101 protein-coding genes and 1 tRNA gene (1 of these 102 cut by a window edge) are annotated in these 113,514 nt (G+C 73.2%); 53 read left to right on the top strand and 49 right to left on the bottom strand.

The genetic code is table 11. The features are described 5' to 3' along the window. The 3 genes from recR to ABD284_RS05870 all read left to right on the top strand — a co-directional run. A protein-coding gene (gene recR, locus ABD284_RS05880; RefSeq protein WP_344141405.1) for a recombination mediator RecR crosses the window boundary here: on the top strand, window positions 1-588 show its 3' portion. Its footprint begins 12 nt before the window's first position; 588 of the gene's 600 nt are visible here — the last part of the coding sequence; the start codon falls outside the window, past its left edge; the stop codon is at window positions 586-588. A 249-nt stretch (window positions 589-837) separates the two neighbouring features. Next, on the top strand, window positions 838-2,109 hold the full coding sequence (locus ABD284_RS05875) for an aspartate kinase (RefSeq protein ID WP_311544412.1): 1,272 nt from the start codon (window positions 838-840) through the stop codon (window positions 2,107-2,109). After that, window positions 2,106-3,167: an aspartate-semialdehyde dehydrogenase gene (locus tag ABD284_RS05870; RefSeq protein ID WP_344141404.1), complete on the top strand. Its 1,062-nt coding sequence runs from the start codon at window positions 2,106-2,108 to the stop codon at window positions 3,165-3,167. The genes ABD284_RS05875 and ABD284_RS05870 overlap by 4 nt, the downstream gene beginning before the upstream one ends. Before the next feature lie 161 nt (window positions 3,168-3,328). On the opposite strand, the gene ABD284_RS05865 is transcribed toward ABD284_RS05870, so the two are convergent. The 8 genes from ABD284_RS05865 to ABD284_RS05830 all read right to left on the bottom strand — a co-directional run bounded on the left by ABD284_RS05865 (window position 3,329) and on the right by ABD284_RS05830 (window position 13,009). Beyond that, window positions 3,329-4,054: a GntR family transcriptional regulator gene (locus ABD284_RS05865; protein ID WP_344141403.1), complete on the bottom strand. Its 726-nt coding sequence runs from the start codon at window positions 4,052-4,054 to the stop codon at window positions 3,329-3,331. Window positions 4,055-4,056: 2 nt separating this feature from the next. Continuing rightward, entirely contained in the window at window positions 4,057-5,874 is a 1,818-nt protein-coding gene (locus ABD284_RS05860; RefSeq protein ID WP_344141402.1) for a S9 family peptidase, read from the bottom strand. Window positions 5,875-5,946: 72 nt separating this feature from the next. Then, window positions 5,947-6,465, bottom strand: a complete 519-nt coding sequence (locus tag ABD284_RS05855; RefSeq protein WP_344141400.1) for an NUDIX domain-containing protein — start codon at window positions 6,463-6,465, stop codon at window positions 5,947-5,949. 311 nt (window positions 6,466-6,776) lie between these two features. Then, complete coding sequence (locus tag ABD284_RS05850; RefSeq protein WP_344141399.1) at window positions 6,777-8,222, bottom strand: serine hydrolase domain-containing protein; 1,446 nt, start codon at window positions 8,220-8,222, stop codon at window positions 6,777-6,779. Window positions 8,223-8,492: 270 nt separating this feature from the next. Further along, a complete protein-coding gene (locus ABD284_RS05845; protein ID WP_344141398.1) occupies window positions 8,493-9,806 on the bottom strand; it encodes a dihydrolipoamide acetyltransferase family protein in 1,314 nt (437 codons plus the stop codon). Between the two features lie 14 nt (window positions 9,807-9,820). Further along, the gene (locus tag ABD284_RS05840) at window positions 9,821-10,819 is read right to left on the bottom strand and encodes an alpha-ketoacid dehydrogenase subunit beta (protein ID WP_344141397.1); all 999 of its coding nucleotides are present in this window, start codon (window positions 10,817-10,819) and stop codon (window positions 9,821-9,823) included. A 16-nt stretch (window positions 10,820-10,835) separates the two neighbouring features. Beyond that, the gene (pdhA, locus tag ABD284_RS05835) at window positions 10,836-11,963 is read right to left on the bottom strand and encodes a pyruvate dehydrogenase (acetyl-transferring) E1 component subunit alpha (RefSeq protein WP_344141395.1); all 1,128 of its coding nucleotides are present in this window, start codon (window positions 11,961-11,963) and stop codon (window positions 10,836-10,838) included. 368 nt (window positions 11,964-12,331) lie between these two features. Then, window positions 12,332-13,009 carry a GntR family transcriptional regulator gene (locus tag ABD284_RS05830; RefSeq protein ID WP_344141393.1) on the bottom strand — a complete coding sequence of 226 codons (678 nt, stop codon included), beginning with the start codon at window positions 13,007-13,009 and terminating at the stop codon, window positions 12,332-12,334. Window positions 13,010-13,711: 702 nt separating this feature from the next. On the opposite strand from ABD284_RS05830, the gene ABD284_RS05825 reads away from it, so the two are divergent. After that, on the top strand, window positions 13,712-14,476 hold the full coding sequence (locus tag ABD284_RS05825; RefSeq protein ID WP_344141392.1) for a phosphatase PAP2 family protein: 765 nt from the start codon (window positions 13,712-13,714) through the stop codon (window positions 14,474-14,476). A gap of 70 nt (window positions 14,477-14,546) precedes the next feature. Here ABD284_RS05825 and ABD284_RS05820 read toward each other — a convergent pair whose 3' ends face one another. Continuing rightward, on the bottom strand, window positions 14,547-15,515 hold the full coding sequence (locus ABD284_RS05820; protein ID WP_344141390.1) for a TIGR03557 family F420-dependent LLM class oxidoreductase: 969 nt from the start codon (window positions 15,513-15,515) through the stop codon (window positions 14,547-14,549). A 101-nt stretch (window positions 15,516-15,616) separates the two neighbouring features. Then, a complete protein-coding gene (locus tag ABD284_RS05815; protein WP_344141389.1) occupies window positions 15,617-16,222 on the bottom strand; it encodes a DUF1349 domain-containing protein in 606 nt (201 codons plus the stop codon). Window positions 16,223-16,588: 366 nt separating this feature from the next. Between ABD284_RS05815 and ABD284_RS05810 the strand changes: the two genes are divergently transcribed. From ABD284_RS05810 to ABD284_RS05795, 4 genes are all read left to right on the top strand, one after another. Next, window positions 16,589-17,293 (top strand): pyridoxine/pyridoxamine 5'-phosphate oxidase, encoded by a 705-nt coding sequence (locus ABD284_RS05810; RefSeq protein WP_344141388.1) that lies wholly within the window; start codon window positions 16,589-16,591, stop codon window positions 17,291-17,293. A 110-nt stretch (window positions 17,294-17,403) separates the two neighbouring features. Then, window positions 17,404-17,772, top strand: coding sequence for a VOC family protein (locus ABD284_RS05805; RefSeq protein WP_344141387.1), 369 nt, complete (start codon window positions 17,404-17,406; stop codon window positions 17,770-17,772). Window positions 17,773-18,130: 358 nt separating this feature from the next. Further along, a complete protein-coding gene (locus ABD284_RS05800) occupies window positions 18,131-18,448 on the top strand; it encodes a transcriptional regulator (RefSeq protein WP_344141386.1) in 318 nt (105 codons plus the stop codon). Between the two features lie 506 nt (window positions 18,449-18,954). Continuing rightward, window positions 18,955-20,409, top strand: coding sequence for an endo-1,4-beta-xylanase (locus tag ABD284_RS05795; protein ID WP_344141385.1), 1,455 nt, complete (start codon window positions 18,955-18,957; stop codon window positions 20,407-20,409). Window positions 20,410-20,575: 166 nt separating this feature from the next. On the opposite strand, the gene ABD284_RS05790 is transcribed toward ABD284_RS05795, so the two are convergent. Then, window positions 20,576-21,502 carry an AEC family transporter gene (locus ABD284_RS05790; protein ID WP_344141384.1) on the bottom strand — a complete coding sequence of 309 codons (927 nt, stop codon included), beginning with the start codon at window positions 21,500-21,502 and terminating at the stop codon, window positions 20,576-20,578. Between the two features lie 261 nt (window positions 21,503-21,763). Between ABD284_RS05790 and ABD284_RS05785 the strand changes: the two genes are divergently transcribed. Both ABD284_RS05785 and ABD284_RS05780 read left to right on the top strand, forming a co-directional pair. After that, the gene (locus tag ABD284_RS05785) at window positions 21,764-22,714 is read left to right on the top strand and encodes a DUF389 domain-containing protein (RefSeq protein WP_344141382.1); all 951 of its coding nucleotides are present in this window, start codon (window positions 21,764-21,766) and stop codon (window positions 22,712-22,714) included. 93 nt (window positions 22,715-22,807) lie between these two features. After that, complete coding sequence (locus ABD284_RS05780) at window positions 22,808-23,041, top strand: hypothetical protein (RefSeq protein WP_344141381.1); 234 nt, start codon at window positions 22,808-22,810, stop codon at window positions 23,039-23,041. A gap of 87 nt (window positions 23,042-23,128) precedes the next feature. Here ABD284_RS05780 and ABD284_RS05775 read toward each other — a convergent pair whose 3' ends face one another. Then, a complete protein-coding gene (locus ABD284_RS05775; protein WP_344141379.1) occupies window positions 23,129-23,425 on the bottom strand; it encodes a hypothetical protein in 297 nt (98 codons plus the stop codon). A 71-nt stretch (window positions 23,426-23,496) separates the two neighbouring features. Continuing rightward, complete coding sequence (locus ABD284_RS05770) at window positions 23,497-24,540, bottom strand: glycoside hydrolase family protein (RefSeq protein ID WP_344141378.1); 1,044 nt, start codon at window positions 24,538-24,540, stop codon at window positions 23,497-23,499. Between the two features lie 216 nt (window positions 24,541-24,756). Here ABD284_RS05770 and ABD284_RS05765 point away from each other — a divergent pair, with 216 nt between their 5' ends. From ABD284_RS05765 to ABD284_RS05740, 6 genes are all read left to right on the top strand, one after another. Then, a complete protein-coding gene (locus ABD284_RS05765; protein WP_344141376.1) occupies window positions 24,757-25,851 on the top strand; it encodes a LacI family DNA-binding transcriptional regulator in 1,095 nt (364 codons plus the stop codon). A 94-nt stretch (window positions 25,852-25,945) separates the two neighbouring features. After that, window positions 25,946-27,568, top strand: coding sequence for an FAD-dependent oxidoreductase (locus ABD284_RS05760; RefSeq protein WP_344141375.1), 1,623 nt, complete (start codon window positions 25,946-25,948; stop codon window positions 27,566-27,568). Between the two features lie 68 nt (window positions 27,569-27,636). Then, window positions 27,637-29,859: a hydantoinase/oxoprolinase family protein gene (locus ABD284_RS05755; protein ID WP_344141374.1), complete on the top strand. Its 2,223-nt coding sequence runs from the start codon at window positions 27,637-27,639 to the stop codon at window positions 29,857-29,859. Continuing rightward, a complete protein-coding gene (locus tag ABD284_RS05750) occupies window positions 29,856-30,572 on the top strand; it encodes a hypothetical protein (RefSeq protein ID WP_344141373.1) in 717 nt (238 codons plus the stop codon). Before ABD284_RS05755 ends, ABD284_RS05750 begins: the two co-directional genes overlap by 4 nt. Continuing rightward, the gene (locus ABD284_RS05745; RefSeq protein WP_344141371.1) at window positions 30,569-31,936 is read left to right on the top strand and encodes a transporter; all 1,368 of its coding nucleotides are present in this window, start codon (window positions 30,569-30,571) and stop codon (window positions 31,934-31,936) included. Before ABD284_RS05750 ends, ABD284_RS05745 begins: the two co-directional genes overlap by 4 nt. 322 nt (window positions 31,937-32,258) lie before the next feature. Next, complete coding sequence (locus tag ABD284_RS05740) at window positions 32,259-33,386, top strand: hypothetical protein (RefSeq protein WP_344141369.1); 1,128 nt, start codon at window positions 32,259-32,261, stop codon at window positions 33,384-33,386. 130 nt (window positions 33,387-33,516) lie between these two features. Here the strand turns inward: ABD284_RS05740 and ABD284_RS05735 are convergent, their stop codons facing one another. Next, complete coding sequence (locus tag ABD284_RS05735) at window positions 33,517-35,169, bottom strand: DUF2637 domain-containing protein (RefSeq protein WP_344141368.1); 1,653 nt, start codon at window positions 35,167-35,169, stop codon at window positions 33,517-33,519. 522 nt (window positions 35,170-35,691) lie between these two features. Here ABD284_RS05735 and ABD284_RS05730 point away from each other — a divergent pair. The 18 genes from ABD284_RS05730 (at window position 35,692) to ABD284_RS05645 (ending at window position 57,885) form a co-directional block, all read left to right on the top strand. Continuing rightward, window positions 35,692-36,594, top strand: a complete 903-nt coding sequence (locus ABD284_RS05730) for a LysR family transcriptional regulator (RefSeq protein ID WP_344141367.1) — start codon at window positions 35,692-35,694, stop codon at window positions 36,592-36,594. Window positions 36,595-36,682: 88 nt separating this feature from the next. After that, complete coding sequence (locus ABD284_RS05725; RefSeq protein ID WP_344141497.1) at window positions 36,683-37,654, top strand: bile acid:sodium symporter family protein; 972 nt, start codon at window positions 36,683-36,685, stop codon at window positions 37,652-37,654. Window positions 37,655-37,795: 141 nt separating this feature from the next. Then, window positions 37,796-38,191 carry a hypothetical protein gene (locus ABD284_RS05720; protein ID WP_344141366.1) on the top strand — a complete coding sequence of 132 codons (396 nt, stop codon included), beginning with the start codon at window positions 37,796-37,798 and terminating at the stop codon, window positions 38,189-38,191. Window positions 38,192-38,895: 704 nt separating this feature from the next. Next, complete coding sequence (locus ABD284_RS05715) at window positions 38,896-41,601, top strand: lantibiotic dehydratase (protein WP_344141364.1); 2,706 nt, start codon at window positions 38,896-38,898, stop codon at window positions 41,599-41,601. After that, the gene (locus ABD284_RS05710; protein WP_344141362.1) at window positions 41,601-42,776 is read left to right on the top strand and encodes a hypothetical protein; all 1,176 of its coding nucleotides are present in this window, start codon (window positions 41,601-41,603) and stop codon (window positions 42,774-42,776) included. Before ABD284_RS05715 ends, ABD284_RS05710 begins: the two co-directional genes overlap by 1 nt. Then, window positions 42,773-44,581, top strand: coding sequence for a hypothetical protein (locus tag ABD284_RS05705; RefSeq protein WP_344141361.1), 1,809 nt, complete (start codon window positions 42,773-42,775; stop codon window positions 44,579-44,581). The genes ABD284_RS05710 and ABD284_RS05705 overlap by 4 nt, the downstream gene beginning before the upstream one ends. Beyond that, window positions 44,571-46,529 (top strand): TOMM precursor leader peptide-binding protein, encoded by a 1,959-nt coding sequence (locus ABD284_RS05700; RefSeq protein ID WP_344141359.1) that lies wholly within the window; start codon window positions 44,571-44,573, stop codon window positions 46,527-46,529. The genes ABD284_RS05705 and ABD284_RS05700 overlap by 11 nt, the downstream gene beginning before the upstream one ends. Window positions 46,530-46,540: 11 nt before the next feature. After that, entirely contained in the window at window positions 46,541-48,031 is a 1,491-nt protein-coding gene (locus ABD284_RS05695; protein ID WP_344141357.1) for a hypothetical protein, read from the top strand. Next, window positions 48,028-49,869 carry a thiopeptide-type bacteriocin biosynthesis protein gene (locus ABD284_RS05690; RefSeq protein ID WP_344141356.1) on the top strand — a complete coding sequence of 614 codons (1,842 nt, stop codon included), beginning with the start codon at window positions 48,028-48,030 and terminating at the stop codon, window positions 49,867-49,869. The genes ABD284_RS05695 and ABD284_RS05690 overlap by 4 nt, the downstream gene beginning before the upstream one ends. Next, on the top strand, window positions 49,866-50,864 hold the full coding sequence (locus tag ABD284_RS05685; protein ID WP_344141354.1) for an ABC transporter ATP-binding protein: 999 nt from the start codon (window positions 49,866-49,868) through the stop codon (window positions 50,862-50,864). Before ABD284_RS05690 ends, ABD284_RS05685 begins: the two co-directional genes overlap by 4 nt. Window positions 50,865-50,868: 4 nt before the next feature. Continuing rightward, entirely contained in the window at window positions 50,869-51,687 is an 819-nt protein-coding gene (locus tag ABD284_RS05680; RefSeq protein WP_344141353.1) for an ABC transporter permease, read from the top strand. Between the two features lie 99 nt (window positions 51,688-51,786). Then, window positions 51,787-52,524, top strand: a complete 738-nt coding sequence (locus ABD284_RS05675; RefSeq protein ID WP_344141351.1) for a hypothetical protein — start codon at window positions 51,787-51,789, stop codon at window positions 52,522-52,524. Beyond that, window positions 52,521-54,536, top strand: coding sequence for a hypothetical protein (locus ABD284_RS05670; protein ID WP_344141350.1), 2,016 nt, complete (start codon window positions 52,521-52,523; stop codon window positions 54,534-54,536). The genes ABD284_RS05675 and ABD284_RS05670 overlap by 4 nt, the downstream gene beginning before the upstream one ends. Continuing rightward, complete coding sequence (locus tag ABD284_RS05665) at window positions 54,533-55,819, top strand: aminotransferase family protein (RefSeq protein ID WP_344141348.1); 1,287 nt, start codon at window positions 54,533-54,535, stop codon at window positions 55,817-55,819. Before ABD284_RS05670 ends, ABD284_RS05665 begins: the two co-directional genes overlap by 4 nt. Next, window positions 55,816-57,120, top strand: a complete 1,305-nt coding sequence (locus ABD284_RS05660; RefSeq protein ID WP_344141346.1) for an iron-containing alcohol dehydrogenase — start codon at window positions 55,816-55,818, stop codon at window positions 57,118-57,120. Before ABD284_RS05665 ends, ABD284_RS05660 begins: the two co-directional genes overlap by 4 nt. 5 nt (window positions 57,121-57,125) lie before the next feature. Continuing rightward, a complete protein-coding gene (locus tag ABD284_RS05655; RefSeq protein ID WP_344141344.1) occupies window positions 57,126-57,314 on the top strand; it encodes a thiazolylpeptide-type bacteriocin in 189 nt (62 codons plus the stop codon). Window positions 57,315-57,410: 96 nt separating this feature from the next. Next, window positions 57,411-57,599, top strand: coding sequence for a thiazolylpeptide-type bacteriocin (locus ABD284_RS05650; RefSeq protein WP_344141343.1), 189 nt, complete (start codon window positions 57,411-57,413; stop codon window positions 57,597-57,599). A 97-nt stretch (window positions 57,600-57,696) separates the two neighbouring features. Then, window positions 57,697-57,885 (top strand): thiazolylpeptide-type bacteriocin, encoded by a 189-nt coding sequence (locus ABD284_RS05645; RefSeq protein ID WP_344141342.1) that lies wholly within the window; start codon window positions 57,697-57,699, stop codon window positions 57,883-57,885. A gap of 119 nt (window positions 57,886-58,004) precedes the next feature. Here the strand turns inward: ABD284_RS05645 and ABD284_RS05640 are convergent, their stop codons facing one another. From ABD284_RS05640 to ABD284_RS05620, 5 genes are all read right to left on the bottom strand, one after another. Beyond that, on the bottom strand, window positions 58,005-58,652 hold the full coding sequence (locus ABD284_RS05640) for a response regulator (RefSeq protein WP_344141341.1): 648 nt from the start codon (window positions 58,650-58,652) through the stop codon (window positions 58,005-58,007). 585 nt (window positions 58,653-59,237) lie between these two features. Then, complete coding sequence (locus tag ABD284_RS05635; protein WP_344141339.1) at window positions 59,238-59,984, bottom strand: ABC transporter permease; 747 nt, start codon at window positions 59,982-59,984, stop codon at window positions 59,238-59,240. After that, on the bottom strand, window positions 59,981-60,922 hold the full coding sequence (locus tag ABD284_RS05630) for an ABC transporter ATP-binding protein (protein ID WP_344141338.1): 942 nt from the start codon (window positions 60,920-60,922) through the stop codon (window positions 59,981-59,983). The genes ABD284_RS05635 and ABD284_RS05630 overlap by 4 nt, the downstream gene beginning before the upstream one ends. Then, window positions 60,919-61,266: a transcriptional regulator gene (locus ABD284_RS05625; RefSeq protein WP_344141336.1), complete on the bottom strand. Its 348-nt coding sequence runs from the start codon at window positions 61,264-61,266 to the stop codon at window positions 60,919-60,921. Before ABD284_RS05625 ends, ABD284_RS05630 begins: the two co-directional genes overlap by 4 nt. Window positions 61,267-61,289: 23 nt before the next feature. Then, window positions 61,290-61,943 (bottom strand): hypothetical protein, encoded by a 654-nt coding sequence (locus ABD284_RS05620; RefSeq protein ID WP_344141335.1) that lies wholly within the window; start codon window positions 61,941-61,943, stop codon window positions 61,290-61,292. A gap of 190 nt (window positions 61,944-62,133) precedes the next feature. Here ABD284_RS05620 and ABD284_RS05615 point away from each other — a divergent pair, with 190 nt between their 5' ends. Next, window positions 62,134-62,304, top strand: a complete 171-nt coding sequence (locus ABD284_RS05615) for a hypothetical protein (RefSeq protein WP_344141334.1) — start codon at window positions 62,134-62,136, stop codon at window positions 62,302-62,304. A 91-nt stretch (window positions 62,305-62,395) separates the two neighbouring features. On the opposite strand, the gene ABD284_RS05610 is transcribed toward ABD284_RS05615, so the two are convergent. The 3 genes from ABD284_RS05610 to ABD284_RS05600 all read right to left on the bottom strand — a co-directional run bounded on the left by ABD284_RS05610 (window position 62,396) and on the right by ABD284_RS05600 (window position 65,413). Further along, on the bottom strand, window positions 62,396-63,691 hold the full coding sequence (locus ABD284_RS05610; protein ID WP_344141332.1) for a glycoside hydrolase family 6 protein: 1,296 nt from the start codon (window positions 63,689-63,691) through the stop codon (window positions 62,396-62,398). 237 nt (window positions 63,692-63,928) lie between these two features. Then, complete coding sequence (locus ABD284_RS05605; protein ID WP_344141495.1) at window positions 63,929-64,660, bottom strand: nucleoside/nucleotide kinase family protein; 732 nt, start codon at window positions 64,658-64,660, stop codon at window positions 63,929-63,931. A gap of 63 nt (window positions 64,661-64,723) precedes the next feature. After that, entirely contained in the window at window positions 64,724-65,413 is a 690-nt protein-coding gene (locus tag ABD284_RS05600; protein ID WP_344141330.1) for a LysE family translocator, read from the bottom strand. Between the two features lie 286 nt (window positions 65,414-65,699). Here ABD284_RS05600 and ABD284_RS05595 point away from each other — a divergent pair, with 286 nt between their 5' ends. The 3 genes from ABD284_RS05595 (at window position 65,700) to ABD284_RS05585 (ending at window position 69,332) form a co-directional block, all read left to right on the top strand. Beyond that, window positions 65,700-66,749, top strand: coding sequence for a LacI family DNA-binding transcriptional regulator (locus ABD284_RS05595; RefSeq protein ID WP_344141328.1), 1,050 nt, complete (start codon window positions 65,700-65,702; stop codon window positions 66,747-66,749). Between the two features lie 601 nt (window positions 66,750-67,350). Then, window positions 67,351-68,262 (top strand): 5-dehydro-4-deoxyglucarate dehydratase, encoded by a 912-nt coding sequence (locus ABD284_RS05590; RefSeq protein ID WP_344141327.1) that lies wholly within the window; start codon window positions 67,351-67,353, stop codon window positions 68,260-68,262. After that, window positions 68,262-69,332 carry a mandelate racemase/muconate lactonizing enzyme family protein gene (locus ABD284_RS05585; RefSeq protein WP_344141326.1) on the top strand — a complete coding sequence of 357 codons (1,071 nt, stop codon included), beginning with the start codon at window positions 68,262-68,264 and terminating at the stop codon, window positions 69,330-69,332. Before ABD284_RS05590 ends, ABD284_RS05585 begins: the two co-directional genes overlap by 1 nt. An 88-nt stretch (window positions 69,333-69,420) precedes the next feature. Here the strand turns inward: ABD284_RS05585 and ABD284_RS05580 are convergent, their stop codons facing one another. The 19 genes from ABD284_RS05580 to ABD284_RS05490 all read right to left on the bottom strand — a co-directional run bounded on the left by ABD284_RS05580 (window position 69,421) and on the right by ABD284_RS05490 (window position 87,451). Then, window positions 69,421-69,912, bottom strand: a complete 492-nt coding sequence (locus tag ABD284_RS05580; RefSeq protein WP_344141325.1) for an N-acetylmuramoyl-L-alanine amidase — start codon at window positions 69,910-69,912, stop codon at window positions 69,421-69,423. Window positions 69,913-70,137: 225 nt separating this feature from the next. After that, entirely contained in the window at window positions 70,138-70,998 is an 861-nt protein-coding gene (locus tag ABD284_RS05575) for an SAM-dependent methyltransferase (protein ID WP_344141324.1), read from the bottom strand. A gap of 592 nt (window positions 70,999-71,590) precedes the next feature. Further along, window positions 71,591-72,064, bottom strand: coding sequence for a nitroreductase family deazaflavin-dependent oxidoreductase (locus ABD284_RS05570; protein WP_344141323.1), 474 nt, complete (start codon window positions 72,062-72,064; stop codon window positions 71,591-71,593). Between the two features lie 73 nt (window positions 72,065-72,137). Then, a complete protein-coding gene (locus ABD284_RS05565; RefSeq protein WP_344141321.1) occupies window positions 72,138-72,548 on the bottom strand; it encodes a VOC family protein in 411 nt (136 codons plus the stop codon). Between the two features lie 91 nt (window positions 72,549-72,639). Further along, complete coding sequence (locus ABD284_RS05560; protein WP_344141319.1) at window positions 72,640-72,924, bottom strand: hypothetical protein; 285 nt, start codon at window positions 72,922-72,924, stop codon at window positions 72,640-72,642. Window positions 72,925-72,965: 41 nt separating this feature from the next. Next, window positions 72,966-73,787: an SAM-dependent methyltransferase gene (locus tag ABD284_RS05555; RefSeq protein WP_344141318.1), complete on the bottom strand. Its 822-nt coding sequence runs from the start codon at window positions 73,785-73,787 to the stop codon at window positions 72,966-72,968. A gap of 245 nt (window positions 73,788-74,032) precedes the next feature. Next, window positions 74,033-74,689 carry a hypothetical protein gene (locus tag ABD284_RS05550; RefSeq protein ID WP_344141317.1) on the bottom strand — a complete coding sequence of 219 codons (657 nt, stop codon included), beginning with the start codon at window positions 74,687-74,689 and terminating at the stop codon, window positions 74,033-74,035. Between the two features lie 276 nt (window positions 74,690-74,965). Continuing rightward, complete coding sequence (gene guaD, locus ABD284_RS05545; RefSeq protein WP_344141315.1) at window positions 74,966-77,272, bottom strand: guanine deaminase; 2,307 nt, start codon at window positions 77,270-77,272, stop codon at window positions 74,966-74,968. Between the two features lie 346 nt (window positions 77,273-77,618). Next, window positions 77,619-78,320, bottom strand: coding sequence for a glycosyltransferase family 2 protein (locus ABD284_RS05540; protein WP_344141314.1), 702 nt, complete (start codon window positions 78,318-78,320; stop codon window positions 77,619-77,621). Next, the gene (locus ABD284_RS05535) at window positions 78,317-78,925 is read right to left on the bottom strand and encodes an SAM-dependent methyltransferase (RefSeq protein ID WP_344141313.1); all 609 of its coding nucleotides are present in this window, start codon (window positions 78,923-78,925) and stop codon (window positions 78,317-78,319) included. The genes ABD284_RS05540 and ABD284_RS05535 overlap by 4 nt, the downstream gene beginning before the upstream one ends. Further along, entirely contained in the window at window positions 78,922-79,686 is a 765-nt protein-coding gene (locus tag ABD284_RS05530; RefSeq protein WP_344141312.1) for a PIG-L deacetylase family protein, read from the bottom strand. Before ABD284_RS05530 ends, ABD284_RS05535 begins: the two co-directional genes overlap by 4 nt. Then, entirely contained in the window at window positions 79,670-80,722 is a 1,053-nt protein-coding gene (locus ABD284_RS05525) for an acyl-CoA dehydrogenase family protein (protein ID WP_344141311.1), read from the bottom strand. Before ABD284_RS05525 ends, ABD284_RS05530 begins: the two co-directional genes overlap by 17 nt. 108 nt (window positions 80,723-80,830) lie before the next feature. Further along, a complete protein-coding gene (locus tag ABD284_RS05520; protein ID WP_344141310.1) occupies window positions 80,831-81,001 on the bottom strand; it encodes a hypothetical protein in 171 nt (56 codons plus the stop codon). Between the two features lie 92 nt (window positions 81,002-81,093). Then, window positions 81,094-81,636: a PadR family transcriptional regulator gene (locus tag ABD284_RS05515; RefSeq protein WP_344141308.1), complete on the bottom strand. Its 543-nt coding sequence runs from the start codon at window positions 81,634-81,636 to the stop codon at window positions 81,094-81,096. A 49-nt stretch (window positions 81,637-81,685) separates the two neighbouring features. Continuing rightward, window positions 81,686-82,726, bottom strand: a complete 1,041-nt coding sequence (locus ABD284_RS05510) for a YihY/virulence factor BrkB family protein (RefSeq protein ID WP_344141307.1) — start codon at window positions 82,724-82,726, stop codon at window positions 81,686-81,688. A 355-nt stretch (window positions 82,727-83,081) separates the two neighbouring features. Further along, window positions 83,082-83,342, bottom strand: coding sequence for an RDD family protein (locus tag ABD284_RS05505; protein WP_344141494.1), 261 nt, complete (start codon window positions 83,340-83,342; stop codon window positions 83,082-83,084). A 62-nt stretch (window positions 83,343-83,404) separates the two neighbouring features. Continuing rightward, the gene (locus ABD284_RS05500; RefSeq protein ID WP_344141493.1) at window positions 83,405-83,830 is read right to left on the bottom strand and encodes a VOC family protein; all 426 of its coding nucleotides are present in this window, start codon (window positions 83,828-83,830) and stop codon (window positions 83,405-83,407) included. A gap of 1,831 nt (window positions 83,831-85,661) precedes the next feature. Beyond that, window positions 85,662-86,639: an SUMF1/EgtB/PvdO family nonheme iron enzyme gene (locus ABD284_RS05495; RefSeq protein WP_344141306.1), complete on the bottom strand. Its 978-nt coding sequence runs from the start codon at window positions 86,637-86,639 to the stop codon at window positions 85,662-85,664. 32 nt (window positions 86,640-86,671) lie between these two features. Continuing rightward, window positions 86,672-87,451: an aminotransferase class IV family protein gene (locus tag ABD284_RS05490; protein WP_344141304.1), complete on the bottom strand. Its 780-nt coding sequence runs from the start codon at window positions 87,449-87,451 to the stop codon at window positions 86,672-86,674. Between the two features lie 367 nt (window positions 87,452-87,818). Here ABD284_RS05490 and ABD284_RS05485 point away from each other — a divergent pair, with 367 nt between their 5' ends. The 9 genes from ABD284_RS05485 (at window position 87,819) to ABD284_RS05445 (ending at window position 94,769) form a co-directional block, all read left to right on the top strand. Beyond that, window positions 87,819-88,013, top strand: a complete 195-nt coding sequence (locus ABD284_RS05485; protein WP_344141303.1) for a hypothetical protein — start codon at window positions 87,819-87,821, stop codon at window positions 88,011-88,013. Next, the gene (locus ABD284_RS05480) at window positions 88,010-88,300 is read left to right on the top strand and encodes a hypothetical protein (protein WP_344141302.1); all 291 of its coding nucleotides are present in this window, start codon (window positions 88,010-88,012) and stop codon (window positions 88,298-88,300) included. The genes ABD284_RS05485 and ABD284_RS05480 overlap by 4 nt, the downstream gene beginning before the upstream one ends. 253 nt (window positions 88,301-88,553) lie before the next feature. Then, window positions 88,554-89,288, top strand: coding sequence for a GntR family transcriptional regulator (locus ABD284_RS05475; RefSeq protein WP_344141301.1), 735 nt, complete (start codon window positions 88,554-88,556; stop codon window positions 89,286-89,288). A 116-nt stretch (window positions 89,289-89,404) separates the two neighbouring features. Next, entirely contained in the window at window positions 89,405-89,842 is a 438-nt protein-coding gene (locus tag ABD284_RS05470) for a plasmid replication, integration and excision activator (RefSeq protein WP_344141300.1), read from the top strand. 106 nt (window positions 89,843-89,948) lie between these two features. Continuing rightward, entirely contained in the window at window positions 89,949-90,206 is a 258-nt protein-coding gene (locus tag ABD284_RS05465; protein WP_344141299.1) for a hypothetical protein, read from the top strand. Next, window positions 90,206-91,633, top strand: a complete 1,428-nt coding sequence (locus ABD284_RS05460) for a cell division protein FtsK (RefSeq protein WP_344141298.1) — start codon at window positions 90,206-90,208, stop codon at window positions 91,631-91,633. The genes ABD284_RS05465 and ABD284_RS05460 overlap by 1 nt, the downstream gene beginning before the upstream one ends. After that, window positions 91,633-93,324: a replication initiator gene (locus tag ABD284_RS05455; protein WP_344141296.1), complete on the top strand. Its 1,692-nt coding sequence runs from the start codon at window positions 91,633-91,635 to the stop codon at window positions 93,322-93,324. Before ABD284_RS05460 ends, ABD284_RS05455 begins: the two co-directional genes overlap by 1 nt. After that, the gene (locus tag ABD284_RS05450; protein ID WP_344141294.1) at window positions 93,321-93,533 is read left to right on the top strand and encodes a helix-turn-helix transcriptional regulator; all 213 of its coding nucleotides are present in this window, start codon (window positions 93,321-93,323) and stop codon (window positions 93,531-93,533) included. The genes ABD284_RS05455 and ABD284_RS05450 overlap by 4 nt, the downstream gene beginning before the upstream one ends. Before the next feature lie 21 nt (window positions 93,534-93,554). Beyond that, window positions 93,555-94,769, top strand: a complete 1,215-nt coding sequence (locus ABD284_RS05445; RefSeq protein ID WP_344141293.1) for a tyrosine-type recombinase/integrase — start codon at window positions 93,555-93,557, stop codon at window positions 94,767-94,769. A 137-nt stretch (window positions 94,770-94,906) separates the two neighbouring features. Here ABD284_RS05445 and ABD284_RS05440 read toward each other — a convergent pair. Further along, window positions 94,907-94,979 (bottom strand) — tRNA-Arg (locus ABD284_RS05440). 203 nt (window positions 94,980-95,182) lie between these two features. Further along, complete coding sequence (locus ABD284_RS05435) at window positions 95,183-96,448, bottom strand: aspartate aminotransferase family protein (RefSeq protein ID WP_344141292.1); 1,266 nt, start codon at window positions 96,446-96,448, stop codon at window positions 95,183-95,185. Between the two features lie 246 nt (window positions 96,449-96,694). Between ABD284_RS05435 and ABD284_RS05430 the strand changes: the two genes are divergently transcribed. Next, window positions 96,695-98,164, top strand: coding sequence for an NAD-dependent succinate-semialdehyde dehydrogenase (locus tag ABD284_RS05430; RefSeq protein WP_386699719.1), 1,470 nt, complete (start codon window positions 96,695-96,697; stop codon window positions 98,162-98,164). 297 nt (window positions 98,165-98,461) lie between these two features. On the opposite strand, the gene ABD284_RS05425 is transcribed toward ABD284_RS05430, so the two are convergent. The 4 genes from ABD284_RS05425 to ABD284_RS05410 form a co-directional block, all read right to left on the bottom strand. Beyond that, window positions 98,462-99,160, bottom strand: coding sequence for a GntR family transcriptional regulator (locus tag ABD284_RS05425; RefSeq protein WP_344141291.1), 699 nt, complete (start codon window positions 99,158-99,160; stop codon window positions 98,462-98,464). Window positions 99,161-99,238: 78 nt separating this feature from the next. Then, a complete protein-coding gene (locus ABD284_RS05420) occupies window positions 99,239-99,982 on the bottom strand; it encodes a maleate cis-trans isomerase family protein (protein WP_344141290.1) in 744 nt (247 codons plus the stop codon). 47 nt (window positions 99,983-100,029) lie between these two features. Further along, a complete protein-coding gene (locus ABD284_RS05415) occupies window positions 100,030-100,920 on the bottom strand; it encodes a maleate cis-trans isomerase family protein (RefSeq protein ID WP_344141289.1) in 891 nt (296 codons plus the stop codon). A gap of 83 nt (window positions 100,921-101,003) precedes the next feature. Further along, complete coding sequence (locus ABD284_RS05410; protein WP_344141491.1) at window positions 101,004-101,486, bottom strand: DUF3830 family protein; 483 nt, start codon at window positions 101,484-101,486, stop codon at window positions 101,004-101,006. Window positions 101,487-102,228: 742 nt separating this feature from the next. On the opposite strand from ABD284_RS05410, the gene ABD284_RS05405 reads away from it, so the two are divergent. From ABD284_RS05405 to ABD284_RS05395, 3 genes are all read left to right on the top strand, one after another. Beyond that, window positions 102,229-103,236, top strand: a complete 1,008-nt coding sequence (locus tag ABD284_RS05405) for a D-2-hydroxyacid dehydrogenase (protein WP_344141288.1) — start codon at window positions 102,229-102,231, stop codon at window positions 103,234-103,236. A gap of 65 nt (window positions 103,237-103,301) precedes the next feature. Further along, window positions 103,302-104,771: an amidase gene (locus ABD284_RS05400; RefSeq protein ID WP_344141287.1), complete on the top strand. Its 1,470-nt coding sequence runs from the start codon at window positions 103,302-103,304 to the stop codon at window positions 104,769-104,771. Window positions 104,772-104,985: 214 nt separating this feature from the next. Continuing rightward, window positions 104,986-105,666: a response regulator transcription factor gene (locus ABD284_RS05395; protein ID WP_344141286.1), complete on the top strand. Its 681-nt coding sequence runs from the start codon at window positions 104,986-104,988 to the stop codon at window positions 105,664-105,666. Window positions 105,667-105,684: 18 nt separating this feature from the next. Here ABD284_RS05395 and ABD284_RS05390 read toward each other — a convergent pair whose 3' ends face one another. Then, window positions 105,685-107,406, bottom strand: a complete 1,722-nt coding sequence (locus ABD284_RS05390; protein WP_344141285.1) for a sensor histidine kinase — start codon at window positions 107,404-107,406, stop codon at window positions 105,685-105,687. A gap of 666 nt (window positions 107,407-108,072) precedes the next feature. On the opposite strand from ABD284_RS05390, the gene ABD284_RS05385 reads away from it, so the two are divergent. Both ABD284_RS05385 and ABD284_RS05380 read left to right on the top strand, forming a co-directional pair. Beyond that, window positions 108,073-109,254: a hypothetical protein gene (locus ABD284_RS05385; RefSeq protein WP_344141284.1), complete on the top strand. Its 1,182-nt coding sequence runs from the start codon at window positions 108,073-108,075 to the stop codon at window positions 109,252-109,254. A 378-nt stretch (window positions 109,255-109,632) separates the two neighbouring features. Further along, the gene (locus ABD284_RS05380; protein ID WP_344141282.1) at window positions 109,633-111,345 is read left to right on the top strand and encodes a hypothetical protein; all 1,713 of its coding nucleotides are present in this window, start codon (window positions 109,633-109,635) and stop codon (window positions 111,343-111,345) included. Window positions 111,346-112,160: 815 nt separating this feature from the next. Here ABD284_RS05380 and ABD284_RS05375 read toward each other — a convergent pair. Further along, a complete protein-coding gene (locus tag ABD284_RS05375) occupies window positions 112,161-113,423 on the bottom strand; it encodes a L,D-transpeptidase (RefSeq protein ID WP_386699730.1) in 1,263 nt (420 codons plus the stop codon). Window positions 113,424-113,514 lie beyond the last annotated feature (91 nt).

Below are 113,514 nucleotides of genomic sequence, written 5' to 3'. Positions count from 1 at the left end.
GCGGTTCAGAACCTGATCGACGAGCTCGGGCGGCTGCCCGGCGTCGGTCCCAAAAGCGCGCAGCGTATCGCCTTCCACGTGCTCGCTGCCGAGACCGCCGACGTCAGGCGGCTTTCCGACGCGCTGATCGAGGTCAAGAACCGCGTGCAGTTCTGCGTGGTGTGCGGCAACGTCTCCGAGGAGAGCGAATGCCGCATCTGCCGCGACGCCCGGCGCGACGCCGCCGTCATCTGCGTCGTCGAGGAGTCCAAGGACGTCGTGGCCATCGAGCGCACCCGCGAGTTCCGCGGCCGCTACCACGTCCTCGGCGGCGCGATCAGCCCGATCGAAGGCGTCGGCCCCGACGACCTGCGCATCAAGGAGCTGATGTCGCGGCTCGCCGACGGCCAGATCACCGAGCTGATCCTGGCCACCGACCCCAACCTGGAAGGGGAGGCCACCGCGACCTACCTGGCGCGGCTGGTCAAACCGATGGGGCTGAAAGTCACCCGCCTGGCCAGCGGCCTGCCCGTCGGCGGCGACCTCGAGTACGCCGACGAGGTGACGCTGGGCCGGGCCTTCGAAGGCCGGCGGAGCTTGGAGTTCTAGCTCACATTCCGCGGCCGGGTGCCCGGCGGGTGCGTTCCGCGCGCCGCGCGGCGTTTGCCGAGATGGCGGCGCGACTTCGCGGCGAGCATGAGTATCCGCGTGCACACGGGGTACGTCCCCGCGCCGGTGCTGTTCGGTCCGCCGCCCTGCCATGCCGACTGCTTCGCAGGTGAGACGGCATCCCCGACATTCCGCTAGCTACACTTTCGAGTTGATTACCGTGATCCCGAACCCTCAGGAGCAACGACCGTGGCTCTGATCGTGCAGAAGTACGGTGGGTCTTCCGTCGCAGACGCGGAAGCCATCAAGCGAGTGGCCCAACGGATCGTCGCTCAGAAAAAGGCGGGTTACGACGTGGTCGTCGTGGTCTCGGCCATGGGCGACACCACCGACGAGCTGCTCGACCTCGCCGAGCAGGTATCACCGCTGCCGCCCGGGCGCGAGCTGGACATGCTGCTGACCTCCGGTGAGCGCATGTCCATGGCGCTGGTCGCCATGGCGATCGGCAACCTCGGCTACGAGGCCCGCTCGTTCACCGGTTCGCAGGCCGGCGTGCTGACCACGTCCCTGCACGGCAACGCCAAGATCATCGATGTCACCCCCGGACGCATCCAGGAGGCGCTCGACGAGGGCTCCATCTGCATCGTCGCCGGCTTCCAGGGAGTCTCCCAGGACAGCAAGGACATCACCACGCTGGGCCGGGGCGGGTCCGACACCACCGCCGTCGCGCTCGCGGCCGCGCTCGACGCCGACGCCTGCGAGATCTACAGCGACGTCGACGGCGTGTTCACCGCCGACCCGCGCATCGCGCCCACCGCCCGGCGCATCCCCAAGATCTCCTATGAGGAGATGCTGGAGATGGCTGCCTGCGGCACCAAGATCCTGCACCTGCGCTGCGTGGAGTACGCCCGCCGGTACGGAATTCCGCTGCATGTCCGCTCGTCGTTCAGTCAGAGGCCCGGTACCTGGGTCGTCTCAGAAGTTGAGGAATCCGAAGGCATGGAACAACCGATCATCTCCGGTGTCGCACACGACCGGAGCGAGGCCAAGATCACGGTCGTGGGCGTCCCCGACAGGATCGGTGAGGCGGCGACGCTCTTCTCGGTGCTCGCCGACGCCGAGATCAACATCGACATGATCGTGCAGAACGTGTCGGCCGCCTCCACCTCGCGCACCGACATCTCCTTCACGGTGCCGATGGACGCCGGCCAGACCGCGCTCGCCGCCTTGAAGAAGGTGCAGGACAAGGTCGGCTTCGAGTCGCTGCGCTACGACGATCAGATCGGCAAGGTCTCGCTGATCGGGGCGGGCATGCGCTCCTACCCCGGTGTCACCGCCCGCTTCTTCGACTCCATCGCCAAGTCGGGCACCAACATCGAGATGATCTCCACCTCGGAGATCCGCATTTCGGTGGTCGTCGAGCAGGACCAGGTCGACACGGCGGTCGCGGCCGCCCACTCCGAGTTCCAGCTCGACGCCGAGCAGGTCGAAGCCGTTGTGTACGGAGGTACCGGACGATGAGCGCACGCCGTCCCACCCTGGCCGTCGTCGGTGCCACCGGCGCCGTCGGCACCGTGATGCTGGACATCCTGTCGACCCGCGAGGACGTCTGGGGCGAGATCCGGTTGGTCGCCTCGCCGCGCTCGGCGGGCAAGCGGCTCACCGTCCGCGGTGCGGAGGTCGAGGTCCAGGCGCTGGCGCCGGAGGTCTTCGACGGAGTCGACGTCGCGATGTTCGACGTCCCCGACGAGGTCTCCAAGCAGTGGGCGCCCGTCGCCGCCGAGCGCGGCGCGGTCGCCGTGGACAACTCCGGCGCGTTCCGCATGGACCCCGAGGTCCCGCTGGTCGTGCCCGAGGTCAACGCCGAGCAGGCCCGCAACCGCCCGCGGGGCATCATCAGCAACCCCAACTGCACCACGCTGTCGATGATCGTGGCCATGGGCGCGCTGCACCGCGCCTACGGCCTCGCCGGGCTGGTCGTGGCCTCCTACCAGGCCGCATCGGGCGCCGGGCAGGAGGGCATCGACACCCTGCACGACCAGATCGAGAAGGCGGCCACCGACCGCACGCTGGGCAGCCGCGCCGGCGACGTGCGCGCCGCGGTGGGCGAGCAGGGCCCGTTCCCGGCGCCGCTGGCGATGAATGTCGTGCCGTGGGCCGGATCGCTGAAGGAGGACGGCTACGCCTCCGAGGAGCTGAAGGTCCGCAACGAGTCCCGCAAGATCCTGGGCATGCCCGACCTCGCCGTAGCGGCCACGTGCGTGCGGGTCCCGGTCGTCACGACCCACTCGCTGGTCGTGCACGCCACCTTCGACAGTGAGGTCGACGCCGACGCCGCCCGCGAGGTGCTGGCCTCGGCCCCGGGTGTCGTGGTCCAGGACGACCCGGCGCGCGGCGAGTTCCCCACCCCGGCCGACGTGGTGGGCACCGACCCCACGTGGGTGGGGCGGATCCGCCGCTCGCTGGACGACCCGAAGTCGCTGGAGCTGTTCATGTGCGGCGACAACCTGCGCAAGGGCGCCGCGCTGAACACCGCCCAGATCGCCGAGGTCGTCGCCCGGGAGTTCTCCGGCTCCTGACCCGCTCCTGACCCGCTCCCGGAATCGGGGAGCGGAGGGGGTTTCGCATCGGGGTGGCCGGGCCGCGCGGCCCGGCCACCCCTTCGTCTTCGGGCGCCCGTCGTCGGCCGTCCGTTTTCGTCCCGTCTTTTCGTTTCGTTGCACCCGGTTCCGTGTGCCGGTCACACCTTTCCGTGGCGTGCCAGGCTGAGCCGGTACAGCAGGCGGCAGTGGTCGATCGAGCCCACCAGGTCCGAGGTCTCGACCGGGCGCCGCCCCTGGTAGTGCGTACGCTCCACGACCAGCACCGGCAGCCCCGGCGCCAGGTGCAGGAGGCTCGACTCCGGCTCGCGCAGCGGGCGCACGCCCACCTCCTCGACGACCCGGTCGACGGCGACCCCGGCGGCACCGAGGCGCTGCAGCACGCTGCTCGCCGGGTCGGCGTCGGCGGGCGTGCGCAGCGTTCCCTGGGTGAGCGCGGTCGGCTCCCAGGCGGTGTGCAGCGCGACGGGGGCGCCGTCGGCGGTCCCCAGGCAGCGGGTCCGGAAGACCCGCACTCCGTCGCGCATTCCGAGCCGCCGCGCGACCAGTCCGCACGCGGCCTCGGTGCAGGTGCCCAGGTCTTCGCGGCCCAGCGGGTCGACGCCCGAGCCCGAGGTGCGGTCGGTGCGGGAGAACCGGTGGATCTGGGGCACCGTGCGCACGTAGTAGCCCGACCCGGGCCTGGCCTCGACCAGCCCTTCGCTGACCAGCAGCCGCAGCGCGTGGCGCGAGACCTGCTCGCTGACCCCGTAGGTGCGGGCCAGCCGGGAGCGCGACGGCAGGCGCGAGCCGGGTTCGAGCTCGCCGTTGAGGATAGGCCTGCGCAGGAGGTCGGCCACCCACAGATAGCGCGGTCGCCCGCCCACGGCTACAGCGCTCCCGGCGCCGCGCCCTCCCGCTGGCCGGTGATTCTCAGCGCGAAGTCGAGCTCGACCGCGGTCTGGCGGATGCGCTCCTCGACTACGAACGAGCCGTGCCCGGCGTCGAAGCGGTAGACCTCGTGGGGGCTGCCGAGTTCGGCGAGGCGCGCGAGGTAGTTGTCGACCTGGCGGATCGGGCAGCGCGGGTCGTTCTCGCCGGCCAGCACCAGCACCGGAGCGCGCACGTCGGCGGCGTAGGTGATGGGGGAGGAGGCCCGGTACAGCTCGGGGACCTCGTCGGGAGAGCCGCCGAACAGCGACCGGTCGAAGGCGCGCAGCGCCTCCATCTGGTCGGCGTAGGCGGCCTCGTAGTCGGCGATGGGCACCGCCGCGATTCCGGCGGTCCAGTCGCCGGGTCGGCGGCCCAGAGCGAGCAGGGCGAGATAGCCGCCCCAGGACCCGCCCTCGATGAGCAGCCGGTCGGGGTCGGCCAGGCCGCTGCCCACCGCCCAGTCGCGCACGGCGGTGATGTCCTCCAGCTCGGTGATGCCCACGCGGCCTTCCAGCGCGTCGCGCCAGGCGGTGCCGTAGCCGGTCGAGCCGCGGTAGTTGACGCGTACCACCGCGAACCCGTGGTCGACCCAGGCCGCCACATCGGGCATGAACGAGTCGTCGTCCTGCATCTGCGGGCCGCCGTGGACGACGAAGACCGCGGGAAGGGGGCGCTCGCCCGCCTCGGGCAGCGAGACCAGCGCGTGGACGCCGCCGCCGGGGCCGTCGACGTGCACGTCGCGCGCCGGCACCGACGGGGGCGCGGCGGGGCCCTCGGGTTCGAGGACCACGGAGCCGGAGGTGCTGCGCACGACGGGCGGGTGCGCGGAGCTGGACCAGGAGTACTCGACGGTGCCGTCGGGGCGGGCGGTGGCGGCCGAGACCACACCGGGCGGGACGTCGAAGGGGGTGAGCACACCCGTGGCGAGGTCGTAGCGGTGCAGCAGGACGCGGCCGCGGGTCTCCTGCGAGATCAGCAGGGCGGCGGCGTCGGGCGTCCAGTCGGCCCGCAGCTCGCCGGACAGGCCGGTGTCGATCCCGCGCTCCTCCCCGGTGACGGGGTCCCACAGGAGCGGGGCGCGGCGGCCGTCGCGCTCGTGCATCACCAGCAGCCGCCGGCCGCCGGGCTCGAAGGCGACGGGGGCCAGGTCCAGGCCGGAGCCGTCCCACAGGTCGGCCACCGGCTCGGCGGCCGGGCCGCCGCCCTCGGCTCGCAGGCGCAGCACGCGCACCGCCATGTGCCGGCTGTCGCCGTGCTCGCTGTGGGCCAGCGCCAGCAGCGAGCCGTCGTCGGAGAGGTCGGCCACCCAGCCCTCGCAGCGGTGCGCGTAGACCGTGCGGGCGGGCCCGCCGGCGGTTCCGGCGTGCGCGCTGAACCCGGAGCCGGTGGAGCGCCCCACCACGGCGAAGCCGCCGGCGCCCAGCGCCAGGCCGCCGGCATGGGAGGGCGGGAGGTCGGGCAGCGGGGTCTCGGCCGGGCCCTCGGAGCCGTCGGGGCCAGTGCCGAAGGGCTGGCGCCGCCACACGCCGAACTCGTCGCCGCCGGTGTCGTCGAACCACCACACCCACGCGCCCGCCGGGTCGAGCGCGCCGTCCTCCGTGCCGTGGGGGCGCTTGGTCAGCTGCCGTCGCTCACCGGTGGCGCGGTCCCAGGAGTGCAGCTCCCAGGTGCCGCTGATGTTGCTGCGGAAAAGCGAGCGGTCCGGAGCCTCCCTCGCCCACGAGGGGAGCCCGACCCTGCCCGCGCGGAACCGATCCTGCCAACGCTCGCCCATGATCTCCAGTAAAGCAGCCCCGATCCCCCTGATGTGCGCGAATCCATCACTCCAGGGGGGCCGCGGGTGCGTTCACCGCGGCAGGACCGCGTCCGTCGGCCGCATCGCGGCACCGTCGGCCTCCAGCAGCCGCTGCACCAGCGCGGGGTCGTAGTCGGCCAGCCCGGCGTCGTTCAGCACGACCATGTCCGTGGGGTGGGGGAGCACCTCGGTGGGGTGCGCCTGGCAGATGCCGGCGATCTCCGCCAGGTCGGGCGCGAAGCCCTCCGGCACGGCGCAGGCACGCAGCGACCGGTAGACGTGCATGCGGAACCAGTAGGGCCCCTCGTCCTCGGTGCGGCCGCGGATGTCGTAGATGCCGGTCGGCGCCAGCGGCCCCAGGCGCACGCCCGCCTCCTCGGCCGCCTCGCGGCGCGCCGCCTGCTCGGCGCTCTCGCCGGGCTGGATACGCCCTCCCGGCAGCAGCCAGTGGCCCGCGTAGACGCCCCGGTTCTGCAGGACGAAGGTGAGGGTCCGCTCGGGGCCGGGCGCGATTGCGGCGGCGGTCATCAGCGGGGCGGGGCCGGTCGAGGGGTGGGAGGAGGTCGTCATGCGGTGCTCTCCTGGTCGGCGTCGGGGGATGGCGGCCTGACGGCCGGAGCGCCCGGCCGCCGCACGCGACGGCCGAGCCGTCGAGCCGAGGCGCCGACCGGTCGGGGCGGTGAAGGGGAGGGCCGCCTCCGACGTGGCGTCCCGGACGGCGGTTCGGGTCGCCTGCGGTGTCCAGCCTTGCGCATATGCCGCGGTCGGCGCCACCGCAGTGGGGATCCGTTACCCCGGGGACGCGCCGGCCGGGGCGCACGCGGAACGCGGTCGGGCCGGTTCCACGTGAAACAGTGCAGGTCGCGGTGCCGCCTGCCCGGCTACGGCCGCGGACCGCCACGCAGCCGCGCCGCGATCCGCACGGCGGTGAGGACCGCCCCCACGATCCCCAGGGCCGCCACCAGCACCGCCAGTGCGGGGAACAGCAGGAACACGTCTACGGGCGTGTAGCTGTTGTCCCGCAGCGCCGGCGCGACGAAGAAGAGCAGCACGGCCGGCGCCGTCGCCGCCGCCTGAGGGAGCAGTCGGGGGACGAACCGCCACGACGGCCAGGCGGCGCGGCGCGTCGACCACCGGGACGCGCGCCGCAGGCCCAGCGTGCCCAATGACAGCGTCAGCAGGGTGAGCGCCCCGAGCGACAGGTCGACCAGGGTCGCCGTCGGCGCCCCGGGCTCGGGATCGCGGCCCTCGGTCAGATCGATGATGCCCGAGCTGATCTCGTAGGCCTGCTCACGGGAGGGCGTGAAGCTGTTCAGCAGCACGGCCACGCCGTAGCCGCTGCTGGGCACCAGGTCCTGCTGTGCGTTGAACCCGGAGACCATCCCGCTGTGCGAGATCCGGGCGGGGGTGATCCCGGGGCTGCTGCGCTGCCAGCCCAGCCCCGACCGCTCGGCGTTGTGCTGCGGTGTGTGCGACTCGCGGATCAGGTCCTCCGAAAGCAGGCGCCGACCGCCGGGGCCGACTCCGCCCCGCTGCTGCATCGCAAGCCACGACGCCATGTCGTGCGCGGTGCTGACGACGCCGCCGGCCCCGCTGTTCATCTCCTCGGCCCCGGTGGCGGGCAGCACGGTTCCGTAGGCGGTGACGTATCCGTCGGCCAGCCCGTCGACCGGCTCGCCCGTGGTGGTGGCGTTGACCGTGTCGTCCATGCCCAGGGGAGCGAAGACCCGGTCGGCGAGGTAGTCGCCGAAGGGGCGTCCGCTCGCCTCCTCGACCACGCGGGCGGCCAGCCAGTAGTTGGCGTTGCTATAGGCGTAGTCGGTGCCGGGCTCGGTGACCGTGGTCCAGCCGCGGGTTCGGGCGGCGCCCTCCTCCAGCGTGTCGGCGGGTCCGACGACGGTCGGGTTGGGCAACCCCGAGGTGTGGGCGAGCAGCTGACGGACCGTGATGGCGCGGCCGAAACCGACGTCGGGCAGGTAGCGGCCGACCGGGGCGTCGAGTTCGAGCCGCCCCTCATCCGCGAGCTGCAGCGCGGCGAAGGCGGTGAATGACTTGGAGACGGAGCCGATGCGCAACCTGCTGTGCTCGGTGAGCGGCTCTCCGCGGGCGTCCTCGCCGTATCCGGCCTCGAATACGGTCTCGCCGTCGTGCACGACCGCGACGGCGGCGCCCGGGAGCCCGTGGCGGTCGAGGTAGTCCGCGATGAACGCGTCGGCCGCGGCAGGGTCGAGCCCCTCGGCGGTGCCCGCGTCCGCGGACGCGGGCACCGCCGAGGGGACGAGGACCGAGGCGGCGAGCGCCAGGAACAGTACGGGGGCCGACCGCATGCGAATACTCCTGTTCTCCGAAGGACCGCGGTCGGCGCGGCGCGAAGGCCGCCTCCCGCCCGGATGGGCGCCGCGAGCAGGTGCCACCGTGCCACCCGCCCGGGGTGCGGCGGATCAGGGCACCACCCTGAGCCGGCCCGGACTCCAGCGGTCACCGGCCGGCGCCGCCGCGGGGGCGGCTCCCCTAAGGGGTCGGCGCAGGTCCGTCCCCGGACACGCCGCGGCGCCCGCCCCGCGAGGGGACGGGCGCCGCCGCGATACGGGAGGCGGTCAGACCACGATCCGCATCGGGTTCTCCAGCACCTCGGCGAGGTCCTTCAGGAAGGCCGCGCCGACCGCGCCGTCGACCGCGCGGTGGTCCACCGACAGCTCCAGCGAGATGGTGTTGCGGACCACGACCTCGCCGTCGCGCACCACCGGCTGCTGCTTCATCGCCCCCACGGCCAGGATGGCCGCCTCCGGCGGGTTGATGACCGCCGAGAAGCTGTCCATCCCGTACATGCCGAGGTTGCTGACGCTGAAGGTGCCGCCGCTCATCTCCTGCGGCTTCAGCTTGCCCTCGCGGGCGCGCCCGGCGAGCTCGCGGCTGCGCTCGCCGATCTCCGACAGCGCCAGCTTGTCGGTGTCGTGCAGCACCGGGACGATCAGCCCGGCCTCCACGGCCACCGCGACGCCCACGTTGATGCGGCCGTGCTGCAGCAGCTTCTCGTCGACCCACGACCGGTTGACCTCGGGGTGGGCGCGCAGGGTGGTGGCGCAGGCCTTGACGATCAGGTCGTTGAAGCTGATCTTGCTGCCGGTGCTCTCCAGCTGGGCGTTGATCTGCGCCCGGAAGTCCTTGAGCCCCTCGGCGTCGATCGTCCGCCGCAGGTAGAAGTGCGGCGCCTCCTGCTTGCTCTGGGTGAGGCGGCGGGCGATCACCTTGCGGACGTTGCTCACCTGGAGCTCGGTCGAGTCGCGGCCGTCGTCGAAGGCCTGCCGGTCGGCCGCGGCCTGCGGCGCGGCCGTTGCCTGCGCCGGGGCGGCCTCGGGCTCGGCCGGGCGCTGCTTGGCGGCGGCCTCGATGTCGGCGCGCACGATCCTGCCCTTGGGGCCCGAGCCGCTGATCGACTCGATGTCGAGCCCGTACTCGCGGGCGAGCCGGCGCGCCAGCGGGGAGCTGCGCGGGCGCGTGCCCGCGGAGTCGCCGGAGCCGTCGGGTCCGGAGGGGGCGGGCTGCGGCGGCGCCTGCTCGCCGCCGCCCTGCGGGCGGGCCGGCGCCTCCTGGCCGGCCGTGCCGCTCTCGGCGGTCTTCTCCTCGGTGGGAGCCGCCGCCCCTCCGGAGGAGGACTCCTCGGGCACCGCGTCGGGAGTCTCGCCGATGTGGCCGATCACCGCGCCGATCGGGACGGTGTCGCCCTCGGAGACCGACTGCTGGACGAGGTAGCCGTCCTCGTAGGCCTCGTACTCCATGACGGCCTTGTCGGTCTCGATCTCGACCAGGACGTCGCCCGAGGCGACTTTGTCGCCGACGTTCTTGACCCAGGAGCTGATGACGCCTTCCTCCATGGTGTCGGAGAGGCGCGGCATGTAGATCTCTGACATCGTGTGGTTCCCCTTCACCCGACTCGCTTGCCCACAGCGCTCAGGGTCTCCTTGACGGCGGTGGTGATCGACTCTGCCGACGGAAGCGCCGCGGTCTCCAGCGGCTTGGCGTAGGGGAGCGGCACCTCGGCCATGGCCACCCGGCGCACCGGGGCGTCCAGGTAGTCGAAGGCTCCCTCCTGGATGGACGCGGCGATCTCGGCGCCGATGCCGTAGGTCAGCCAGTCGTCTTCGGCGATGACCGCGCAGCCGGTCTTGCGGACCGAGTCGACGACGGTCTGCCGGTCCAGCGGGCGCAGGCTGCGCAGGTCCACGACCTCGACGCTGATGTCCTGCTCGGCGAGCCGCTCGGCGACCTGCAGGCCGACGGCGGCCATGCGCGAGTAGCCGATGAGCGTGATGTCGGCGCCCTCCCGGGTGACGGCGGCGCGGCCGATCTCGGCGACCGACTCGTCCCCGTCGGGTACCTCGCCCTTGGAGTTGTACAGCCCCAGGTTCTCCAGGAGCATCACCGGGTCGTCGTCGCGCACGGCCGCGCGGAGCATGGCGGCGGCGTCGGCCGGGGAACTGGGGGCGAGGACCTTCAGCCCGGGGATGAAGGAGTAGAACAGCTCGATGTTCTGCGAGTGCGTCGCACCGAGCTGCTGCCCGCCGCCTCCGGGCGTGCGGATGACCATCGGCACGCTGGTCTGGCCGCCGAACATCCCGTAGACCTTGGCGGCGTGGTTGATGATCTGGTCGACGGCGATCAGGGAGAAGTTGATCGTCATCAGCTCGACGACGGGGCGCAGCCCCAGCATCGCCGCGCCGACGGAAGCGCCGACGAAGCCCTCCTCCGAGATCGGGGTGTCACGCACCCGGTTCTCGCCGAACTCGGTGAGCAGCCCCTCAGTGATCTTGTAGGAGCCCTCGAAGAGGCCGATCTCCTCGCCGAGAAGCAGGACGTTCTCGTCGCGGAGCATCTCCGCCCGCAGCGTGTCGCGCAGGGCCTGGCGGTAAGTGATCACGGACATGTACCCGCTCCTTGGTCTATTCGGCGAACACCGGGTCGGCGGGCATGCGGCGCGACTCGTTCGCCACGGGGGTGGCGTAGGTGTAGTCGAACAGCGTGGAGACATCGGGGTGGGGGCTGTTCTCGGCGAAGTCCGCGGCGTCGGCGACCTCCTCCTTGACCGAGTCGGAGATCTCCTGCTTCTTCTCCTCGGTCAGCACGCCCGCCTTCTCCAGCTGCTCGGCGAAGTCGGCGACCGGGTCGTTGGACCGGGCCTCGGCGACCTGCTCCTCGGTGCGGTACTTGGCCGGGTCGACCACGGAGTGGCCCTTGAGGCGGTAGCTCGTGCACTCCAGGATGTAGGGCCGCTGCTCGGAGCGGGCCTTCTCGACGAGGTCGGTGGCGGCGTCGCGCACGGCCAGCACGTCGCGCCCGTCCACGCGCACGCCCTCGATGCGGAAGGCGGAGCCGCGCTTGTAGAGGTCGGGCTCGGCGGAGGAGCGGTCGACCGACGTGCCCATGCCGGTGAAGTTGTTCACGATGGCGTAGACGATGGGCAGGTTCCACAGCGAAGCGAGGTTGAGGGCCTCGTGCCAGGCTCCGATGTTGGTGGTGCCGTCACCCATCTGGCACATGACGATCTCGTCGCCGCCGCGGTAGGAGACCGCCAGCGCAGCACCGGTGGCCAGGGGGAGCTGGCCGCCCACGATGCCGTAGCCGCCGAGCATGCGGGTCTCGGTGTCGTACATGTGCATGGAGCCGCCCCAGCCCTTGGCCACACCGTCGGTGCGCCCGTAGAGCTCGGCCATGACCCGCCGCGGGCTCATGCCCTTGTGGATGGCGTAGCCGTGGTCGCGGTAGTTGGTGTAGAGGTAGTCGCGCTCCTGCAGGGAGTCCATGAGGCCCACCACCGTGGCCTCCTCGCCCAGGTTCAGGTGGCAGTAGCCCCCGATGCGCGCCTGGGTGTAGGCCTGGCCCGTGCGCTCCTCGAACCGGCGGACCAGCAGCATCCGCCGGTAGTAGTCGAGCAGTACCTCGGGCTTCTCGTCGGCGACCCCGGAGGTCGCGCCGCGCGCGGCCGAGGTCGTGCTGTCCTTCCGGCTCCGCCGGCGGCCCCCCGTGCTCCTGGCGGTGCCGCCGCCCTTCGCTTTGGCCGTGTCAGCCATGCTGGTGCCTTTCTACGTGCGGAGGCGGCCTTGCGGGGGCCGGTGGGCCCGGGAAGGCCGCTACCCGGGTACGCGGTCGGAACCGGGCCCGGGAAGAGGGTGCGCCGGCGCCGGGCTCAATCGGCGGGGCGCGCAAGTGGCTGGTTGGCTGTCCGTGGCTGGACTCGCGTCCGCCCGCCTCCCGTGTCACCCTTCCCCGGTTCCGGGCTCGGGTCACTCGTTTCGGTCGGCTCGCGTAGCTCCGTCGGCGCACATACCGTGTGATGTGCGTCGCGCACACTCTACGTACTGATCGATGATCGATCAATACGACTTTACGGGACACCAATCGCGAATCGGGCAGGCGGGGCGGCACGTCCCCGGGCGTATCAGCCCGTGCGGCCGTAGGTCTTCAGCGCGGCTTCCACGTAGTTGAGGACGTGCTCGCGCACCATGCGCCCCACATCCGGGTCCGCTCTGCGGAAGGCGTCGGTGATCTGGGCGTGGTCGGCCGCCTTGGCGTGCAGCTCCATGTTCAGCCAGCGCACGGACAGCCGCGTCCACACCTCGACGCCCAGGGACTCCCAGGTGTGCAAGAGCACACTGTTGTCGGCCGCCCGCACGATCTCGCGGTGGAACTCCACGCTGTGCTTGATCTGCTCCTCGACGTCGCTGTCGGCCGTGGCGCGGCGCAGGGCCTCGACCTCGCGCTCCAGCGGGCGCGGGTCGGCCGCCAGCCGCGGCGACGCAAGCTCGGCCGCCACCAGTTCGAGGCCGGCGCGCACCGGGTAGATCTCGGCCATGTCCGCCACGCCGAAGTCGCGAACGCGCGCGCCCTTGTTGGGCACCGACTCGATCAGGCGCAGGTTCTCCAGCTCGCGCAGGGCCTCGCGCACCGGCGCCTGGCTGACGTTGAACTCGGTCGCCACGCGGCGCTCGACGATGCGCTCGCCCGGCTGCCAGCGGCCCGAGAGCAGACCTTCCACCAGCATGTGCCGGATCTGCTCACGCAGCGGGTTCCGGGACAGGCGGACGTGGTCGTCCGGCCACTCCGGGAGGTCGACCATCAACGGCCTTTCTGCTCAGGGCCCCGGGCAGGGCGCCACGCGGTGAGAGGAGTCGGTTTCCACTACGAAGCGTGCCATACGCGGGACGGCCCGGACCTATGCCGGGCTGGGTCCGCGCCGCGGCCGACGCCGGTGGGCGCGGGGGTGAACAATAACCGGAACCGCGCTGACCAGGGGGTGAAACCGGAGTCCGGAGGAGGGGCACTCTGCGAGTGTCAGTGCCGCCGCGGGCAGCGGGACGCTATGCTCGACTGTCGGAAATGTTCCATCCAAGCCAGCCAAGCGAGGCGGACCGGCGGAGTGCACCGCTTCCGCGGTGCGGCCGCCCGGTCGGCGGCGCGTGTCCGCACCGTCCCCGGTGCGGTCTCCGGCGGCGCCGGTGCCCCACTGGCCGGCTAGCCAGGGGAGGCCGCGGCCCCCGTGTCCCCGGCGCCTTGGCGCACCCGTTCCCAACCGATCCAGACCGAGCGGCGAGCCCGTCCCCCCAACGCACAAACGTGCCGCAGGCCAGCCCACGAATCGTGAGACAGCACTGAGCACATGATGCATACATTGCGGATCCGGTCGAACCCGCCGTTGCGCGCCGGGATATCGAGACCCATGTCACAGACCCGGCGATCGCTCGGTGTCGGCTCCCAGACCTCGGTCGGCGGCGCCGCATCAGGCCGACGGTCCAGGTCACCGCAGGTCACCTGGCCAAGCGTGAGCGAAATCGCGTGGGGCCTGGCGTCCGACAAGACGGCGATCATGCTGGCTGTGGCATTGATCATCATGACCGTTCTCTCAGCCGGCCCGCTCCACCCTATCGACAATCTGATCAACAACGCACCTCGGCCGTTCTGGGAGCAGCTGCGCATTCCGATGATCTTGTGGCCCGACACGGTCGCCTCGCGGTTCGTGGCGCTGCCGGTGCTGGGCGTGACGTGCCTGCAGCTGGCCTACTGGCACCGCTCCTGGCGGCCGATCATCCTGGGCGCCGTCGGCCCCTTCGGCATGGTCTGCCTCGTCGCGGCGATGAAGCTGCTGTTCACCCGCAGCCATCCGCGCACGCAGGACCCCGCGTTCTTCTCCGACTCCGGAGTCTCCTTCCCCTCCGGGCACGGCGCCAACGCCATCCTCATCTACGGGCTCGTCCTGTTCCTGATCATCCGCTACCGGGCGGCGCGGCCGCACATCGTCCGCCGGCTGGCCTACTGCATCGTGGGCATCGCCGTGCTGCAGGCGATGGTGTCGGTATACCTGCACTTCCACTGGTTCACCGACCTGCTGACCGGCATGGTCGCCGGCGGCCTCGCACTCGCGTTGACCATCCGGCTGGACCGGATGATCCCCGAGGGGCGCACCGTCTACTGGTGGCCCTGGTACGGCGGCAGCCTGTGGCGCGGCGAGGACCCCGACAGCGACGGGGCCGACCGCGCCGACGAGCGGGCCGAGGACGGCCCGGGCGACCGGGCCGAGCGGGGCTGAGCCCCGCCGCCCTACTCCGGACCGCGGCCTCCCCGCGGCGCGACGAGGCCGGCTCCGCCGTCGGGCGGGCTCATCCCGCCGGCGCGGCGGCGTCCAACCGCCCGCTGAGCTCCTTGGCGAAGAAGTCGAAGAACCCGTCGGGATCGGGCCCGGCGTTGACCAGCGCGAGCCGGTCGAACCCGGCGTCGGCGAACTGCTTGACGGCGGCGGCGTGGCGCTCGGGATCGGGCCCGTAGCCGAACGCGGAGGCCATGTCCTCTTCGCGCACGTGGGCCGTCGCCGCCTCGAAGTTGGCCACGTTGGGCAGTTCGGCCTGGACCTTCCAGCCGGTCACGCCGAAGCGGAACATGCGGTGTGCGGACTTCAGCGCGGTCTCCTCGTCGGGCGCCCAGGACAGCGGCACCTCGGCGTAGCGGGGCCCGCTGCCGCCGGCGTGGCGGTAGGCGCGGGTCAGCGCGTGGTCGGGCTCGGTCGCGAAGAGGGCGTCGCCCTGCTCGGCGGCCAGGCTTGCCGCCGCCTCCCCGCCCGCTGCCACCGCGATCAGCGGCGGGTCCTCGGGCAGGTCGAACACTCGGGCGTCGACCAGCCGCAGGTGCTCGCCCTCGAATGAGCGGTAGCCGCCCTGCCACAGCAGCCGGATGATCTGCAGCGACTCCCGCAGCATCGCGTGGCGTTCGGCGACCGAAGGCCAGGGCCTGCCGACCACGTGCTCGTTGAGCTGCTCGCCCGCGCCCAGGCCGAGTACGAAGCGCCCGTCGGCCAGCAGCGCGGTCGTGGCCGCGGCCTGCGCGACCAGAGCGGGGTGGTAGCGGATGAACGGGCAGGTCACCCCGGTGGCCAGGCCGATCCGCCGGGTGCGGGCCGCGATGGCGGCCAGGATCGACCAGGCGAAGCCCGAGTGCCCGTGGCTCTCCAGCCACGGGTGGTAGTGGTCGCTGATCTCGACGAAGTCGAAGCCCGCCGCCTCGGCGCGCTCGGCTTGGCGCACCATCTCCTGCGGCGAGTAGCCCTCGGCGAAGAGCTTGTAGCCGATCTGCATGATCCCTCCACGACTGACGCCGGCGTCCGGCGTGCCGCTACCCGGGTGACCGGGGGGCATGCCACGGCGGCGCAGGCCCGGGAGGGCGCGGTGCGGTGGGCTCAGCTGCCGTCGCGCACGTCGGCGATGCGCTCGGCGGAGTAGGCGATCTCCTCGAAGCGGACCGTCGTGCCCGCGCCCGTGGGGCTCTGGGCGAGGAAGCCGACCTCGGCCTCGTCGTGCAGCGCGAAGTACCGGATCAGCTCCCAGGGGCCGTCGTCCACACGCACGTGGAAGACGTAGGCCGAGCCGGTGCGGCCGGCGCGCAGCCGGACGTCGGCGGCCGCGGGGTCGGCTCGGAAGGAGTTGCAGTCGTCGCTGACACCGCGGTTGACCACCGACACCACGGTCGCACTGCCCTGCGGTGACGCCTCCACGCACAGTTTGGCCCAGGTGTCGGGACCGGAGTGCAGGACCAGGGCGGCCGCGTCGAAGGTCGCGGTCAGGTCGACGCGCACCAGCGCGCTGACGCAGAAGTCGCCGTTGAGCGCGCCCACGAGCGCGGGGGCGTTGTCGTGGCGCGTGCCGTCGGCGGGGTCGGTGAACAGGTCGGTGCCCCCGGCGGCGCTGACGACGAGCTTGTCGTAGCCCTCGACCGTGTAGGCCTCGGGCGCGTTGAGCCAGCGCATCGCGACGGGGAATGCCGACAGGGAGACGGGATCGGCCATGAGGGGCTCCAATGGCGCGCAGGGGCCGCGGGCTGCGGCGGTTGAACGGGCGGGACCGGGCTCGCTCCGCCGTGGGGATAGGCGAGGAACATACTGATCGCCGGTCGGCCGCGGCAAGGGTCTATCGGCAGTGGCGCGAACCGGTGCGCGGCCGATTCGGGAGCGCTCCCATTCTACGGCGCCGGTTCTGCTTCTGCGCGGGGACCTCCAGCACACAGGCGTTTCCGGGGCGGGCCGAGGGCCGTTCCGCGGGCGGCGCGGCGCCCTCATGCGCCTCCCCGGCGGGCCTCTATGCTGAACCCGCGGGCACGCCGGTGCGGCGGGCCCGGTCGGACGGACGCGGGGCGAAGGGGACGGATGGAAGGCATGGCGCGCGAATCCGGTGGAGCGTCCGCGCAGGGCGGGGGCGCGGTCGGCGGCCCGATGCGGGAGCGGCTGCGCACGATCCCGGTGTTCGCAGGAGAGGTCCCGGCGTTCGACCCCGATACGGCCCCGGACGACCCGGTGGAGCTGTTCACGCAGTGGCTCGACCACGCCCTTCGCGTAGGGGTGCCCGAGCCGCACGTGATGAACCTGGCCACGGCCGACGCCGCCAATCGCGTGGCCTCCCGCTTCCTCATCCTCAAGGACGCCGGCCCGCACGGCTGGTCGTTCGCGACGGGCTCGGCCAGCCCCAAGGGGCGCGACCTGGACGCGAACCCGCACGCGGCACTGGCCTGCTACTGGCCGCGGGTGGGCCGCCAGATCCGGATCGCCGGCACCGCCGCGCCCGAGAGCCGGCGCACCAGCGCCGCCGACTTCCTTGCCCGCTCTCCCGACGCGCGTGCGGAGGCGCTGGTGGGCGGGCAGAGCGCGCCGATGGACTCGGTGCAGGAGCACGAGCGCGAGCTGTCCGCGGCCCGCGAGCGCATCGCCGCGGACCCCTCGCTCGTCGCGCCCGAGTGGACCCTGTACACGCTGCGCCCCGACTACGTGGAGTTCTGGCAGGGCTCGCGCGACCGCAACCACGTCCGCCTGCGCTACACGGCGGCGGGGGAGGGCCGGTGGCAGCGGGCGCTGCTGCGGCCCTGAGCGCGGTCGGCGCGGCGGTCCGCCGCGAATGTCACCGGGACGCGCAACGATGGTGCTGCGGCGTGTGCCGCCGCGCCCGCCCGGACCGAGACCCCGAAGAGGAGCCACCGATGATCGGCCGCCTTTCCACCGTCGTCCTGGACTGCCCCGACCCCCACGCGCTGGCCGCGTTCTACTCCGAGCTGCTCGGTATGCCGATCACGCGGGTCGACGGCGACTGGATCGACATCGGCGAGCGGGGGGCCACGCAGGTGAGCTTCCAGCACGCCCCCGACCACGTACCGCCGCGCTGGCCCGACCCCGCCTATCCGCAGCAGTTGCACCTCGACGTCGAGGTCGAGGACATCGCCGCGGCCGAGGAGCGGGTGCTCGCCCTCGGCGCGACCAAGGTGGGCGAGGGCCGCGACTTCCGCGTCTACACCGACCCCGCCGGACACCCGTTCTGCCTGGTCTTCGAGTCCTCCCTGGCCGCGGGGTGAGCGGCGGCCGCTCCGGCGCCGCGGCGGGAGGGTCCGCGGGCGCGCGTCACTGATCGTGCGGACGTCCGCGTCGCGATGCGGGCGCCCGTCCGCGCCTGCGCACGCCTTCCGGGCGGCGCGGGTGGGCCGGCGGCGCGCGCCGCTCCGGCGTGGCACCGACCGCGGCGGGCCGAGGCGTGTTCGACTGAAGTACGGGCTGGTCGGCCGCACGACCTTGCGGCACCGGGCCCACTTCGCCGCAGCACCGGCCCGGCTCGCCGGGCCGGGGACCGCCTCCGCCGCGCACGCCCGCTCGCGCTCCTGCGCGCATGCGTGCCTGCACCGGTGAGGGCGGCCCCGACACCAGGGGAGGCAGCGCATGCCGATCACCGAGACCCTGTTCGACGACTTCATCCACGTGCGGCCGCGGTTGGCGATCCTGGTCCGACTGGCACGCGCGGGGTGGGTGGAGTTCACCCAGGTGCGCGAGAGCGTCGGATGCAGCGAGTCGGCGCTGTCCAAACAGGTCACCGCGCTGAAGGACGCCGGGTACACCGAGGTGCGCAAGATGACCGAGCGCCACCGGCGCCGCACCTGGATACGGCTGACCGACGAAGGAAGCGCCGCGCTGGCGCGCCACCTGGACGCGCTGGAGCGCCTCTGCGCCCACGTGCGCGGCCCGGGCCCGCGGCCCTGAGCGGGCGCGGTCGCGCACCGGCCGATCCGGTCTGCGGGCCGTCGCCGGTGGACGCACCGCCCGACACGGCGCTCTCGCCCCTGCCGGGCGAGGTGCCCCCAGCGACCCGGTGCGCTTGTTTCGGTCGACCTTTAGGCCCGTGATTCGGTCACTCCTATTGCGTTATGTGTTCCGAAATTATCGGAACCCGCACTTGTGGACTCCATGAGGTGCGCCCGCCAAAAACGAGTGCACTCCCGAGTTTGCGGTTATCGGACTGCACTTAGCCGGGATTCCGGACAAGCATTATCGGGCTCCATGGCGTCGATAGTTTCGGATTTTGTGCCGAGAGATAGCGAATGTCCTGGTATTGGACTCGGGTTCGTTCGGACGCCTGATTGGTCCGTAATCTCTTCTTCCCGCGCCGTCTGAACCGGTGTTACGTTCATCACGCTCATGAGCTGGGAGCGCTCCACCTTCACGATCCCCCCGATTCCACTGGATTCGCGCACCTGGAGGTGCCTGACGTGAGACTCGCAAGAAGCGGCGGTCGCGGGACCCCGCGCCGCCACCGGGCGACCCCCGCCCGGCGGGCAGCCGGCGCGGCGTTCGCGGCGCTTCTCGGCGCGGCGGTGCTGGTGCCGGCCGCACCGGCGGCCGCCGATGCCCCCCTCCGTGACCACGCCGACCAGATGGGCTTCGAGATCGGCGCGGCGCTGGCGGCGAACCATCTGCAGAACGACAGCCAGTACGCCGATCTGGCGGCGACCGAGTTCAACGCCGCGACGCCCGAGAACGCGATGAAATGGGAGTCCACCGAGCCCTCCCGCAACCAGTTCGACTTCGGAAATGCCGACGCCTTCATGGACTTCGCCCAGGCGAACAACCAGAAGGTGCGCGGGCACACCCTCGTGTGGCACAACCAGCTCCCGTCCTGGGTGGAGAACGGCAACTTCAGCGAGAGCGAACTGCGCTCGGTCATGGAGAACCACATCGACCGGGTGGCCGGCCGCTACGCCGGTGAGATCGCCTACTGGGACGTCGCCAACGAGATCTTCCTGGGCGACGGCTCCTGGCGCGACTCGGTCTTCTACCGCACCCTCGGCCCGGACTTCGTGGCCGACGCGCTGCGCATGACGGCCGAGGCCGACCCCAACGCCGAGCTGTGGCTGAACGACTACAGCATCGACGGGGTCAACGCCAAGAGCGACGCCTACTACAACCTGATCCGGGACCTGATCGCCCAGGGCGTCCCGATCGACGGCATCGGTCTGCAGGCGCACCTGATCAACGGCCAGGTGCCCGGCAGCCTGCAGCAGAACATCCAGCGCTTCGCCGACCTCGGCATCAAGGTGGCCATCACCGAGCTGGACGTGCGCATCGAGATGCCCGCAAGCCAGAGCGAGCTGGAGCAGCAGGCCCGCGACTACCGCTCGGTCATGGACGCCTGCCTGGCGGTCGACGGCTGCGTGGCCGTCACGGTCTGGGGCGTCTCCGACCAGTACTCCTGGGTGCCGGACACGTTCGAGGGCCAGGGCGCCCCACTGCTGTTCAACGACAGCTACCAGCCCAAGCCGGCCTACGACGCCGTGCACGAGGCACTCGGCGGGACCGGCGACGGTGACGGGGACGGGGACGACGACGATCCGCCGCCGACATCGGGCCCCTGCGCCGTGGACTACTCCGCCGCCAACGAGTGGAGCACCGGGTTCACCGGTCAGATCACCGTCACCAACAACGGTGACACCGCGCTGGACGGCTGGAGCCTGGAGTTCGACTTCCCCAGCGGCCAGCAGATCACCAACGGCTGGAACGCCGAGTGGTCCCAGTCCGGCTCCACCGTGACCGCCACCAACACCGGATGGAACGGCGCCGTCCCGGCGGGCGGTTCCGTGACGGTCGGCTTCAACGCCAGCCACGACGGCGGCAACGCGGAGCCCGAGGCGTTCACGCTGAACGGGCAGTCCTGCTCGGTCTCCTAGCCGCCCCCCTTTCGGGCCGCACGCGCCGGTCGTGACACGGCGCCGCGGCCGGGCCAGGAGACCGCCGGGCCGGCCGGACCGCATCCCCCATTTCGGCCGGCCCATCCACGGCCCCCGCCGCACCGCGGCGGGGGCCGCTCCCACTACCGCGCACGGCCCGGGGCGCTCACCCCAGTAGGAAGGCGATGGAGACCAGCACGGGCAGGGTGAGGAATGTCGTGAGCAGCACGATCTCCCGGGTCATCTGCGTGGCCGTGTCGTAGCGCACGGCGTAGGTGTAGGTGTTCTGCGCGGTCGGCAGCGCGGCGATCACCACCACCGTGAACAGTTCCACGCCCTCAAGCCCGAACCAGAAGGTGCCCATCGCCCACGCGGCAGCCGGCTGGACCAGGCACTTGAGCACGACGGCGAGCGCGAGGGGGCCGCGCTGCGGTCCCCGCCCGGGCAGCGGGCTGCCGTGCAGCGAGATACCGAAGGCCAGCAGCACCGACGGCACCGACATCGATCCCACCAGCTCGAACGGCTGCATCAGCGGGTCGGGCACGGTCCAGCCGCTCGCCGCCACCGCGACGCCCGCCAGGGACCCGATCACGACCGGGTTGCGCAGCGGCGCGGCGACGATGCGCGTGAGGCCGACGCGGGTGCCCGGCGTGCGGCGCGCCAGGTCCAGCGCGGCCAGCCCGATCGGGACCACCACCATGAGCTGCAGCAGCAGCACCGGAGCGACCAGCGAGGCGTCGCCCAGCACGTAGGCCGAAACGGGGATGCCGAGGTTGCCGGAGTTGACGTAGCCCGCGCACAGCGCGCCCATCGTGGTCGTGCCCGCGTCCCACCGGCGCAGGGCGGCCGCGGCGAGGAACAGGGCCGCCACCACCGCGATGCTCAGCGCGCTCACCAGTAGCGGGGCGTGCACGAGCGTCGACAGGTCGGCGTCGGAGAGGATCTCGAACAGCAGCGCGGGGGTGGCGACGAAGAAGGCGAGGTTGGTCAGCACGCGGCTGCCGTTGTCGCCGAGCGCGTCGAGCCGGCCGAGGATGTAGCCGAGGGCGACGATGCTCGCGATCACGCCGAACCCGATCGCGACCCCGGTCACGGCGTGCCCCCCGTATCGCCCTTCGCCTGCCGCCCGACACCGGCTCCGCCGGGCCGCGACGACCCTAGCCGCGCTCCGCGGGGGCCGCCACGGCGTGGCTCACACCCCGGCCGGGGACGCGCCCGGGCATGCGCGTTGTGGAATCGGTATGCATGAACGTCGCGTGAGTGGCCAGCCTGTGCCAAACCGGCGTATACCAACGGTATCCAGGCCCTAAGGTGGTGTCTTCGCGTGTTCGGACAGGGCTGAAAGGGCCGGGAGTTGCTGCACCTGAGGGTGATCTCACCGCACGATCGGACCGACGACGTGCTCGAAGTGCTGAAGAGCCAGGTCGGCGTCGCACACGTCGTCGTCTTCGAGAAGGCCGCGGTCCAGCCCGAGGGCGACGCCGTCGAGGCCGACCTGGCACGCGAGTGCGTCGACGACGTCCTCCTGCAGCTCTCCAAGCTCGACATCGACCACACCGGCGCCATCACGCTGGAGGCGCTGGAGACCACGCTGTCGGACTCGGCCGACACCGCGCGCGCCGACGCACCCGGCCACGGCCACGAGGCGGTGGTGTGGGAGGAGCTGATCTCCCGCGCCGACGACGACTCCCACCTCAACTGGGTCTACCTGACGTTCCTCACGCTGGGGCTGATGATCGCTGCCGTGGGCGTGGTGACCAACTCGCCGGTCACCGTCGTGGGCGCCATGGCCGTGGCCCCCGACTTCGGCCCGTTGGCGGCCTTCGGCGTGGGCCTCATCGGCCGCCGCTGGGACCTGGTGCGCCAGTCCGCCGCCACGACGGCGGTCGGGTTCGGCGTCGCGATGGCGATCACCGCCGTGTTCATGCTGGTGCTGGAGTGGACCGGGCAGGTGACCATCAGCGCGCCGGGGCTGAGCAACCAGAGCCAGGTCGACTTCATCTACGAGGTCGGGCCGTTCTCCCTGATCGTCGCGCTGCTCGCGGGCACCGCCGGCATGCTCAGCCTCCTCTCGGCCAAGTCGTCCGCGCTGGTGGGCGTCTTCATCTCGGTGACGACGGTGCCCGCCGCCTCCTACGCGGTCGTGGCGGCGACCCTCCTCGACTGGGAACGGGCGATCCAGTCGATCGAGCAGCTCGTCGTCAACCTCGTCGGCATCATGATCGCCGCCACCGTCGTGCTGGCGGTGCGCACCCGCCGGGAGCACCGCAGCGGCGAGCAGGGGCGCCCTCTCAGCCAGCGCTGAACCGGCGCGCGCCGGAGGTTTTCGGGCATGTTCGCGTGCTCATCGGGCAGCGGCACGGAGAGCGAACCGAGCCGCTTCGACGGGAGGAGCGACATGGCGGAGCAGACACCGAGCAGCCCGCTCAAGGACAAGAACTACAACCTGGTGTGGGCCGTTCAGCAGTCCCTGGACAACGTCTACCGGCTGCAGACCTACATCGAGGACGCCGAGCGGGAGGGCGACCAGGAGGTCGCCTCCTGGCTGCGGCGCATCCAGGAGAACAACCAGAAGGCGGGCGACCAGGGCAAGCGCATGCTCGCCCAGCGCCTCCAGGCCGAGAGCAGCTGATCGGCGGGGCCGCCGCCGGCCGGCGGCGGCCCCGCGTCCGCGGCCGCCGTTCGCGCACAGCGCGGGTCGGCGGCCGCGCCTGTCAGCTCACCCGGTGTGCGGCGCGAACAGCAGGTCCGCGTCGGCGCGCTCGACGGTGCCGCCGTAGCCGTACATCAGCACCCGCCCCGAGCGCCCGGTGCGCCGGTAGCGGTGCAGGGACGGCTGTGCGGCGCTCAACCTCAGCGCGCGGTCGGCCGGGTGCTCACCGGGCACGGTGTCGGGCTCGTGCGGCCGCTCGATCACGACGACGGCCTCGGGTGCCTCGTCCACCGCATACTCCCGGCCGTCGAGCGGTCCGCCCGAGAACCCCGCGCGCACTCCACCGGAGGCGATCTGCTTCACCCCTCCGATGGTGGCCTCTCGCGCCCCCGGGCGCCAGGCGCGCGGGGAGGCCGGTGCGGGGCGCGGAGGCGTCACGCGCGGGCGACGGCGATCGTGGCGCCCAGTCGGCTGCCCGCCTCGTAGAGCATGTACTGCGTTCCGCGGTGGGACCCGTAGGAGGGCGCGGCCGAGCGCCCGTTGTCGGGTGGTCCCGCCATGGGCTCGTGCACGGTGCCGAGGTGGCGGCGCAGGGAGAAGTCGCGTCCGACCTCGGTGAGGCGGATGTCGCCCTCGCTGGTGTGGTAGGCGACGTAGGTGCTCGCGCCGCGTTCGACCACGTGCGGTCCCGACAGGTTCGCGGCCCCCGCGGCCGCATGGTCGACCAGCGGCTCGGGGTCGAACTCGAACGAGACGCCGTCGGCCGACCATCCCCAGCCGATCGAGCGGTGGTTGGTCGTGTCGTTGCGCATGAACACCATCACGTAGCGGGACCCCCGGTCGGGCAGCGGGTGCTCGAAGACGCGGGCGTAGGAGGTCTCGGTGGTGCCCTCGGGCAGCATCGCCGTGGTCAGCACCTCGCCCTCGTAGGAGAACGCGGCGCCGTCGCGGGAGCGCGCCAGCCGGGTGGTGGTGTTCTCGCCGTGGAAGTACAGCCACATCTCGCGCTCGTGCTCGTTCCACAGGACGTGCGGTGAAGATACGTGGCTGACCGAGTAGTGCGGCGCCCATTCGCGCCCGACGATCGGGTTGGCCGGGTGCTCGGTGTAGGGGCCCTCGGGGGTGTCGGCGTAGGCCAGGCAGATCCCGCCGGGCGCGTCGTGCGGGGCGTAGTAGAGCAGGAAGCGGCCGGGTGCGTCGGGCAGCCGCCCCTCCGTCCCGCGCAGGCAGGGGAAGATGAACTCGCCCGTGGGGTTGTAGGCCAGGTTCGCGGTGTCCAGGGCCTCCCGGACGAAGGTGTACTCCGGCAGCACGCCCGCGGCGCGGCGCGGGGCGGCGGCCGCGGGGGAGGCGGCGAGTCCGCCGAGGGCTCCGGCGGCGGTGGCCGCGGCCGCTGTGCGCAGCAGGGTGCGGCGGTCGATCCCGTGCGGGGCGCCGCGGTGTGTCGAGGGGCGGGGCTCGGGCTGTGTCTCGGGCATGGGGCTCCCTTCCGGGGTGCGCCGGGGGCGGCGCGTCCGGGTGTCGAGAGTGCGAGCTTCGACCAGCTCCGATGACTCAGTCAATAACCTAATACGTATTAACGAAACTTCTCCGTCGCCGGAGAGAAATCCGCCCGCAACCCTTGACGAAGAACGGTGGCGCAGCTCAAAGTCGGGAGCTAATCCGCATTAGCTTGCAAACAGAGGAGATCTCCGGTGTCCGACACCGCGTCGCCGTCACCGACGCCCCCGCGTCCGGCCGGGCGGGCGAAGCCCCGCCAGTCCGACATCGCCCGGGCCGCGGGCGTTTCCCAGGCGACGGTCTCGCTGGTGCTCCGGGGCGCGGCCACCGGCGTGGTCCTGGCCCCCGAGACGCGCCGGCGGGTGCTGAGCGCCGCCGAGGAGCTGGGCTATGTGCCCGACCCCGTCGCCACCCGGCTGGCGGCGGCGCGCAACGGCATGCTCGGGCTGTACACCTTCAGCACCACCTTCCCGACGGACGTGGCGCACTCCTACTACCCCGTGCTCGTGGGTGTCGAGGAGGAGGCCGCCGCGCAGGGCCAAGACCTGATCCTGTTCACCGGGGCGAGCCGCGCCGCCGACCCCACCAGCGACGCCGCCGCGGTGCGCCGCGTCCGCGCCGCCGACGGCTGCCTGTTCTTCGGCCGCCACGTGCCCCGGGACCCGATCCGCCGGCTGAGCGAGGACGGCTTCCCCTTCGTCTACATCGGCCGCCGCGAGGAGCCCGGCATCAGCTACGTCGGCGCCGACTACGTCTCGGCGTCGGCGGAGGTGGCCGCGCGCCTCGCCGCGCTGGGCCACCGCCGCGTCCGCTACCTGCGCGAGAACGACGACGCACCCGCTTCCACCGACCGCGAGCGCGGCGTCGCCGACGGGGCCCGCGGCTCCGGGCTGGAGACCGACGGCTTGGTCGAGCGCACCGACGGCGGCGACGTGGAGGCCCGGCTCGCGCGCTGGCGCGACGAGGGTGTCACCGCGGTGATCACCGAGGAGACCGACACGGGCGCTGCGCTGTCCGGGCTCACCGCCGCCGTCGCCCGCGCCGGCTTGAGCTGCCCCGGCGACCTCTCGCTCGCCCTCCTGGGCACCCCCGCCGCGGCGCCTGCAGCACCGGTCCCCGGGCTCGCCGGCGCGATCAGCGGCTTCGGGGTGCCCATGCGCGAGATGGGCCGCGCCGCGGTTCGGCTGCTGCTCGACCTCATCGAGGGCGGCCCTGCTCCCCGGTCGCACCTGCTGGCCTGCGAGCCCGTGGCCGGCGCGACCATCGGCCCTCCGCACCCGGGCCGCTGATCCCGCCCGCCACCGCGCCGACCCCACCACGCACCCCCGCTCCCCCACCCCCCGGCCCCGCATGACCACCGCAACCACCACGGAAAGGCGCGCGATGACGCAGAGCAGCACCGAGATCCTGGTCGTCGGAGGAGGACTCGGCGGCGTCGCCGCGGCCCTGGCCGCCGCACGGTCCGGCCGCCGGGTCGTCCTCTCGGAGGAGACCGACTGGATCGGCGGGCAGCTCACCTCCCAGGCCGTCCCGCCCGACGAGAACCCCTGGATCGAGCGGTTCGGCTGCACCGCCTCCTACCGGCAGGTGCGCGAGGGCATCCGCGCCTACTACCGCCGCGCCTACCCCTTGCGCGCCGAAGCCGCGGCCTCGCCCGAGCTGAACCCGGGCGCCGGACGCGTCAGCAAGCTCTGCCACGAGCCCCGGGCGGCCCTGGCCGTGCTGGAGGAGCTGCTGGCCCCGCACCGCGCCGCAGGGCGCATCACCCTGCTCACCGGCCACCGCCCCGTCGCCGCCCACACCGACGGCGACGAGGTGCGCGCCGTCGAACTGGACGACGGGCAGGGCGGGCGGCACACCGTCCAGGCGGCCTACGTGCTCGACGCCACGGAGAACGGCGACCTGCTGCCGCTGGCCGGCGCCGAGCACGCCACCGGGGCCGAGTCCCGCGCCGAGTACGGCGAGCCGCACGCACCCGAGACCGCCGACCCCGCCAACCTGCAGGGCATCACCTACTGCTTCGCCGTCTCCCACCACGAGGGCGAGGACCACACGATCGAGCGCCCGGCGGCCTACGACTTCTGGCGCTCCTACCGGCCCGACTTCTGGCCGGGGCCGCTGGTGGGCTTCGCCGCCCCCGACCCCCGCACCCTCGAACCGGCGATCCGCACGTTCGACCCCAACCCCGACGTCGACCCGCTGGACGTGGCCGCCGACCAGAGCGCCGACGCCGGCGACAAGGAGCTGTGGGGGTTCCGCCGCATCCTCGCGCGCAGGCTGTACCGGCCCGGCGCCTTCGACTCCGACATCACGCTGGCCAACTGGCCGCTGAACGACTACTGGCTCAAGCCCGCCCTGGAGATCGACGGGTACGCCGACGCCGACACCGTGCGCCGGGCCCACGAGGAGGCGCGCCAGCTCTCCCTGTCGGTGCTGTACTGGCTGCAGACCGAGGCGCCCCGCCCCGACGGCGGCGCCGGGTTCCCCGGCCTGCGGCCCCGTCCGGACGTCACCGGCGCCGAGCACGGCCTGGCCAAGGCCGCCTACGTGCGCGAGTCCCGCCGCATCAAGGCCGTCACGACCGTCACCGAGCACGACGTCGCCATGGACCTCGTCGGGCCCCGCGGCATCGTGCGCCGCCACGACGCGGCGGGGATCGGCAGCTACCGCATCGACCTGCACCCCTCGACCGGCGGCGACACCTACATCGACATCCCCAGCGTGCCCTTCGAGATCCCGCTGGGCGCCCTGCTGCCGGTGCGCATGCGCAACCTGCTGCCCGCCGGCAAGAACGCCGGCACCACCCACATCACCAACGGCTGCTTCCGGCTGCACCCCGTCGAGTGGAACATCGGCGAGACCGCCGGGCGCCTGGCCGCCTTCTCGCTGGACAACGGCACCGAGCCGCACGCGGTACGCGAGAAGGACGACCTGCTGGAGCGGTTCTCGGCCCTGCTGGACCGCACCGGCGTCGAACGGCGCTGGCCCGACGTGCGCGGCTACTGACGCCCCCCGGGGCCGCCGCGCGCGGCCCCTCCGCCACATCCCATCCCCGCCCTACGAAAGGTGCGGACATGACTCCCCGACCCCATCCCCCCTCCCATCCGCCCTCCGATCCTCCGTCCGGAACCGGCGGATCCGCCGGCGCGGCCGTGCGGATCGGCGTCGACGTCGGCGGCACCTTCACCGACGCCGTCGCCGTCAGCGCGCGCACCTTCGAGCTGCTCGGTCAGGCCAAGGTGCCCACCAGTCATCACCACGCCGACGGCGTCGCCCACGGCATCATGGCCGCGCTGGAGCGCCTGCTCGCCGACATCGGGGTCAGCGCCGACGACGTGGCCTTCCTCGCCCACGGCACCACCCAGGCCACCAACGCCCTGCTGGAAGGCGACGTCGCGACGGTCGGGATCGTGGGGATCGGCTCCGGCTACGACGCCTTCGCCACCGGGCGGCTGCGGTCCCTTGGCCGGCTCAAGCTCGACTCCGGTCGGCCGCTGCCCATCCGCTACGCCGGTCTCAAGCACCCCGAGCGGCCCGGCGAGGCCCGCGCCGCCGTCGACCGGCTGTGCGGGGAGGGCGCCGAGGTGCTGGTGGCGGTCGAGCCGTTCAGCGTCGACGCCCCCGAGGGCGAGGACGCGGTGGCCGCCGCGGCCGCCGAGGCGGGGGTGCCCGTCACCGCGACCCACGAGATCACCCAGCTCTACGGGCTCGGCAAGCGCGCCCGCACCGCGGTCCTCAACGCGGGCGTGATGCCGCGCATGCTGGAGACCGCCGACCTGGTCGAGCGCAGCATCACCAAGGCCGGGATCAGCGCCCCGCTGATGGTGATGCGCTGCGACGGCGGGGTGATGTCGCTGGCGGAGATGCGCTCCCGGCCCTTGCTGACCGTGCTCTCCGGCCCCGCGGCCGGCGTGGCCGGCGCGCTGATGGGCGAGAAGGTCAGCGAGGGCGTGTTCCTGGAGACCGGCGGCACCTCCACCGACATCAGCGTCATCCGGCGCGGCCGGGTCCAGATCCGCCACGCCCGCCTGGGGGGCAAGGAGACCTATTTGTCGGCGCTGGACGTGCGCACCGTCGGTATCGGCGGCGGGTCGCTGGTGCGGCTGGGAACGGCGCGCGGCGGCGGCGCCAAGGTCGCCGACGTGGGGCCGCGCAGCGCACACATCGCCGGCCTGCCCTACGCCTGCTTCGCCGAGCCCGGCGACCTGCGCGACGCGCGGCTCGTCCGGCTCAGCCCGCGCGAGGGCGATCCCGCCGACTACGCCGTCGTCGAAGGCGCCGGCGGGCGGTTCGCCCTCACCCTCACCTGCGCGGCCAACGCCGCATCCCGGGTCGCCGAGGAAAACTACGCCCGCGCCGACCCCGCTACCGCGCGCGCGGCGCTGGAGCCGCTGGCCCGGGAGCTGGGAACCGACACCGAGAGCGCCGCCCGCGCCGTGCTGCAGCGGGCGACCGACCGCATCGAGGCCACGGTGGACGGGCTGATCTCCGAACACGGGCTCGACCGGGACGTGTGCACCCTGGTGGGCGGGGGCGGCGGCGCGGCCACGGTCACCCCCCACCTGGGCGCGCGCATGCGGCTGGAGGCGCGCATCGCCGCGCACAGCGAGGTCATCAGCCCGCTGGGCGTGGCACTGGCGCTGGTGCGGGAGTCGGTGGAGCGCATCATCCCCGGCGCCGGCCACTCCGACGTGCTGGCGGTGCGCACCGAGGCCGAGCAGGCCGTCCTGCGGCAGGGAGCCGACCCCGCCGCGGTCGAGGTTGACGTGACCGTGGACCCGCAGCGCAACCTCGTATCGGCGGTGGCCACCGGCGCCACCGAGCTGCGCACCAAGGACCGCGCGCAGGACCTCGGGCCCGAGCTGGCCCGCCGAACGGCGGCCGCCAGCCTCGGCGCACCGCCCGAGGAGGTGCGCGAGCTGGCCGCCACCGCCCAGTACCGCGTGCTCGGTCACGCCCGGCGGCCCTCGGGCCTGGCGCGCCGCTTCGCCCGCGAGCGCACCCGCGTCCGCGTGGTCGACGCCGAGGGCGTGGTGCGCCTGCACAGCGCCGACGCCCGCGTCGACACCATGGCAGCGGGCGAGGCCGACGCACGGCTGAAGGAACTGGTGGCCGAGCGCACCTCCTACGGCGACGGCGGCTCCCGCGCCCCGGCCGTGTGGCTGCTGCTGGGGCCCAAGCTCGTGGACCTGTCCGGTGTGCTGGACGCCGGCCACCTGCTCGCGCTGGCCGCGACGGAGACCAGCGGGCGCATGCCCGACGAGGAAGTGGTCGCGATCATGGAGGAGCGGCGGTGAGCGCGCCGACGCCCGCCGGGGCCGCATCCGCCCGATTCGCCCCGGCCGAGCGCTACGCGGAGCTCGCCGCACTCGACGACGTCGACCTGGGCGCCCGCCTGCTCGCGGCAACGCCCACCCACGAGGGGCGCGGTCCCGACCGGCTGCGCGCGTGGGCGCGCGCGGCCATAGCGGTCGGAGCCGAGGCGGCGGACGCCGAGACCGCGGACGGCGGGGAGGGCGGGGAAGGCGGTGCCGCCGAGGCCCTCCGCTGCGCCGAACCCCGCGTCATCGAGTCCACCGGCGGACTCCGGCGCGACGAGGTGCTGCTCGCCGAGTACCGGCGCCGGGCGCGCGGCGGCGAGGTCGTCCTCTACACCGACGCACTCGACTACGCCCGCGCCGTCGCCGAGGCCGCGGGCTGGGCGGCGGACTTCCCGCGCGCGGCCGTCCGCACCGCGGCCCTGCACCACGAGCGCGCGCACCGGCTGCTGCACGGACCCCGCGGGCGTGAGCTGCGCCGGCGGCTCGACCACTCGGCGGTCGCGTGGGGGCGGCTGCGCATCCGCGGGCACGTGGTCGGCGCGGACGAGATCGCCGCGCACTCCTACGCCCGTCGGCGCGGGGGCATGCGGCGCAGCCCTCTCCTGCTCACCGCGGCCGTCGCCGCGACGCTCGCCCACGCCGGACCGCCGGTCCCGGCGCCCGTACCCTTCCCCGGAGGTCCAGCATGACCGCGTTCGCGATCCTCGCGGTGATGGCGGTGGGCGTGGGGCTGATGCTCACGCGCCGCCTGCCGACCGCATTCGCCCTCGTCCTGATGTCCGTGGCCGTCGCGCTCATCGCGGGCGCGCCGCTGACGGGCGACGAAGGCAGCGTCACGGGCACCGTCCTGCAGGAGGGCGCTCCGATGCTGGCGTCCACCATGGTCGCCATCCTGCTCGGCTGCTGGCTGGGCACCCTGATGTCGGAGACCGGCATCGCGTCCACGCTCGTCCGCAAGATCGTGGAGTTCGGCGGCGAGCGGCCGTCGGTCGTGGCCGTCGGCGTGTTCGCCGTGGCGATCATGTGCGGCACCATCACCGGTTCCGCCCCGGCGGCGATGCTCGCCGGCGTGGTGGGCATCCCCGCGATGATCGCCGTCGGCGTGCCGCCGACCGTGGCGGCGGGAACGGTGCTGGTGGGCATCGCGGCGGGGCTTCCCCTGGAACTGATCAACTGGCAGTTCCTCTCCGACGCCATCGGAGTCCCGGTCTCGACGGTGCAGCACTTCCAGCTGCGCATGTTCCCGATCGCGGTGGCAGGCGGCCTGGCCTACATCCTGGTCGAGATGCGCCGCCGCGGCGCCCGCCACACCTGGGCGGTGCGCGTCCCCGCAGGTGATGCAGGAGGGGGTCGGGACTCCGGCGGCGCGGGCGGATCCGATCCCGGAGCCGGCGAGCGCCCCGGCGTCCTCGGCCGCGCGGCCCGCCGCCGCGAGCGCCGCGGCGACGCCCCCTGGTACGCGCTCCTCACCCCCGTCGTGCCGATCGGGCTCGCCCTGGGCCTGGAGGTCCCCATCGTTCCGGCGCTGCTGACCGGCCTGCTCTTCGCGCTGGTCACCGCGGTTCGCTGGCGGGAGATGGCGTCGACGGCGCTGCGCACGCTGTACCGCTCCTTCGACGTGGCGGCGCCGCCGATCGTGCTGTTCATCGCGATCGGCATGCTGCTCGCGGCGGTCAACCTGCCCGGCGCGGTCGAGGCCCTCAGCCCGGTCGTCACCGCGATCAGCCCGAGCGGCCCGCTGCTGTTCGTCGCCGTGTTCGCGGTGCTGGTGCCGCTGTGCCTCTACCGCGGCCCGATGAACATCTTCGGTCTGGGCGCCGGTGTGGCGGGTGTGCTGATCTCCGGCGGCATCTACCCGCCGCCGGCGGTCCTGGGCCTGATGGCGTCCTATGGCCAGGTCCTCGGCGTCTCCGACCCGACCAGTACCCAGACCGTCTGGAGCGCCCAGTACGCCGGGGTGCGCCCGGAGCGCTCCATGCTCTCCACCATCCCCTACACCTGGGTGGTCGCCGTCGCGGGCCTGGCCCTGACCGTGTGGCTGTACCTGGTCTAGCCGGCCGGCGCGGCGACCGCGCCGGCCGGGACCATCGCCCCGCGGTGTACGCGCCGGCCCGGATCACCGGCGCCCTCGCGTCCGTCCGCTCCGGCGCGGAGGGCCGGCGGCCCGGCTATTGATCCCCGCCCCGCGCGCACCCGCGGGGCGGGTTTCTACCGCCGGCCGGATAAACCGTGACACGGCCCGCAGAACCAGGGCACATGGGAACCGCGCCGGCGGTTAGTCGGCGGGGAGCCGGTGCCCGGGTCCGGGACGGGACGGGGCGCGGCCCCGCGGGAGAACCCGCAGGCCGACGGCGGAGCGGAAGGGGGACGCGGCCGTGGAAGGGGAAGACACCGCGGCGTCGGGAGCGCGAAAGCAGACCGTCGTGGGGATCGTGGCCGAGCCGGTGGCGGCGCCGGCGAAGGTGGCCGGACAGTTGGCGCGCGAGCTGCCCCGCCTGCTGGCCGAGCAGGTGGACCGGAAGCGCGAGTGGCGGACCGTGGTCAGCCGGGAGCGGCTTCCGCCCAGCGACGCCTCGCACACGGCGATGATGGACGTGGCGGCCGAGCGGATGCGCCGGCACGGCTGGGACATCGGTGTGTGCCTCACCGACGTGGTGCTGCGCACGGACGAGCACCCGATCATCGCCGACGCCGGCCACGACAGCCGGATCATCGTCGTCTCGCTTCCGGCCTTCGGCGGCATGGCGCTGCGCCGCAACGTGCGCGGCGTGGTCGCCCAGCTCATCGCCGACATGCTCGCCCCGGACATGACCGTCCGGTTCCCCGGGCGCCGGCCCCGGGGCCGGCGGCTGCCCGCGCTCTCCCGGCGATTCCACCGCGTCGCCCCCGAGCAGCCCCGCGTCGACACGCGGATCCTGGCCTCGCGCGGCAGACTGCGGCTGCTCGCGGGCATGGTGCGCGACAACAGGCCCTGGCGGCTGGCGTTCGCCCTGACCGGGCCGCTGATCGGCGCCTTCGCTTTCAGCGCGTTCTACACGATCAACACCACGGTCTGGGAGCTGGCGACCAACATGGGAACGCCGCGCCTGGTGGTCGCCGCGTTCGGTTCCGTGGCCGTCATGGTGGCCTGGCTGATCGTGTACCACAACCTGTGGGAGCCGACGCGCGGCAGGCCGCCGCGTGAGCGCGGCCAGGCGGCGATGTTCAACGCCTCGACCCTGCTGACCCTGGGGATCGGCGTGGTATCCATGTTCGCCGTGCTCTACCTGGTCAACCTGGCGGCGGGATTGGTCGTGCTCGCCCCCGTCGTGTTCGGCCGCTACGTCGACGGCGGTCTCGACGCCGGCGACTACGTGTCCGCGTCGCTGCTGGTGAGCGCCGCGGGCACCGTTGCCGGCGCAATCGGTTCCGGCTTCGAGTCGGAGGCCTCGGTGCGTGAGGCGGCCTTCAGCCAGCGGGAACGCGCTCGCCGCGAGGCCCTGCACACCTCCGTCGGCGAGTAGGCGGCCTTCACCGGTCCGCCTCGGCGCCCACCGCCGCCCACCGGTGCCGCCCGCGCGGAACTCGGCCGCCGATCCGCAAGGCGCCGGGCGCCCGAACCGCCGCGTGTCGCCGACGCCGGGCGGGCCCCGCTCAGTCCCCGTAGCCGGTATTCACCAGCCGGGGCTGGCCGTCCTCGCCCTCCTCGACCCGGTAGCCGTCGTTCGTGGCGGTCGCCAGGATCTCGTGGCGGTACTTGCGCACGGTCCGCGCGCTCACTCCGAGGTATCCCGCGATCTCGTCCTCGGTGATGTCGGGAACCGTCTCCATGAGGTTGCGGACCTGCTGCTTGCGCTCCTGGGCGCTGGGGCGGGACAGCGGGCGGGCGCTGCGGCGCGGCGCGGACTCGCGGGAGGGCTCCTCGTACGCGGTCGCGGGTTCGGTCCCGGCCGCGGGCTCCGGGCCGGGGTCCGGCTCGGGTTCGGGCGCGAACCGCAGGTCGGCGGGTCCGGCTTCGCCGCCGGGCCCCGGTGGGGCCTCGGCCGCCGGAGGCCGGCCGTCCTCCTCCAGCCCCTCGGAGGAGGCGCCGCCCGGGGAGGCGGCGGGCCGCCGCACCGCGGTCCCCGTCTCGTGCCCGTTGCGCGCGGAGGCGCGGTCGCCGGGAGCGTCCTCAGTCACTGCATCCGCGCCGCCCACCGGACCGGGCGCCTGGAAGACGGGGGTGTAGGCGCGCTCGCCCTGGTCGGCCGCAGCCGCCTGCCCCGGTTCGGCGCCGGCGGCCGCGGGTCCGGACGCGGCGCCGTCCGCTCCGCCGCCGGCCGGGGGAGTCGGCGGCGAGGCGCCGTTCGCCGAAGCGCCGTTGACGGCGCCGACCCGCTCAGCGGCGGCCACGGCACGCCACCGCGTGCGGCCGTCGGCCGGCGGCGCCGGCGCCGGTCCCGCGGGCTCGCCCAGCAGCGCGCGGGCCTCCTCGGCGGTCATGGCCACCCGCGAGGCCGTCATCGCGCGGATGATGCGGAAGGCGGTGGGCAGGTCGTAGCCGTTGTCCAGCATCCACTTCAGGTGGCGCGGGGTGGCGCGCCGCCACCGGCGCGCGTACTGCTCGCGCAGCATCGCGTAGGCGAGCTGGCGCTGCTGCTCCCGCTCCAGGGCGTCGGGGTAGGAGGTGATGCCCGACCCGAGCATGAGGCGGGCGACCTTGAGCGTCGAGAGGGGATGGGCGATCCAGCGTCCGGCGGGGATGCGGTCGGCGGCCTTGCCGTGGGCGAGCCCGGCCAGGTGGCGCACCCAGGCGGCCACGCCCTCGGCGATGAGGATGATGACCACCGGCGGCCCGGCGTGGCCCAGGTAGGAGGAGGTGGTCCCCTCGCCCTGCGAGACGTTGAGCACGATGGTGATCGCCGAGAGCCCGTAGGCCGACCAGCGGTTGAGCGGGTGGCGGCGGCCCTGCCACTCCATGACCAGGTCCATCGCCAGGAAGTAGACGATGACGGCGTCGATGCCCAGCGGGAACAGGAACCGCAGGTCGCCGTCGTTGATCGCGGTGAGCTGGGTGTCCTCCAGCCAGGTCGCCGACTCGTACAGCGCGGCGTAGCTCATCGTGAACGCGACAGTGATGAGCAGCAGTGCGGCGGTCGCGATGAGGGCGGTGGCCACGAGGTAGCCGGTGTGCAGGCCGGAGCGGGCATCGGTGCGGGGGCCGCGCCGCGCGAGCAGGGCGCGCAGGCCGGAGATCGCGACGACCACCAGCACCAGCGCGGCCGCGGCGATCACCCACCACGGCACGTGGGATATCCACGCAGGCATCAGGTCTCAACTCCCGAATCAGGGCACACAGCACTGAACCCACGCGAGTCTGGCAGAGTCGAGTCTCGTTCACGTGACCGTGCGGCCACAGCGGGCCGTCCGCGCTGTGCGCGCGATGTGCGTCGGGGCGGCCGATCCGGCGCCGTCCCCGGTGGTCTGCGGTGCGTGCGGCGGCGCTGCCCGCGAACCCGCCCGGAGCGCCGCGAGGGCGAGCGGAGGGCGCGCCGCGGAGGGGCCGGACGGGCCGCCGCCCGCTGCGTCGGGGCGCGTCCGCCCGGTTTCCGCGACAGCATAGCCAGCCCGCCCCGGCGGACCCGGTGGCGGGGCGGGTTCGCCGCACCTGTGCGACCCGGACCCGGCGGTGAGCAGGACCGCCGCGAACCCGCCGTGCGCCGCCGCAGCTGTGGCGGCGCGTCCGAGCGGGGCGGGCGGGTCCCGCGGCAGGCGCGGGGCCGGGTCCGGACAGAATCCAGTCGTTAGGACGGCTTCATCAGGGATGCTCGTCCTATTAGACTCGCTTACATGCTCAGTGTCGACCGCCTGCGCATCCTGCACGCGATCGCGGCGAACGGCTCCCTCAACGGCGCCGCCGAGGCCCTGCACGTCACGAGCTCGGCGGTCTCCCAGCAGCTGTCGAAGCTGGAGCGCGAGGTCGGCCAGTCGCTGGTGGAGCGCAACGGGCGCGGCGTGCGGCTCACCGAGGCCGCTCAGATCCTCGTCGAGCACACCGGCCGGATCCTCTCGCTGGTGCAGCAGGCCGAGGCGGCGGTGGAGTCCCACCGCGGCGAGATCAGCGGCGCGCTGGAGGTCTCCTCGTTCGCCTCGGGCGCCCGCGGACTGGTCACGCCGGCCCTGGGCATGCTGGGCCGGGAGCACCCGAAGCTGCGTGTGCATTTGAGCGAGCTCGAACCGGACGACAGCATCCCCGCGGTGGTGCGCGGCGACTCCGACCTCGCGCTGGCCGTCGACTGGGACGGCTCGCCCATCGCCCTCCCCAAGACCCTGGTCAAGACCCCGATCATGGTGGACACGGCCGACGTCGCACTGCCGGTGAACCACCCTCTGGCCCACCGCGACCTGCTGGAGCTGGACGAGGTCGTCGGCGAGCCGTGGATCAGCTGGGGCAAGGGCTCCATCTGCCACGACTGGCTGGACGGCATGCTGCGTGCCCGCGGCGCAGAGCCCACCATCGCCCACAGCGTCCAGGAGCACCAGACCAAGCTGGCCATGATCGCCTCCGGCCTGGGCACCGCGGTGATGCCGCGGCTCGGACTGGGCCCGGTGCCCGAAGGAGTGCGGCTGGTGCCCGTGCAGCCCGCGCTGGTCCGCCAGGTGTTCGCCTTCTGGCGCAAGGACGCCGCCCGGCGCCCCGCCATCACCGCCGCCGTGCGCACCTTGCGCGGGGTCGCCGCCGCCCACGGCTGAGGCCGCGGCCCCGCGGACCGCGGCCGCTCCGGCCGCCCGCGCCGCCCCGCCCGCGCACGCGCACGCCGGAGGTGCTGGAATGTCCGCCATGAGAACTCTGGCCAAGGCCGCCGCGTTCGCGGGACGCTGGTTCGGCCTGCTCATCCTCGCGAGCGCGCTGCTGGGCCTGCTCGTACCGGACCAGGCGGCCCGGCTCACCCCGTGGATCAGTGCGCTGCTCGGGATCATCATGTTCGGCATGGGCCTCACGCTGCGGCTCGCCGACTTCAAGGTCGTGCTCACCCGGCCGCGGGCGGTGGTCCTCGGCCTGGTCGCGCAGTTCACCGTGATGCCGGTGGTCGGCTGGGCACTGGCCGAGCTGCTGCAGCTGCCCCCGCTGCTGCTGGTCGGCATGGTGCTCGTCGGCGCGGCGCCCGGGGGAACGGCCTCCAACGTCATCGTCTACCTGGCGCGCGGCGACGTCGCGCTGTCGGTGGCGATGACGTCGGTCTCCACCCTGCTCGCCCCCTTCGTGACTCCGCTGCTGGTGCTGTGGCTCGCCGGTTCGACGCTGCCCGTCGATGCGGGCGACCTGCTGGTCTCGATCCTGCAGGTGGTCCTCGTGCCCGTGGTGCTGGGCATCGTCGTGCGTGCGCTGTTCGCCCGGGCGGTGGGCAGGGTGCTGCCCGTGCTGCCGCTGGTCTCGGTTGCGGGGATCATGATCGTGGTGTTCGCGGTGGTGGGCGCCAACGCCCAGGCGCTGCTGTCCACCGGGGCTCTCGTCGTCCTCGCGGTGATCCTGCACAACCTGATCGGCCTGGCCCTGGGCTACGGGGCGGGCAAGGCGGTGCGGCTGCCCGAGTCGTCGCGGCGCGCCGCCTCGATCGAGGTCGGCATGCAGAACTCCGGCCTGTCCGCCGCGCTGGCCACGGCGCACTTCGAACCGCTGGCCGCCCTGCCGGCGGCGCTGTTCTCCGTGTGGCACAACATCTCCGGCGCCATGCTCGCCTCCTTCTGGGCGCGACGCGAAGCGGGCACCGGCGGCTCCGCGCGAGCGGCCTCGGGCTCCAGCGGGGGATAGCCGCGTGCTGCGCGCGCGGCACCGCGCGCGCAGCACGCACGGTCCGCTCGGCCGCGCCGGCGCGCGCACGGGGTGAGTAGCATTCGCTGTTGTGCCGCCGGACGAGCCCGGCGGCGATCGCCCGGCCCGGGAGGCAGCAGCATGGTCCAGTCCCCGTCGGCTTCGCCCTACCTGTGGGCGCTGCGCGTCGCCGCCCTGGCGCAGATGGCGCTGATCGCGCTGGAGTTCGCCACGGCGGGGCAGTTGGTGATGGAGGAGATGTCCGCTCTCGGGCTGCACGCCGGCACGGCACTCGCGGTGCATGTCGCCGGGGGTGTGCAGCTGGCGGCAGCGGTACTGCTCGTTCGCCCGGGCGGCGGCCCCTCCTGGCCGGCGGTACTCAGCGCACTCGCCTTCGGCGCCGGGTTCGCCCAGGCCTATTTCGGCAGCCACATGATGCTGGGTCTGCACGTCCCCACGGCCCTGCTGCTGGTCGTCCTGGTGATGACCGTCGCGGTGGCCGCGTGGCTGCCTTCGCTGCGGTACGCCGGGAAGTGAGTTTCGGTCCGCGCATTCTCGTGTGCGGCGCCGTTCTCGTGAATTCCTGACCGATCGGTCGATAAAAGCGCGGCCGCGGTCGGACGAGCGTGTTTCCCGAGGGGCGGCGGGGAAGAGCGCCGGAGGACTCGCGTCCCGGAAGGCCGGACCGCCCGGCACGCCGCCGGAATGGCGGCCGCGTACGACCGCAGCCCCGCAGCCGACAGGCCGGGGCCGCGGGCTGCGCAGGAGCGGGCCGCGGTGCTCCACGCGGCGGGCGCGGGAGCGCGCGGGCGGCGCCGGCCACCCGCCGTTTTCGCGACTGCCTCTGAAAATGCACGTCGCATTCCGTCTCCAGATGTGTTCTAATATGCTTTCGCGGCCGAGTCGGCCCCTCGCCCGGTGCGGTTCGCCAGTGGAATCCGGATTCCTGAATCCGCCGAGCCGCCGCATTATCCGCGGAATACGGGATTCGCCCCGAGCCCGTCGGAGCGACGGATGGGCCGGCCTTCCCGGGGTGTGTCTACGCAGCGTAACCGCCGAAGTGGCATCGCTTCAGCATGGAATCGATTGTGCACGCTGCGTGAGTCGGTTGCGGAGAACCCGCAACGGTGCTGCGGGGTATCCCGATGACTCCGGGCGCCCGCCGCCACAATGATTGAGAACGGCTGATCGCTTATCGACGAGAGGGCATCACCGTTGTGTCGGAACGGGCGCTAGACGTCGTGGCAGAAGAATTCCCACGATTCTCCGAATTCCATGGCTTCCATGTCGGGCCGCATCCGCTGCTCCGCGTCAACCTCACCGAGGCCGCGGACCTGTGGTCCCAGCGGGGCCGCGACGACAGCGGGCTCCTAGCGGAGCTCGACGGTCTCCATCGGGAGCAGGCCGCCGCGGCGCCCCTGCTGAGCGACCTGCTGTACGACATCGCCGGCAGGGTGGACCGCGCCCGGCGCCAGGCCGTAGTGCTTCCGCTGCGGCGGGCCATCCACAACGGTCGGATGCCCAAGGCCCCCGTCGACACCTCGGTGTTCGCCGAGGCCGCCGGCGGCGGCGCGGTCCGGGAATGGCTGGACCGCCAGGAGCGGATCGAGAAGCTGCGCCGCGAACTGCACGCCGGCTACGAGGAGACGCTCGACGAGGAGCGCCGGCGGCTCGCCGCCGTGCTGCACGACGGCTACCTCGGCCGCTCGCTCGCCGTCTCCAGCCCGCTCCTGCCCGAGGTCGCCGACCGCTACCGCACGGGCGGATGGGCCCGGCCCGGCAAGAAGACGCGCAAGGCCGAGGCGAGCCTGCTGCGCTACGCCATGCGGGCGGCCGCCAAGACCAGCCCCTACAGCCAGTACACCGCCGTCGAGTTCCTCACCGCGGAGGCCGAGCCCGCCTCCGAGCTGCGGATCGCCTCGGCCGTGCAGACCAACCAGGCGTTCCTGCGGCGCGTCGAGGCCGGCATCGCGCGGCTGCCCTCCGCCCGCGACCTGCTGACGCTGCACCCCTCGGCCGGCCTGCGGCACGTCGACGGCCAGCTCGTGGCCGTCGGCGACCGCGACCAGCTCGGCGAGGAGGCCGCCGCCGTCGCCGAGCGCTACGGCGAGGCCCAGGTCACCACCCCCGCCAAGCCCGCCGTCATGGCGCTGCTGAGTTGGCTGGAGAAGCGCCCGGACGCGAGCGCCACGTTCGCCGAGCTGGCCGCGGTCATCGAGCAGGCGGTCCCCGGCGCCGACGCCGCCGCCGCGGCGTCGTTCATCGAGCGCCTGCGCGGCGGCGGCGTGCTCGCCGCGGCGCCGCTGGTGGACGAGCACGCGCCGGACCCGCTGGAGCGGCTGTGCTCCTGGCTGGCCGGATGCGACCGAGACGCCCCCGGCGGCGGGACGGCCGCTGACGTGGGCGACCACCTCGACCGGATCGTCCGCGCCCAGCGCGACTTCGCCACCGCCGAACCCGATCGGCGCGTCGCCCTGCTGCGCTCCTCCCGCGCCGACAGCGAGGCCGCGCTCGGCCTCCTCGGCGACGACGTGGCCCGGCGCGCCGCGCCCGAACCGCTCTGGTTCGAGGACTGCCGGCTGGCCGACCCCGTCACCGCGGGCACCGCGGACTTCTCCGCGGTCCTGCGGGAATGCCGCGACCTCATGGGCATTCTGGAGATCTTCGACGAGCAGCACGTCTTCAGCCGGGTACTCAGCAAGCGCTTCACCGCCCAGTACGGCACCGGCGGCGAGTGCCCCGACCTGGACGCCCTGGGCGAGCTGTACCTGCCCGCCTACGGCGACGCGCTGCAGATCACCGAGGGTTTCGAGCACGAGCTGATCGAGACCGACCCCGTCATCGGCGAGCTGGTGGCCCTGCGCCGCTCCGTGCTCACCCCGCTGGTCGCCGACCTGCGCGCGGCCTCCTCCGCCGGCACCGCCGCGCCCGTGGAGATCGCGCCGGAGGTGCTGGAGCGGGTGCGGCGCGAGGTCCCCGCGTGGGTGCGCGACTACTCCTCCTCCTACAGCGTCTTCCTGCAGCCCCTGGGCGGGCGCCCGGCCACCGGCGCGGTGCTGAACAAGATCTACAACGGCTGGGGCAACTACCTCTCCCGCTTCCTCACCCACGCCCCCGCCGAGATCGCCGACGCGGTGCGGGCCACCCTCCGCGCGCACTACCCCGACACCGACACGGTGGCCGAGCTGCGCCCCGTCCAGGGGTTCAACGCCAACGTTCACCCGCTGCTCGCCGAAACCGAGCTCGACTTCGACCGCCGCGGCGGCGGCGACCGCATCCCCCTGGAGCGGCTGAGCATCCGCCACGACCCCCGCAGCGACCGCGTCCAGCTCTGGGACACCGCCACGGGCCGCCGCGTCCACCCGCTGTACCTCGGCTTCCTCATCCCCTACTACCTGCCGTCGCGGCTGGTTCCCCTCACCGCCATCGCCGGAAGCGGGTCGGTGATGTTCGAACCCCAGGTCAGCGCCGACCGCGCCGCGGCCGCCGACCGCGGCGGCGTCCGCCACTACCCCCGCGTCGCCTTCGGCGGCCTGACGCTGGCGCGCGCCCGCTGGCACGTGCCCGCCGAGTCGATCCCCCGGTCGCGGCCCGACGAGGGGGCCGCCGACTACTTCGTGCGGCTGAACGAGTGGCGCGCCGCGGCGGGCCTGCCCGACGAGGTGTTCCTGCACCCGCCCGCGCCCGAGCTCGACCCGGGCAAGGTCAACGACTACTTCAACTCCTACCTGGGCAACCGCAAGCCCCAGTACGTGGCCCTGCTCAGCCGCCTGCACGTGCGCCACCTGGAGCGGCTCCTCGTGGAGCAGCCCGGCGCCGAGATCGTGTTCGAGGAGGCGCTGCCCGCCCCCTCCCAGGCGCTCCCGATCGCCCAAGGCCGCCACACCGCCGAACTCGTCGCCGAGTTCTACCGCCCCGCCCGTCCCCCTCGGAAGGACGCCCACTGATGCCGCTGACCCGCGCCAGCCTGGCGATCGCCTACCACGCACCCGCCAAACGCGGTTTCGTGCGCGCGGTGCTGCTCCCGGCCGCGCGCCGCGTCCGCGCGGAGGAGGGGGTCAGCCACGTGCACCTGGCCCGGCACTGGCGCTTCGGCCCGCACATCCAGCTCGTCGCGACCGGCCCGGACCACGCGCGGCTGGTGGAGGCGCTGAACACCGAGCGGCCGCGTCTTGAGGCGGGCATCGCCGAGCACCCCTCCACCTACCGGCTGGATCACGAGCACTACCTGGCGCTGTCGGCGCACCTGGGCGAGACCGAGCTGGTGCCCCCGCCCTACGAGCCGATCTGGCCTGACAACAGCGTCCAGCTGTTCGACGAGCCGCTCGCGCCCGGGCTGATCGAGCACCCCGACGCGCTCGACCTGCGCGACGCGTTCTGCGAGGCCCTGCTGGAGCCGCTGGCGAGCGTGCTGGAGCGCGAGGCGGAGGACCCCGCCCAGCGGCTGGCGGGCGCCAGCGAGCTGATGGTGCTGCTGGCCGCCACCTACCCCGACGCCGGGCTCTCCCACGGCTACCTCTCCTACAAGTCGCACCTCGACGACTACATGCAGGACTACGACCGCGACGGCTCCACCCGCGCCGACTTCGCCGGCCGCTACGAGCGGGTCGCCCCCGCCTTCGAGAACCTGGTCGCCGACCTCGTCGCGGCGCCGACCCGGCCCTGCGCCTACAGCGGCGGCGATCCGGCGCTGGCCGCCTGGTCGAAGCGGCTGTCGCAGCTGTGGGAGAGGGCGCTGGAGCTGGCCGCGACCAAGGCCGTCGACCCGCTGCTGCACGAGGGCTACACCCGGCGCGCCACCGAGATGAACGACCACCTGCGGCGCAAGTGGGAGGTGGGCGACGACCGCGAGTACAGCGAGTTCCACGCCGCCCTGCGCCGCTACACCTACGACGACCCCGCGGCAGGACGCGACTTCGCCTCCTACCGCTTCATGGTCAATCTGCTCTACACCCAGTTGCTGGTCGTCGACGTCTCGCCGGCGGAGCGGCTGTTCCTCTGCCACGCCGTGAGCGAGGCGGTGCAGTCCACCACCGGAGTCTCCTGGCGCGACGTGCTCAAGCCCGGCGAGGGCGGCGCCGGGCAGGACGCCTCCGCCGCGGCCGAGGCGGTGGCCGAATGAGCGCCGGCGGCACCGCCACCACCCGGCTGCGCCCGGCCGTGCACGTCGCGCCGGTCGGCGGCGGCCTGCTGTTCGTGGGCTGGCAGAAGAGCCTGGTCGTCCAGGGATCGGAGTCGCTGGGCGTGCTGTGGGAGGCGCTGTTCCCGCACCTGCACCGCGGCGTGGAGGTGGAGAGCCTGATCGCCGCGCTGCCGCAGAACGCCCGGCCGACCGCGCGCAAGCTGCTCGACGAACTGGAGGGCAACGGCTTCCTGCTCGACGAGGGCGCCGACGCCCCCGAGGAACGTGGCGTGCCGGAGCACCCCCACCACCGGCGCACCCTGGAGTTCCTCGGCTCGGCGGCCGCCGACCCCGTCGCGGCGCTGGCCCGGCTGCGCAACGCGTCCGTGTGCGTGTCCGGCGGCGGACCGGTCGCGCTGGCCGCCGCCCGCGAGCTGGTGCGGCTGGGGGCGGGCCGAGTCCTCCTCGCCGGAGAGCGGGCCGACGCCGAGCTGACCGCGGCGGCCGAGGAGTACGGAACCGAGATCGCCTACGGCACCGGCGAGGAGGCGGCGGTCCGCATCCGCGTCGGCGTCCCCGAGGCCGGTGCGGACGACGCCTGGTCGGGGGTGCCCGAGGCGGGCGTGGCCGAGCTGGGCTCGTGCGCCGCCGTCAGTCCGCTGCGCACCGGCGCCGACGAGCCCGGCCTGGGCGTCCTGCTGCGCAGGCTCGCCGGGCACGGCACCCCGACCGCTCCCGCCCCGCTGCCGGAGGTCGCCGCGCGGCTGGCCGGCGGGCTCGCCGCCCTGCAGGCCTTCTACCACCTCACCGGGGTCTCCACCGAGTACGACGGCATGGCCTATGTGGTCGGCGCCGAACGGCTCCAGGTCACCACCCATCCGCTGTGGCCCTCCGGCGGCCGCCGCGCCGAACCGCTCGCGAGCACCCCGCCGGTCGCGGCCGAGCCCGAGCGCTTGAACGACCTGTGCGACGAACGCACCGGAGTCTGCGCCCCCGCCCTGCCCGGCGACCTGGAGCAGACCCCCTTCGCGCTGGCCGAGGCGGCCGGCACCGGCGCGGCGCCGCCCGCGCTCGGCTGGGCCCACACGGGTTCGGCGGCCCGCTACCGCGCCGTCCTGGAGTCCGCGCGCCACCTCGCCGGAGCGGCGCCCGCCCTCCTGTGGGCGGTGGAGGACGCCGACGCCGCGGCCCCGGCGCGCCCTGCGGCGCACGCCGTCAGCGCGGCCGGCGCCGACACCGCGGGCATGCTCGTGCACGGGCTCCAGCGCCTTCTGGCCCGGTTCGCCGCCGACACCGAGCAGCGCGGCGCCCGCCTGGTCGAGGACCGGCCGGCCGGCCCCGTCGAACGCGGATCCTCACCGGAGACCGACGCCGCGCTGGACCGGGCGGTCGTCCTCGGGCACACCGGGTTCACCGCCTGCGTCCGGCGGCCCGCCGGCGCACCCGGGCTGCTCGCTCTGGCCGAGGTCGCCGACACGGCGACCGGCCGCGTCCTCGCCTACGCCGCCCGCCCCGACAGCGGTGCCGCCGTCGCCGCGGCGCTCGACCACGCAGTGGCCGTGCTCCAGGCCGGCGGCGTGCGCGAGGCCGTGGGCCAGGAGGCCGAGACTCCGCCTTCCGGCGGCGGGGCGCCGCCCGCACCCCCGTTCGACGCCGAACCGGTGCTCGCCGCACTGTGCCTTCCCGGCGAGGCCCCGCTCGCCGGCCGGTGGCGCGGCGAGCCCGCGCTGGACGCGCTCGGCGCCATCGGCTGGCTGGCCATCGCGCCCGCCCACGACGACGAGGGGGTCCGCGATGACCGCTGAGCCCACCACCGCGCCCCCGACCGTCCGGCTGCTGGGCGAGGGCCTGCTCTACGACACGCTCTGCGCCCGGCTGGGCGGCCCCGCCGGCGGCGACGGCCCCGGCGGCCCGCTGGACGTGCCCGCCGAGCCCGGCGAGGTCGTGGTGCTGGGCCGCGAGGGCTGGGAGCCCGAGCGCGACCTGGCGGAGCAGACCGCCGTGCGCTCGCGCGGCGCCCTGCTGCTGCCCGTGCGGGTGATCGGCGACCTGGGCGTCGTGGGGCCGTGGGTGCGCCCGGGCACGCGCGGCTGCCAGGTCTGCGCCGAACGCCGCCGCCGGCTGTGGCGCAAGCAGGACTTCACCCGCGAACCCCTGGAGGGGGCGCTACCGGCGCTGCCGCTGACCGCGTCGCACCTGGACCACCTCGCCTCCCTGGCCGCCCACGCGCTGAGCACCGGCCTGCTCGGCGAGCACGAGCTGTACGCGGCCCGCGGCGACCTGGCGGGGCAGGTGCACCGCGCCAACCCGCTGCCGGGCTGCCCCGGCTGCTGCGACCTGCCCGACGACTCCGCCGAGGCCGCCCGCCTGGAGCTGCGCAGCCGCCCCCAGTCCGACCCGGAGGCCTTCCGCACCCGCCCCGACGGCCTGCCCGGCAGCGCGCTGCGCGCGAGGCTGCACGACTGGCGCTACGGCCCGGTCGGCCACGTCTTCCGCGCCGACAACTCCGCCGGGGCCCTGGTCAGCGCGGAGCTCGCGCTCACCGGCGGCGAGTCGGGCGAGGGCGGATACGGCCGCGCCGCCACCTACCCCGCCGCCGAGTCGGTCGCCCTCTACGAGGCCGCCGAGCGCCTCGCCTCGGCCACCCCGCACGGCAAGCGCACCGTCGTGCACGGCAGCCAGAACGCGCTCCCCGACGCCGTGGACCTGCGCGAGCTGGGGCTGCACGACCCCGCCTACTACGACCACCCGCTCTTCCGGTTCCAGCCCTACGACCCCGACGCCGCCACCGAGTGGGTGTGGGGCTGGCGGACGGGCGCCCAGCATCCCGTGCTGGTGCCCGAGCACGTCGCCTACTGGCACGTCGACCGGTGGCGGCGCACCTCCCGCGGCGCCCGGTTCCTCTACGAGAGCTCCAACGGCGCCGCGATCGGGAGCAACATCGAGGAGGCGGTCCTCTACGGGCTGCTGGAGGTCGTCGAGCGCGACTCCTTCCTGCTGTGCTGGTACACCCGCCGCCCCGCCCGCCGGCTGGAGGCCGACGACGAGGTGCCGCAGCTGCGCGGCATGCGGGCGACCCTGCGCAGCCTCGGCTACCGCCTGCACCTGTTCGACATCGCCAGCGAGATCGGCGTCCCCGCGGTGCTGAGCGTCGTGGTGCGCGACGACGACGCCGGCCCCGTGGCCTTCTTCGCCGCCGGAGCGCACTGCGACCCGCGCCGTGCGGCCGCGGCGGCCGCCAGCGAGGCCGTGACCAACGCGGTCGTGCGCGTGCGCACCCCCGCCGAGGAGCGCGCCGAGTTCGAGGACGACGCCCGCGCCCTGCTGGAGGACCCCACCCGCACCCAGACGCTGCGCGAGCACACCGTGCTCTACAACCTGCCCGAGACGCGCCCGTGGTGGTCGTTCCTGGACACCGGGGCACCCGGCGTCACACTGGCCGAGGCTTACGGCGACTGGCGCACCCGATGGCAGCGCGACGACCTCACCGACGTGCTGCGCGAGGTGCTGCGGGCCTGCGGAGCCGCCGGGCTGGACCCGATCGTCGTCGACCAGACCGACCGGTGCACCCCGCGGGCCCCCGCCACGGTCAAGGTCGTCGTCCCCCAGACGCTGCCGATGACCTTCGGGCACGTGCACCGCCGCACCGAGGGCCTGCGCCGGCTCACCGACGCCCCCGTCGCGCTGGGCTACCGCACGCCCGAGGACTCCGCCCCCGACCTCGCGGCGCTCCCGCCGCACCCGTTTCCCTGAGGAGGCCGGCCATGACCGCACCGACCGGCCACCCCGCACCGGCCCCCGGCACCGACCGCGGCTGGGACGACGATCGGCTGCTCGCCTTCGCCGAGCTGCAGGCCCGCCCCATGCGGCTGGGCATCGACACCGACGGCGACGACCGCGCCCCCGTGCCGGTGCGCCCGCCCGCAGGCGCTGACGCGGACGTCGCGCTGCCCGGCGGGCTGCACCGGGACATCGGCGAGGCCGCCTACCCCCGCGGCCGCGCCGCGGACGGCCTGCCGGCCCACCGCCGCGTGTTCGGGGTGCTGGCCGCGAGCGGGGTGCAGCGCTTCGAGGTGCGCAGCGCCGTCAACCCGCACCGCGGCTACCCGGCCGCGCACTGCTTCTTCGCCGCGCAGACCTTCCTGCTCAGCGGCGGGGCGGCCTGGCACTTCGACACCGCCGGGCACCGGCTGCGCGCGGTCGGCGGCGCCGCCGACCCCGCCCAGGCGCCGAAGCCCGAGGCGATCGACGCCGCCGGCGGAGCCGTGCTGGCCGTGCTGTGCCACCCCCGCAGCATCCCCTCCCGCTACCGCGAGCTGCGCTGGGCGCTGGCGCTGTGCGAAGCCGGACACCTCGCCGAGCTGCTGGTGCAACTGGCCCGCGCTTACGGGCTCCCGGTGCGGGTGTGCCGGGACTTCCCCGACCGCGCGGTGATCGCGGCGATCGGCGGCGGCGCGGAGTGGATGCCCGCCTGCCTGGTCGAGCTCGGCGCCGCGCGTGCCGCCGACGCGCTGCCGGTCGCCGAGGCCGCCGAACCGGCCGCAGAGCCCGCGCCCGGGGATCCCGTGCTCGCCGTGGACCGCCGCGCCTGGAGCGGCGCTCCGCCGTCCCCGGCCGACCGCACGCGGCCCGATCCGCGGGCCGGCGCTGGCACCGGGCGGAGCTGGTCCCGGGTCGTCTTCGAGCGCTCCTCCGGGCACGGCAACAAGGGCTTCACCGCCAGCCCCGTCCCGCTGGCGGAAGCCGCGCTCGACGACGCGGCCGCGGCGCTGGCCGACGCCCTGGGCGGCCAGCGCGGACTCGGCGCGGGCGGGATACGCACGCTGCTGCTGGCCGACCGCGTCGCCGGCCGCGCGCGCGGCCTCTACGAGATCGACCGCACCGGCCGGACGCACCCGCTGGAAGCGGAGCCCGCCCCCGGGCTGGGCGCCGTTCAGCGCGCCTTCAGCTACCCGCTGACGCAGATGTCGGTCACCAGCTGCGCGGCCGCCCTCGTGTTCACCATGGACCAGCGCGCCCAGCTGGCCTCCGGCGGTGCGCGCCGCCTGCGCACCGCGCAACTGGACCTGGGTGCCGCCGCGCAGGCCGCCGGGCTCGCGCTCAGCGCGCACGGCGCGTTCCTGCGGCCCGCGCGCAGCTTCGACCCCGACCTGCTCGCCGCCGACCTGCGGCTGCCAGACGACCAGCTGCCCGGCTACATCGCCCTGGTGGGCGTCAGCCGGTTCACCGACCTGCTCTTGGACGTGCGCCCATGACCGCAGACCAGCACCCCGCCGCGCAGGCGGAGTCCCGGCCGGACGCCGCGGCCTCCGCGCCCCCCGAGTCCGCTTCCTCCGCCGACACGCCGCGCAAGTGGCGCGCCGTCCACGCCTACTGCCACCGCGGCAGGTCGGGCACCGACGCGCTGCTGGTCGAGGCGGTGGGTCCCGCAGTGCGCGACCTGCGTCGCCGCGGGCTCGTCCGCAACTGGTTCTTCATCCGCTACTGGCACGGCGGGCCGCACGTGCGGGTGCGCCTGGGCGGGCCCGACGGCGCCGCCCTCGACCAGGCGGCGGCCGAGCTGCGCGAGCGCCTGGCCGCCCACCTCGCCGGCGGCGGCCCCACCGAGGACCTGGACCCGGAGTCGTTCTACGCGGCCTTCGCGCTCGGGCCCGAGGAGATCGCCGAGATGGGCTGGCACGCCGACGGCACCGTCGTCGAGGCCGTCTACGAGCCCGAGACCGAACGCTACGGCGGGGACGAGGCCATCGGGCTCGCCGAGGACCTGTTCGAGGTCTCCAGCTCCCTGGCACTGGCCGTCATCGCCAACACCCCCGCAGAGCAGGCGCGCATCGGCGTCGCCCTGGACCTGCTGCTGGCCTTCTGCCGGGGGCTGTTCGAGCGCACCGCCGACACCGTGCGCTGGCTGCGCGAGTACGCGGTGATGTGGCGCTACCTGGACTCGGTGGTGGCGCGCCGCTCGGCGGGCATGCGCGCCGCCGCCGAGGCCACCTTCCTCGCCGAGTCGGAACGGCTCGTCGCCCGGCGCGGCCAGGGACAGGGCCAGGACGGGGGCGCGGCCGCGGTCGCGCAGTGGTCCACCGCGGTCGCCCGCACGGCCGACTGGCTGCGCCGCCGCGAGGAGCGCCTGACGGGCTCGGCCGACGCGGTCATGGTCTCCCAGCTGCACATGCTCGCCAACCGCCTCGGCCTGAACGCCTCCGACGAGGTCTACCTGGCGTGGCTGGCGTCCCTGACGGTCGCCGCGCCCGGCGAGCGGCCCGACTACTTCGCCGACGGCGCCGACGCGCCCGACCGCGCCTACCACGAGCAGGCCAAGTTCCGCCCCGCCGTGTTCGACGCGCAGCGCCCCTCGCCCGGCGCCCCGCTGGAGCGGCGGCTGGACTTCGCCAGTGGCGACCCGGTGGCGCTTCCCCTTCCCGAGCAGGACGAGCTGGCCCGCCCGCTGCACGAGGTGATCAGCGCCCGCCGCAGCCGCCGCGCCGGCCTGTCGGGACGGCTCGGCCGGGCCGACCTCGGCGCGCTGCTGGGCTACGGCGCCGGCTACGTCGGCAGCGAGCCCGCCGAGGTCGACGGCCGGCACCTGGAGCGGGGTGTGCGCGCCCACCCCAGCGCGGGGATGTCCTACCCGGTCGTGGTGCGCGCCGCCGTCTACGACGTCGACGGGCTGCGCCCCGCCGTCTACGAGTACCTGCCCCAGCAGCACAGCCTGCAGCAGGTCGGCCAGCTCTCCCCGCAGGAGGCGCTGATCGACAGCTCGCCGTTCTTCCTCGGCGACGACCCGCGCATCGACGTGGCCGACGCGCCCGCCGTGCTGTTCCTGGCCGCCGACATCACCGCCATGCGCCACCGCTACGGCCTGCGCGCCCACCGCTTCGCGATGCTCGAAATCGGCCATGTCGCGCAGAACACGGTGCTGGTGGCGACCGCGCTGGGCCTGCCCGCCGCCCTGGTCGGCGGGTTCTTCGACGACGCCGCCTGCGAGCTGGTGCAGTTCGACGGCTACGACGAGCTTCTGGGCTACATGGTCCCCCTCGGAGCCCGCCCCGACCGAGCGACGCAGCACAACCACACGGAAGGTGCCATGCAATGATCCCGCAGACAGAGCAGGAACCGCGGGCGGCCGCGGAGCCGGACGGCGGCGACGCCATCACCGTCGCCGGGGTCTCCAAGTCCTTCGGCCCGGTGCGCGCGCTGCGCGACGTGGACTTCTCGGTGCGCCGCGGCGAGATCTTCGGCCTGCTCGGCCCCAACGGCGCCGGCAAGACCACGCTGGTGGAGATCCTGGAGGGCCACGGCGTACCCGACCGGGGATCGGTACGCGTGCTGGGCCTGGACCCCCGCAAAGCCGGCGCGCGGCTGCGCGACCGCCTGGGCATCGTGCCGCAGCAGGCCAGCTTCGAGCTGTATCTGACCGTGCGCGAGCACCTGCTGGCCTTCGGCGGCTACTACCGCTCCAGCCTCCCGGTGGACGAGCTGATCGACCTGGTCGGGCTCGGCGAGAAGCGCCGCTCGCTGGTGGGGCGGCTCTCGGGCGGCCAGCAGCGGCGGCTGGACCTGGCGCTGGCGCTGGTGGGCGACCCCGACGTCATCTTCCTGGACGAGCCCACCACCGGGTTCGACGTCGAGGCCCGCGACCGGGCGTGGCGGGTCGTGGAGGCGCTGCGCGCCGCCGGCAAGACGATCGTGCTGACCACGCACAACATGGACGAGGCGCAGAAGCTCGTCGACCGGGTCGCGGTCCTCTACGACGGCTCGCCGGCGGCCATCGGCACCCCCGCTGAGCTGCTCGCCGACCAGGGCAGCCGGATCGGGTTCCGGGCCGGCGCCATCACACCCGCGGACCTGCCGGAAAGGCTGGCCGGGCTCGCGCGCGCCGAGGACGGCCGGATCGTGCTGGTGGCCCAGGACGCCGCCGAGGCGCTGCACGAGCTCACCGGCTGGGCGCGCGCGAACGACCACACGCTGCCCGACCTGGAGGTCAGCCGCCCCGACATCGAGGACCTCTACCTCTCCATCGTCGGCGCGCAGACCACCCGCCGCGATACCGCCCTCACCGCCCCGACCGGCGCACACACCACGGAGTAGGACCATGACCGCTGCCTCACTCGAACCGCGGCCGACGGTGCCCGCCGGGGTGCCCAACCCCAGCCGCAACTGGCCGGCGCTGCTGCTGCACGACATGCGCTATGGGATCACCAGCGCCGTCCGCACCCCGTTCCCGCTGGCGACGGCGCTGTTCCTGCCCCTGTTCTTCAACGTCATGTTCAACCTGCTGCAGGACGGCCAGACCGTCGGCGGCATACCGAACGTCAGCGCGACCACGGCCACCATCGTGGTGTTCGTCGTGACCACGTCGGGCTACTTCAACATGGCCATCGGCGTGACCGTGGCGCGCGAGAAGGGCGTGCTCAAACGGGTCCGACAGACGCCGATGCCCAAGACGCTGCACCTGATGAGCCGCATCGGCGTCTCCACGGTGATGGCCGCGGGATCGGTCCTGCTGATGGTCGCGATCTCGATGGCGGCGTTCGGCCTGGAGATCCGCCCGCTGGCGGTGCCCGGCCTCGTCCTGGGCTTCTTCGTCTGCTGCTTCACCTCGGCGGTGCTGGGCATGGGGCTGAGCCGCTTCATCCCCACCCTTGAGGGCGGCGTGGTGATCGGCACCGCGACACTCTTCCCGCTGCTGTTCCTCTCGGGCGTCTTCTTCCCGTTGGCCCTGCCCGAGCCGCTGCAGACCGTCGTCGACCTGCTGCCGTTCGCGCCGATGGCCACCCTGGTGCGGACCTCGTTCGACCCCGGCGCCACCGGCCTCGCGCTGGACCTGCCCGCGCTGGCCGTGGTCGCGGCCTGGGGCGCGGTGGGCCTGCTGGCGACCCTGAAGCTGCTGCGCTGGGAGCCGCGCCGCTGAGCCCGCCCGGTCCGCCGATCCCGAGGAGTCCCGGCGCGGCCCCCTCGGACCCCGCGTAGTCCGCGGCCACCGGGGAGCGCCCACAGAGAGGAGGAGCCGATGGAGGCGATCGAGGCGGTCGGAGCGGCCACCCAGTGGCTGCTGGCCCCCTTCGCGCGCGTCGGCGCGCCGTGGCTCGGCGGCGCCTCGTGGGGTCTCGCCGTCCTGCTGGTGGGCGCGGCCTGGCGGCTGCCGCTGTGGCCGCTGCTGGTGCGGGCGCAGGCGGCGCGGATCGTGCGCACACGCCTGCTCGCCGCGTTCGCCGCGGAGGAGGCGCCGCCGGACCGCGCCAGGGCGGCGGCCCGCGCGGAGGCCGAATTGCGCGAGCGCGGCCTGCGCCGGCCCGCCGAGGTGGCCGTCGGCCGCGCCGCCGCCGTGCTCCAGATCGCCGCGGTGCTGGTCGTCATCGTGTGGAGCCGTACCGGCGAGGCCGCGCCTTCGGCCGCCTTCGCCGGGCTGGACAGCCTGGCCGCGCCGCCCGCCGCCTCGTGGCCGGGCGGCGCGGTCTGGGCGCTGGTGCTGTGCGCCGCTGCCACCGCCTCGGGGATCGTCACCCAGCGCGCCGCCGGCGCGGCCGACGAACGGCAGCGCTTCTTCGCCACCCGGATCGCACCGGTGATCTTCCTGGGGCTGGGCCTGTTCCTGCCCGCGGCCACCGTCGTGGCCTTCGCCGCGGCCATGGTGCTCGCCCTGGCCACCGCGCTCGCCGCGGCGCGGACACCGGCCGTGCGCGCCCTCGGACCCGCCCGCCCCGGCGAGCCGGAGCAGGCCCCCGCGGCCGAAGGGGGGACGCCATGACACCGCAGCAGCGCACCGCCGTGCGCGCCGTTCGCCTGCACGCCGACGCCGACGGGCGGATCGGACCGGCTACCGACCTGGCCACCGCCGAGTGCCTGGCCGGCCAGGCCGCCGCGGGTGCCCGCGTCCATCTGCACACCGCCGCATTCACCGGCCCCCTGACCGAATGGGCGCACACGCTGGGGCGCGGAGCGCCCGGCGGGGTCGTGCTCGCCGCCGACGCGCCGGCCCGGCCCCTGGCCGACCTGCTGGCCGACCGGTTGACCGGCTGCCCGGCGGTCGTCTGCGGTCCCGACGGGCTTGCCGGCGCGCTCGCCCGCGTCACCGGGGCCTCGCCCGCGCCCGGTGCCTCCCCCTATGCCGCGCGCGTCCTCACCCCCGCCCAGGCGGGCCTCGCGGGTGTGCGGGCGCGCGCCGAGGACACGCTCGCCGACCTGGAGCTGCTGGCCCGCCGTGCGACCCGGCCGACCGAGGTCGCGCTGCGCCCCGTCTCCGCCGGGGACGGCACCTGGGCACCGGAGGGTGATCTGGTCGCCGGGCTCGGCGGCCTCGCCGACCGGCTGGCCCGTGCCCGCCTGGTGCCGCGGCCCCGGTTGAGTCCCGCGGAGCTGACCCCGGCGGCGGCCGAGGCGCTGGCCGCCGCGGGGATCACCCGGGCGACCCTTGCCGCGACCGCGCGGGCGGGGGAGGAGCACCGCCTGCGCGCGGCGTTCAGCGCGGCGAGCGCGGCCGGGCTGACCTGCGCCGTGGAGTTCACGGTGCCCGGCGTCGGAGGGGAGTCCGGTCGGCGTCCGGACGCCCTCGGGGCCGCCGCCGAACAGGTCGCGCGCCTGCTGCGGGCCTGCCCCGACGCGGTCCCCGACGCCTCCGCCGCGCTGCTGGCCGCGCTCGCCGCCCGCGCCGCGTTCGCGGGCGTCCCGCCGCACGCCGCGGCGGCCGCCGAACTGCGCCGCCACCGCCGGACGCTGCGCGCGTTCGCACACCGGGCCCTGGTCGGCGGCTACGGCGCCACCGCCATCAGCGCCGGCGCCCACGATCTGTGGTGGGAGCACTCCGAGCCCGTCGCCGCCCACGCCGGGTGGGCGGCCGACGTGGTCGCCGCGGGCGGTACCGTCCTCACTCCCGCGGAGGGGGCGGGCACCGTCGCGCACGCGCCGGCGGTGCCCGCCGACGCGGCGGGGCCGGTCCGCGGCTACGCCGAGGCCGACCCCCGCGAGCCGGGCCCCGGGGTACTGCTGATCCGCACCGAGGCCGACCGCGACGCGCTGCTCGCCGACGCCGACGCGGCCCGGCGCCGCGGTGCGCTCCCCGCGCGGCTGTTCGACCCGGCCCCGATGCTCGCCGGGCTGTGCCGCCTGGGCCGGGAGGGCTGCCCGGCCGAGCGCGGCCGCCGACTCTACGTCGACCCCCGGGGGCGGGTGCGCGGAGGCCCCCACGGCCCGGTGCTGGGCAAGGTCGGCGAGCCGCTGGAGGAGCTGCGGGCCGCCCTGCGCGAGCGCCCCACCACCGGTTGCGCCTGCCGGCCGCCGGGATGGGAGCCGACGTCACCCCGCCCCTGGCTGGACCGGGTGCTGGACGCGGCGCGCTCCGTGGCGGCACTGCGCGCGGCCGACGCGCGCGGTGAGCATCCCGCTCCCGCGCCCGCCCGGTCGGGCGGCGACGGCACGCTCGCCGTCAGCGGCCTGGGCGGCGCCCTCGGCCACACCGCCGCGCCCGCGCCCCGCTGGCCCGCAGGGCTGGTGCTGCTGCGCGACGGCGGCGCCCACCTGCTGCACCACGGCCCCTCGGGCACCTGGGCGAGCCTCCCCGCGCCGCTGGCCGAGCTCGTCGAGGTGCACCTGGACCTCGGCCCCGCGGCCGCCGACCACCTCGCCCGCCATCACGCCATGTCCGCCGAGGCGGCGGCCGCGGCTCTGGAGCGCGCCGCGGCGGCGCTCGCGCGGCTGACACCTTCGCCCATGCACGCGACGACGCCCGATACCAGCAGCACGGACGGAGGCGACCAGCCATGATCCCCCAGGACGGCGCGGCCGCGGACTACCCGCTGTGGCACCCGATGACGCCCATGGCCGCCTACCTGAAGGCGCCGGTGACCATCGCCGGAGGCTCCGGCGCCCGCCTCTACGACGACGAGGGAACCGAGTACCTGAGCGCCAACGCCGGCCTGTGGAACATCCACTGCGGGTTCGACGAGCCGCGCATCCAGGAGGCGGTCCGCGAGCAGCTGGAGGTGCTGACCTACAGCACGCTCTTCCGCTTCGCCCACGAGCCCGCGCTGCGGCTGGCCCGCCGCCTGGTCGACATCGCACCGGCGCCCGGGCTGACCCGCGTCTTCTACGGGACCTCCGGCGCCAGCGGCGTCGACGCCGCGCTCAAGCTGGCCCGCCGCTACCAGCGCCTGACCGGGCGCGGGGAGCGCACCGCCGTCGGCGCGCTGGCCGACTCCTACCACGGAACCCTCTACGGTGCGCTGTCGGTGACCGGCGAGGACCTGGACCAGGACGAGTACGGGGTGGACCGCAGCGCGGTCGTGCACGTGCCCACTCCGCTGGACGCCGCGACCGCCGCCGCCGCGCTGGAGCGGCTGGACGAAGCGGCCGACGGGCTCGCGGCGGTGATCGTCGAGCCGATCCTGGGATCGGCCGGCGTCCTCGTGCCCCACCCCGACTTCTTCCGCGGCCTGAGCGAGCTGTGCCGCTCCCGCGACATCCTGCTCATCGCCGACGAGGTCGCCACCGGCTTCGGCCGCACCGGCACGATGTTCTGCTCCGAGCAGTTCGGCCTGGAGCCCGACGCGGTGGTGCTGTCCAAGGGCATCAACAGCGGGTACCTGCCGCTGTCGGCGGTCCTCGTCCACGAGCGCGTCTGGGCCGCGTTCCAGGAGCGGGAGGCGGCCCTGCTCACCGGCGAGACCCAGGCGGGCAACCCGCTGGCCTGCGCCGCCGCGCTGGCGACGCTGGACGTGATCGAGGAGGACAAGCTCGTGCCCCGCGCCGCCCGGCTGGGCGCCGAGCTGTCCGCGGCCCTGAGCGAGGTCCTGCCGCGCGCCCGCGGCCAGGCCCGCGAACCGGTGGGGCGCGGCCTCATGCTCGGCGTGCACCTGGAGGGCAGCGGCACCGGGCCCGGCATGGACGAGGTCAGCATGGTCGTCGAGCGGTTCCGCTCCCTGGGCGTGATCGTGCACCCCTCCGAGCGCGGGTTCGCCCTGCTGCCGCCGCTGGTGGTCACCGAGGACGACGTGCGCACGATCGCCGAGGCCGCCGGACGCGTCTTCGACGAGCTGGACCTGCGATGAGTGCGGCGCCGAGCGGCTTCGTCTGGCAGGTGCCCACGCGCACCGTGTGCGGCGCGGGCGCCCTGGACGGCCTCGGCCCGGAGACCGCCGCCCTGGGCGGCGCGGTCGCCGCTGTCGTGGACGCCCGCGCGGCACGGCTTCCCGCGGCCGCGGCCGCGCTCGCCGGCCTGGCCGCCCACGGTGTGGCACCGGTGGCGGTCCACGAGGTCGCCGGACCGCCCACCTTGGGCTCGGTGCGCGGACTGGCGCAAGCGCTGGGGCGCACCGGGGCGGACGCGGTGCTGGCGCTCGGCGGCGGCAGCACCATGGACACGGCCAAGGCGGCGGCCCTGGCCGCGACCAACCCCGGGCTGCTCGACGACCCGCGGTGGGCCGCGCACGGAGTCGTCGAGCTGGACGCTCCGGGGGACGGCCGCGCCCGGCCGGGCCTGCCGACGCTGCTGGTCCCCAGCACCGCCGCGACCGGCTCGGAGCTGAACAGCGTCGCCGCGCTGCGCCACGCCGGCCGCAAGCGGCTGCTGGTCTCCGGGCTGCTCGCACCCGCCACCGCGCTCATCGACCCCGCGCTCACCGCGGCCCTGCCCGCCGCGCGGCTCGTGGAGGGCGGCGTCGAGACCCTGTGCCGCATCGTCTGCCCCTACCTGGCCTCCGGTGCCGCGCTGGGCACCACAGACGCGCTGGCCGAAGCCCTGGCCGCACACTGCCTGCGCACGGTCTCCGCCGCGTGCGGCGCGGCCGCGTCCGACGCATCCGAGCCGGCACGCGCCGACCTCGCGTGGCTGGTGTCGGTCTCGGCGACGCAGCTGCCCGGGCTCGGCCGGGAGCCGTGGGGCCACGTGCTGTGGTACCTGCAGGACGCCGTGGCCGACCTCGCGGGAACCGGCAAGGGGCCGGCGATGGCGGCGCTGCTGCCCGCCTACCTCGCCGAGGCCGCCGCGGGCGGGATCGGGGCCCGCTGGGCGGCCCCCGGACGGCTCGCCCGGCTGGCCGGTGCGCTCGCGCCGGAGCTCGGCCCGGACGCGCACGCGGACCTTCCGGCCGCACTCGCCCGCCGGCTGGCGGAGTGGAAGCTGCCCGCCGACCTGGCCGGACTGGGCCTGGACGGCGCCGCCGCCGAGCGGGCCGCCGCGGACACCCACCGCGCGTGGGGTCGCACGGGCCTTCTCGACGGTGTCGGCCGCGGCGAGCTGGTCGGCTTCTACCACCGCGCCCGCCCCGCGCCGGGCGCCTCCCAGACCCCGGCCGGGGGCACCGCTCCCGGCCGGTCGCCAGATACGCCCGCTATCCAGGAAGGGAGGTGAATTCCATGGACAAGTCTCTGACCGTCGACTTCGGTGACCTGGACCTGGGCGACCTGTCGTTCGACTCGGTCGAGGTCGCGACGGTGCGCGACGCGGTCGCGCTGCCCGAGACCGGTGCATCCTCCGCGTCCAGCTCGTGCGACTCCTGCTCGTGCTGCGTCGGGTGCTCCTGCTGCTCGGTCTGCTCCACCTGAGTGGGGTGACCCGTGGTCCCCGGAGTGTGTCCCCCGTCCGGGGACCACGGCCGATCGCCTTCCCATCCGCTTGTGCAAGAGAACGGAGAAACAATCGTGGACAAGACTCTCACGGTCGACTTCGGTGACCTGGACCTGGGCGACCTGTCGTTCGACTCGGTCGAGGTGGCCACGGTGCGCGACGCGGTCGCGCTGCCCGAGACCGGGGCGTCCTCCGGCTCCAGCTCGTGCGACTCCTGCTCGTGCTGCGTCGGGTGCTCCTGCTGCTCGGTCTGCTCCACCTGACCCCTCCGTCGCCGCGGCTCGCGGAGCCTTCGCGCTCACGCGGGCCGCGGCCCCCATCCCCCTTCACCGGTCCCCGTGCGGGGAGGAGGTGAGAACCATGGACGAGTCTGTAACCGTCGACTTCGGTGACCTGGACCTGGGCGACCTGTCGTTCGACTCGGTCGAGGTCGCGACGGTGCGCGACGCGGTCGCGCTGCCCGAGACCGGCGCCTCGTCGGGCTCAAGCTCGTGTGAGTCCTGCTCCTGCTGCGCGGTGTGCTCGTGCTGCTCGGTCTGCTCCACCTAGCGGCGCCCGCCGTGCCCGCCGGACCGGCGGCCTCGCGGAGGTAGCGGCGGCGCCGGGTCTCCCGGAACCCCGGCCGGGGTTCCGGGAGACCCGCTCTTGCCGGGCCCGCCTCGGCGCGTTCAGGACGGCGTCGGCAGGTCGGGGCAGCTCAGGAGTAAGAAGCCCCGGTCGCGGGCGTAGGCGAACAGCTCGGCCCGTGTCTGCAGGCCCAGCTTGTCCCGCAGGGCGGCGCGGTCGCCCTCGATGGTGCGCGAGCTGACGTGCAGCATCGAGGCGGCCGTGTCGATGGTGTGCCCGCTGGCCAGCAGCCGGATCACCTCGCGCTCCCGGGCCGTGGTGCAGTCGTCGGGGCCGGAGGCGAGCTTGCAGCCGATGCTGTGGTGCAGGTAGAGGTCGTCGTCGGCCACCGTGCGCAGCGCGGTGAACAGCTCGTCGACGCTGGACGTCTTGGGCAGGTAGGCGCGCACACCGCAGCGCATCGTCTCGCGGACCACTTCGGTCTCCTCGTGGCGGGTGATCACCACGACACGCGTGTGCGTGCTCGCCCGGGAGATCTCGTCGAAGGGGTGCACGCCCTGGAAGCAGAGGTCGGTCAGGAGGATGTCCTGCCGCGCTCCGCGTGCGGTCCGGTTGATGCCGGCCGGGCAGCTGACCTCGGCGACGACCTCGAACCCGTCGTCGGGCGCGAGAATGCCGCGCCACGCGGCGCGGCCCAGGGAATAGTGGTCGGCGACGGTCAGGGTGATGGGGTTGGGGGATCCGCGCATCGGAAGCGTCAATTCGCGCGTGCGGCCGGGTCACCTCCCAGGTGCGCGGGGGGTCTGCGGCGGTACCGCTGTTCCGACCGAGCCGAATCGGCCGTCATCGCACCGGTTTCTGGATTCGCCCGCGTTACGCACACGCTAGGACCCTTTCGCTCGCTCGATTTCCGCCCTGGGGCGGGGCCCCACGGGCGATCGGGTTTGCGGTCACCTGAGGTGACTGTGAAAGCGGCTGCGCAGGTGGTTCCCGCCGCAACTGCCGCCGATCCTGCTGCGCGACAGCTCGGTCAGGGCTCACCGCACACATCGGTACATCCGGGGCGTCTGATGTGCCGAATATGAATTCAATTGTTTTCAGTACAACGTCGGGGGGTCGCCCACTCCTTGTCTGCTTAACGCCGTATTCACTATGCGTTCGTTTTGTTGTGGCGGTTGTTGCTCCTGGTGAGGGGCGAATGCCGCCGTGCAGGGCACTACCGTACGTCTCAAATGGGGCAAATGCAATAAGAGGGACGAATGATGCTGGTCATGGGGCAAGGGTGAAAGTTTTTCATGTTACGGAATTGCGCTGCTGATCGGGTGCCACCCACGTCAGCGGAAGCGTCGTCCCTCGTCACGCCGATAGGCCCACACCGCCAGCACCGCGGTGAGCGCCGTCCAGCCGGCAAGCACCGCGATCGCCGTCTGCGACAGCGCGGTGCCGTCGGTCACCGCCCACACCGACAGCTCTCTGGCCGCGCGCGTGGGCAGCGCGTGCGAAGCGGTGTCCAGCCAGGCGGGGAAGGTATCGGGGGGCAGGAACAGCCCGCCGGCGAAGGCCATGGGGAACATCACCGCCTGGGCCGCCGGGAGCGCGCCCTTGATCGACATGCTGAAACCGATCGCGAACCCGCCGAAGAGGAACGGCAGGCAGCCGAACAGGATCACGGGCAGCGCCAGTGCCGCCGAGGTCGCAGGCAGCGTCGCCTCCGTCAGCAGCGGGGCCAGCACCGCGACCGGGATCACGGCCAGCAGGACGTAGGCGAACCCGTTCATCAGCCGCCCGGCCATGCGCGGCACCGGGCCCGCCGGCAGGGTCCGCAGGTAGGGGTCCCAGGCGCGGGCGCGCTCCTCGGCCACGCCCACGCCGAAGTTGAGCAGGCAGGCGTTCATCACGGCGAACACGGTGATCTGCGCCGTCGCCAGCGTGGCGGCCCGCGGGTCGTCGGCGATCGCGCCGTTGGGCACCACGAAGAACATCATCAGCACGGTCGGGAAGGCGACGTTGAAGCCCAGCGCGATGGGTACGCGGGCGGTCTCCAGGAACAGCAGGCGGGCGTGCTGCACGGCCAGGGTCATCGGGACACCTCCGCGGTTCCGGCGGCGGGCTCGGGGGTCGGGTCGCCGGCGGAGCCGTCGTCCGGGACGGCCTCCGCCTCGATCTCCAGGAAAGCCTCTTCGAGGCTGGGCCGGTGGATGTCCAGCCCGGTGAAGGAGGCTCCGCTGCGCACGAGCGCGCGCACGAGCGAGTCGGTGTCCTCGGTGTAGAGGACCTGGCGGTCGCCGCGGCGCTCCCGGCCCACAACGCCCTCCAGTTCGGGGACCTCGTCGGCCTCGAAGCTGATGGACCTGCGCGAGGCCGCCTCGGTGACCTCCTGCGGCGTGCCGTCGGCGACCACGCGGCCGTGCTTGAGCACGACGATGCGCTCCGAGAGCGCCTCCATCTCCTCCATGTAGTGGCTCGTCAGCAGGATCGTCCCGCCGTTGCCGATGTAGGAGCGGATGCCCTCCCAGACGGCGCGGCGGGCCGAGACGTCGAGCCCGGTCGTGGGCTCGTCCAGCAGCACGAGCTCGGGGCGGCCCAAGAACGCCAGGCCGACCGCGAGGCGGCGCTGCTGGCCTCCGGAGAGGCTGCCGGTCTGGCGCTTCTCCAGGCCGATGAGGCCGAAGCGCTCCAGCAGGTCGGCGGCCGGCAGGGGATCGGGGTAGTGCCGGGAGACGAAGTCGATCACCTCGCGCACCCGCAGCGTCTCCGGCAGGCCGGTCTGCTGGGGGGTCATGCCCAGGGCGCGGCGGCGCCGGGGGTCCTGGGGGGAGCCGCCGAACAGTTCGACCTCGCCTTGGGTGGGCCGGCGCAGCCCGCAGACCAGGTTGATCAGGGTGGACTTGCCCGCGCCGTTGGGGCCGAGCAGGCCCAGGACGGCTCCGGGGCCGATGTCGAGGCTGACGCGGTCGAGCGCCAGCGCTGTCCCGTAGCGGCGGGACACGTTGTGCAGCCGGGCGAGGGGAGGTGTCACGGGGCGCCTCCGGGGGGCCTCTCGGTGGTGGCTGATGCGGGGCCGTTGGCGCCCAGCATGGTCTGCAGCGCCTGGACGTACTCCTCCAGCGCGTGCCGCCCTTGGGCGGTCAGGGAGAAGTAGGTGATCGGACTCCGGCGTTCGTAGGTCTTGACGCTTCGGACGTACTCGGCCTCCTCCAGCTTGCGCACGTGCACGGACAGGTTGCCCGAGGTCATCTCGAGGATCTCGCGCAGCCGGGCGAACGCGAGCTGGTCACCGGGAGGCAGCGCCTGCAGGGTGACCATCACCCGCAGCCGCCCCTGCGCGTGGATCACGGGGTTGAGTTCCGGCAGAGGGTTCATCGTCGGTCCCCCAACGGACTCGGCTACGCCCGCCGTGCGCGGGCGGCACGGCGGACGGTGAGCAGAGCCGCGGCGGCGAGGAACCCGCCGCCGCCTCCGATGGAGAGCACGAGGTAGGCGTGCGGCATCCCGACGACCAGCCCCAGCGCGTCGGCGGCCAGGATCCACCCGCCCAGACCGAAGCGCAGCCGCTCGTGCTCCCAGGCGGCCGAGACCATCGAGACCAGCCCGATGACCAGCAGCGAGAGTCCGGCGAACGCGAGCCAGACCAGCGGCTCGGGCGCACCGCCGCGGTACAGGCTCCACGCGCAGACCCCGACGACGGCGAACCCGGCCACATAGGCCCATCCGATCCGCGCCCCGGCGAGCGCGGAGGGCCCGCGCAGGCCGCGGTTGAGGCGGATGTCGTGGCGCGTCGTGACAACCAGCGCCGCCAGGAGCGCCAGGAACATGGCCGCCCCCGCGATCGCGGGATGAACGCCGGACAGCACCGCCCGCTGCAGGTAGAGGCAGCCGTAGCCGGTGAGCAGGGCGAGGCCCCACACCGCATAGAGCAGCCGCCAGTCCGGGGCCAGTTCGCTTTCGGCGGTGTCGCGCTGCCGCTCGATGAGTTCACGCGACGCGGCCGGATCGAACAGCGCGTCCTCGGCGGGACGCCCGTCGTCCTCTGCTGTCATCACGCTGTCTCCCCGATCTCGCGTTCTATAGTGCCAACTACTTTGTAACACAAACTCGTTGGCCGCACCAGGACCGGGATGCGGGCGGGGAGCGGAGCCCGCCGATCGCGGACGTGCGCTGCGCTCGCACCGGTGTGAGCCGCGGTCGGCCGGGTAGCGGGCAGCCGCCGTAGATCGCCGAGGAGTTCCCATGACGATGCCCGAAGAGTCCGGCAAGAAGACCGAGGACACCGACCAGGCGCTCCCTGACGAGCGCGACCGCGGCGAGCGCGGGCCCGACACCCGCCGCGAGATGGAGGCCGAGCTTCAGGACGCGATGGAGCAGGCCGACACCGACCGCGAGGACTTCGAGGAGAGCTGAGCCCCGGCGCGCCGCGACCGCCGGTGGGGAGGGCGCGTCCGCGCCCTCCCCACCGGGTCGACGTCTCCGTTGCCTGCGGTCGGCGTCCGGGTCAGCTCGCCGTGCAGGTCAGCTCGGGCGCCCCGTTGGCGCCGCTGTGCGTGCCGGTGAAACCGAACTCGGTGCTCTGGCCGGCGCTCAGGCCGCCGTTGTGGCTCACGTTCTCGGCGGTGTAGGCGCCGCCGCTGCCCGCGACCTCGGCGTTCCACGCCTGCTCGACGCTCTGGCCGTCCGGGAAGTCGATGGCGACCTCCCAGCCGCTGATGTCGGAGCCCGCCGTTACCGTCACACTGGCCTGGAAGCCGCTGGACCACTCGTTGGAGACTGCGTACTCGGCCTCGCAGCCGTCACCCGGCTCGGGCGTGGGCTCGGGGTCGGGATCCGGCTCCGGATCGGCGCCCGCGGCCACCGCCATGTCGTAGGCGAGCTGGGGGACGAACTCGCCGGCTCCGGCGGCGCAGCCGTCGGCCTCGCCCGGCAGCTTCACCCACAGGAACGCGTCGATCGTCGCGTTGCCGGTGTCGGTCGTGCTCTCGGTGCCGATGGCCCGGCCCTCGGGGTCGCACCACTCCGAGCCCAGCGGGCCGTTGCCGTTGCGGCTGGTGTCGACGACGGCGCGCAGCCCGGAGTGCCCGGTGGCGGAGATGACCTGCTCGGCGTAGGAGACCTCGTCGCCGGTCCGGTTGTAGTTGGACACGTTGGTGGCGATGCCGTGTGCGCTGCCGGCGACGTCGGCGCCGTTGAGCCGCGAGGCGATCTCGCCGGGCGAGTGCCACTGGGAGTGGCCGGCGTCCATGTACACGCGGGCCTGGGAGGACCCGGCCATGAGCGCCTTGCCCGCGTAGGCCATGGAGTCCATGACCTGGCCCTGCTGGCCCTGGTCCATGCAGTTGCTCATCAGCGAGAGCACGTCCGGCTCCAGCACGATCGTGGCCGGGCGGCCGTTCAGCCCGGCGGCGACCTGGTCGACCCAGTTGCGGTAGGAGGCGTGGTCCGGCGCGCCGCCCCCGCTGTGGTTGCTGCAGTCGCGGTTGGGGATGTTGTAGACGACCATGATCGGGATCTTCCCGGCCGCCTGTGCCGCCCCGACCAGGGCGTCCACCCGGCCCTGGACCTCACCGGGGTTGTGCCGGGTGAACCAGGTGGCCTGCGGGACGTCGGCGATGCGGTTGGCGATGACGTCGGCGCGCGAGTCCTGGGGGTTGTCCCGGACCCACTGGGCCGAGGCCATGTCCGGGTTGACGTAGAACTGCGACTCGGCGGCCGAAGCGGGAGTCGGGCCGGCTGCCACCGCAGCAGCCAGGACGAGCGCGGCGCCGGCGATCGGGCGCAAGAATTCTCGGAACATGCACGAAGTCCTTTGTCGTTGCAGCGGCCCCCGTGGACAGTGGAACGCCCACGCCGATGGGAGCGCTCCCAATCTCGCTGGACTCTAAATCAGAGAACGCGTTATGTAAAGAGAAGGAAACATCCCGTCATCGGCCGCACGCCCGGTGCGCTGCACGCCCGGGCCCGCCTCGGCGCCGCAGGCGCGGGCGGCCTCCACAGGGGCCGCAGCGGGATCGGGCGGGTCCGCACCCTGTCTCTAGGCTCCGTCTCGCCAGGAGCCGGCAACCGGTCCGCCGGCGGTTCCTTCCGACGGCCTCCTCCCGCCCGGGCCGGTGGCCTTGCGCCGCAGCGGCTCCGCGTCGCCCACGCGGACGACGCGGGAGCAGTTCCGGCGGGTGGCCTTGACGAGCTCCCCGTTGGCGCGGTCGCTGCGCCGCACCCACGCGCGCGCCTCATCGAGGCTGCGGCCTCCGGTGAGCTGGCGTTCGACCAGGCGCGCCTCTCGGGTCTCGTCGTCGGCCTCGACGTACCAGAGGTCGGTCAGCAGCGCCCGGACCTCCCGCCACAGCGGCGCGTCCTCGGCGAGGTAGTTGCCCTCGGTCACGATCAGCCGGACGCCCGGCTCGACGGCCAGGCGGGCGGCGATGGGTTCGTCGGCGGCGCGGTCGAAGTCGGGTGCGTAGACCGGCGCGTCGGCCACGGCGTGCAGGCGCCGCAGCAGCGCCAGGTATCCGTGTACGTCGAAGGTGTCGGGAGCGCCCTTGCGGTCGCGGCGGCCGAGCCGGTCCAGCTGGGCGTTGGACAGGTGGAACCCGTCCATGGGCAGGTAGGCGGCGGTGTCGGGGCCCACCTCCGCGCGCACCTCGTCGACCAGGTACCGCGCCAGCGCCGACTTGCCCCCTCCCGGCGCGCCGGCCAGGCCGAGGAACGCCCGCGACGGGGCCCGGTCCGCCAGCGCCGCGGTCTCGGCGGCCAAGTCCTCCAGCAGCATGGCACCCACCCTAGGCAGAGCGTCCTCAACCGGGCACCGCCCGGCGGTGGGGGCGGCCGGTCAGCGCGGCGTCAGCAGCATCCGCCCGGCGAGCGCCAGCAGCACGGTTCCGGTGGCGGCCTCCAGCCGGCGCCGGATCGCGGGGCGCCGGAACCAGGCCCCCGCCCGCGCCACGCCCGCGGCCAGCGACAGGTAGATCGCGGTCTCCACGGTGACCTGGACGAGCGCCAGCAACGACGTCGTGGCGAGCACCGGCCGGCCCGGCGGGATGAACTGCGGATAGAAGGCGAACATGAAGACCGCCGCCTTGGGGTTGGCGAGCTGGACGAACAGGCCTTCGGAGAACGCCTTGGCGGCCGCGAACCGGGGAGCCGCCCGTCGGTCGTCGGCCGCCGCGCCGCCGGCCTCCCCCGGCCCGCCGTGTTCGGTGTCCGTGCCGTCGTCGGCCGCCCGCCGGGAGCGCACGGCCGAGGCCCATGCGCGGATGCCCAGGAAGGCCAGGAACGACGCGCCGGCGATCTGCAGTACGAGGTAGGCGGTGCCGGAGGCGGCGACCAGGGCCGCGGCTCCGAGGCTCGCCGCGATCGCCCACAGGAAGAGCCCCGATTCCAGCCCGAGCACGGTCGCCACGCTCGCGCCGAACCCGCGCAGTGCGGCCCGCCGGACGATCAGCGCCATAGCCGGTCCCGGCGAAACCGAGATCAGTACGACGGCGGCCAGGAACGCCGGGAGGACCGCAATGATCTCCATGGTCGCCGTCTCCCATCGCGAGCGGGCAAGCGGGTGCAGCCCGATGGTCGGGGCCTGCACGTCGGCGGGCAAGCGCCTGACCGGTTGCGGACACCTGTGTCGGGGCTCCCGGCCGCGGGCGCCGTGCCCGGCCGTGTGCCGCGGCATCGGCGGTGCCCGGCGCCGGCGCTGACGGGCTTTCGGCGCACCGCCGGTGGCGCCGGTCCCTCCAGTATGCTGGCGGGAGAAATCGGTTTCCCGGGGGGTGCGGCGGCGAAGGCGCGGCACGACGGAATCGGGGTCGACGTTGGACGAGGCCGCAGGACCCGTCGCCGGGCCGGCGGAGACCGGCGCCGGGCAGCGCCGGCGCGGTCAGACCGTCACCATCCGCGACGTGGCCAGGGCGGCGGGGGTCTCGCCGGCGACGGTGTCGCGGGTCATGAACAACCGGGAGACGGTGGCCCCGGACCTCGCCCGGCGCGTCCAGCAGACGGCGGCGTCCCTGGGCTACCGCCCCAGCGCCGTCGCCCAAGGGCTCGCCCGGGGGCGCACCGGCCTCGTCGCGATCACGGTGCCCGACCTGGGCAACCCCATGTTCCAGTCGGTCCTGCGCGGCCTCAGCCGGGCCGCCGGGCGGGACGGCTACCGGCTGCTGGTCACCGACAGCCACGAACTGCCGCTCGAGGAGCTGGTGCTCGCCCAGGAGAGCAGGCTCCGGGCCGACGGCCTGGTGCTGTGCTCACCGCGCAGCCACGACCGCGAGCTGGCGGAACTGGCGCACACCATCGAGCCGTTCGTGCTGGTCAACCGGAACGTCGAGGGCGTGGACGCGCCCACCGTCGCGGTCGACTACGCCTCGGGTGTGCGCGCCGTGTGCGCCCATCTGGGCTGGCTGGGGCACAGCCGGGTCGCCTACCTGGAGGGTCCGCGGGCGAGCGTCCCCAACCGGGAGCGCCGGGAGACGCTGGAGGCGGCGGCCGAGGGCCGCTTCGCCCTGCACGTCGTCGAGTGCGGCTCGATGCTCGAGGACGGCTTCGAAGCCGCCGACCGGGCCCTGGCGACGGGTGCCACGGCGATCGTCGGCTACAACGACCTGGTCGCGCTGGGGGCGCAGGGCAAGCTGGACGAGATCGGTGTGCGGGTCCCCGACCAGGTCAGCGTGGTCGGCTTCGACGACATCCCGCTGTCCCGCTACACGGCACCGCGCCTGACCACCGTCGCCGTACCGCAGGAGGACCTGGGGCGCGAGGCGTGGCAGCGCCTCGGCGCCATGCTGCGCGGCGAGGCGCCGCCGGCCGACGTGTGTTTCACCCCGCGCCTCGAGGTCCGCCAGAGCACCGGGCCCGCGCTCCGCTGACCCGCGCTTCTGCGCAGGGAGGCCGCTCCTCCGGCCGCCGCCTTCCGAGGGCGTGCGTGCCGCGGGCACGCCGTGCGCGCCGGCGGTCCGTCCGCTTCACCACCGTGGCGGCCCTCGTGCGGGGTTGACACGCACGTCACGGTCAGTAGGTTGGAAACCGGTTTCCGGCGAAGTGTAGAGCCGCCGTGTGACAGCGGGTGATGATCGGAGTCGAGGTGCCGGATGCGACACCGCCCGCCGCTGCGGCGGAGGAGGACGGGAAGGGCGCCGCCGAGCGGGGCGGCGGCACGATCCGCGGGCGCTGGGAGCGCGGGGCCGCCGCTGTGTCCCGGCCCGACCGCGTCGGCGCCCGCGGCGCCGCGGAGTCCGCGGTCCTGTCCGTCGGGCGGGAGCAGGCGGTGCCCGACGGGCGGACGCGCGTCGCCGCCGCAGACGGCGCGCTCGCCGGTGCGCCGCTGAGCGGCCCGCTTCCGCACCGTACAAAAGGCCCCGGGAAGGCCGCCGCCTTGGCGGCGCACGCCCCGCCCGGTCCGCGACCGCGCCGCATGCGGCCCACCGAACCCGACCGAACCCGCCCGTGCCGCACGATTCGAGGAGCGACATGAAACTGGACGGCATCCTGTTCTTCCCGGTCACGCCGTTCGACCGAAGCGGGGCCGTGGACCACGCGGCCCTGGCCGACCACATCGGAACCCGGCTGGACCACGGTCCCGGCGCAGTCTTCGCCGCCTGCGGGACCGGCGAGATCCACGCACTGTCGACCGCGGAGCAGGAGGCGGTCGTGCGCACAGCCGTCGGCGCAGCGGGCGGCCGCGCGCCGGTCGTCGCCGGTGCCGGAGGCAGCCTGGGCACCGCCGTCGAGCAGGTCGCGGCGGCCCGCGCCGCCGGAGCCGACGGCGTCCTGCTGCTCCCGCCCTACCTCGTCGGTGCACCGCAGCAGGGGATGGTCGACTACGTCCGGGCGGTCGCCGAGTCCGCCGACCTCCCGGTGATCGTCTACCAGCGCTCCACCATGGCGCTCGCCCCCGCGTCCGCCGCCGAGGTCGCGGCGCTGCCCAACGTCGTGGGGATCAAGGACGGGATCGGCGACCTCGACCGCATGCGGCAGAACGTGATGGCCGTGCGGGCGCGGGTCGGCGGCGACTTCCTGTTCTTCAACGGGCTGCCGACCGCCGAACTGACGGTGCACGCCTACCAGGGGATCGGCGTCGACCTGTACTCCTCGGCGGCGTTCGCGTTCGTGCCGGAGGTCGCCACGGCCTTCTACCGGGCGTGGCGCGTCGGCGACCCGCTCGCCGAGCGGCTCCTCGACGAGTTCTACCGCCCGCTGGCCGCCATCCGCGACCGCACGCCGGGCTATGCGGTCGCGCTGGTCAAGACCGGCCTGCGGCTTCGCGGCACCGACTGCGGCCCGGTGCGCGCGCCCTTCGTCGACCCCTCGGCCGCCGACACCGCGGAACTGGAGCGGCTCGTGGAGCACGGGCTCGCGGCCGTTGCGGAGGGGGCCCGCTGATGCGCATCGCGGGCGTCGAGGCCTCCGTGCGGCGGTTCCCGCTGCAGGACACCTGGGACGGCGGCGTCTCCCACCACGACCTCGTCGTCGTCACGGTCACCACGGACAGCGGAGCCGAGGGCAGCGGGTTCGGCTGGACCCCGCGCGTGGGCGGTGAGGCGGTGCGCGCGGTCGTGGAGCACGACTGCGCGCCGGTGCTGGTGGGGCGCGACCCCGCCCCCGCGCCGCGCTGGGAACAGCTGTACACGCACCTGCACGAGGCCGGCCCCGGCGGTATCAGCGCCATGGCCCTCGCCGCGGTCGACATCGCGCTGTGGGACCTGCGTGCCCGCGCCCTCGGGCTGAGCCTGGTCGACCTCATCGGCCGCCGCCGCGACAGCGTCCCCTGCTACGGCAGCGGGGTGAACCTGGACCGCGGGCTGGAGGAGCTGCTGGACCAGGTGCGCCGGTTCACCGCCGCCGGTCACAGTGCCGTCAAGATGAAGGTGGGCTCGGCCGACCTCGAACGCGACGTCGAGCGTGTCGCCCGCGTGCGCGAGCTCCTGGGGCCGCACGGCCGGCTGATGATCGACGCCAACCAGCGCTGGGACCTGCCCGGCGCCGTCCGCGCGATGGGGACGCTGGCCGGGTTCGACCCGTACTGGATCGAGGAGCCGCTGCCGGCCGACGACCTGGAGGCCCACGCGCGGCTGCGCGCGGCCACCGCCGTCCCCTTCGCGATCGGCGAGAACCTGCGCACCGTCCGCTCCTTCCGCGACGCCCTGGTGCGCGGCGTCTGCGACGTCGCCCAGCCCAACGTCGTGCGCGTCGGCGGGATCACCCCGTTCCTGCGCATCGCCGACCTGGCCGCCGCCTTCAGCGTCCCCGTGGCGCCCCACCTGCTGCCGGACCTGTCCGTCCAGCTGGCGCAGTGCGTGCCCGCCGTGTCCATGGTCGAGGACGTCGAACGGGCGTCCTTCGCCGACCTCGGCGCCTTGGCGCGGCCCTCCGGCGTGTCCGTGGGCGCGGCGGGCGGCACCAGCGACACTCCGCCGGGGCACGGGCTGGTGTTCGCGCAGCCGGAGGGGTGACCGGCGCGCCCGCCACGCGCGGCGCCTGAGCCCGCGCGGCCGCCGGGGCGGTCCCGCCGGTGCTCGCCTTCGCCCGTGCGCAGGCCGGTCAGGGAATCCGGTCTCCTCCGGGCCCCTCTGCGGGCATGCCGTCGTGGACCCAGGCGTGCAGGTGGTCGCCGGGGCAGGTGGTGCTGTTGACGTCGCGGTGGCCCTTGGCCGCCAGCCGCCGCCCCGCGCGGTCGCACGCCTCGTCGTAGAGCGCGCGGATGGCGGCCTTCGCGGCGGAGGTGGGGTCGTTCTGGCCGATGTAGCAGATGCCGATCCCGCTGGTGTTGTGGCCGAGGGCGTGGGCACCGGCCACCAGCCATCCGCGCCCTTCGTAGGCGCTGCCGGCGTCGTCGACGAGGAAGTTGTAGCCGATGTCGGACCACCCGCGGCCGTCCATGTGGAAGTCCTGGATGGAGCGGACCGTCTGCATGGCGGGCTCCGCTGAGTGGTGGACGACGACCTCGGTGCGGGCGTCCCACGAGACGCTGCTCCGATCGCGTGGGGCGCGGGCGCCCCACGCGGACCTGGCGATGATGTGGACCTGTGGCATGCGTCGACCCTGGCATTTCGCGGTGGCGGTGTGCAGACGGTCGTTCCCGGTCCCCGGTCTGCGGTCTGCGGCCGCGGGTTCGCGGCCGCAGGCCTGCGTCTCGGCCGCCCGGCCCGCCGCAGTGCCGGCGTCCCGATGCCGCGCTCCCTCGCCGCCCGGCGCAGCGGCCGCGCGGGGGTGAGCGCCGCGGGCCCCCGCCCCGGCGCGGCCGCCGGCGCGCGGCGGTCAGACGAAGGCGACCCCGGCGTGCTCCCAGATGAGGACCTCCGCGTCGGCCGGGCGGCGCTGGGGTTCGACCCCCGGCACGCGCCACGTCGAGCAGTCGACGGCGACCGCGGGGAAGTCGCCGTTCGGCGACGGGGAGACCAGCCGCATCCCCTCGAACGCCCGGGACGCCTCGTCGGGAGTGCGCACCCGGCCCCAGTAGGCGCCGGAGGAGTGCACGCGGTCGGTGAAGGACCGAGCGGCCTCCTCGTCGTCGGAGACGATGTGGCTGTAGACCAGGCACGAGCCGGGCGCCAGCCGGTCGAAGTAGGCGCGCACGACGCCGAACGGGTCCCTGTCGTCGGGGAGGCAGTGCAGCAGCGACACCAGCATGACGCAGACCGGCTCGGTGAAGTCGATGATGCGTTCGGTGTCGGCGTCGCCGAGCACCCGGTCGACGTCGCACAGGTCGGAGGTGATCACGGTCGTCGACTCGTTCTCGGCGAGCAGCGCCCGGCCGTGCGCGAGGACGATCGGGTCGTTGTCGACGTAGACCACGCCGGCGCCGGGGTGGTGGCGCTGCGCGATCTCGTGGGTGTTCTCCATGGTCGGCAGGCCGGAGCCGAGGTCGATGTACTGGCGCACGCCCGAGCGCGCGACGTGGTCGACGGCGCGCGACAGGTAGTCGCGGTTGGCGCGGGCCATGGCGAAGGTCCCCGGGACCAGGTCTTCGAGTGCGATGGCCGCCTCGCGGTCGATCTCGAAGTTGTCCTTGCCGCCGATACCGGCGTCGTACATCCGCGCGATGGAGGGGCGGGACAGGTCGATCCCCGGGAGAGAAGGCGGGACCGTGTCGGAGGTGGCGAAGTCGCTGTCGTGCATGCGGTGGTCTCCGAGTTCAGGGGCCGAGAGCGGAACGGGCGCTCGCTGACGTCGTCGGGGGTGTGAACCCGGTGCCGTGTGGGGGCGCGGCACCGCCGGGGCGGCCAGTCTATCCGTGATCGCAGCCCCACGAACGGTGATCGGCGGATCGGGACCGCCCGCGGACACGGGGATCGGCGTGGCGGACCCGGCGCTCGGCGGCGGTCCGCGCGGGCCGCGTCCACGCCCCGCCGTCCGGCGGGGCCGCCGCTGCTCCTGCTCGCGGGCCGGCCCCGGACGCGGTACGGCTCGGGACCCGTTCGCGCTGCTCGGCGACCAGGCCGCGGACGCGGTCCCGGCTCTGCGGGGTCAGCGCCGCCGACCGGGCGGCCGGCTGCGCGATCAGGCGGCCGTCCGGTACAGCAAGGTCGGCGACGCGCTCGAAAACGACCTCCGGGAACGCCTCCACAGCGCGGGCCGGATCGCCCGGCCAGGCGCCGGGCGCCTGCTCGAACGCTCTCCGCCGGCCCGGCCGGCGCGGGCTTCACCGCTCCCGCGCCCCCCGGGACCGCCGGGACCGGGATGCCCGCCGGAGGCCGCGCCGAGCGGGCGGTCAGCGGGGGACGAGCCGGACGACCGGGTACTCGCGGTCGGACTTGGCCTGGTACTTGCCGTAGCGGGGCTGGGCCTCGGTGATGCGCTGCCACGCCTGCTCGCGGTCGGCGCCCCTCAGCCGGTGCGGCACCACCGGTACGGCGCCGCGGCCGGGCAGTTCGACCGACGCGCGCTCGGGGTGCGCCATCAGGTTGGCGTGCCAGTCGGGGTGCCGGCTACCGCCGCCCGAGGCGACGACCAGCCAGCCGTCCTCGTCATCGGCGAACCACGCCAGCGGGGTCTCCCGCGGCTGCTCGCTGCGGCGGCCCACCGTGTTCAGCACGAGCACGTCCATGCCCATGAAGGCGCCGCGGCCTCCCCGGACCTTGCGGCTCATCCGGGCATTCATCTTCTGCTGCACCCACCGCGACACCGGTCCGGGGGTTCCGGGCTTGCGCTCGCTGCGGCTTCCTGCCTGCTGGTTCCGTGCCATGGGACTACCTCCGGTCGGTCCGTCCGCCCCGCGGCGCCTGTACGCCCGCGGGACGCACTCGAACAGTGGGGCGCTACGCGCGGATCGGCTGCTGGATCCGCACCGTGTTGCCCGAAGGGTCGCGAAACGCGGAGTCGCGAACGCCCCAGGGCCGGTCGATGGGCTCTTGCAGGACTTCGGCGCCCGACGCCTGCACCTGCTCGAAAGCCGAGTCGAGGTCGTCGGTGCTGAAGACGAGCATCGGCAGAACGCCGTTGGCGAGCAGTTCCCCCAGGGCGTCGCCGTCGGCCTCGGAGCGGCCGGCGTGCGGTACCGAGAGCACGTATTCGAGGTCCGGCTGAACCGGGCTGCCGAGGGTGACCCAGCGGGACTGGCCGGCCCCCACGTCCTTGTGCAGTTCCAGGCCGAGCGCGTCGCGGTAGAAGCCGAGCGACTCGTCCACATCGGAGACGGTGATCTGGCAGTACTGGAGTGCGATCTTCATGCTGACAACGCTAGACAGGGGCGCTGCGCAGCGCTTCTCGATTCCTGACCGGTCCGGCGCCCGGCCGTCCGGCCGGGACCGAGCGGCCCGCTCACCGCTCGCGCGGCCACCAGATGGCGGGCGGCTCGGTCTCCTCCGGTTCCGGGGGCGTGGGCGAGCGGTGGTAGCGGATCAGCACCGCGGTGCCCCAGACCACGGGAATCCCGTTGGAGACGATCGGCAGCCAGGTAACGGCCTCGACGGTCTCACCGTCGAGCAGCAGACTCAGGGCGGTGGCCGCGTGCAGCAGCACGACGCCCAAGGCCAGGACGACCACGACCCAGACCCAGGCGTACTGCGCGCGGGTGGTGATGGTGTGTCGCCGTCGCGCCGCCATCCGGCCCTCCGCATCTGGGGCGGTGCTCCCGGGCTCCGCTGTCAGGGCTTGCGCGCCACTCCGCCGTACTGGTCCATCCCCCGCCGAGTGCCGACTTCGATGGGGTCGGGGCGCCACAGGGGGCACGGGACCACGCCGGGTTCGACCAGCTCAAGACCGTCGAAGCGGGCGGCGATGGCGTCCGGGCTGCGCAGCAGGTAGGGCACGGCGCCCTGCTCGTTGCCGCGCGCGACGGCCTCGTTGTAGGCCGGGCTGGTATCGGTGCCGTCGTAGACCGCCAGGTAGCTGCCGGACGGAAGGGCGTCCACGAGCCGGTGCACGATCGGCAGCACGTCGCCGTCGGGGATGTGCCCCAGGATTCCCATGAGCATGAGCCCGATGGGCCGGTCGAAGTCCAGGGTCGCGGCGGCGCGCTGCAGGATGGTGTCGGGCTCGCGCAGGTCGGCGTCGATGTAGTCGGTGGCGCCCTCCGGGGAGCCGACGAGCAGTGCGCGGGCGTGCGCTAGCACCAGCGGGTCGTTGTCCACGTAGACCACCCGGGACTCCGGCGCGATCCCCTGGGCCACCTCGTGGGTGTTGTTGACGGTGGGCATCCCGGTTCCGATGTCGAGGAACTGGCGGATCCCCGCTTCGCCGGCCAGGTGGGACACGACGCGGACCAGGAACTCGCGGCTGGTGCGCGCGAGGTCCACGATCTCCGGGAAGGAGGCGCGCACCTGGTCGCCCACTTCGCGGTCGATCGGGTAGTGGTCCTTGCCGCCCATCCAGTAGTTCCAGATCCGCGCCGAGTGGGCGACCGTGGTGTCGAGCTGCGCCGGGTTGTCGGACTCGGCGGGGGAGGGCCGGGAGAAGCCGTCTGTCATGGGTACCTGCCTCGGTCGGCGGTCTAGGGCCATCCCATGCGACGGGGCCTTCGACGCGGCCGCGTCCGAAAGCCCGCCCTCGGCTGGGATCCGTCGACTCCGAGAGTAGGCAACTCCGCCGCGCCGCGCACACGCGGGGGCGCACCGGCGATCCGGTCGGCGCGCGCACACCGCGGGGCCGGTCTCGCCGGCGGGCGGGGGCGGAGCGGGCCCGCGGCGCCGAGCCGATCGCGAACGGCGGCCGGTCACAGCTCGGCCGCGAGTGCGTCCATGTAGGCGGTGAACGCCTCGTAGGCGGGCTCCCGGTAGTCCTCCAGGTCGCCTCCGTCCGAGCCCGGCACGAAGAACTGGATCCTGTGCTCGATCCACGACTGCGGCAGCTCGGCGACGAAGACGAACTCGTACCAGTGCCCCTCTTCGAGGCCGTCGAGCCCTGCCGCAGCGTCCGGCCAGCCTTCCGGAGGCACCGGGAGGAAGTCCGACCGGGCGTCGGTCAGGTAGTCCGCGGCCGGTCGGCCCGTCTCGTACGGTTCGTGCCCGGCCACGCCCAGGGCCGCTTCGTTCGCGAACTGGAGCGCCAGGTCGTCGCGGGCGGCGTGGCCGAACTCCAGCGCGGCCGGCCAGTCGGCCGGCTCGATGTGGCAGCCCGCCCAGAACTCGCCTGACTCGCCTCTGGCGTCGATGTACTCCAGCTCGCCGTCGTGCGGCATCGCCGACTGGTCGATCAGCAGGTCGCAGACCGTGTCGAGTGCGATCGGCGGTGTCGGCTCCACGCCCTGGACGGGCGCCTGGGAGGTCTCCTCCGCGGCCGACGGCGAGGGCCGGGCGTCGCCCGGTTGCGCACCGCCGCATCCGGCCAGGACGAGCAGGCCCACCGCCGCGCCGGCCAACAGCCCCCTCATCCGCCGCTCAGCTCCGTCCCGTGCCCGCCCGGTTCCTACGTTCCGCGCCTCATGGTCCCCCACCGCCCGGGAACCCGCCAGGGGTCCGGCCGCCGCGGCGGCGCGAACGAGCCGCGGAACCCCGCGAGCCCTCGTGCGGCGAGCAGGCCCCGGCCCGGCGACGCAGCTCGGGGCCTGCCCCGCTGTCTTCGGCCGCCGCCGGTGCGGGGATCGGCATCGGCGGCGGCCGCGGGCCGCGGCGGCGGCGCCGGCTGGGACGGATGCTCCGCCGACGGTTCAGGTGGCGAAGTGGGCCGCGTAGAGCAGCCCCTCGTAGGCGGTCAGTCCCAGCCCGTACATCGTGGACGGGTTGATGCGCGGATTCGGCTCCGGGGTGGTCCAGACCCGGACGTCGGGTCCCAGCTCGGCGGTCCAGTTGCGCAGCTCGTTGCCCACCCACTGGTTGCCGGAGGCGTACAGCAGCCCGTTGTAGGGCGCGAGCGCGGGGCGGGCCGTGTCGATCGTGCCGGACAGGACCCTGTGCTCCTCCCACGAGCCGTTCGCGGAGTCGTAGGAGGTCCATCGCAGGTCCCGGTACCGGCCGTCCGACGCCTGGCCGGGGGAGTACATCACGTACAGCCGCCCGGCGAAGGGCGCCGCGGCCACCGGATCGTAGCCGGTCCGCCAGAGCCGCTCCCACGCGCTCCACCGGTCGAGCTCGGCGTCGTAGGCGGCCCAGTGGAGGTGGCCGTCGGGCTCGCGGTCGCGCAGGAACACGTACAGCAGTCCGTGGTAGGCGGCCATGGCCGGTGGCTGGTTGCTATGGGGTGCGGTGTCGAGGCGCTGGGGGCGGCTCCACTCGCCGGTCTCGGCGTCGTAGGCGAGCAGGTAGGGCGCCCGGGTAGACGAGACGTAGCCGCAGTACAGCTTGCCGCTGTAGGCCGCCGCGGCCGGTTTGGTGCCGCCCTGGGGACCGAGGGCGACGGGTGCGCTCCACTCCGTCCCGGTGAACGTCGTCCATTGGAGCTTGTCCGTCGGGGAGTTGTAGAGGCAGTGGAGGCCGCCGGCGTAGGCGTCGACGGCGGGGGCGCGGTGTCCGTCGAACGAGGTGTGCCGGTCGTGCAGCCACTCGCCGCTCTCCCAGTCGTAGCGGCTCCAGGCGAGGGTGCGGTTCGTCATCCTCGGCTGCGGAGCGGGTTCGGTGTCGCGCTTGTAGGACAGCCGCCCCGCCACGTAGGTCTCCGCCACGGCCTGGTCGCCGCCCAGGATGGACAGCGCGAACAGCACGTCGGTGATCTCGCGGCTGTCCCTGGTGCGCCGAGCCAGCAGCGGGGTGGCCTTCGGGTCGAGAACGGCGATGTCGGCCTCGTAGCCGGGCTCCAGGGAACCGATCCTGTCGTCCATGCCCAGTGCCGCGGCGCCGCCCCGGGTGGCCAGGTAGAACATTCGCACCGCGTCGAGGGGGTAGTCGCCGAGGGCGGCCACCTTGTACGCCTCGTTCATCGTGCTCAAGGGCGAGAAGCTCGTCCCGCCGCCCACATCGGTGCCCAGGCCCACGGTGATCGGCCGCCGCGGGTTCTTGGCATGGCGGAGCTGGAAGCCTCCGCTGCCCAGGAACAGGTTCGAGGTGGGGCAGTGGGCGATCGCCGCGCCGGTGGCGCTGCAGGTGTCCATCTCGCCGGCCGTCAGGTGGACGCCGTGCGCCAGCACCGCGCGAGCGCCGAGCAGGCCGTAGTGGTGGTAGACGTCGAGGTAGCCCGACCGCTCCGGGAAGAGCCCGCGCACCTGGTAGACCTCGTCGGGGTTCTCCGAGACGTGCGTGTGCATGAGCAGGCCCTCGGAGCTCTTCCACAGCTCCCCGGCGGTCTGGAGCAGGTCCCCGGTGCAGGAAACGGCGAACCGGGGCGTGACGGCGTAGACGCCGCGGGTGCCCGGAGCCTCGTGCCAGCGCTCGATCAGTCGCCGGGACTGCTCGTAGGCCTCCTCCGGGGACCGGTCGAGCAGTTCCTCGGGGGCGTTGCGGTCCATGAGCACCTTTCCGGCCGCGACCCGCATTCCGCGCCGGTTGGTCTCCTCGAACAGCGCGTCGACCGATTCCGGGTGGCTCGTGCAGAAGACGAGGGCGGTGGTGGTGCCGTTCCGCAGCAGCTGGTCGCAGAAGAGGTGTGCGATCTCGGCGGCGTAGGAGCGGTCGGAGAATTTCGCCTCCTCCGGGTACACGTACTTCTGCAGCCACTCGATCAGCTTCTCCCCGAAGGCGCCGATCATCGCGGTCTGGGAGTAGTGCACATGGGTGTCGACGAAACCGGGCGTGATGATCCTGTCGCGGTGGTCGACGGGGGTTACGTTCGGCGGCAGGTGCCGCTTGACGTCCTCGTAGGGCCCGCAGTGCTGGATCCTCCCGTCCGCGCAGATGAGGAGGCCGTCGCTCTCGTAGCGCATAGCGTGCTCGCCGGCGACGAGGAAGGGGTCGTCGCGGAACCACAGCAGTCGGCCCCGCAGCGCGACGGTCGATTCGGGGGCGGTCCTGTCGGGGCTCTCCGGGTTGCCGCAACGGGAGTCGTCGAGTTCGTGGGCGGTATCGGGGATGTCCGAACGGGCCAACTGTCACCTCCACAAGAGTCCGTCGTCCGCAGGGGAGACGGCACGGAGCGGTTCCTGAGGGCGGGATCCTGAGCATCCCGGAACGCGCAATCCAGTTATCCCAAAACAAGGTGGCAAATAATCGGCGCACTGCGATTCGGTCATTGTTTTGGAGGACTGGAATATGGATATGCGTTCTCCTGGCTGTTTTTCATCTTTTTTGTCGCCGGAGTCGGCATAGCAGGAAAATGATGTTTTGGTGGGTTTGGCGGTAGAATGCGATTCCGGCGTGGGCCGCACCGGCGCCCGGCATTACCGCGGCGGCCGCGGCGGATCCCCGGCGGCATGCCGCGCGCCGCCGGCGGCGTCACTCGGAGCGGGCCCGCGCGAGCGCGGTCAGCCGGTCGGCGAAGCCGCCCGGGGCGCGGGCGTCCTCGCGGGCCGAGGTGGCCACCGGCAGGTCTGCGGGGCGGCGGATGCTGTGGCCGCGGAGGTGCAGGGCGGTGACCAGCGCGTGGTCCTCGGCGTGGGGGAGCGCTCCGAAGCCCCCGGAGTCGACGTAGGCCGAGGCACGAACCCCGAGGTTGGCGCCGTGCACGTGCGGGTGCTCGCGGTCGCTGAAGCTGTAGGCCTCGGCGAACGCCGTCGCCAGGCCGGGCGGGCGCATCGACCAGTCGTCGACGGTGACCGTGCCCGCCACCGCGTCCCATCCGGCGTCGGCGTAGCGGAGGTGCTCGGCCAGCCAGTGGCGGGGGACGGTGCTGTCGGCGTCGGTGGTGGCCAGCCACACGCTGCGGGGCCGCTCCCCGCACGTGCATTCCAGGGCGGCGCGCATGCCGACCGCCCGCGCCGCTCCGACGCTGCGATAGGAGGTCTCCACCACGAGCGCCCCCGCGCGGCGGGAGAGTTCGGCCGTCGCGTCGGTGCACGCGTCGGCGACCACGACCAGGTGGCGCCGCTGCTCGTCGAGGCCGCACGCCGCGAGGGACGCGGCGGCGGCACCCACACAGCGCTCGATCGCCGCGGCCTCGTCATTGGCCGGAACGACCACGGCCGCCGCGCGGATCACGCCAGACCCTCCCGCTGAGCGGGTGACGGCGCGTCGCCCGGGCCCGCTGTGTAGACGTCCATGAGGAAATCCGCCTCGACGTGCGAGGCGACGGGCGCGAGCCCGCCGTGCGCGGCGAGCGCGCGGTGCGCGTCGTCGCCGGAGCGGGCGTGGTCGGGCGCAGGGTGCCGCCAGTGAACCGCGACCAGGTCCCCGCCCGGGAGCAGTGAACCTGTGGCCCGCTCCAGCAGGTGCCGAAGGTCGTCGTCGCTGAAGTAGTACAGCAGTTCCGACAGCACCACCAGGTCGAAGGAGGCCTCCGGCCACTCCCAGGGGACGCTGCCGCGCCGCACCCGCACATGGGCCTCCTCGGCCAGGGCGCGTTCGGCGCGCTCGGCCGCGACCGCGACCCGCTCCCAGGCGAGCAGCGCGTCGCAGCGCGCGGCGAGACCTTGTGTCAGCGCGCCTATGGAGCAGCCCGGCTCGAACACCCGCCCGTAGCGCTCGCGCGGCAGGGACGCGAGGGTCAGCGCGCGCTTGCGGCGCTCGTACCAGCGGGTGGCGAAACCCCACGGGTCCGCGGAGCCGGAGTACATCGCGTCGAAGTACCCGCCGTCGACGCTCACCGGAACACCAGCTCGCGGTCGCGGCCGAAGTGGCCGAGCATCCCCGGTTTCAGGACGGCGGCGTCGGCGGGGTCCGCGCCCAGCGGCGCGATCTGGGTCGTGAAGCACTCCAGCGCCGCCACCTTGCGGCGCCGGATGCGCGGCGGCAGGTCGATCCGGCGGGCCCTCCTCCAGGGCACGCCGGGGTGGCCGGGGTAGGCCCAGTGCCACATCCACACCGGGTAGAGGAGTGGCCGCATCCCGATCGCGGCGCCGGCGTCGAGCGCGGCCCGGCCCGCGGCGTCGTGGTCGGGGTGCAGGTCGCCCGGCCACGGCGCCGCGCACACGTCGAAACCCGCGCACAGTTCGCGCAGCCGCCCCGCCAGCGCGTCCCGTGCGGAACCGGTCCCGCCGTCGGGCAGGCCCAGCCGCACCACCTCCGCACCCTCGGCGCCCAGGCACCGCAGGGCGCGTGCCCGCTCCTCCCAGCGGCGTTCGGCCAGTCGCGCGGGCGAGAGCGTCGGGCTGCCTGGGTGGGAGCCCTCGCCGTCGGTGACGGCGACGACGCGCACCCTGGCCCCCTGCTCGGCGAGCCGGGCGAGCATGCCGCCGACCCCGAGGACCTCGTCGTCGGGGTGGGGTGCCACGACCACCACGCCGGCGGCCGCGGACAGGTCCAGGGGCGCCGGGCGGTCGAGCCCGGGCCACGCCTGCCAGACCGCCTCCCCGGTGCCCTCGGTGTCGATGGGATGGACCGTGGCGCCGTCACGCGACTCGGGCATTGCCGTCCTCGAAGCGGGGCGCCGCGGTGCTGCCGAGCTCGGCCAGATCGCGGTCGCCGTGGTGCTGGTGGATGTAGGCTGCCAGGTCCTCGGTGGCGCGGGAGTAGTCCGCGTCTGCGGCGAGCGGGCCGGCGCCGAGCGCCTCCCTGGTGCTGCGCAGCACCTCGGCGCAGGCCGCGACGACGACGGCGCGCGCCCGCATGGCCCGGACCCGGGCGCCGCCGAACCGGTCGCGCGGATCGGCGTCGACCTCGCGGGCCGCCGCGGCGAGCACGGCCTCGGCGGCGTGCAGGTCCCGGTCGGCGCCGCCGAAGTAGGCGCACGCGTGCGGATCCGCCCTGTCGGCGGCCACGCGTTCGGCCAGGGGCCGCGCGACGGCGAGCGCACCGCCGTACCAGCACGCCGCGACGCCGATCCCGCCGTGGTGGAAGCCCGGACGCTCCGTGTAGGCGCCGGCGGGCCCCACCGGCACGGCCGGGACACCGTCGAAGGCGAGCGTCAGGGTGTCGCTGGCCGCCATCCCGCCCGCCGCCCAGCTCTCCGGGTCGGCCTCCGCGGTGTCGGTGGGGACCGCGAACAGGCGCCGGTTCCCGTCGCCCACCAGTGCGCTGACCAGTCCGTGGGTGCATACCCGCGCTCCGGAGCAGAACCGCTTAGTGCCGCTCAGCCGCCATCCGAAACCCCCGCCGTCCGGCTGCGCGTGCAGGTCGGGGCCCGGCGGATGGGCCGCCCACACCCCCCACACGCTGCCCGGCTCGGGAACCGGGCCGCCGAGTTCGGCCAACACGGCTACGGCGTCGCAGTGCCCCTCCGCCAGGCGCGCCAGAGCCAGGTCGCGGCGCCCCAGGTCGCGCAGCGCCGCCCAGCGCCGCCACGTGTCCCCGAATCCGGGCAGCGGAAGGTCCAGGTGGCCGTCGCCGATCTCGCGCACCAGCCGGTCGGCGACCCCGAGGGGGCGCCCCCGCCCATCGCGCGGCTCGTCGGTATCCGCTCCGGCATGCGAACGCCGCGTCCCCTGCGCCCCGGACCCGGCCATCGCTGCTCCTGCGCTGCCTGCGTGTTCCACCCGGTCACCTCTGCCCCTCGGGTCCGAGGGCAAACGCCGTCGCGTAACCGCTGGTAATGCGCCACCGCCGGTGCCCGCTCATGCGAGCGGAGCGGTCTCCAGCAGGCGGGCCGTTCGCTCGCAGACGAGGCGGGCGAGCTCGTCGTCACCTGCCAGGGCCGACGGTGCGACCGGACGGGAGTCGCTGAAGAACCCGCCGTTGGGCTCGGGAGCCGTATCGGCAGCGGCCAGCGCCAGCGGAGTCCGCACCCCCTCCTCGACGGTGCGGGATCAGGGGCGTCCGTCATCGGGCACCACCTGGACTCGGCCGGCGAGCCACGACCTTTCCGTCTCGAGGAGGCTCAGCGAATAGGAGAACACCAGAACACCTCGCGCGCCGGCAGCGGGAGGGGAGCCTGCCCCTGCTGCGCTTCGCGGACAGCGGTGATGCGGTCCTCGACCTGCGCGAGCCTGGTGCGCAGCGCCTGGGCGTACTCCTGCTCCGAGAGGAGCGGGAGATTGGCGACGCCGATCAGAAGCGGGTGCGCTACCGGGCGCGGTTCCTCGATGAGAGCGAGCGCGTTGAGCCTCGCGGCCTCGCGTCCGGCAGGGGTGGCCTGGAAGACGCGGCGCGACTTCGCCGCAGAGGGCGCCTCGGGCACCTGGACCTGGACCAGGCCGCGCCTCTCCAGCTTGGTGAGCACGTAGTAGATCGACGAGAAGCCGATGTCCGTCCACTGCCGGATGCCTCGGCGCTCGATCACCTGCTCCAGGTCGTAGCCGTGCCGAGGACGTTCGACGAGCAGACCCAGGACGGTCAGCTCAGCGCGGGTCAGTTCCCGTCGGTATTCTGGTACTAGAATATTGCGGCGGGAAGCCCCTACCGCGGGTGGCCCGGCCGACATCGAGCAGTTGTTCAGCCATGGTGGCTGCGAGTGCGGAGGGCCGTGTGTCTCAGCGGCGGCCGTGCTTCGACGGCCCGCTGGATGACGACGTTCCGCTGTGCCGGCCGCCCGCGGCGCCGCTGGGCCCACGTTCCTTCTTGGGCACGTCGCGCATCTCGACGAAGGGCTCCTCGCCCTCGGGCCGCCCTGCCGCAAGTGCCCTGCCGCGTTCGATCTCGGCGTTGAACTCCTCGCCGAGCAGGACCGCGATGTTGGTGATCCACAGCCATACGAGGAAGATGACCACCGCCGCCATGCTGCCGTAGGTGTTGCTGTAGGAGGCGAAGTTCGCGACGTAGAACGCGAACGCGCCCGAGGCCAGCAGCCAGATCACGACGGCCAGCACACTGCCCCCACTGACCCAGCGGAACCCCCGCTTGGCGTTCGGGGAGGCCCAGTAGAGCAGGGCGATCATGAATACGACGACAAGGAGCAGCACCGGCCACTTCGCGATGCGCCATGCCAAGACGGCGACGGGCCCCAGGCCCAGCAGCCGCCCGGCCTGCTCGGCGAGGCCGCCGGTGACGACGACCGCCACCGCCGCCGCGGTCAGCAGGATCACCATGAGCAGCGTGACCCCGACCCGGATCGGCAGGGTCTTGTAGATGGGGCGCCCCTCGGGGACGTCGTAGACGACGTTGGAGGCGCGCATGAAGGCCGCGATGTATCCGGAGGCCGACCAGAGCGCGACGGCCAGGCCGATCAACCCGAATATCCCGGCCGAGGCCCGGTTGCGCTGCATGTTCTCGATGATCGTGGTGAGGAAGCCGGCCACATCGGCGGGTGCCGCGGAGAGGCCGTCGGTCAGCGCTTGCGTCGCCGACTGCCCGGCGAACCCCAGGAGCGAGACCAGGACCAGGATCGCGGGAAAGATCGACAGGAGCCCGTAGTAGGTCAGCGCGGCGGCGAGATCGGTCAGGTTGTCTCTGCGGAACTCGCCGAAGGTGCGCCGCAGAGCCCCGATCCACGAGCGCTTGGGCAGTTCGGTCGGCGCCGACGCCTCCGGGCTCGCGGGCGCGTCCTGGGAATTCCGGTGGTGGCTTCCGGCCATCGTCGGTCCCCCTATCCGGTTTGCGTGGGCGGCCCCACCGCCCCCTACGACGCTGCCGCAGCCCGCCCGACCCGGCGCGGCCGGTCCTCGCCGGAACGCGGACCGCTACGGCGGGGCGGGCGCTTGCGGCACTCGCCGTCCAGCGCTTCGGCCTAGGCGGCGGCTCTGCGAGGCGGTCCTCCCCGTCCCGACGAGGTCGGCGGGACCGTCCCGCGCGCGGGGCACGCCTCGGCGCGGCTTCGCCGACCCGGATTCCGCTACCCCGAGACTGCATCGGCAACCGTCTGTAAGCGGAGGTCGGGAGGCGGACGGAGAGGCTGCCGAACGGCCCGAGGCCTCTGCCGGGATGCGGGGATTACGGGTGCGTCGGCGGGTTGCCTGTGATCACCCGGGTGCCGGAGGCGCGATCCTGCAGGCTGCGGAAGGTGCGCTCGTCGTTGTACGCCATGACGATGCTGACGACTTGGCCGATCATGCAGGTCAGGTAGAGCGCGACGAAGACCCCTTCGCGGCTGGCCGCCTGCTTCCCGGAGGGGGCCTCGCCTGTGGCGCGGGAGACGACGCGGATGCCGACGATCCGCTTGCCCAGGCTCTGGCCGCGGCGGGCGGTGGGCAGCCAGCGTTAGAGGAAAACGCCGCCGAACGCCACCAGGATCCCCGCGCCGAACGCGACGGCCTTCAGCTGAGCTGCTCGGCCAGTCCGACGATGATGCCCTCGGGGCCGCGGACGTAGCAGAGCCGATAGCTGTCCTCGAACCGCTCCAGCTCGCCCACGAGTTCGGCGCCGTGGGCGCGCAGGCGGGCGATCACATCCTCGATGTCGTCGACCGCGAACATGATGCGGCGGATGCCCAGCGTGTTCGCCGGCGCGTCCTTCGGCTCGGGGCTGATGGCCTGCGGCCGGTGGAACTTCGCCAGCTCTACCCGTCCGTGGCCGTCCGGGGTCCGCAGCATGGCGATGTCCTGCCGGACGTCTTCGAGCCCGATGACGCGTTCCGCCCAGCGCCCTTCGAGCGGCACCTTGCCTTCCAACTCCATGCCCAGTTCGACGAAGAACGCAACAACGGCTTCAAGATCGTCGACCACGATGAGTACGTTGTCCATCCGCTGGATCGCCACGCTGGACCTCCTTCGCTCGGTGCGGCCACGGTGGCCGCATCCACCTCTGAGACGGAGCCGATAAGCCGTTCTCCACATCCCGGGCCGCATGGCTGCTCCGAGGATTCCCATGCTGTCAGGACCATCGAGTCTCAGCGAGCAGCCCGCCGCACAGCTCGGACTTCGAAGGCATGTCCCGGTGTCCGCGTCGCGGCCCCGGCGCCGGGCCATATAAGTCGTCCGGGGGTTGGGGCCGTGCGTCCGCAGGACCATTTCGGCAAGCGGGTCCGCAGATACTCGCCGGGCCGCCCGGATCCACCGCGCTGCGCGCGCCTGCGCCGGTCCGGTGAGGAGAGTCCCGCGCACGTTCCCGGGGGCACTGCCGCAGGCCGCATATCCGTGTACCGGGTCCTCGGCCACGACTCTTGCCGCTGCGCAGAGTTCCATCACATCGGCCGCAACACTCCTCGGAAGGGGCTCTGGATCCCTCGCGCGCTGTACGGCGCCGGGCCCCACCCGTCGGAGCCGCCCGATGACCAAGGGATTTTTGGCGGTGCCGACTGCGCACGCTGCGTGCAGACTCGGCACTCAGAACTTCAGCACACATTCAGCACAGCGGTAGCCCACCGGCTCCGCCGCATACAGCCGTACACAACAACGAAGACCCCGAGCCGGATTTCCCCTGCTCAGGGCCTTCGTTCAGGTCTGTGACCTGCGGCGCGCTCGGGAGGATTCGAACCCCCAACCTTCTGTTGTAACGGCTGCGCCCACCCGCCTGCGGGGAGGCGCCGCGTAGCGCGCTGACGTGGACGGGGAGTGCTCGCCGCTTCTCGGTGTTTCCGGCCGCGTCCTGACGCCATGTGCGATGAATGTGCGATGCGGGCAGGTGGCCGTCCTGGGGCTCACCAGCGCCTTCGGCACGTGAGGCTCGGCGCTCATCCGGCAGTGTGCAACGCCGATATGGGCGGGCAACCGATAGGCCGACCATAGTCGGGGTCGGGCTGACGCCCAACGGTGCCGCCGCCCCAGCAACCCCAGCCGCGAGCAACCACGGTCCCGGTCCGAGGTGCTCGGTCGCGCTGGTGCCGGCACCCGAGACAGTCAGGGTCGCGCGACCGAGTGCCTCGGGACCCAGAACGCCGGATGCCATAGGACGTTCTTGCAGACCACAAGACGACGCGTTGGTTGCCGTGGCTCTGACCCTAGTGTGATTGGACTACAACTCAGTCTCCTACCGCCACGAGCACACTAGGTCCGAGATACTCACTTATCAGTACGCAAGCAAGATCGATTGATTCATGACAAGAACCACGAGATGGGTTCCTTCTTTGGTGAATCCATCTATTCCTTGTGTTTCTCGCTGCCTCTAGTCTGTCTAGAGTGTTGTTATCGATGACGTCCGCAAGATTAAGAAATTCGGTGACGGTGGAAACGTTCTGCCTTGTGAGTCTATTCCTTCTTTCTCTATTAGGTGGCTCGAACCCAGGGTTGCGTCGTTCTCGCCGTAGATAGTGCTCCCACTTTTCTGAAATAACCGCTTCGCACACGCTCCATGAAAACACCAGAGACGCAGGCCTGTCGTTTGCTTGAAGACTCCATGCGGCTTGATTTGCGAAGGAAGCCAGCTGAGTCAAGCCGCCAAAATTATTGTCAATGCATTTATCTAGCATCTCGTAGGCGGCGTTCAGGACTTCCTCAGATAGGACGCCTCTGTATGCCTCTGCGGCGGATTCTGTGGCCTTGTCTCCAAATGGCACCTCGTTATTCTCTTGCAGTGTTATCGCAGGACTTGATCCAGTGCCCGAGAAATGCAAGATATTTCTATTGGTAAGGTTGATCAGCCGTTGATCTTGAGCAGCGCCTGCATGGTGTCCGCTGGCGTTGCACACCGGAAACCGGTGTCGTCGTCGAGCATCTCGGACGAGGCGTCATTGAAGATGGCGGGTGCTGCGCGCATGAAGGGGCTCGTGAACGCGCTGCCCTTCAGCTCGTAGCGGTCGGGCTCGGACTCCGTTGAGCACCATTCCCAGGTGTTGCCGCACATGTCGTAGATTCCGTACGGGCTGACGCCGCTGTGGTAGCGGTTGACCGGGGTCGTTGCGCCCATTCCGCTCTCACGGACGTTGCACTTGGCGGGGGTGCGCTGGCTGCCCCAGGGGTAGACGTCGCCGCGGGTTCCTCGGGCCGCTTTCTCCCACTGCTGGCTCGTCGGGAGCGACTTCGCGGACCAACTTGCGTATGCGGCCGCGTCCTTCCACGTGACGAACACGACCGGATGGTCGTTCAGATCGGCCGGCGGGTTCCCGTCCTGCCATCCCTCCGGGGCCGGATGCCCCGTCGCGGCGATGAACCGCGAGTAGTCGGCATTGGTCGTCGGAAACACGTCGATGTAGAAGGCGGGCAGGAACACCGGCTCGTCGCTATCGCCTGCGAGATAAACGCCCGCCTCAACGAGGGCCATGAGCTTTCCGTCGACGGGATGCCGCAATTGGTGGGGCTCGTCGGTGGGCAAGGGGGCGGGTTCGGAACCCGCCTGTTCCTCCCTCGCTGAATCAGTCGGCTGATTGGTCGCCATCGGACCGACGAGGCTCTCGAAGCGTGCTTGCACGTCCGCGCTGGAGGCGGCAAGGGATGTGTCCAGAGCTTGCTGATTCACGGGACGAGGGTGGATGTCCTTCCCGTTCTTCTCCCATTTCGAAACCATGCGCTCACTGACGCCGAGGTGGGCAGCGAATGCGCGTATGCTCATCCGCTTGGCTTCTCGGAGTGCGCGGACCTCACGGCCGGACCATATCTTGATGGTCGGGGTGGTCATCGATCCTCTCCTCCTGGGGGTGAGAGACTCGGTCAGAGCCGTTCCGGGGGAATCTCTTCGTATTCCTTGCGCAGGTCGGCGAACACGGTGTGGTCGCCTGGGAACTCGGTTCCGTCGATACAAATCACCGGTCGGACGCCGACGCTCGTATTCGTGGCGAACGCCGCTTCCATGCCGCCGAGATTGCTGAGGTTCACGGGGGCGTTGATCGTCTGCTCGTGCACCTGCTGCAGAAGTCGCATGGTGACGCCGGGAAGTACATCGGCATCGGGCCACATCACGTTTTCGCCGTCGAAGAACGCGATGTTCCACGTCGCTCCTTCGGATACGAACCCGGCCGTGTCGACGAACACCGCGTCGTCGAATCCGCTGAGCTGTGCGGTGCGCCGGTGGCGGAGCTGCCCGAACAACCCGATGTGCTTCACCAATGGCATATCGCGCGCATAGACGGCGCTTTTCGCTCGCATCGGCGACGGCGGAAGAGCGACCGCCGGGCGCGTGGTCACCAGGACGTGCGGATCGGCGTCGCTACCGGGATGGCCCATTTCCAACTGAGGGTCGAAGATCGTGACGCGAACAACGAAAGATCCGCTTTCGTCCGCTACGGCCGTTCGCACGAATTCGCGGACGCGATCCCGGTCCAGATCCGCCGCGAAGACCTGTCGGCAGTCCTTGACGAGTCGGTCCAAGTGGTGCGAAAGTCCGCGAATGTGCTGGTCGTCCACACGCATCGAAGTGAAGTGGCCATAGTTGACCAGCGCGAGTGTCTGAAGATCGCTGGGCGTGGCCGGCGCGCCGTTCAGTTGTGCCATGGCCACAGTCTGACAGCGCCCTTGCTGCACGGACAGGGGTTAAGTGCAGCGAAAGTTCAGTACTGAGGCGGCAACGGGACATGGGAAAGGTCCCGGCATCCCTTAGATCCTTGCCTTATGAGTGATGCGCGCCCAGCCGACCAGTGCCGTTCCTGCCGTGGACGAGGACGCAAGACCGTGCGTCCGCGCCGACTGGTCGTCGTGGGTCCGAAGTCGGGTGTTCCCGCCGTCGTGCGCTCCGTGCGTTGTAGCGCCTGCGCAGGTACCGGCGTGATTACCGCCGCCGCATGACTCGCGACAAGTGACCCCCGCGAGTGCGCGAACACTCCGGGGGCGTGGTCCCAACCTGACTAAGACAGGTGGAACGATGACAAGGCTAGCGCCGCCTCCCGCGTACTACTACCGGCCCCGCCACGCTCGGGCCTCCTACGTCCGCCCCTACGTACTCGTCCACGAGCGCCGTATGCGCGAACGCGAAGCGGCCGAACGGGCTCGGCGCGAAGAACGCCGCCGCGCTTCTGCCGTCGCTCTGGCTGGGGCCGGTGGGGTGGTGCTGGTATGAGCATCCCGAAAGACCCGCTGCTGGCGTTGCTGCGCTCGCGCTACGGCGAGCGCTGGACGATTCGGCGTACCGAACACCTGTGGCTCGCCACGGCCGTTGACCGCCACGCCGACCACGCACCGACGCTGATCGAGCCCGACGTCGAGCGGTTCATACAGCAGTTGGAGGATCCCCCGGCGCGTGCTGGGCGCTCGGCGCGGTCGCTGCTGTCCTCCCCGTGGGTGTCCGAACGGCTCTTCGAGATCGGTGACGGCGTGTACTGGAACGAGTTCCCGCCGCCCCAGTAGGTGAGCCCGCGCGGCCGGTAGCCCTGATAACGGCCTTCCCACCGGTCCGCGCGTTCGCGGGTGTGCGGCTCACTCTCGCTGACCTGGCCGAGTCGGGCCGCACACCCTCCCCCGAGGGCGCCGTGTCGTCGCGCGCCGCTTCCCCCGCCGTGCCGCTGTGGTGGGCGTTTGTGCTGCCCCGGCGGTGACAGGCCGAAACCCTCACCCGTATGCTGCTTGACCAGACGAGTACTAGAGTCACCGGACGGTTGTGATGTCGAGCCTGGAGTTCGCTCCGCCCAAGTACGCCCGCATTGTGCAGGCCATCCAAGCCCGCATCGAGGACGGGACCTATCCCGTGGGGCAAATGCTGCCCTCCGAATCGCAGTTGGTCCGCGAGTTCGGGTCCGGCCGCAGCACGGTCGTACGCGCGTTGCAGATCCTGAGTATGCACGGGTGGATCGAGCGGGAGCACGGGCGCGGGTCCTTCGTCAAAGGCATCCCCGCCCAGGCGAACGAGCGCTCGCGCGCCGGTGCAAGCGCCTTCGACGCCCCCGAGAACGCCGCCGACACCACGATCACCCGTGCCGGGCGCGCCGATGCACCGGCGGCGGTCGCCGAGGTATTGAACGTCCCGCAGGGTTCGCCGGTCATCATGCGTCAGCGGGTCATCTCCGACGAGGGCGCGCCGAGCGAGCTGGTGACGCTGTGGTTCCCGCTCGATGTCGCCTCGGGTACCGACCTGGGTGCAACCGACGTGATCGCGATCGGCGCACGTGAACACCTCCAGGCCGTCAAACAGATCCGTCCCGCGCGCATCGTGGAACGTCTTTCAGCGCGATTGGCGACAGCCGATGAACGCGAGCTGCTGGGCTCCTCCGACGAGGGGACTCCGGTGCTGGGCATCCTCGCCAGTGTCTTCGATGCCGGCGGCGATGTCGTGGCGGTTGCGGACATCGTGCTTCCTGGTGACCTGCATGAACTTGAGGACAGCTATCCCGCGACCTGACGCGACGCACTCACACCCGGCTTAACCACTTGATCGGTCGAGTTCGGTAGGCTACATTGCAGGCATCCACTTGATCGGACGAGTGGTTGACCGTTTGAGACGTTGAGGAGAATGCCATGGCTATTCAGGGTGCGCTGCCGATCGAGTTCGGGACGGTGTTCCCGCACGGCGCCTACGCCCTCGGCGTGGAGCAGATCACCGACTTCGAGACCAAGCGTCCCCAGCTCGACAAGAACACGGGCCTGCCGCTGTGGGCGGTCGACGTGATCGACGCCGACCCGGAAGCCCGCGGCAAGCAGAAGTCGGTCAAGGTCAAGGTGGCCGCCGAGCACTGCCCGACCCTGCCCGACGAGGTGCCCGGCCTGCCCTTCCGGCCCGTCGAGTTCGAGCAGATGTCGGTCATGCCCTACGTGGACGACTCCGGGAGGCGTCCCCGCGTCGCGTACTCGCTTCGGGCACGCGGGGTGAAGACGCCGGGCGGCAACGGCGCCGCCTCCCGCAAGGCTCCGGCCGCTGCCGGTGCGGGTGCCTCGGGATCCAAGGATGCGGGCTGACCGGCTCGCACGTGTAAGCGGGGCGGCCTGGTGCGCCAACACCTTCGGCCGTCCCTTCAGCCCCTCGTGTCCTCGCTCAAGACCACGGAAGAGGTGTGCCTTCAGTATGTCCGGTCAGCCTGCGCGGGTCAGCCTGCGCGAGATCACCGCGTTCATGGACGCCGTGCGCGCCCACCGCACCGCCGCCTTCAACGGTTCCGCCCCGCGCCCGGATGCGGCGCTGCTGGCCTGGAAGTCCTCCATCCTCGACCGCATCGCCGACCAGACCGACGACACCGAAACCCGCGCCGTCGCCGACGAGGCACGCGCCGAACTGGCCGCACTCCGCTCCACCGACGAAACCGAGTCCGGGGGTGGTCGGTGATGCTGCGCAGCTCCAAGGCGGGCGCCACCCAGGTCCAGCCCACCGCCCCGGTACCCGCCCAGACCATCCGCTTCACCACGCCCGTAGTCGAGACACCCGGCATCTTCCTCCTGACCGGCTGGCTCTGGCGCATCATCCGCGCGCTGGTGCTGCTGCCTTTCCAGTTCCCGGTCTCGGTCGCCGCTGTGGCCGTCTCGGTGGGTGCCTACCTCGGCTTCGGCTGGCTCGGGCTGGCGGTGCTGTGGACGGTCCTCGACCTCGGCCTTCTCGTGTGGTGGCGCCGCTGGCCGCACTCGTTCAAGGCACACGTGGCGCTGCGGGTGCTGGCCACTTGGCGCCGGTTCTGGATCTACCGGCGCCACTGGCAGCCCGTCCTCGTCGTCTCCGGGCTGGCCGAGTCCTACCTGGAACGCCAGTACCTCCCGCAGATCCGCGGGGTGACCTGCTCGGCGTGGGCGGACCGGGTGCGGGTGAAGCTGGTGGCCGGCACTTCTCCGTCCGAGTTCGAGAACCGGGTGGCCGAGCTGGCGCACGGCTTCGGCGCCCCCTCTTGCCGGGTGGAGGTGCGCGGGCCGCGTGACCTCATCCTGGAGTTCCCGCGCCGCGACACCTTGGCCGATCCCATTGACGCGCTATCCGTCCCGGACGATCCCCAGGATGTGGACCTGTCGGGGCTGCCGGTGGGCATCGGTCAAGACGGCGAACCCTGGAAACTGCGGCTACACGGAACCCACGTGCTCACGGTCGGTGTCACGGGTGCCGGTAAGGGCTCGGTGCTGTGGTCGGCTATCCGCGCGATGGTCCCGGCCATCGGCAAGGGCACCGCCGAGGTGTGGGCGATCGATCCCAAGCGGATGGAGCTGTCCTACGGCCGTGCCCTGTTCGCCCGGTACGCCGACGCCGCCGACGAGGCCGTGTCCCTTCTGGAAGAGGCCGTCTCGGCGATGCAGGAACGCGCCGAACGCTACGCCGGACGCCAACGGACACACGTGCCCTCGGTGCGGGACCCGTTCGTGGTGGTGGTGCTGGACGAGGTGGCGTTCCTGACCGCCTACCACCCCGACCGCGACATCCGCCGCCGCGCCGAGAACGCGATCGCCACGCTGACCAGTCAAGGCCGCTCGGTCGGCTTCTGCGTCCTGGCCGCGCTGCAGGATCCGCGCAAGGAGGTGCTGAACCTGCGCAACCTGTTCCCTGACAAGATCGCGCTCCGGCTGGACGAAGCGTCGCAGGTGGACATGGTCCTCGGCGACGGTGCACGCGACTGTGGCGCCAACGCCCACCTGATCGACCCCGACCTTCCCGGTGTCGCGTTCGTGAAGCTGGAGGGCTCCCCGGTACCGGTGCGGGTACGGGCCGCGTTCGTCACCGATACCGACATCGACCACATGGCCGCTGAACCGGCCGCTGCGGGGGTGGGGGACTGATGCCGACCCCGACCGGTAAGTCCACACGTGCTGAACGCCAAGCGCAACCGCTGGCGCGTGAGGCGGCCGAGCAGATCGCCGCGGACAAGGGCGTGTGCATCCGGCCCGTGTCCCTGCGCCGGACCGACATCGCCACGGGCCGGACCGAGATCGTGGATGTTCCGTGCGGCTCCACGTTGGAGTCCCGGTGCCCGGCCTGCGCTAAGCGCAAGCGATCCATCCGGCGGTCCCAGTGCGAAGAGGGCTGGCACCTGGCGGAGGATCCGACCGTCACGGCGGATGAACCGTCCGATGTTCAGCGGGCGTGGATCGAGCAGCGCGCTGTGGTGACGGCCGAGCGGGATCGGCTCGTGCACGCGGGCGAAGGTGCTCCTGACGAGGTGGCAGCGCTCGATCAGGCCATCGCCGACCTGGACGCCGAGATCACCGCCTCGGGCATGCGCGGGTCGGTCTCGCGCGGCTCCTCCTCGTCGGGCACCTCGCGTCGGGTGCGTTCTACGAAGCGGCGCCAGGACGCGCCGGATCTGCCCAAGCGGCAGATGGCCAAGACCACCGTGGGCCGGTCCTACGAGGATCCGGCCACGGGCCGCGTCTTCCGACCCTCGCTCTTCCTCACGCTGACCTGCGACACCTACGGGCGAGTGAAAGCGGACGGCACCCCGGTGGACCCGTCTACCTACGACTACCGGCGGGCCGCGCGGGATGCGCTGCACTTCTCCAAGCTCGTCGACCGGTTCGTGCAGAACCTGCGCCGAGTTGCCGGGTTCGACGTGCAGTACTTCGCCACCGTCGAACCGCAACGCAGGTTGGCGCCGCACCTGCACATGGCCACACGCGGCACCATCCCACGTGCCGAGCTGCGCCAGATCGCGGCCGCGACCTATCACCAGGTGTGGTGGCCCCGAGCCGACGAGGCCGTGTACGCGGGCGCGGACCTGCCGGTCTGGGACGAGTCGATCGGTGGCTATGTCGACATGGCGACCGGGGAAGTCCTGCCCACCTGGGAACAAGCGCTCGATGACCTCGACGCCGACCCTCACGCGGAACCGATGCACGTCGTCCGCTTCGGGCCGCAGGTCGACGCCAAAGGCGTAGTAGCCGGCACCGACGACGCCGACCGGTGCGTGCGCTACCTGGCGAAGTACCTGACCAAAGACATCGCCGAATGCCACGCCGTGGAGACCGACGCGCAACAGCGCCACGTTGACCGGCTCGTGCAAGCCCTGCGCTTCGAGCCGTGCTCGCCCAAATGTGCGAACTGGCTGCGGTACGGCATCCAACCGGACAACGCCAAGGCGGGCATGGTGCCGGGCTTCTGCCGCTCCAAGGCCCACCGCCGCGAACACCTCGGCTACGCCGGGCGCCGCGTGCTCGTCTCGCGCAAGTGGTCCGGCAAGACCGTCGCCGACCACAAGGCGGACCGGCTGCGCTGGGTCCTGGACGCCCTGGGCGTGGATCCCGACGCCGACCCCGACGAGGCGCACGGCGACGGCGCCGCTCCCGCGCTCGCCTCGGTCTCCTCCGGCGACCACGCCTGGGAACTCGCCCGGCCGACCGACCCCGATGTCCCACCGCGCGAACACCGCCTCCTGCGGGCCGTCGGCGAAGCGCTCAAACGCCGCGCCCAGCTCGACGCCGCTCGGCAACACCGCTCCGACGATCTTTCGGCAACTCCGGAAAGGGCCGCATGACGACCGCCGCGACCGCATCCGACACCCAACCCCAACGCGGCGCCGCCTACCGGCTCTGGTCGGTCTCCGACGCTGCGGCCTTCCTCGGTGTCCCGGCGAAGACGCTCTATGAGTGGCGCTACAAGGGCGACGGTCCGCCCTCGCACCGCGTCGGCCGATACGTGCGCTATGTGCCCGATGAAGTCCGGTCCTGGGTCTGCGCCCAGTAGAGAAGCAGGGGAGAGAACACGATGGCTCGGGTGTGGATCTACGACCGCACACGCGACAAGGCGTATCGCGATGCCGCAGCAAAGGCCAAAGCCGCGAAACGCAACCCTCCGGCTCGGTGGTGGGTCCGGTACTACGACCCTGCGGGCAGGCTGAAGAGCGGCGGCACCTTCGCAAAGAAGGTCGACGCCGAGAGTCGGCAAACGGACCTGCAGAACAGTCTCAGCGTGGGCACCTACCGCGACCCTGCGGCCGGAAAGGTGACGCTCGGCGAGATCGCGGAGAAGTGGCTCGGCGCGCGCACCGACATCAAGCGTTCGACCTGGTGGAAGTACCGGAGTCTGCTGGACGCGCACGTCCTGCCGCGCTGGGGTGATCTGCCGCTGACAGCGATTCAGAATGAAGACGTGGCCGTGTGGGTGGCCGCACTCCAGAAACCGCGCGACGAGGGCGGCAGCAACCTTGGCGCTTCCCAGACCAGGCGGGCGCACGGCGTGCTGTCGATGGTGCTGGACTGGTGCGTCCCCCGGCGGCTGACGATGAACCCGGCGCGGGGCGTTCCGCTTCCCAAGTCGAGTGAGGCGGAACACGTCTACCTCGACTATGTGCAGGTGGAAGCCCTCGCCGAAGCGGCTGCCTCGCTGCGAACCAAGTACGGCCAGGTCCCCGCCTCGGCGCACGTGAACCGCCCGTTCATCCTGCTCCTCGCCTACACGGGCCTCCGCTGGAACGAGGCTGCGGCGCTGCGTGCGGGTCGGGTTGACCTCGTCGGGCGGCGCATCCGCGTCGTCACCGCCTTCGCCGAGGTGGAAGGCAAGCTCATCGAACAGGCACCCAAGACCGGCAAGAGCCGCACCGTCCCCGTCCCGCCTTCGCTCGTCGACGAGTTGAAGCCGCTGGTGGAGAACCGCCCGGATGACGCGCTGGTGTTCAGCACGAATCGGGGCGCGGCGATGCGGCTGCGCAACTGGCGCAACCGGGAGTTCGACAAGGCCATTGAATCCGCCGGCCTCGACCGAATCGGCCTGACTCCGCACAAGCTGCGGCACACCGCCGCGTCACTGGCCATCGCGGCGGGCGCGGATGTGAAGGTGGTTCAGCAGATGCTCGGCCACGCCACGGCCACGATGACCCTCGACCGGTACGGGCACCTTTTCCCGGACCGCCTTGACGAGGTGGCCGAAGCCATGGACGCCGCGCGCGTGAAGGCGACCGCGAACATCGGCCCGGCGGCGTAGCCGCCCACCCTCGGCACCGGAGCCATGTGCGATGAATGTGCTACGCGGTCCGCGTGACCACTCCCGCAAGCCTCCGAACATCGAAAAAGCCCGGCCTGTCTGTGCAGGTCGGGCTCTTCTTAGCTGTGTCAGCTCGGCGCGCTCGGGAGGATTCGAACCCCCAACCTTCTGATCCGTAGTCAGATGCTCTATCCATTGAGCTACGAGCGCTGATTCGGTTGTGTGTCCTCCGCTCGGGGTCCCCGGGGGGCTCCCTGCGGAAGACGTGTACGACTCTACCACGGGGAACGGAGCGGTTTCGCCGGATTATCCGCCGGCGGCGGGGGCGTGTGAGGGACGTCCCATGGGGGCCTCCGCCGACCGGGGTGACCCGGCGGAGGCCCCCATGGGGGGCTGGTTCGTCAGGCCGTCCGTCAGGCCGTGGCCTCCTTCACCGCCTGGGACCACAGGTCGACGGCCTGGTCGATCTGGTCGGCGGTGACGATGAGCGGCGGGATCATGCGGACCACGTTGCCGTGCGGGCCGCAGGTGAGCAGGAGCAGGCCCTTCTCGGCCGCGGCCTTGTGGGCGCGGGTGGCGGTCGCGGTGTCCGGGGAGCCGTCGGGGGCGGTGAACTCGTTGCCGACCATCAGGCCCGGGCCGCGCACGTCGCCGATCACGTCGTGGTCGGCGGCCACGCCCGCCAGGCCGCGCGTGAGGCGTGCGCCCATGTCGGCGGCGTTGGCGACGAGGCCCTCGTCCTCGATGACGTCGAGGGTGGCCAGCGCCGCCGCGCACGAGACCGCGTTGCCGCCGTAGGTGCCGCCCTGCGACCCCGGCCAGGCCTTCTCCATCAGCTCGTGCGGCGCGGCGATCCCCGACAGCGGGAAGCCGCTGGCCAGGCCCTTGGCGATGATGGTGATGTCGGGGCGGATGCCCGCGTGCTCGTGGCCCCAGAAGGCGCCGGTGCGCCCGAAGCCGGTCTGCACCTCGTCGACGACGAGCAGGATGCCGTGCTGGTCGGCCCGCTCGCGCAGCCCCCGCAGGAACGCCGCCGGCGCCGGGACGTAGCCGCCCTCGCCCAGCACGGGCTCGACGAAGACCGCCGCGGTGTCCTTCGGCGCGCTGACCGTGGCCAGCTGGTAGTCCAGCTCGCGCAGGGCGTACTCCGTGGCCTCCTCCTCGCTCATCCCCAGCCGGTAGGCGTAGGGGAACGGGGAGACCACGACGCCCGGCATCAGCGGTCCGATGCCCGCGCGGATCTTGGTGCCGGAGGTGGTCAGCGACGCCGCCGCCATGGTGCGCCCGTGGAAGCCGCCCTGGAAGACGATCGCGTTCTGCCGGCCGGTGGCCTGGCGCGCCAACCGCAGCGCCGCCTCGACGGCCTCGCTGCCGGAGTTGACGTAGAAGAGCCGGTCGAGGCCGTCGGGCAGCACCCCGCCCAGCCGCTCGGTGAGCTGGAGGAGGGGCCGGTGCATGACCGTGGTGTACTGGCCGTGCACGAGCGTGGCGACCTGGCGCTGCGCGGCCTCGACGACGCGGGGATGGCAGTGGCCGGTGCTGGTGACACCGATGCCGGCGGTGAAGTCGAGATAGCGGCGGTCGTCCTCGTCGTAGATGTAGACACCTTCGCCCCGCGCCGCCAGCACAGGTGTGGCCTGCTTGAGCAGGGGGGAGAGCGCGGCCGACGGCTCAGCCATCATCAGACCTCTTCCGTAGGATTGTTGACAATCGACAGAGCTATGGAATCATCCCACATGAGGCGGTGTCCAGGTCCGTGCCTACCCCCGCGCGGATCCGGGCATCGCCGCCGGAACGAACACACCGACGGCGGCGGTTAGCCCGCGCTCGCCGCTGGGAAGGCGTCACCCGAGGTATTCGCCGCGGCGCCTTCGCACGTGCGGCGAACGCACCGTTACCACCAGCCCAGAAGGGGATGTAGCGCAATGACCTTGGCCGAACGGGAGACGCAGGTCGTCGAGCGCGTGCCCAAGCAGCTCTTCGTCGGCGGCACGTGGCGCGAGGCGCGCAGCGGAGCGGTGTTCAAGGTCGAGGACCCCTCCACGGGGTCCGTGCTGTGCGAGGTCGCCGACGCCGGAACCGAGGACGGCTTCGCCGCTCTGGACGCCGCCGTCGCCGCCCAGCCCTCGTGGGCCAAGCACGCCCCCCGCGAGCGGGGCGAGATCCTGCGGCGCGCCTACGAGCTGCTCATGCAGCGCCAGGAGGACCTCGCGCTGCTGATGACCCTGGAGATGGGCAAGCCCTTCGCCGAGGCCAAGGGCGAGATCGCCTACGCCGCCGACTTCCTGCGCTGGTTCTCCGAGGAGGCCGTGCGCATCGAGGGCGGCTACTCCATCTCGCCCAACGGCCAGGCGCGCTTCCTGGTCATGCGCCAGCCGGTGGGACCGTCCATGCTGATCACGCCGTGGAACTTCCCCATGGCCATGGGCACGCGCAAGATCGGCCCGGCCATCGCCGCCGGCTGCACCATGATCCTCAAGCCCGCTCAGCAGACGCCCCTGTCCGCGCTCGCGCTGGCCGACATCCTGCGCGAGGCCGGGCTGCCCGAGGGGGTGCTCAGCGTGCTGCCCACCTCCGACGCGGGCGGGGTCACCGAGCCGCTGCTGCGCGACGGCCGCATCCGCAAGGTCTCCTTCACCGGCTCCACGGGAGTGGGCCGCAAGCTGCTGGAGCAGAGCGCCGAGCAGGTCCTGCGCACCTCCATGGAGCTCGGCGGCAACGCCCCGTTCCTGGTCTTCGACGACGCCGACATCGACGCCGCCGTCGAGGGCGCCATGCAGGCCAAGATGCGCAACATCGGCGAGGCCTGCACCGCGGCCAACCGCCTCTACGTGCAGTCGGGTGTCGCCACGGAGTTCGCCCGCAGGCTCAGCGAGCGCATGGGCGCCCTCAAGCTCGGCCGCGGCACCGAGGACGGCGTCCAGGTCGGCCCGCTGATCGACGCCAAGGCCCGCGAGAAGGTGCAGAGCCTCGTCGACGACGCCGTGGGCCGCGGCGCCCGCGTGCTCGTGGGGGGCTCCGCCGGCGACGGCGACGGCTACTTCTACCGCCCCACGGTGCTGGCCGACGTGCCCCAGTCCAGCGAGCTCTCCACCACGGAGATCTTCGGCCCGGTGGCCCCGATCATCTCGTTCGACACCGAGGACCAGGCGCTGGCGGCCGCCAACGACACCGAGTACGGCCTGGTCAGCTACCTCTACACGCGCGACCTCAACCGCGCCCTGCGGGTTTCGGAGGCCCTGGAGACCGGCATGGTCGGGCTGAACCAGGGCATCGTCTCCAACCCCGCGGCGCCCTTCGGCGGCGTCAAGCACTCCGGCCTCGGCCGCGAGGGCGGGACCGTGGGCATCGAGGAGTTCCTGGAGACCAAGTACATCGGGGTCGGCGGCGTGTAGCCGCGGGCCGGAGCGAGCCGGATACGGCAGGGGGACGTCCGCAGCGTCGTGCGGGCGCCCCCTTTTTCAGTGCCTCTCGGCCGCCAGGCGGTCGGTCCGCTTCGGCGTGCAGGTCGCCAGGTCGTGGGCGAGGCGGAGCCGTCCCGTGCGGACCGGGGGTGCACGGCGCTCGCGCGTGCTCCGTCGCTGCCGCAACGGCGGCCCAGCTGGCCGGCGGCCCGGCGGACCGGCAGTCACCGGTCCGCCGCTCCCTCCGGCCGCGGGCCGCCGGCGACCGGCGGGCCCGCGGCCGGGCGCTCAGTCGCCGGCCGCCGGGACGCCGCCCACCCGTGAACGGCCGGTCGTGTTGATGCGATCGACGGTGTCGAGCATGTGCGACTCGATGAGCCGGAGCAGCCGCTTCTCGTCGCCCTCGGTTATGGCGTCCAGCAGCTTCTGGTGCTCGTCGACGAGCTCGGCGGCCTCGGGGTAGACGTCCTGCATCACCGTCAGGCACATGCGGGTCTCCACCAGCAGGGTCTGCGCCATGCGCTCCAGCCGCCGGTTGCCCGAGCAGCTCACCAGGGTCTGGTGGAAGGCCTGGTCGGCGTCGCTCATCTCGGTGCGGTCGCCGGTCTCGGCGGCCTCGACCAGGCGGTCCAGCGAGGCGGTCAGGCGCGCCAGCGCCTCGCCCCGGTTGCCGCGCATGATCAGCTCGCAGGAGGCGCGCTCCACCGCGAGGCGCGCCACGTAGATGTCGCGGACGTCTTCGGCTTCGAGCTCGCGGACGAACAGGCCGCGGTGGCGTTCGCTGCGCAGCAGGCCCTCCTGCACCAGCCGCTGCATCGCTTCGCGCAAGGGGCCGCGGCTCACCCCCAGTTGCGCCGCGAGGTCCGTCTCGCCCAGCTGGTCGCCGGGCGCCAGGTGGCCGTACATGATCGCCGAGCGGAGCTGGTCGGCGATCAGCGCGGCGGTGGACCTCCGCGGCACGGGTTCGAGCCCGCTGTGGGAGTTCATGGCATCCGTACTCCTCTCGTCCTCACGCGCCGTCGTTCGACGGGTGCCCGCTGCGGCGCCGCGGCGGGCACCCGGCTGTCAGCGTTCGGCCGCGGCGGCTGTCCCGGCCCCTGCGCGGAACAGCGTGCCGAGCCCGTCGCGGGGTGCGGCGGCGCCCGCCAGGCGCAGCCCCTCCCACACGCTGACCTGGTTGGCGGTCAGCACGGTCTTGCCCAGCCGCTCCTCCAGGGTGTCCAGGATCGCCGCGCTGTGCAGCGCGGTGTCGGGCACCAGGACGGCCTCGGCCTCGGGGTGGTCGCCCGCCGCGACCCAGTCCAGCACGTCGCCGGCCTCCAGGGTGCCGACCTCGGCGGCGGTGACGATACCCCGCCCCGCCCACGCGACGACCTCGATCCCGGCGGCGCCGAGGAACTCCACGAAGCGCTCGGCGACGTCCTCCGGGTAGCTGGCGGCGATGGCCACACGGCCGATGCCCAGCGTGGTCAGCGCGTTGACGAACGCGAACGACGTGCTGGACGACGGCGCGCCCGCCTCGTCGCCCACGGCGTCGGCCTGGGCGCGGGCGCCCTCCCAGCCGAAGACGAAGCTCCCGCTGGTGCAGGCCCACACGGCGGCGTCGACGCCGCGCGCCCGCAGCTCGCGCGCGCCCTCGCCGAGGACGTCGGAGCCGCCCACGTCCAGCAGCGCGTCGACCCGGTGGGCGTCCTCGCGCATCAGGGTGTGCACGAGGTGCAGGCGGACGTCGCCGCCCAGCAGTTCCTCGAACACCGGGTAGTCGTCCTCGGCGCTGTAGCCGGGGTAGAGGAACCCGACATGTGCCATCTGGCTACACCTGCCCTTCCGGGGCTCGCTGTGGTTGAAACCGGCCGTCACGCGGCGGTGCTGCGGGCGGTTGCGTCGACGAGGTGCTGGCCGTGGGCCACCGGCTGCCGGCCCATGGCCTGCAGCGCGGCCCACATGGTGACCTGGTTGGCGGCGATCACCGGCTTGCCGAGCATGCGCTCGAGCGGCGCGATGATGTCGTAGGTGAGCACGTTCGTGCAGCTGATGAACACGGCTTCGGCGTCGGGCCGGTCGGCGTCGCGTACCGCCTGGACGACCTCGGAGTAGGTGGTCTTCCAGATGTGGCCCAGCAGGCCCAGGCCGACGCTGGAGACGGGCTCGACCCCGTGCTCGGACAGGAAGTCCAGCAGCCGCTCGGTGACGCTGTCGACGTAGGGCGTGACGACCGCGATGCGGCGAACGTCCAGCGCCTCCAGCGCCTGGATCGTCGCCCCGGAGGTGGTGACCGCAGCGGGCGCGCCCGCGTCCAGGATGCTCTGGCGCAGGCGCTGCTGGCCCTCGGCGCCGTGCACGAAGCTGCCCGAGGCGCACGCGTAGCCGACGACCAGCGGTTCGGGGGCCAGCAGGTTACGGGTCGCCCGCGCCACGTCGTCGCCGTCGCTCAGCGCCGAGGCCTGGTCGACGGTCACCGGCACCGGCACGAACGGCAGCCGCGTGACGTAGAGCGATACGTCGTCGGGCGCCCAGCGCCACAGCTCGCGGTCCAGCGCGAAGTCGTAGGGGGCCACGATGCCCACGCCGGACTGCCACGGGGTCTCGGCCAGGGCGGAGAGCTCCACCACGTCGGCGGAGCCCGCAGGCGTGGCCCCGTTCGCGTCCGTGCCGGGGTCGGGGGCGGTCTCAGGGTGCTTGAGGAGGACCCGCTCTTCCTGTTCGTCGCCGCTCACCGGTTCTCCGGCGGTCCGATCGGTCCGCATTGGTCACTCACCTCCTTCTCTGCGTGTTATCGGTTTCGGGGCCGCGGGTGTGCGGCCCCCGGGGGAGGCGCGAGCGCTGTCAGCTAGTCCTCCAGCCGCCGGTAGGTGAGGCGCTCTCCGATCGCGCCGGAGCGCCAGACGTCGTGGCAGGCCTCGGCCATGGGGCCCAGGCCCTCGACGATGCTGGCGTAGACGTTGCCCGGCACCCAGCCGACGTCGCCGTTGAGCAGCAGGTTGTTGCGGCCGTAGAAGATGGCGAGGTCGATGACCCCGGGCAGGTGGTCGATGCCCTTCTCCTCCTTGAAGCGGCGGTCGAGCATGCCGCCGGGGAAGGAGAAGTAGACGACGTCGCCGGGGATGGGGGTGACCGTGGGGTTCTCCTGGCCCGGTTCCTCGGCGGCGAACCGGGGGACCATGGCGTAGACCTCGTTGCGGGCGTACTTGGCGTGGTAGATGTCGCTGCCCTGGGGGAGCGCGTCCCACACCGCGTCGCAGGTGCGCGGGGCGTCCTTCTCGAGCAGCTCGGCCACGCAGGAGACGCCGCGCTTCTCCAGGCTGATGGTCATGTACCTGGGCATCGTCGGTTGGGCCTTTCTAACTGGGCACCGTGACGCACCGCCGAGGACACGGGTCGGGCGTTCCCGGGCGGGAGACGGGATGAGGCCGGGGCCGGCCGGCTCGGGAGGCCGGGTGCGGGGCCGCCGCGGCTGAGCGCGGACGGCGGTCGGCCGATGATAGGACTTATCGTGCTTTGCAGGCGGTGATGGGCTGTGCCGCAGCCGCCCGTGGCGGGCGCTGCCGGTCGGTCGAGTCGTGTCAACTTGTCAACGCGCAGCCCCCTGATCCCCGGCGACGCGACGCGACGCGATGCGATGCGGGGCATCAGGCTCGACGGTGCTGATTGTCGACAATCATACGATCGAAAAGCCCGACAGGGCAACGTTCGGGCGGGTTGGCGTGTTACGTCGCCGCCGCGTTCGCGGTGCCGCGCCGACCGCTCCACCCCCGTGCGACAGCGGGGGCGGCGGCCCGGAAATTCCATCGGGCCGGCGCCGATCGGACGGGCAGGGGCGGACGGGTGCGAAGCGGGCCGCCGGGGCGGCCGGTGAGCGGTGCGCAGCGCGCGCCGATCGGCCCTGCTCACCGCCGTTTCGCCGACTTCCCGCATATTGTTGACAATCCTACGGGCTCTGCCTAGCGTTTCAACCGCATTCGCGGTACCCGACCATTGGACGGCGGTGATCGCGGGTAGGCAGAGCAGCGAAACCGCTTGGCCGACCACGTCTGTTGAACCCGGAGCCGCCCGCAGTGACACCCGCAACACAGCCGCAGACCCGCCTCGCCGTCCTGCACGGCGGCGAGCTTCCCCCCGGCAGCGCGCGCCTCGACGACCACCCCGGGCTCGCGTCCGTGCGCTACGCCACCGCCGACCGCCTCGGCGAGGTCCTGCCCGGCGCCGACGCCCTGTTCGTCTGGGACCTGTTCTCCGAGGCGCTGGAAGCGGCCTGGCCCAAGGCCGACAGCCTGCGCTGGGTGCACGCCGCCACCGCCGGGGTCGACAACCTGATGTTCGACGGCCTCGTCGGCAGCGACGTGGTCGTGACCAACTCCCGCGGCGTCTTCGACGAGCCGATGGCCGAGTACGTCCTGGGCCTGGTGATCGCCTTCGCCAAGGACCTGCCCGCCACGCTCGGCCACCAGAGCCGCCGCGAGTGGCGCCACCGCGAGACCGAGCGCGTCGGCGGCAAGCACGCGCTGGTGATCGGCACCGGGCCCATCGGCCGCGCTATCGCCCGCCGGCTGCGCGCCGTCGGCATGACCGTCGAGGGCGCCGGCCGCACCGCGCGGCCCGAGGACCCCGACTTCGGCACCGTCGTCGAAGCCTCCCAGGACACCGCGGCCCCCGGCCTGGCCGAGGCGCTGCCCCGCGCCGACTACGTCGTACTGGCCGCGCCGCTCACCGACGCCACCCGCGACCTCGCCGACGCCGCCTTCCTCGCCCGCATGCGGCCCGGCGCCCGGCTGATCAACGTCGGCCGCGGCCCGCTGGTCGACGAGGACGCGCTCGTGCGCGCCCTGCACGCGGGCTCGATCGCCGGGGCCGCGCTCGACGTCGCACGCACCGAGCCGCTGCCCGCGGACTCCCCGCTGTGGGACGCCCCCGGCGCCCTCGTGTCGCCGCACATGTCCGGCGACGTCGTGGGCTGGCTGGACGAGCTGGTCGACCTCTTCACCGACAACCTGGACCGCTACCTCGACGGGAATCCGCTGCGCAACGTCGTCGACAAGTCGCGCGGGTACGTCTCCGGTCCCTGACACCGCCCTGGACCCCCCGGGTCCGCGCTCCGCCCACCACGTGCCGACGTCAGGAAGGACTGAGATTGAGTACCAAGTTCGAGGGGCTGGACCAGGGCGACGCCGAGGCGCCGCGGGACGGGGCGGACGCCGCCTCCGCGCAGGCCGACTCGCCCGCCTGGATGCCGGCCACCGAGCTGCTCGGGGCCTACGCCCGCGGCGAGCTGTCGCCGGTGGAGGCCACGGACGCCGTGCTGGAGGCCATCGACCGCGGCAACCCCGCGCTGAACGCCTTCTGCCTGGTCGACGCCGACGGCGCCCGCGAGGCCGCGCGCGGGTCCGAGGAGCGCTGGCGCCGCGGCGAGCCGCTCGGCCGCCTGGACGGCGTGCCGACGTCGATCAAGGACATCATGCTGACCCGCGGCTGGCCCACCCTGCGCGGCTCGCTCAACACCGACCCGGACCAGACCTGGGAGCAGGACTCCCCGGTGGTGGCGCGGCTGCGGGAGGAAGGCGCGGTGTTCGTCGGCAAGACCACCACCCCTGAGATCGCCTGGAAGGGCGTCACCGACAGCCCGCTGTACGGCGTCACCCGCAACCCGTGGGACCTCGACAAGACCCCCGGCGGCTCCAGCGGCGGCGCCGCGGCCGCCGTCGCCGCGGGCATGGGCCCGCTGGCGACGGGCACCGACGGCGGCGGGTCGGTGCGCATCCCCGCCAGCTTCTCCGGCGTCTTCGCGATCAAGCCGACCTGGGGCCTGGTCCCGCACTACCCGGCCAGCGCCTTCGGCAGTCTGGCCCACTCCGGACCGATGACACGCACGGTCGCCGACGCGGCGCTCATGCTCGACGTCATCACCCGGCCCGACTACCGCGACTGGGCCCGGCTGGCCTCGCCCGCGTACTCCTTCGCCGAGTCGCTGGAGACCCCGATGCGCGGGCTGCGCATCGCCTACAGCCCGGCGCTGGGCCACCTGTCGGTCGACCCGGAGGTCGCGCGCATCGTCGCCCGGGCGGCCGCGGCCTTCGAGGAGCTGGGCGCGGTCGTCGAGCAGGCCGACCCCCCGGTCCCGGAGTCGCTGGAGCACTTCCAGATCCTCTGGTACACCGGCGCCGCCAAGGCCACCGAGGCCCTCGGCGACGCCCAGCGCGAGCGGCTCGACCCCGGGCTGCGCGAGATCGTCGAGGAGGGGCTGACCTACTCCGCGCAGGACTACCTGACCGCCATGGCCACGCGCATGTCCATGGGCGAGGCGATGGGGCGCTTCCACCGGGAGTACGACCTGCTGCTGACCCCGGCCATGCCCATCGCCGCCTTCGAGGCGGGCCTGGAGGCGCCGCCCGGCTCGGGCGAGCGCCGCTGGACCTCCTGGGCGGGGTTCAGCTATCCGTTCAACATGACCCAGCAGCCGGCCGCGAGCGTGCCGTGCGGCTTCACCGGGGCCGGCCTGCCGGTGGGCCTGCAGGTGGTGGGCCCGCGCCATGCCGACCCGCTGGTCATGGCGGCCTGCCGCGCGTTCGAGACCGCGCGGCCCTGGGCGCATTTGCGCCCCTGAAGGGCCGGAGCGCTCGGGAGCACCGGAGCACCGCGCGTCCGGCGCACCGGAGGCGCCGCACGCGCGGTACCCCGCGCCCGCCGGACGCGCCCGGTGCGCCCGCCTGCGCACCGGGACTTTCGTCCGCACCTTTCGTGGCTTTCGGCAGTGCCTGTTCCCCGGTCGGCGGCTACCGTCGTACGCGGGCAGGTATCACGAGCGAAACGAGGCGTCGATGACGACCGCAGGTGCGCGGGGCGCAGAATCCGGTTCCGACTCCATCCGCGTCTTCCTGGTCGACGACCACGAGGTGGTCCGGCGCGGAGTAGCCGCCATGCTGGAGAGCGAGCCCGACATGGAGGTCGTCGGCGAGGCGGGCACCGCAGAACAGGCGCTCGCCCGCATCCCCCTCGCCGCACCCGACGTCGCGATCCTGGACGTGCGGCTGCCCGGCGGCTCGGGTGTCAGCGTCTGCCGCGAGGTCCGCTCCGACCACCCCGGCATCGCCTGCCTGATGCTGACGTCCTTCGCCGACGACGACGCGCTCTACGACGCGGTGATGGCCGGCGCCGCCGGCTACGTCCTCAAGCAGATCCACGGCGCCGACCTCGTCGGCGCGGTGCGCACTGTCGCCGCCGGCGGGTCGCTGCTGGACCCGGCCAGCGCCGGGCGCATGCTGGACCGGCTGCGCGAGGGGCCGCCCGAGCCCGACCCGCTGGCCGAGCTCAGCCCGCAGGAGCGCCAGATCCTCGACCTGATCGGCGAGGGGATGACCAACCGGCAGATCGGCGAGCGCCTGTACCTGGCGGAGAAGACCGTCAAGAACTATGTGTCCAGCCTGCTCTCCAAGCTGGACCTCAAGCGCCGCACCCAGGCGGCGATCCTCGTCGCGGAGCTGCGCAGCAAGCGCCGCTGAGCCGGGCGCCGGCGCGGCTCAGGCGGGCACTCGGGCGCCCTGTCGGCGGCTGTGCAACGGGACGCTCCAGCGCAGCGTGGTCCCGCCTCCGGGGACCGGATCGACGGTGAACTCCCCGCCCAGCGACAGGGCCCGCTCGGCCAGGTTGCGCAGCCCGCTGCGCCGGCCGTTCTCGGGGATGCCGCGCCCGTTGTCGTCGACCTGCAGGGTCAGCCGCTCGTCGGCCTGCACCGACACGTGCACCTCGGAGGCGTCGGCGTGCCGGGCGACGTTGGAGAGCGCCTCGCCCAGTACGGCCAGGAGCTGCTCGCCGACCTCGTCGGGCACCGACGTGTCGATCGAGCCCTCCAGCCGCACGCCGGGCTGGCAGCCCAGCGAGCGCGCGCTGCCCTCGGCGGCGGTCAGGATCCGGTCGCGCAGCGACGTGTGCTGCGGCTGGGACGGCAGCTGCAGCGCGAAGACGGTGGAGCGGATCTCGCGGATGGTCTCGTCCAGGTCGTCGATGGTGCGCTGGACGCGGTCGCCGGCCTCGGCGTCGCCGATCAGCCGCACCGTGCTCATGAGGGTCATCGCCGAGGCGAACAGCCGCTGGATCACCACGTCGTGCAGGTCCTTGGCGATGCGGTCGCGCTCCTCCAGCACCACCAGCCGCTCGGCGTCGCGGCGGGCCTCGGCCAACTCCAGGGCCACCGCCGCCTGGGCGGAGAAGGCGTCGATCATCCGCTGCGTGGCCTCGTTGAAGGGGGAGCGGGCGCTCATCTTGCCCAGCAGCAGCACGCCGCGCGTGTGCTCGGGGGTGCCGATCGGCACGAGCAGACCGGGGCCGAAGCCGCGGTGGGTCAGCATGGGGCACTTGGCCTGGCGCAGGTCCTGGATGGTGGCGGGCTCGCCGTTGCGGTAGACCCAGCCGCACTTGGTGTCCTCCATCGTGACCGGGCTGCCGATGACCTGCTCGGCGACCGGGCCGTCGGCGATCTCGGCCACGAGGTCGCGCTCGCGGGAGTCGGGCAGCAGCACGATCGCGACGTCGGCGTCGGACATCTCGCGCGACTGCTGGGCGAGGTAGCCGAGCACCTCGTCGCTGTCGGCACCGGAGAGCAGCCGCGTGGTGACCTCGGTCGAGGAGGCCAGCCAGCGCTCGCGCAGCCGGGTCTCCTCGTACAGCCGGGCGTTCTCGATGGCCACGCCGGCCGCGGTGGCGAGCGCGGTCACGATGGCCTCGTCCTCCTCGTCGAACTCGCCGCCGTTGCGCTTCTCGGTGAGATAGAGGTTGCCGAAAACCTCCTCGCGCACCTGGACGGGAACGCCGAGGAACGACCGCATCTTCGGGTGGCCCTCGGGCATGCCGTGGTACTCGGGGTGGTCGGTGAGGTCGCGCAGCCGCAGGGCGGAGCGGTCGCGGGTGGGTACCGAGAGGATGCCCAGCCCCAGGGGGAAGACGTGCATGCCGTCGGTCTGGTCGGTGCTCAGGCCGACGGGGATGAACTCGGCGAAGTTGCCGTCCTCGTCCAGCACGCCCAGCCCCGCGTAGCGGGCGTCGACCAGGGTGGCGGCGGCCTCGGTCAGCCGGCGCAGCACGGTGGCGAGGTCGAGGTCGCTGCCGATGGACAGGACGGCTTCCAGTAGGGAGTGGACGCGGTCGCGGGTGGACAGCGCCGATTCCAGCCGGATGTGGAGTTCGGAGATGAGCTCGTCCAGACGCATCTTGGGAAGCAGCGAGCGTTCCGGGATGTCAGACATCGGATGCACACCTCCGGGTGCATACGTTATCGCGGAGTGCGATCGTCGTTGCCGGAAACGGCGGATTCCCGAGGAGGAACCCGTCGGCGGGAGGCGGCTGAGGAGGCAATCGGCAAACAGAAGCGACAGGAGACGGGGGCCGGGGGACAACACGCGGACGGCGCGGGGAACGGCGGGCTGAGGGGGCCCTGTTCCCGTCACCGCGCCCGGGCGTCGCTCGGTCGGAGTCCCCGGCGTGCCGGAGGCCCGGACGCCCGGTAATCGGCAGGATACGGCACGCGCCGCGAAGAATCATTCGCGAACGGTCGGAAACCGCGGCCCGGGACGCGCACGGGCGGCGGCCGTCCGCGTCTCCGCACCGCGTGCGGTCGGCCCGCTGGTCACTGGCCCTGCGCGAAGCCGCTCCCGCGCCCGCCGGAGCGGCCGGGGACGAAACGGTTATAGGTACAGATCCGGGAACGGCGGCGGGTGACGGCCGAGAAAATTCCTCGATTCGACGGTTGCTTCCCGTAGTGATCATGCTACGGTCGCGTTCAGTTGAGGCCGAGCCCACGTTCCGGGCCACCGGCCGGTTCGAGTCACCGTGGCCGAATTCGCGGGACAGCGACTACGCTTTCCGCGTCCCACGTTCCGTGAGCCGACGACAGCTACCGAAGGGGAACCCCCATGCCGCGCACAGACCGCTCGCGACGCGGAGCACGCGTCGCCGCGGGGGTGCGCACAGCGCGGGGTACCTCGGGGATGTGGCCGTCGGCCCGCCGGTGGCTGGTCGTCGCCGGGCTGCTTTCGGGTGCCTGGTTCGCCGGTGCCGCGTGCGCGGCGGCGGACGAGTCGCCCGTCGGCGGACTCACCGGCTCGGCGGCCTCCGGGCAGGCTTCTCAGCAGGGAGGGTCGGCGGCGGAGGCCGTGCAGGATCTCGACCCGGCCGCTTCGGGCGGCTCCTCCGCGGACGGCGGCTCCGGCCGCGCCGCGCCCGGCGACTCCGGCGACAGCGCCGGCGGTTCCGGGGAAGGCGCCGCTGCGGACGGCACGGGTGCCCAGGTCGTCGCGGACGGCGTGGACACGCCGGTGTCCGCCTCCGTCGGCTCCGACGCCGACTCCGGCGGCGCATCCGGCTCCGAGGCCTCCTCCGACTCCGACGCCCGCGCCGACCGCCGCGGCCCGACGTCCGGCTCCGCGGACTCCGCCCAGGGCGGCTCCGCGACCGGGCGGCTCACCGGCGCCGTGACGGCCGTCAGCGAGGTCAGCCGCGACGCCGGGCGCACGGTGCCCGTCTCCGTCGCCGCCTCCGGCGGCTCCGGCCCGGCCGCGGCGGTCTCCGCGGCCGCGGCGAGCGAGGCCGCGGCCTCGTCCCACGGGCTTCCGGGCTTCGGCGTGGCGGACCTCCGCCCCGCCGGGTTCGGCAAGGCCGGCGTCATCCCCGGCCTTGGGCTCGGCAAAAGCGCCGGACCCGGCGCCGGCTCCGCCGCCGACCGCACTCCGGACAACTTCGATCCCCGGCCGGCGGACCGCGGCACCGCGTCCGCGCCCGCCGACCAGGGGAGCGTCCGCGCCCACCCGGGGTCCGCAGCCGTCGCCGACTACGCCGACGTCGCCGTGTACGGCGGCTCGGCCGCCTCCGACGACGACGGTTCCGCGCAGGATGACGGCGGCGTCGACCGCCCCGAGCCGGCCGCCGCGGTGGGCTCCGGCGCGAACACCTTGCAGCCCGGCGGCGGCATGTGCGCCGGGTACCTTCCGGCCGCGGACTCCGCCGTCCCGGCCGCGGGCGCTCTCCAGCGCGCCCGCCAGGCGCTCGCCGACGTCCCGCGGGACCTGGGCGAGCAGCCGACCTTCTCCCCCGACTAGGACCTCCCGCCCCGGGACGCGGCGATAGCCCCCGCATCACGCGGTGCGCTGCCGCACACCCTGTCTGGCGCCCGGCTACCGGTCCAGCGGCATCTGCCCTCTGGGGGCTGACGTGAGCCCCGTGCCCGTGTTCGAGAGCGAGCCTTCTCGCCTCCGCCACGAGGTTCACGTCAGCCCGAGGTCCGCCAGATCCTCAGGTTGATCCCGGCATCCACCGTCCCTGCAAGCCACGCACGGACGCGGAGCGCCGGGGAAGTCCCCGAAGTCATCCCAGAACCGCAGAGGGTGCCCCCGGCCAGGGCAGCCAAGCGGAATTACGGACGCATCATCGTCCATCCCCGAAGCAACCGATATTCCAACGATCCGGAAGGACGTTCCATGTTCCAGTTCGCTCGCCAGTCCGCCAAGGCCGTTCTCGTGGCGGCCAGTGCCGCAGGTGTCGCCGCTCTCGGCGCGGGTTCCGCCGGAGCCGACGACCTCGGCGCGCTGAGCGCAACTGACTCCCTGCCGCAGGCGACCCCGGCCACCGCGGGCCTGCCCGCCGGCCTGGGCGGCGGCGCGGAATCGCTCGTCTCCAAGGTGCAGGAGGCCGACCTGCGCACGGTGCAGCCCGTCCCGAGCACCCCCAACCTGGGCACCCCTGCGGGCGACGTCTCGCACGTCGCCCCGCAGGCGCAGGCCCAGCTCGACTCCGTCCACAACACGATCGCCCGCGCCCGCAACACCGTGGGCCTGAGCCACGGCACGGTCCACCACTCCGCGGGCGTTCCGAGCGTGCCGGGCGTGGGCAACCCCGCGGGTGTCCTGCCGACCGGAGCGGTCGACGGCCTGCTGGGCGGCGTCACCAGCACCGTGCCGCTGGGTGGTGCTGCGGGTTCTCTGCCGCTGAGCAACGAGGTGCAGCACCAGGCGGGTGCGGTTGAGGGTGCCGCGTCGACGCTGCCGGCGGACGCCGGTGTTGCGGGTGTGCCTGCTGTGGGTAACCCTGCGGGCCTGCTGCCGGCCGATGCGGTCAACGGCGCGCTGGGTGGTGCTGCGGGTTCTCTGCCGCTGAACAACGAGGTGCAGCACCAGGCGGGTGCGGTTGAGGGTGCCGCGTCGACGCTGCCGGCGGACGCCGGTGTTGCGGGTGTGCCTGCTGTGGGTAACCCTGCGGGCCTGCTGCCGGCCGATGCGGTCAACGGCGCGCTGGGTGGTGCTGCGGGTTCTCTGCCGCTGAACAACGAGGTGCAGCACCAGGCGGGTGCGGTTGAGGGTGCCGCGTCGACGCTGCCGGCGGACGCGGGGGTTCCGGACGTGCCCGCCGTGGGCGACGCCGCGGACACCGTGCCCACCGGCGCGGTGAACGGCGTGCTGGGCGGTGCGAACGGCAAGGTCCACCAGGCCGCCAACGGCGTCGTCCCCGGCGTGGGCAACCCCGCGGGCCTGCTGCCGACCGGTGCGGTCAACGGCCTGCTGGGCGGTGCGGCGGGTTCTCTGCCGCTGAGCAACGAGGTGCAGCACCAGGCCGGTGCGGTCGACGGCACCGCCACGACGCTGCCCGCCTACGACGTCGCGCCCCAGCAGGGAGACCCGCTGGGGATGCTGCCCACCGGCGACCTGACCGGCCTGCTCGGCGAGGACGCCTTCTCCGTGGTGCCCGGCGCCACGACCGAAACCCTGCCGCTGAGCAACGAGCTGCCCGCCCCGACCTCCGTCCAGGGCCAGCCCGCCGAGATCGCGGGTGAGGCCGTCGGCTCGGCCGTCGAGCAGACCGCCGGCACGGTCCTGCCCAACACCACCGACGAGGTGGACACCCTCGCCGGCGAGCTGCCCGAGCCCTCCACCGAGAGCGTCGAGGACCAGCTGCCCGAGACCCCGGTCTCCGTGGAGGGGGTAGACACGGAGGCCGTCGAGTCCACCGTTCCCGCCACCGGCCAGGTGCAGGACGCCGCTGACACCGTCACCGAGGAAGCCCCCTCGGTCGGCGAGGTGGCCGAGCAGGTCGACATCAGCGAGGCCGCGGGCGACGTCACCGAGGCCGCGGCCGGCGGCGCCGGCGCGACCGGTGTCGTGGACGTCGTCGAGGGCGTCGGCACGCCGGCGCTGTAACCACCGGGCGCTTCGACCGAGCGCTCCGCACTGGTCCACCTGACCGTGCACCGCGGCCGATTCCGTCGGGGCCGCGGTGCACGCCGGCCCCGGGTGACGGGTTGCCGGCCGGACGCACCGCCCTGGGAACTGTGGGGGTTCCCAGGCCGGATTCCCGGCCAGGCACCGTCGCCCGGGGCCTTTTCACGTTGTGCCGCCCGCACCCGTTCGGCGGAAACCGCCCCCGCTCGTGAACCGTCCGGGGCGTGGGCGTCCGCGAGACCGGGGCAGCGGGACGCGGCCCGCGCTCTCCGGGCCGCCGCGCGCACGGCCCCGCGGTTCCTTCTTCCCACGTCGCTGCGGCGCCCTGCCGCGCCGCCCCCGCTGTCCGGCCGCCCGCAGGGCGTTGCGACCCGCCGTTCCTCCCTGGGCGCAGCGGCGCCCCGACCCGGGCAGCCGCGCGGGACAGCCCGCGCGGCTGCCCGGGTCGGGGCCGGGCACCGGAGCGAACGGCTCCGGTTCCGGAAGCAGTGCACGCGCCGGGCGGCCCGCCCCTGCCGGCCGCGCGCACGGCCGCGGGTTTCGTTGCAGCAGGCACCGCCGACATCCGACGGTGCCTCCGGGCCCCGCCCGCTGCCTCGGGCGGCACTCCCGCCGGGTCGGGCGGCCGCCCGCCGCCGGTCGGTTCGGCGCCGCGCCATACGAAAGCCGGCGGGCCGTCGGAGTCGACGGCCCGCCGGTGGCGTGGCGCGGTATGGAGTCGTCCTGCCGGGGAGCCGTGCCCGCCCCCGGCGGGCGGCGTGCCCGGGCGCCGGCGCCCGGGCACGCTCGCCGCGTTACGCCTCGTGGTGCGGCGAACCGGGCGTGCCTGCCTCGGAGGTGTCGTCGGCCTCGCCCGTTGCGCTCTGCGAGACCCACTCGTCGGCGGAGCGCTGCCAGTAGCCCCAGCCGTTGTTGACCTCAAGCTCGCGGTCGGTGCCGGTGACGTCGACCGGGTCGCCGCGCAGGCTCTCCTCGTAGAACCACCGGGAGTCCGGGACGCTCATGTTGATGCAGCCGTGGCTGGTGTTGGCCTCGCCCAGCTGGTAGTTCCAGTCGGCCGTGTGCAGGAACTCGCCGGAGTTGGAGATGCGGACGGCGTAGGCGACGTACTCCTCGTAGTAGGAGGGGTCGTCCTTGGAGACGCCGAGCGTGTCGTTGCTCATCCGGTAGTCGGTGTGGAAGGCCATGGTCAGGTGGGTGCCGGAGGTGGTGGTGTACTTGTGCTGGGTGGCCATGCCCAGGCTGACCGGGAACTCCTTGATCTTCTCGCCGTCGCGCTCGACGACCATCTGGTGGGAGTCCTCGTCGATCGACGAGATCTGCGAGCGGCCGACCTCGAACTCGAGCCGACGGTTCTCGACACCCAGCACGCCCTCGGACGCCGAGACGCCGGCGAGGTTCAGGTTCACCGTGACCTTCTGGTGCGGCTCCCAGTACTCGGCAGGGCGGAAGACCGCCTGCTTGTCGCCGAACCAGTTCCAGGCGCCCTCGGCGGGCTTCTCGGAGCGGACCTCCATGGCGGCCTCGACCTGGGCCTTGTTCTTGACCGGCATGTCGAAGTCGACGACGACCGGCATCCCCACGCCGACGGTGCTGCCGGGCTCGACGTTGATGCTCTTGATCTCCAGCCGCTGCCCCTCGACCGCTTCCACCGTGGAGAACTCGCTGATGAACTCGGTGCTCTCGCCCTCGCTGTTCTCGGCGACAGCGGTGACGGTTACGTCGCTACCGGGGTGCATCGTCCAGTCGCTGACCCACTCGGTCTTGCCGTCGTTGTAGGTGCCGGTCATGCTCTCGTCGGTCTCGTCCTCGGAGAGCTTCTGCTCGACCGTCACGTCGGTGATCTTGCCCTTGTCGGCGTCGACCACGATGGGGGAGTCGGTGCGGACCTCGGAGCCGCCGTCCTCGGGTGTGATCGTCACGTCGGCCGCGGCGGCCGTGGGCTCTTCGTTGGCCAGGTCGCCCTCGTCGGTGCTGCAGGCTGCCGCCGCCATCAGGACGGCGGCGGCAGCGGCGCACAGCGCGGCAGTGGACCGGCGTGGAAAGCGGGTTGTCACTTCGGGGGTCCTCCAGGTCGTCGGTTAGCGGGCACGGTCCCGAACGTGGCAGGGAGGGAGGTAATGCCACCGCGACTCGGCGGTGCGGCGT

Source organism: Streptomonospora arabica, assembly GCF_039531585.1.
GTDB classification, from domain to species: Bacteria; Actinomycetota; Actinomycetes; order Streptosporangiales; family Streptosporangiaceae; genus Streptomonospora; species Streptomonospora halophila.
This window is presented reverse-complemented; position numbering and strand designations above follow the sequence as displayed.

Bases quoted from the DNA above. Each gene is read 5' to 3' on its own strand.
- ABD284_RS05675 (WP_344141351.1), top strand. From the start codon at position 51,787: ATGGAGGCGATCGAGGCGGTCGGAGCGGCCACCCAGTGGCTGCTGGCC.
- ABD284_RS05580 (WP_344141325.1), bottom strand. From the start codon at position 69,912: ATGCCACAGGTCCACATCATCGCCAGGTCCGCGTGGGGCGCCCGCGCC.
- ABD284_RS05820 (WP_344141390.1), bottom strand. From the start codon at position 15,515: ATGCAGATCGGCTACAAGCTCTTCGCCGAGGGCTACTCGCCGCAGGAG.
- ABD284_RS05645 (WP_344141342.1), top strand. From the start codon at position 57,697: ATGGACGAGTCTGTAACCGTCGACTTCGGTGACCTGGACCTGGGCGAC.
- ABD284_RS05515 (WP_344141308.1), bottom strand. From the start codon at position 81,636: ATGTCGGCCGGGCCACCCGCGGTAGGGGCTTCCCGCCGCAATATTCTA.
- ABD284_RS05550 (WP_344141317.1), bottom strand. From the start codon at position 74,689: ATGAGGGGGCTGTTGGCCGGCGCGGCGGTGGGCCTGCTCGTCCTGGCC.
- ABD284_RS05510 (WP_344141307.1), bottom strand. From the start codon at position 82,726: ATGGCCGGAAGCCACCACCGGAATTCCCAGGACGCGCCCGCGAGCCCG.
- ABD284_RS05815 (WP_344141389.1), bottom strand. From the start codon at position 16,222: ATGGCCGATCCCGTCTCCCTGTCGGCATTCCCCGTCGCGATGCGCTGG.
- ABD284_RS05600 (WP_344141330.1), bottom strand. From the start codon at position 65,413: ATGGAGATCATTGCGGTCCTCCCGGCGTTCCTGGCCGCCGTCGTACTG.
- ABD284_RS05555 (WP_344141318.1), bottom strand. From the start codon at position 73,787: ATGACAGACGGCTTCTCCCGGCCCTCCCCCGCCGAGTCCGACAACCCG.
- ABD284_RS05620 (WP_344141335.1), bottom strand. From the start codon at position 61,943: ATGACAGCAGAGGACGACGGGCGTCCCGCCGAGGACGCGCTGTTCGAT.
- ABD284_RS05470 (WP_344141300.1), top strand. From the start codon at position 89,405: ATGGCTATTCAGGGTGCGCTGCCGATCGAGTTCGGGACGGTGTTCCCG.
- ABD284_RS05570 (WP_344141323.1), bottom strand. From the start codon at position 72,064: ATGGCACGGAACCAGCAGGCAGGAAGCCGCAGCGAGCGCAAGCCCGGA.
- pdhA (WP_344141395.1), bottom strand. From the start codon at position 11,963: ATGGCTGACACGGCCAAAGCGAAGGGCGGCGGCACCGCCAGGAGCACG.
- ABD284_RS05670 (WP_344141350.1), top strand. From the start codon at position 52,521: ATGACACCGCAGCAGCGCACCGCCGTGCGCGCCGTTCGCCTGCACGCC.
- ABD284_RS05855 (WP_344141400.1), bottom strand. From the start codon at position 6,465: ATGACGACCTCCTCCCACCCCTCGACCGGCCCCGCCCCGCTGATGACC.
- ABD284_RS05480 (WP_344141302.1), top strand. From the start codon at position 88,010: ATGAGCATCCCGAAAGACCCGCTGCTGGCGTTGCTGCGCTCGCGCTAC.
- ABD284_RS05705 (WP_344141361.1), top strand. From the start codon at position 42,773: ATGAGCGCCGGCGGCACCGCCACCACCCGGCTGCGCCCGGCCGTGCAC.
- ABD284_RS05450 (WP_344141294.1), top strand. From the start codon at position 93,321: ATGACGACCGCCGCGACCGCATCCGACACCCAACCCCAACGCGGCGCC.
- ABD284_RS05490 (WP_344141304.1), bottom strand. From the start codon at position 87,451: ATGGCACAACTGAACGGCGCGCCGGCCACGCCCAGCGATCTTCAGACA.
- ABD284_RS05560 (WP_344141319.1), bottom strand. From the start codon at position 72,924: ATGGCGGCGCGACGGCGACACACCATCACCACCCGCGCGCAGTACGCC.
- ABD284_RS05485 (WP_344141303.1), top strand. From the start codon at position 87,819: ATGACAAGGCTAGCGCCGCCTCCCGCGTACTACTACCGGCCCCGCCAC.
- ABD284_RS05780 (WP_344141381.1), top strand. From the start codon at position 22,808: ATGGCGGAGCAGACACCGAGCAGCCCGCTCAAGGACAAGAACTACAAC.
- ABD284_RS05445 (WP_344141293.1), top strand. From the start codon at position 93,555: ATGGCTCGGGTGTGGATCTACGACCGCACACGCGACAAGGCGTATCGC.
- ABD284_RS05425 (WP_344141291.1), bottom strand. From the start codon at position 99,160: ATGAACTCCCACAGCGGGCTCGAACCCGTGCCGCGGAGGTCCACCGCC.
- ABD284_RS05610 (WP_344141332.1), bottom strand. From the start codon at position 63,691: ATGTTCCGAGAATTCTTGCGCCCGATCGCCGGCGCCGCGCTCGTCCTG.
- ABD284_RS05745 (WP_344141371.1), top strand. From the start codon at position 30,569: ATGACCGCGTTCGCGATCCTCGCGGTGATGGCGGTGGGCGTGGGGCTG.
- ABD284_RS05415 (WP_344141289.1), bottom strand. From the start codon at position 100,920: ATGCGGACCGATCGGACCGCCGGAGAACCGGTGAGCGGCGACGAACAG.
- ABD284_RS05665 (WP_344141348.1), top strand. From the start codon at position 54,533: ATGATCCCCCAGGACGGCGCGGCCGCGGACTACCCGCTGTGGCACCCG.
- ABD284_RS05660 (WP_344141346.1), top strand. From the start codon at position 55,816: ATGAGTGCGGCGCCGAGCGGCTTCGTCTGGCAGGTGCCCACGCGCACC.
- ABD284_RS05590 (WP_344141327.1), top strand. From the start codon at position 67,351: ATGAAACTGGACGGCATCCTGTTCTTCCCGGTCACGCCGTTCGACCGA.
- ABD284_RS05500 (WP_344141493.1), bottom strand. From the start codon at position 83,830: ATGGACAACGTACTCATCGTGGTCGACGATCTTGAAGCCGTTGTTGCG.
- ABD284_RS05735 (WP_344141368.1), bottom strand. From the start codon at position 35,169: ATGCCTGCGTGGATATCCCACGTGCCGTGGTGGGTGATCGCCGCGGCC.
- ABD284_RS05700 (WP_344141359.1), top strand. From the start codon at position 44,571: ATGACCGCTGAGCCCACCACCGCGCCCCCGACCGTCCGGCTGCTGGGC.
- ABD284_RS05760 (WP_344141375.1), top strand. From the start codon at position 25,946: ATGACGCAGAGCAGCACCGAGATCCTGGTCGTCGGAGGAGGACTCGGC.
- ABD284_RS05720 (WP_344141366.1), top strand. From the start codon at position 37,796: ATGGTCCAGTCCCCGTCGGCTTCGCCCTACCTGTGGGCGCTGCGCGTC.
- ABD284_RS05420 (WP_344141290.1), bottom strand. From the start codon at position 99,982: ATGGCACATGTCGGGTTCCTCTACCCCGGCTACAGCGCCGAGGACGAC.
- ABD284_RS05690 (WP_344141356.1), top strand. From the start codon at position 48,028: ATGACCGCAGACCAGCACCCCGCCGCGCAGGCGGAGTCCCGGCCGGAC.
- ABD284_RS05625 (WP_344141336.1), bottom strand. From the start codon at position 61,266: ATGAACCCTCTGCCGGAACTCAACCCCGTGATCCACGCGCAGGGGCGG.
- ABD284_RS05465 (WP_344141299.1), top strand. From the start codon at position 89,949: ATGTCCGGTCAGCCTGCGCGGGTCAGCCTGCGCGAGATCACCGCGTTC.
- ABD284_RS05525 (WP_344141311.1), bottom strand. From the start codon at position 80,722: ATGGCCGGGTCCGGGGCGCAGGGGACGCGGCGTTCGCATGCCGGAGCG.
- ABD284_RS05390 (WP_344141285.1), bottom strand. From the start codon at position 107,406: ATGTCTGACATCCCGGAACGCTCGCTGCTTCCCAAGATGCGTCTGGAC.
- ABD284_RS05850 (WP_344141399.1), bottom strand. From the start codon at position 8,222: ATGCGGTCGGCCCCCGTACTGTTCCTGGCGCTCGCCGCCTCGGTCCTC.
- ABD284_RS05725 (WP_344141497.1), top strand. From the start codon at position 36,683: ATGAGAACTCTGGCCAAGGCCGCCGCGTTCGCGGGACGCTGGTTCGGC.
- ABD284_RS05805 (WP_344141387.1), top strand. From the start codon at position 17,404: ATGATCGGCCGCCTTTCCACCGTCGTCCTGGACTGCCCCGACCCCCAC.
- ABD284_RS05435 (WP_344141292.1), bottom strand. From the start codon at position 96,448: ATGGCTGAGCCGTCGGCCGCGCTCTCCCCCCTGCTCAAGCAGGCCACA.
- ABD284_RS05565 (WP_344141321.1), bottom strand. From the start codon at position 72,548: ATGAAGATCGCACTCCAGTACTGCCAGATCACCGTCTCCGATGTGGAC.
- ABD284_RS05640 (WP_344141341.1), bottom strand. From the start codon at position 58,652: ATGCGCGGATCCCCCAACCCCATCACCCTGACCGTCGCCGACCACTAT.
- ABD284_RS05755 (WP_344141374.1), top strand. From the start codon at position 27,637: ATGACTCCCCGACCCCATCCCCCCTCCCATCCGCCCTCCGATCCTCCG.
- ABD284_RS05575 (WP_344141324.1), bottom strand. From the start codon at position 70,998: ATGCACGACAGCGACTTCGCCACCTCCGACACGGTCCCGCCTTCTCTC.
- ABD284_RS05495 (WP_344141306.1), bottom strand. From the start codon at position 86,639: ATGACCACCCCGACCATCAAGATATGGTCCGGCCGTGAGGTCCGCGCA.
- ABD284_RS05460 (WP_344141298.1), top strand. From the start codon at position 90,206: ATGCTGCGCAGCTCCAAGGCGGGCGCCACCCAGGTCCAGCCCACCGCC.
- ABD284_RS05385 (WP_344141284.1), top strand. From the start codon at position 108,073: ATGCCGCGCACAGACCGCTCGCGACGCGGAGCACGCGTCGCCGCGGGG.
- ABD284_RS05770 (WP_344141378.1), bottom strand. From the start codon at position 24,540: ATGCCCGAGACACAGCCCGAGCCCCGCCCCTCGACACACCGCGGCGCC.
- ABD284_RS05830 (WP_344141393.1), bottom strand. From the start codon at position 13,009: ATGGTCGACCTCCCGGAGTGGCCGGACGACCACGTCCGCCTGTCCCGG.
- ABD284_RS05530 (WP_344141312.1), bottom strand. From the start codon at position 79,686: ATGCCCGAGTCGCGTGACGGCGCCACGGTCCATCCCATCGACACCGAG.
- ABD284_RS05475 (WP_344141301.1), top strand. From the start codon at position 88,554: ATGTCGAGCCTGGAGTTCGCTCCGCCCAAGTACGCCCGCATTGTGCAG.
- ABD284_RS05585 (WP_344141326.1), top strand. From the start codon at position 68,262: ATGCGCATCGCGGGCGTCGAGGCCTCCGTGCGGCGGTTCCCGCTGCAG.
- ABD284_RS05685 (WP_344141354.1), top strand. From the start codon at position 49,866: ATGATCCCGCAGACAGAGCAGGAACCGCGGGCGGCCGCGGAGCCGGAC.
- ABD284_RS05860 (WP_344141402.1), bottom strand. From the start codon at position 5,874: ATGGGCGAGCGTTGGCAGGATCGGTTCCGCGCGGGCAGGGTCGGGCTC.
- ABD284_RS05845 (WP_344141398.1), bottom strand. From the start codon at position 9,806: ATGTCAGAGATCTACATGCCGCGCCTCTCCGACACCATGGAGGAAGGC.
- ABD284_RS05410 (WP_344141491.1), bottom strand. From the start codon at position 101,486: ATGACCATCAGCCTGGAGAAGCGCGGCGTCTCCTGCGTGGCCGAGCTG.
- ABD284_RS05635 (WP_344141339.1), bottom strand. From the start codon at position 59,984: ATGACCCTGGCCGTGCAGCACGCCCGCCTGCTGTTCCTGGAGACCGCC.
- ABD284_RS05615 (WP_344141334.1), top strand. From the start codon at position 62,134: ATGACGATGCCCGAAGAGTCCGGCAAGAAGACCGAGGACACCGACCAG.
- ABD284_RS05840 (WP_344141397.1), bottom strand. From the start codon at position 10,819: ATGTCCGTGATCACTTACCGCCAGGCCCTGCGCGACACGCTGCGGGCG.
- ABD284_RS05800 (WP_344141386.1), top strand. From the start codon at position 18,131: ATGCCGATCACCGAGACCCTGTTCGACGACTTCATCCACGTGCGGCCG.
- ABD284_RS05430 (WP_386699719.1), top strand. From the start codon at position 96,695: ATGACCTTGGCCGAACGGGAGACGCAGGTCGTCGAGCGCGTGCCCAAG.
- ABD284_RS05455 (WP_344141296.1), top strand. From the start codon at position 91,633: ATGCCGACCCCGACCGGTAAGTCCACACGTGCTGAACGCCAAGCGCAA.
- ABD284_RS05870 (WP_344141404.1), top strand. From the start codon at position 2,106: ATGAGCGCACGCCGTCCCACCCTGGCCGTCGTCGGTGCCACCGGCGCC.
- ABD284_RS05710 (WP_344141362.1), top strand. From the start codon at position 41,601: ATGCCGCTGACCCGCGCCAGCCTGGCGATCGCCTACCACGCACCCGCC.
- ABD284_RS05810 (WP_344141388.1), top strand. From the start codon at position 16,589: ATGGCGCGCGAATCCGGTGGAGCGTCCGCGCAGGGCGGGGGCGCGGTC.
- ABD284_RS05655 (WP_344141344.1), top strand. From the start codon at position 57,126: ATGGACAAGTCTCTGACCGTCGACTTCGGTGACCTGGACCTGGGCGAC.
- ABD284_RS05680 (WP_344141353.1), top strand. From the start codon at position 50,869: ATGACCGCTGCCTCACTCGAACCGCGGCCGACGGTGCCCGCCGGGGTG.
- ABD284_RS05695 (WP_344141357.1), top strand. From the start codon at position 46,541: ATGACCGCACCGACCGGCCACCCCGCACCGGCCCCCGGCACCGACCGC.
- ABD284_RS05380 (WP_344141282.1), top strand. From the start codon at position 109,633: ATGTTCCAGTTCGCTCGCCAGTCCGCCAAGGCCGTTCTCGTGGCGGCC.
- ABD284_RS05395 (WP_344141286.1), top strand. From the start codon at position 104,986: ATGACGACCGCAGGTGCGCGGGGCGCAGAATCCGGTTCCGACTCCATC.
- ABD284_RS05730 (WP_344141367.1), top strand. From the start codon at position 35,692: ATGCTCAGTGTCGACCGCCTGCGCATCCTGCACGCGATCGCGGCGAAC.